This window comes from Pseudomonas sp. S2_A05 (assembly GCF_054668485.1).
The window spans coordinates 2,749,092-2,864,434 of sequence record NZ_CP162775.1 but is presented as its reverse complement, the minus strand read 5'-3'; the positions used below and the strand labels follow the sequence as shown (position 1 = coordinate 2,864,434).

Here is a 115,343-nt window from a genome sequence, read left to right as displayed (position 1 = left end):
AGCCAAGCGTGAGCAAGGCTGGGAACTGGCTGTGCGAGTGACCTGGGAGGCCGGCGACGCCCAGCGTCTGGTCGAGGAAGCGTTGGCGGCCGGCTACAGCAAAATCATCGCCGGTGGCGGTGATGGCACGTTGCGCGATATTGCCGAGGCGCTGGCTCAGCATCCGCAAAAAGCCAGTCTTGTGTTGCTGCCGCTGGGAACCGCCAACGATTTCTCCCGCGCCGCCGGTATTTCCCTGGAGCCTGCCGAAGCCCTTGAGCTACTGGATGTTCAGCCCTCGGATATCGATCTGGGCGAAGTGGGCGGGCAGATTTTCCTGAACATGGCGACCGGCGGATTCGGCAGCCAGGTGACCGCCAATACTTCGGAAGATCTGAAAAAGGTCTTGGGCGGCGCCGCGTATCTGTTTACCGGCCTGACCCGGTTCAGCGAACTGCATGCCGCTTACGGCGAGTTGCAAGGCCCGGATTTCCATTGGCAGGGTGAGCTGCTGGCGCTGGGTATCGGTAACGGTCGGCAGGCGGGTGGCGGCCATGTGCTGTGCCCCGAGGCACAGGTCGATGATGGTTTGCTGGACATCAGTATCCTGCCGGCACCGCAAGAACTGGTCGGCACGCTGAAGAATCTGCTGAGCGAGGGCTTCGGCCTCGACAACATGTTCGTGCGGGCGCGATTGCCGTGGGTCGAGATCAAGGTCGCCGAAGGGCTGAGCATCAATCTCGACGGCGAGCCGCTGGAAGGCGACAGTCTGCGTTTTGTTGCGAAACCCGCAGCGTTGCAGGTGCACTTGCCGAAAGACTCGCCGTTATTGGGCCAACAACCGTCAATCAGTCATCAAGGCTGATGATCTGCTCGCGCACGGCGAACAGCACCAGGCCCGCCACGTCATAGATCTGCAGGCGCTTCATGATCTGTGCGCGGTGGGTTTCCACGGTCTTGACGCTCAAGCCTAGGCCGTTGGCGATTTCCCGGGTCGATTTGCCGCGCACGATCAGGCGAAGGATTTCCAGCTGGCGCGCGGTCAGATTGTGCGAATCGGCGATGTCCGGCTGGCTTTTCTGGTTGCGGGTCAGTGCCTGATTGATCACGGTGTGAGCGATGGCCGGGCTGAGATAGCGTTCGTTGTTGCGCAGGGCTTCCAGCGCGTGCTCGAGCTCGGTGGCCGTGGTGTCCTTGAGCAGGTAGCCATGGGCACCGGACTCCAGCGCTTGCATGATCAGCGCCGGGTCGGTGTGCATCGACAGAATCAGCACTTTGCTCTGCGGCCGCACACGCTTGAGGCGTTGCAGCGCTTCCAGGCCACCGGTTTCCCGCATCGAGATGTCCAGCAATACGATGTCCGGGCTCAGTTGCTCGACCATTTCGAGCAATTGCGAACCATCACTGGCTTCGCCGACTACCGCGTAACCGGGAATATCCAGAACCAGAGCACGCACGCCGGCTCTGATCAGCGAGTGGTCATCCACCAGAAGTAAGTTACAAGTCAACGCATAACCTTATTCGTACTGGCCCGTTCGAGTGCCCGAGGCGCCCACGGGAATAGTGCTTCGATTCGAGTGCCTTTGCCCGGCTCGCTGATAACGCTCAATGTGCCGCCCAACTGTTCGATACGCTCGGCCATTCCGGCCATGCCGCGTTGACCTTCTCTGGCCGGGTCGGCCGCCGGGGCAAAACCCAGGCCGTCATCACTGATCAACAGCGTCAGACCTTGCGGCAATCGCTGTACCCGAATCAACAGGTTTTTTGCCTGTGCGTGGCGCAGGATGTTGGTCACGGCTTCCTGGGCAATGCGAAACGCCGCGACGGCCATTTCTTCGGGGATGCCGTTGAGCCGTTGCTGGCAATCGAGACTCCAGTTAACCGGCGTGTTGGCCAGTGTCTTGAGCAAGTGCGCACGCAGGCTGGCTTCGAGGCCCAGGCTGGTCAATTGACGTGGATTGAGAATCGCCGAGACGTCACGCACCTTGGTCAGGGTTTCATCCAGCGTGTCGCAGAGCACCTTGCATTGTTCCTGCAGATCCTCCGGCAGGCGACGTTTGAGCCAGTCACTTTGCAGTTTGGCGGCGGTGAGCAACTGGCCGATATCGTCGTGCAATTCCCGGCTGAGGCGATGGCGCTCGTTTTCCTGAACTTGCAACAGTCGATCAGCCAGCTCTTGTGGTTGAAACTTGATCGATTTGCGTGACAAGCGATATTGCACCCAGACGCACGCGGTGGCGGCGATGTCGAGCGCCAGCAATCCCAAAGGAAGGCGTGCGGAAACAACATACGCCAGCAGACTGCCCAAGGTCGCCAGAACACACAGAACAAGTGTGAAGCGCCGGGCGTTTTCCCGAGAAGGTGGCCATGTAATGAGTGACTTGAGACTGGCGTACATAACGGATGGAGCCAATGGATGTTCGCTGCGGGCAGACCGACCGGTGACTGGCGGATCTCTGTGTGGAAATACTGTCATTTATGTTATTGATTCAAACCGCATTCATTAAGCGATCATTGACCGGCAATAACATCGAAAAGGTAACACTGAAGTCAGTATGCCATTAACCGGCAGGCAACTAACCGGCGGCATAATACCACTTAACATACCGTTGGTCGCGGTTGCTATATATGTCTATTCAGTCAGGAAATATCGGATCGTGGACGCAAGTTCCATATTGGAAAAAGCTGGAGTTGTTGTATTTGGGCCACTTCGATTTGCCTGGAAGTGTCGCTCGGTGGGCACAGGGAAAACCCTGATGGCAGCACCTGAAAATTAGCCGTTGGTCGGGCTGATTATTTGCCCCGGATTGTCGCTTTCAGGCACGAAGTATTCATTTACGACAATATCGCGACTTACCGGCTCAAGCCTGGCGCGCGGTAAAGGATGAAGAGAGCAAACGTTTGCTCACCCTCTTGGGCTCGAACGAGGTTTGGCCCATTTGTGCCGCGAAGGCCTCGAGCAGATCAGTCTGTTCGCTTTTATCCAGGGTCAGCTGTCCGGTCCTGGGATCGACCAGCTCGAGCTGCCACGCCATCAAGGTCAGGCAGTCACGTAACGCATCGAGGGCCTGCTCGTGCAGATCTACGTGATCCTGCTGCAAATTGAGCAGGCTGTAGATGTGCAGGGAAAACTCGGAGATCGCTTCCAGCGCCAGTGCTTCGGCCCGGCCGGCCAGCTTCAGCAGAGTGCCGAGCATGCAGTCGATGGCATCCTTGTCATTGCTGATCAGTTGCAGATGGCTCAGGCATTCTTCGGACTTGGCGAGAAGCGTTTCGGCCTCGACCAGAAATTCGGGGAAGCGTTGCGCCCAGTCTTTACGGTCGATTGGCATGTTCATCTCCACCACGTCGTGTTGGTTGACGGATGGCCGTGTGTGGCGACGATCGTGAATCGTCGGCAGATCGCGCCCGGCGGTGCAGGTGCACGGACCGAGGGGTTCCAGAGGGTGGGTTGCCACTGAATTGCGATCGCACACAATAGCCTGACTCCGTTCATGCAATGAGAATGGCGTCACAGTAATGGCTATTGGAAATGGCGAATATCAGGTTGGGCCTGATTGATCCTAGGGGAATCCCTTAGGCGCGGGAACCTAACGTGCAAACCGAGGTCGCGCCGCAATGAATCTAGCAGATGAAATCACGATTGCCAGTAAAGCATGATGTCAGTGTGACATCAATGGCCGTTTGTGGCATTTTTAGCGACGCGCTTTACAGCAATCAAGATTAGCTGAATGCAGCCGATAAACCCCCATAGTGAATTCATCAGAACAAGCCCAGGAGTCATTGATGGCCGGCATTCTCGACACGGTAGACCAACGCACGCAACTGGTGGGTGAGAATCGCCTGGAAATCCTCATGTTTCGCCTGGCCGGACGCCAGCTGTTCGCGATCAACGTGTTCAAGGTTCAGGAAGTGCTGCAACTGCCCAAGCTGACCCTGATGCCGCAGCGTCATCCCTTCGTCTGCGGCGTGGTCAATCTGCGTGGCCAGACATTGCCGGTGATCGACCTGTCCCAGGCAATCGGCATGCGCCCACTGGTGCCGGGCCCGAACAGCACGATCATCGTCACCGAATACAACCGTTCGGTGCAGGCCTTCCTCGTCGGCGGTGTCGACCGCATCGTCAACATGAACTGGGAAGCCATTCTGCCGCCGCCGACCAGTGCCGGCCGTCAGCATTATCTGACCGCGATCAGCAAGGTCGACGATCAACTGGTGGAGATCATCGACGTCGAGAAAGTCCTCGCTGAAATCGTCCCGTACAACGCCAAGGTCTCGCGGGAGAAACTCGACGATCCGGTACTCGAACGCGCCCGTGGCCGCGAAGTGTTGCTGGTGGATGATTCCAACGTAGCGCTTTCGCAACTGCGCGACACCCTCGGCCAGCTCGGGGTGAAAATGCACATTGCCAGCGACGGTCTGAAAGCCTTGAACATGCTCAAGGCCTGGGCCGATACCGGCGTGCATATGACTGACAAACTGCTGATGATCTTCACCGATGCGGAAATGCCGGAAATGGACGGTTATCGCCTGACCACGGAGATCCGCAACGACCCTCGCCTGCGTGGCCTGTACGTCGTGTTGCACACCTCGCTTTCCGGCAGTTTCAACGACTCGATGGTGAAGAAGGTCGGTTGCGACAACTTCCTCTCCAAATTCCAGCCGGACAAATTGGTTGATGTGGTGCGCCAGCGTCTGATGCTCGACGCCGTGCCGGCCTGAAACACGCACATCTTGCTTCCTGTGGGAGCGAGCCTGCTCGCGAAAGCGCAGGGTCAGACACATTGATGGTGAATGTGCCGGCCTCTTCGCGAGCAGGCTCGCTCCCACAGAAGTGCATTTACATTAATGACGGCTTTGATTCGGTATTGAAGCTCGTATAGGGTGGCGTTTTTCCTCCAAGGGAGCTGGCCATGCTGCGTCTGAGCGCGCTTTATCGTTACCCGTTGAAATCCGGCAAGGGCGAAATCCTGCAAAGCATCGAGCTGGACAAGCTCGGGCTGGTGGGCGACCGACGCTGGATGCTGGTGGACGAGGCCAGCGGGCGCTTTCTGACCCAGCGTGCCGAAGCGAAGATGAGTCAGTTGTCGGCGTTATGGAATGCCGGCGGCGGTCTGACTCTGAGCGCTCCCGAGCAGGGTTCTATCGAAGTCGCGCTGCCCGCGGCCGACGCCGAGCTGCGCGGTGTGACGATCTGGCGTGACACCCTGCGGGTGCCGGACGCCGGTGATCAAGCCGCGCGTTTTGTCAGTGACTTCCTCGGCAAGCCGACACGTCTGGTGCAAATGCCACTCGAGCGGGCGCGCACCACGCAGTCGGGTTTCGGCAAGGATGACGATCAAGTGGCGTTCGCCGACGGTTATCCGTTGCTGCTGATCGGCGAAGCCTCGCGGCTGGCCCTCTCGGAAACGGTAGGGCGAGAGCTGGAGATGCTGCGCTTCCGTCCGAATCTGGTCATCGAAGGCAGCGCGCCTTACGCCGAGGACAACTGGAAGCGTATTCGCATTGGCGACATCGAATTCCGCGTGGTCAAGCCGTGCGCGCGTTGCATCATGACCACTGTCGACCCGCAAACCGGTGAGCGCAGCGCCGATCGCGAGCCGTTCGCGACGTTACAGAAACATCGCTCAACCGCCGATGGCGCGATGTTCGGGCAGAATCTGGTCAACGACGGCAACGGCCGCCTGGAAGTCGGCATGCCGGTGGAAATCCTCGAATAGGTTGTCGCTGAAACGAAAAATGCCCGGGTCTTTTGGACGCGGGCATTTTTTTGCGCTGTGAAACCGTCGGGATCAGCCGCGGTATTCGCACAGGTAAGCGGTATCCACTTCGACTTTCAGCTGAAACTTGCTGTTGGCCGGGACGTTGAACTGGCTGCCGGCGGCGAAGGTTTCCCAGTCGCTGCTGTCTGGCAGTTTTACGCTCAGCGCGCCGGAAACCACATGCATGATCTCGCGCTGGCTGGTGCCGAATTCGTATTCGCCCGGGGCCATGACGCCAATGGTCGCCGGACCTTCAGCGGTGCCAAAGGCGATCGACTTGACGGTGCCGTCGAAGTACTCGTTGACTTTAAACATGGGCGGATTCCTCGAAAAGGGCTTAAAAGGGGGCGGCCAGTATGCACAAGGCTTTTCGCGCCGTCACGCGTCTAAAGCGGCAGGACCAGCGGCAATAACCGTGCAGTATTGCGGGCATCTTCCAGCGCGCGATGTTGTTGGCCGTTGAACTGCATGCCCGCCAGTTGCAACGCGCCGTTGAGCCCCAGCGGTCGTTCCAGGCGCCGGGCCTTGGCGAAGCGCTGTTTGAGGTTCATGTGCGGGACTTTGCTCAGGCCGCTGTCGATGTTCAGGCGCTGCCACTCCTGCAGCAACTGCTGGCGATCGTAGCCGCCCCAACTGGCCCAGCCTTCAAGGCGAGCCTGATGCTGCGCCAGCCAGCGCTCAAAGGCTGGCCAGACCTCGCTCAGCGGTTGTGCCGAATCGATGTTGGCTTGAGTGATGTGCGTCAGCTCCCGACAGAATGGCGTCAGCAATGGCCGGCGGGTCGGTTTGACGAAGCGCTGGAAGTGATCCTGCTCGCGCCCGGCGCGGTCGACCAGGGTCGCACCGATCTCGATTATTTCCATCTCCGTGACCGGCCAGCCACCCTCGTCTGTGGTGGCTTCCAGATCTATGACCAGCCAATGGGGCATCGCAGGGTTCCTGATTTCCGCGTTCTGATTTATCAGAGCGTAGTCAAACCCCGCGCTTGTGCCCGGGCGACTACTCGACCTGCAACAGAACCTGACGATTTTTTACCTGATCGCCGACCTTCACTTGCACCCGTTTGAGCACGCCATCGATGCCGGCCTTCAACGGATGCTCCATTTTCATTGCCTCCAGTACCACCAGCAATTGACCCTTGCTGACGGTACTGCCTTCGCTGACCAGCACGTCGACAATGGCACCGTCCATCGGCGCTTTGAGGGTGCCGGAAGCGACGCTGGTCTGACTGTCGATCGGCGCATGAGTTCGATCCTCCAGGCGCAGGCTGCCCGGATGGGTGAACAGCCACAGGTGCCCATCGTGCAGACGGTAGGCATGACGCTGGCGCAGGCCGTCGATTTCCATGGTTACCGATTGCGCGGTGTGCTTGATGATTTTCAACTCTAGCGTGCGTTCGCCCAGCTGCACGACACATTCGCCGGATTTGCGCGCCAGCACCGACAGCGTCCAGTCCTGCTCGTCACTGCCGAGTCGATAGTGCAACGGCACGCTCGCGTTGTTGCGCCAGCCGTTCAGCGGGGCGCGATGGGGCAGGGCGCTGGCCTGATAGAACAACACCACAGCAATCGCCAGTTGCTCCGTCGTCGGCACATAAGTGTTGAGGCTGGCATGGCTGGAAAAATGGTGCTGGATGAAGGCGGTGCTGAAATCGCCGCTGATGAACTGCGGATGTTGCAACAGGCCCTCGAGCAAACGTTGATTGCTTTGCACACCGAGCAGCACGGTGTCCTGCACCGCACGCAACAGCTTGCGCCGCGCCTCTTCGCGGGTTGCACCGTGGGCGATCAGTTTGCCCAGCATCGGATCGTAGAACGGGCTGACCGACTGACCTTCAAGCAGACCGTGATCGATCCGTGCGCCGTGATCAGAAGCCGGCTGCCATGCCGCAATTCGGCCGGTTTGCGGGAGAAAATCCGCAGCGGGATCTTCGGCGTAGAGGCGCACTTCCATGGCGTGACCGTCGAGACGGATCTGCTCCTGGGTCAGCGGCAGCGGCTGACCCTCGGCAACCAGCAACTGCCACGCGACCAGATCGAGGCCGGTGATCAATTCCGTCACCGGATGCTCGACCTGCAGACGGGTGTTCATCTCCAGAAAGTAGAACTGGCCGCGCGCGTCGAGCAGGAACTCCACGGTGCCGGCGCCGACGTAATCCACCGCGCGCCCGGCCTTGAGTGCTGCTTCGCCCATGGCCTGGCGCAGCTCGGCAGTCATCACCGGGCACGGCGCTTCTTCGATGACTTTCTGATGGCGGCGCTGGATCGAGCAATCGCGTTCGCCGAGATAGACCAGATGGCCATGCTGGTCGCCGAACAGTTGCACTTCGACGTGGCGCGGGTCGATCAAGGCCTGCTCGAGAATCAACTCGTCACTGCCGAAACCGTTCATTGCTTCGGACCGCGCGGTACGCAGTTGCGCCTGCAGGTCGCTGGGCTCGTGCACCAGGCGCATGCCGCGTCCACCACCACCGGCGCTGGCCTTGATCATCAGCGGATAACCGATCCGCGCGGCTTCGGCCAGCAGCGTCGCGTCGTCCTGCGCTGCTCCCCGGTAGCCGGCAATGCACGGCACGCCCGCGTCGAGCATGGCAATTTTCGACAGGCGTTTGCTGCCCATCAGTTCGATTGCTTCGACGCTGGGGCCGATGAAAATCAGCCCGGCTTCGGCGCAGGCGCGGGCGAAATCGGCGTTTTCCGAGAGGAAGCCGTAGCCCGGGTGAATCGCATCGGCGCCGCAGCGTCGGGCGGCGTCGAGGATCGCCGCAATGTTGAGGTACGACTGCTGCACCGGCGCCGGGCCGATGTGCACGGCCTGATCGGCCATTTGCACGTGTAGCGCATCGGCGTCGGCGTCGCTGAACACGGCGACGGTGCGATAACCCAGCGCCTGGGCCGTGCGCTGGATGCGGCAGGCGATTTCACCGCGGTTGGCGATCAGGATTTTGTGGAGGGTAGGCATGGTGGGGTTCCTGAAATGATAGCGGTGAAAGGGATGGCCTCTTCGCGAGCAGGCTCGCTCCCACATTTGGAACGCATTTCAACCGCGAATTCGGGCGCTCCTGAGTTTTGGGCGGCGAAGGTGCGGGCCTCTTCGCGAGCAGGCTCGCTCCCACATTTGGAGCGCATTTCAACTGCGAACTCGGGGGCTCCTGAGTTTTGGGCGGCGAAGGTGCGGGCCTCTTCGCGAGCAGGCTCGCTCCCACATTTGGAATGCATTTCGACCTGTGGGAGCGAGCCTGCTCGCGAAGCTTTTAGCTGACCCACCGAGGGTTACGTTTCTGCATAAATGCCATGGTCCCCTCGATTCCCTCGTCTCCAGTCACCGCCGCGCTGAACCACTGCGCCGCCTCATCGAGCAATGCGCTCGACGGCTGTCCGGCACTCGCCAGCAACAATTTTTTCGTCATCGCATTCGCTTCCGGTGCGCAGCGCAGCACCTGTTGCAACACCTCATCCAGTCGCTCGGCCAACGCTTGCGCATCCTGTTCAACGAAATGCACCAGCCCCAATCGCTGCGCCTCGGCGCCATCGAAACGCGCCGCCGTCAGCGCGAGTCGGCGGGTTTCGGTCAAGCCGAGCCGTTGCACCACAAACGGTGCGATTTGCGCCGGGATCAGGCCAAGGCTGGTTTCCGGCAAGCCGAACTGCGCCTTGTGATCGCTGATCGCAATATCGCTGACGCAAGCCAGGCCGAAGCCGCCGCCGAGCACGGCGCCTTGCAGCACAGTGATCAGCACTTGCGGCGCATGTTGGGCTTGTTCCAGCAGCGCGCCAAACGCCCGGTTCAACTCACGGTAAGCGTCCGCGCCCTGAGCCCGGGCACTGGCCATGTCCTTGATGTCGCCACCGGCGCAGAAATGCCCGCCGGCACCGCTGAGCACCAAGGCCCGCACTGTGCGGTCATCACGCACCGCCGCCAGCACCGCGCGCAGTTCGGCGACCATTTGCAGGCTCATCGCGTTGCGGCTGTCCGGGCGGTTGAGGGTGATGTGCAGCACGCCGCCATGCAGTTCCAGCAACAGCGTCTGGCAATCGGGCAGGCGGCTCATTTCTTTTTCCCCGGCAGGATGCCCATCAGTTTGCAGATGATCCCCAGCATGATTTCATCGGCGCCGCCGCCAATCGATACCAGGCGCACATCGCGATAGGCGCGGGCCACCGGGTTGTCCCACATGAAGCCCATGCCGCCCCAATATTGCAGGCAGCTGTCGCTGACTTCCCGGCCGAGACGCCCGGCCTTGAGCTTGGCCATCGATGCCAGTCGGGTGACGTCCTGGCCTTTGATGTACTGCTCGGTGGCCTGATAGACCAGTGCGCGCAGGCATTCGATTTCGGTCTGCAATTCGGCGAGGCGGAAGTGGATCACCTGGTTGTCGATCAGCGCGTTGCCGAAGGTCTTGCGCTCCTTGCAGTACTCGATGGTGCTGTCGATGCAATATTCCAGGCCCTTGATCATGTTCGCCGCGCCGAACAGGCGTTCTTCCTGGAACTGCAGCATCTGCATCATGAACCCGGCGCCTTCATGGCCGATGCGGTTGCGCTGCGGCACGCGCACGTTGTCGAAGAACACCTGCGCGGTTTCCGAGCTGCGCATGCCGAGCTTGTCCAGGTGCGAACTGAGGCTGATCCCCGGGGTGTTCATCGGCACCATGATCAGCGACTTGTTGATGTGCGGCTTGTCGTCCGAAGTGTTGGCCAGCAGGCAGATGAAATCGGCGCTCGGCGAGTTGGTGATCCACATTTTGCTGCCGTTGATCACGTAGTCATCGCCGTCCTTGCGCGCCGTGGTTTTCAGCCCGGCGACATCGGAGCCGGCGCCGACTTCGGAAACGCCGATGCAACCGACCTGTTCGCCCGTGATGGCCGGGCGCAGGAATTCTTCGCGCAATTCATCGGAGCCGAAGCGGGCGAGGGCGGGTGTGCACATGTCGGTCTGCACGCCGATCGACATCGGAATCCCGCCGCAATGAATGGTGCCGAACTCTTCAGCGGCGACGATCGAATAGCTGTAATCAAGGCCCATGCCGCCGAATTTTTCCGGCTTGGAAATCCCCAGCAGGCCCAGCTCACCGGCCTTGCGGAAAATTTCGTGGATGGGAAAGCGCCCGGCCTTTTCCCACTCTTCGACGTGCGGGTTGATCTCGTGCGTGACGAACTGGCGGACGGTGCGGCGCAGGGCTTCGTGTTCCGGGGTGAAGATCATTGTTGTTGTTCTCCGTAGGATCCGTGGCGGTCAGAAGCGGCTGACGCCGAAGCTGTTGGGTTGCAGCGTACGCCTGTCGGCTTCGTGGCAAATATCCAGCAAGTAGCCAAGCAGGGTGCGGGTGTCGCGCGGGTCGATCAGGCCGTCGTCCCACAGGTTGGCGCTGCCGTACAGTGCGGTGGACTGGCTGTCGAGTTTCTGCGCTGTCATCTGTTCGAGCATGTCGAGCATTTTCGGATCGGGCTCGATGCCGTCCTTGAGCTGTTTGGCTTCGGTAACGATGCGCAAGACCTTGCCGGCCTGTGCGCCGCCCATCACTGCCGTGCGGCTGTTAGGCCAGGCGAAGATGAAGCGCGGATCGAGCCCGCGCCCGCACATGGCGTAGTTGCCGGCGCCGTAGGAACCGCCGACGACGATGGTCAGTTTAGGCACCCGTGCGTTGGCCACCGCTTGAATCAGTTTCGAGCCGTGCTTGATCACCCCTTGCTGTTCCGATTCGGTGCCGACCATGAAACCCGTGGTGTTGTGGAAAAACAGCAGCGGCGTCTGGCTCTGGTCGCACAACTGGATGAACTGCGCCGCCTTGCTCGCACCTTGCGGGGTGATCGGGCCGTTGTTGCCGATGAAGCCGCAGGCGCGGCCCTGGATTTTCAGTTGGCCGCAAAGGGTTTGCTGATCGAACTCGCCTTTGAATTCGAGAAAGTCCGACTCGTCAGCAATCCGCGCGATGATTTCGCGCACGTCGTAGGGTTTTTTTGCATCATCCGGGATCAGCCCGAGCAGTTCGTCGATGGGGTAGAGCGGTTCTTTGAATTGCGGCTCCGGCAGCCACGGCAACTGCTCGTTCCATGGCAGCATGCGCATGATGTCGCGGACTTGGCGTATGCCGTCAGCGTCGTTTTCAGCGAGATATTCGGCAGTGCCGGCGACTTGCGCGTGCATTTCGGCGCCACCGAGTTCTTCATCGGTGGCCACTTCGCCGGTCGCCGCTTTGAGCAATGGCGGGCCGGCGAGAAACAGCTTGGCCTTGCCGCGCACCACCACCACGTAATCCGACAACCCCGGTTGATAGGCGCCGCCTGCGGTGGCCGAGCCGTGCACCACGGTGATCTGCGGCAAACCCATCGCTGACATGCGCGCCTGATTGGCGAAACTGCGCGCGCCTTCGACAAAAATCTCCGCCGCGTAGTTGAGATTGGCACCGCCGCTTTCGGCGAGGGTGATCATCGGCAGTTTGTTTTCCCGAGCGATCTGTTGCAGGCGCAGGGATTTTTTCAGGCCGCTCGGCGAGATCGTGCCACCCTTGATCGCGCTGTTGTTGGCGACCACCATCGCGCGGATGCCGCAGACATAACCGATGCCGGCAATCAGCCCGCCACCGGCCGAACTGCCGTCCTTGTCGTCATGCAACTTGTAGCCGGCGAGGCTGGCCAGTTCGAGGAACGGCGCGCCGGGGTCGAGCAAAAGGTTCAAGCGCTCGCGGGGCAACAGTTGCCCGCGTTTGCTGAATTTTTCTTTGGCTTCGGCGGCCTTGTTCAGCAGGTTCTGTTCGAGCTGCTGCACCTGCTCGATGGCGGCGAGCATGGCCGCGCGGTTGCGCGCGAACGCTTCGCTGTGCGGATCGAGTTGCGACTGAATCTGCGCCATGGCTTATTCCTTGTCCTTGAGCACGTCGGGACGCAACACTTCTGGTAAAAACGCGCGGTGGAAACCATTGAATGATTCGCTGTGGCTGGCCTTGTGCAGCGGCCAGGCGCGACTGCCGAGGCTGGCGGCGCCGTCGATTTTCACTGTGGTGCCACTGATGAATGCCGCCGCCGGGCTGAGCAGAAACACGATCGCCGCACTGACTTCCGATTCGGTGCCGATACGCTTGAGCGGCACATGCTCGCGCAGGGTCGGAATCACCGCTTTGAATGCGCCTTCGTAAGTGTCCATGCCGCTGGACGCAATCCAGCCCGGCGCCACCGCGTTGACCCGGACCCCGGCGTAACCCCACTCGAACGCGGCAGTCTTGGTGAAGTTGTCCATGCCCGAACGCGCCGCGCCAGAGTGGCCCATGCCGGGCATGCCGCCCCACATGTCAGCGAGCATGTTGACGATGCTGCCGCCATGTTTGCTCATCGACTGGTTGAACACTTCGCGGGCCATCAGAAAGCCGCCGACCAGATTGGTCCGCAGCACGGTTTCGAAGCCCTTCTGATTGATCGAGGCCAAGGGCGACGGGTATTGGCCGCCGGCGTTGTTGACCAGGCCGTGGATCGGCCCGTGTTCGGCGATCAGCTCTTTGACCAGTTGCTTGACCGCTTCTTCATCGCGGATATCGCAGGCCTTCCAGTGCGCGCGGCCGCCGTCCTCGGTGATTTCGGCGGCGACTTTTTCCAGCTTTTCCGGCTTGCGCCCGACCAGCAGCACATTGGCGCCGAGCGCCGCCAGTTCATGGGCGGTGCAGCGACCGATGCCGCTGCCGCCACCGGTGACAATCAGGTTCTGGCCGCTGAACAGATCGGCGCGGAAAATCGACGCGTAAGCCATGCACACCATCCTCTAGTCGAGCTGTTCGGCGATGCTCTGCGGCACCGGGATCTGGATTTCCAATAGTTGCTGGGCGAAGGCTTTGCCTTGCGGGTCGATGCGCAGACTGGCGACACCGCCACCGCCGAGGGCGTTTTCCAAAAGAAAGTTGAGGCTGTGGGTGCCGGGCAGATACCAGCGTTCGACACGCCCGAGAAGCGGATCGAGGACGTGCCGCATCCAGTCGACCACCACCGAGGTGGTCAGCGCCTCGGCGATCCACGGCAGGTAATCGGGATGGCGCGGCATCACGCCGATATTGCTGTGGTTGCCCTTGTCGCCGGAGCGCGCCACCGCCAGTTTCACCAACGGCACACTGGCATCGGCGCGGCCCAGGGGGTTCGGTGGTTGCTGGGCGATCGGCAAATCTGCACTGTCCAGAGCCACCGGGTCGGGCAGGGCGCACGGATGACGTTCGCCTGCGATGTCGACTTGCAGGGTGCAGGCGCTTTTATCGATGAGGAAAGAGAACAGACGGATGAGGGGGTATACGGTCGGACGACCGCCGACGATGCCGGTCAAGCCCGGCGCCATGCCGGTCGCGGCCTGGGCGATCTCTCTGGAAAACAGTACCAGTGCGCGTTTGTCGGGATGGCGCACGGCGATTTTGATCACCACTTCACGGCTGTCGCGGCGCTGGCCGTGGGGGCCGTAGGTGGCTTCGCTGCCGAGCAGTTCGACATGGGTTTCGCTGTACGGCGCCCAGCCGCGCAGGCTGAACATCTCGGCGGTCTTGTCGATGATTGCCTGACTGACCCGCCGCGCCTTGTCCACTGCGTCGATGCCGGCCATCAGGCAACTGGCGGTGCAGCGAAAACCGTCCGGGTACGTGGCGCTGACCTTGTATTTATCGTTGGGCGGCAGGCCTTTGGCACCGTGCACGTGCACGACGTTTTTGCCCTGTTGCTGGAGTTTGACCTGGCTGAAATCGCAGATCACGTCTGGTAACAGATAGGCCTGCGGATCGCCGATTTCGTAGAGCATCTGCTCGCCGACCGTCAATGGCGTGACCAGTCCGCCGGAGCCTTCGGGTTTGCTGACGAGGAACTGGCCATCGGCGCTGACCTCGACGATCGGAAAACCGATGTGCTCGTAATCCGGCACCTCGCGCCAGTCGGTGAAATTACCGCCGGTGCACTGCGCGCCGCATTCGATGATGTGCCCGGCCAGTGCGGCCTGGGCGAGTTTGTCGTAGTCATGCCACGACCAGCCGAATTCGTGAACCAACGCCGCACTGACCACGGCGCTGTCGACCACCCGGCCGGTGATGACAATGTCGGCACCCAGGCGCAGCGCTTCGACTATCCCCGGCGCGCCGAGGTAGGCGTTGGTCGACACGCACATCCGCGGAAGCGGCGCGCCGCTGAACATTTCGCGGACGTCGGCGGGGCTTTTGAGCTGTCCTTGCAGGTCATCGCCGAGCAACACGGCAATCTTCAGCTGGACCCCAGCCTGGTCGCAGGCCGCTTGCAGGGCCGCCGCGCAAGCCTGCGGATTGACCCCGCCGGCATTGCTGATCACGCGGATTTTCTGTTCGGCCAGTTGCGTCAGCAGCGGCGCCAGCACTTCAACGAAGTCACCCGCGAACCCGGCCTGTGGGTCTTTAAGACGCGCACCAGCCATGAGCGACATGGTGATCTCGGCCAGATAATCGAACACCAGATAATCCAGGTTTCCGCTGGAGACAAGCTGGGCGGCAGCGGTGGAGGTGTCGCCCCAAAAAGCACTGGCGCAGCCGATTCGCACGGTGGTTGGCATTTTTATCTCCGACTCAGGGATCTGCGACAGAAGTGTCTGGAGGCTACCAAGCAAGCGCTTGGTTTGTAAACAGGCGAAACATTCTTCTGCCCAAGCGCTTGCTTGGTGCCCGCGCGCGGCTTAAATTGCGCGCAACCCTGCGGTTACAGGGGGCAACACACTGATCGACTGTAGGAGAGAACGGGTGGACGAGCAAAAAGCCCTGCGGGTCATGCGCGAACTGGTCGACCAAGGCCAGTTGACCGACCCGGACAGCGCCCGTGGCAAATTGCTGCAAGTGGCGGCTCACCTGTTTCGCAACAAAGGCTATGAGCGCACCACAGTGCGTGATCTGGCCAGTGCTGTGGGCATTCAGTCGGGAAGCATTTTTCATCACTTCAAAAGCAAGGATGAAATTCTCCGCGCGGTGATGGAGGAAACCATCCGCTACAACACCGCGTTGATGCGCGCAGCCTTGGCCGAGGCGAGCGATGTGCGCGAAAGGGTGCTGGCACTGATTCGTTGCGAGTTGCAGTCGATCATGGGCGGCAGTGGCGAGGCGATGGCCGTGCTGGTGTACGAATGGCGCTCATTGTCCGAAGACGGCCAGGCTAAAGTCCTCGCTTTGCGTGATGTTTATGAAGACATCTGGTTGCAGGTTCTGGGCGAGGCCAAGGACGCCGGCTTTATTCGCGGCGACGTTTTTATTACCCGACGTTTCCTTACCGGCGCACTGTCCTGGACCACCACCTGGTTCCGTGCCGGCGGCAGTTTGAGCCTCGATCAACTCGCCGATGAAGCGTTGATTCTGGTCCTCGAAGCGCGTTGAACGGTTGTCGGACGGGCCGGGAAACTGGCTAAGTCGGCGAAACCGCCTAGCTTGAATGCATTGATCGCTATTTTTTTCGGGGAGTGGGGTGTTTTGAAGTCTTCGCCAATTCGGACAGCCGCCGGGCTGCTGCTCGCTGCGCTGGCTGCGTTATGGGTATTGCCCGCTCAGTCAGCGCAATTGGTCCGGGTCGGCGCCGCGCATTTCCCGCCTTATACGATTCGCCCGGAAAACGGCGCCGACACCGGCCTGTTGCCGCAATTGGTCGAGGCGCTGAACCGCTCGCAGAGCGACTATCAATTTGTCCTGGTGCCGACGTCGATCCCGCGCCGCTTCGGTGATTTCAAGCAAGGCCGCATCGATATGGCGATCTTCGAAAACCCCGAGTGGGGCTGGAAGGACATTCCCCACGACGACGTCGACATGGGCCTGGAAGACGCCGAGATTTTTGTCGCGCAACGCGAAGACGGCCGCCAGCAAAACTACTTCTCGAGCCTGTCGGGCAAACGTCTGGCACTGTTCAGCGGTTATCACTACGAATTCGCCGACTTCAACGCCGACCCGAAATATCTCGCGAAAAACTACAACGCGACGCTGACCTATTCCCACGACAGCAACCTGCTGATGGTCCTGCGCGGGCGCGCCGACATTGCCCTGGTCACACGTTCCTATCTGTTCGATTACCTGCTGCGCAACGAGAAGGTCCGCGATGAGCTGTTGGCGTCGCAGCGTACCGATCAGATCTATCACCATTACGCGATTCTGCGGCCAAGCGCTCCTATCACCGGCGAAGCCTTCGGCAACCTGTTGCAGCGTTTGCGCGACAACGGCGAATTGCTGAGGATTTTCGAGCCGTACAGGATTGCCGTGATGCCGGCGCCTCATCACTGAAGCGCTAATTGCCTCTCGCGCTTAAATTTCCCCTCCCGGCTCACGTCACTTCGTTGAACTGTCGACGATTACGTGAGCCCGACCCATGTCCAATCTGAATGACCTGACTGCCCTGGCTCTGCCCTCGGGCAGTCGATTGATCGCTGATGCTACCGAGAGCCGACTGAGCCTGAGCCTGGACGGGCAACCGTTGATTCGGCTGCGCCTGGACCGCGAGGCCAATGGCCCGATCCAGCTTGATGAACGTTTTGCCCTGCCGCCCGGGCAAGCCTTGTGGGCCGCCTGTTATTGGTTGTTCGCCCGTGATCCGGCGTGTCGGCAATTGACCTGGCAACTCGATCAGCCGCCGACCGAGGCCTTGCGCAGTGGTCTGCTGATCAATACCGAAGTTGCCGGTGAGTATCGCTGCGAGCGCACGTTGTTCTGGCAATTGCCGCAGCCGTGGCTGGGCACTTCACTGACCGGCAGCTATCCGCAGCAAATGGTCATCAGCCACGGCAAGCGCCATCCGCTGCGACCGGTGAAGCCGCGCGGTGAAGTCTATCGGCGTTTCGATGCGCGGCTCGGCGCATGGATTTCCTTGCGAACGCTGGAAATCGAAGAAGATCTGTCGCGCTTCAATCGCTGGCAGAACAGCCCGCGCGTGGCGAGTTTCTGGCAGGAGGAGGGCAGCCTTGAGCAGCATCGCGAATACCTCGGCAAGCTCGAGGCCGATCCGCACACGCTGACGCTGATCGGCTGTTTTGACGATCAGCCATTCGCCTATTTCGAAGCCTACTGGGCCAAGGAAGATCGCATCGCGCCGTTTTACGATGCCGGTGATTACGACCGTGGCATTCACATGCTGGTCGGCGAAGAAAGTCATCGCGGCCCGCATAAAGTGGCGAGCTGGTTATCGGCGCTGGTGCATTACCTGTTTCTCGATGATCCACGGACCCAGCGCGTGGTCGCCGAGCCACGTGCCGACAACGCGAAGATGATCGGGCATATGCACAACCAATGCTTTCACTGCGAGAAGGAATTCGATTTTCCGCACAAGCGCGCGGCGCTGATGATTCTGGGCCGGGAGCGGTTTTTTGATCGGTGCCCATTGGCCTGATGTGTTCGGCCTCGGAATTTCGTTGGGTCTGAGGCCGCTTTCGCGAGCAGGCTCGCTCCCACACTGGGTTTGTGTCGTTGATCAAACCCTGTGGGAGCGAGCCTGCTCGCGAATGGCTTGACGCAGAATCCGGATCCTAACGACGACCCGCAATCACCGCATCCCGCCGACTGCCCGAGACCTTGCGGCAGTGCACCAAAGCATCACGAATCATGAAGTTGACCAGGGTGGGCGATACGCCCAGTTCCTTGGCGATGTCTTTCTGCGGCACGCCGTGCAGACGGTACATCTCGAAGGCATAGCGGGTGCGGCTGGGCAGCTCGGTCAGCGCATCGGCGATGTGTTCCAGAGTCGAGAAGTTGATGTGCGAAGTTTCCGGCGAAGCGCCCTGAATCACCACGTTCAAGCCTTCCTCTTCCGGGCCTGAGTATTTCTGTTCGAGCGCCTGCTTGCGGTAGTGATCGATGGCGAGGTTGCGCACGATCTGGAACAGGTAGCTCAGCTGAGCCTTGATCGACGACGTGATCGGCGGGGCCGATTGCAGTCGGAAAAACGCATCCTGAACCACGTCTTCGGCACGAGACCTGCAACCGGTAATACGGGCTGCAATCTTGACCAGAATCAGTCGATTGTCGACGAATGCCTGAAGTAGCGGTGAATCGCACCTGCTTGTGGATACTTGTTCCGTCATGGAAATCACCTTGCTGCCAATAGGTTAGTGGGAGGGCCTCGGGGGACGGCGCCGTCCTACACATCGAGCGACAAATTATGTTGAATGATAATGATTGTCAAATGAGAAAGAGAAGTAGTGCTGTAAGTCGATGTGTTTTGCCAACTGCGACACGCCGCCGCACCTTGGCCCCGCTGGACGTCGCCTCTGCCGACTAATTATTTCCACACTCCATCCGTTCTCATTGGTGAATGGCCCGGGTGCAGATCCCCGGCCTCAGCGCATTCCGATGCCTTGCGCGGTCGGCACAGACCGCGCACCGCACGCCTCTCGACAGGTGTGACGCAGCCACCCGATTCCACTTGCAAGCCGAATTCAGGCAGGAAACCTCATGACCGACGCGTTCGAACTCCCCAGCACCCTGGTCCATGCCCTCAAGCGTCGCGCAGTCCTGACGCCGGACCGACTGGCCTTGCGTTTTCTCGCCGAAAACCCGGAGCAGACCGTGGTGCTCAGCTATCGCGAACTGGATCAACGCGCGCGCACCATCGCCGCTGCGTTGCAGGCTCAGGCTGGATTCGGTGAGCGTGCGGTACTGCTGTTTCCCAGCGGCGCGGACTATGTCGCGGCGTTTTTCGGCTGCCTGTATGCCGGTATGATTGCGGTACCGGCCTATCCGCCGGAATCCGCCCGTCGTCATCATCAGGAGCGTTTGCTGTCGATCATCGCCGACGCCGAGCCCGGCTGTTGCTGACCAGCGCCGATCTACGCGACGCCTTGCAGCAAATAGACGGCGCGCCGCCGCTGTTGTGCGTCGACACTCTGGACAGCGCACTGGCCGAACAGTGGGTTGAGCCGCCCCTGCCGCCCGAGCACATCGCATTCCTGCAATACACTTCCGGCTCCACCGCGCTGCCCAAGGGCGTGCAAGTCAGCCATGGCAATCTGGTCGCCAATGAACTGCTTATCCGTCACGGCTTCGGGATCGACGTCAACCCGGACGACGTCATCGTCAGCTGGTTGCCGCTGTATCACGACATGGGTCTGATCGGCGGTCTGCTGCAACCGATTTTCAGCGGCGTACCGTGCATTCTGATGTCGCCGGCGTACTTCCTCGGCCGGCCGTTGCGCTGGCTGGAAGCGATTGCCGAATACGGCGGCACCATCAGCGGCGGCCCGGATTTCGCCTACCGTTTGTGCAGTGAGCGGGTCAGCGAGTCGGCCCTTGAGCGCCTCGATCTCAGTCGATGGCGCGTGGCCTATTCCGGTTCCGAGCCGATTCGCCTCGACACCCTTGAACGCTTCGCGGAAAAATTCGCTGCTTGCGGTTTCAGCGAAAACAGCTTCATGGCTTCGTACGGTCTGGCCGAGGCCACCCTGTTTGTCGCTGGCACACCGCGCGGCACCGGCATCCCGGCGCTGCGCGTGGACGATCAGGCGCTGGCGCAAAACCGCGCCGAGCCGGGCGACGGCAGCGCGATCATGAGCTGCGGCATCAGTCAGCCTGAGCACGCGGTGCTGATTGTCGATCCCAACACGCTCGAGGAACTGACCGACAATGCCGTCGGTGAAGTCTGGGCCGCCGGCCCGAGCATCGCCCACGGTTACTGGCGCAACCCCGAAGCCAGCGCCAAGACTTTTGTCCAGCACGCCGGCCGCACCTGGTTGCGCACCGGCGACCTGGGTTTTATCCGTGACGGCGAACTGTTCGTGACCGGGCGCCTGAAAGACATGCTCATCGTCCGTGGCCATAACCTGTATCCGCAGGACATCGAGCAGACTGTCGAGCGCGAAGTCGAAGTGGTGCGCAAGGGGCGTGTGGCGGCGTTTGCGGTCACTCACAACGGCGAAGAGGGCATCGGCGTCGCTGCGGAAATCAGCCGCAGCGTGCAGAAAATCCTTGCGCCAGATGCGCTGATCAAAGCCATTCGCCAAGCCGTGGCCGAGGCGTATCAGGAGGCGCCAAGCGTGGTGGTGCTGCTCAATCCGGGCGCGTTGCCGAAAACTTCCAGTGGCAAACTGCAGCGCTCGGCGTGCCGCAATCGTCTGGCTGATGGCAGCCTCGACAGTTACGCGCAGTTCCCTTCGATTACAGCGGCAACGGAAACCGCGACCAGCAGCACTTCGGATCTTGAAGCGTTGATCGGGCAAATCTGGGCCGAGCAACTCAACGTCAAGCAGGTCAGTGGCGATGACCATTTCTTCCTGCTCGGCGGCAACTCGATCGCCGCCACGCAAGTGGTTGCGCGGGTTCGCGAAGCACTCGATGTGGAGCTGAGCCTGCGCCTGCTGTTCGAAGCGCCAACCCTGTCCACCTTCGCTGCCGCTGTGGCGCAGCTAAAACAGGACGGCGGGAGCGCTCCAGGTCCGATCAGCACCTTGTCGCGCAGCGAACCGATGCCGCAATCGCTGGCACAAAACCGTCTGTGGATCACCTGGCAACTCGATCCACAGAGCAGCGCCTACAACATTCCCGGTGGTCTGCGCCTGCGTGGCGAGCTGGACGTAAACGCCGTGCGCAACAGCTTCCAGCAACTGATCGAACGCCACGAATCCTTGCGCACACGTTTCTTCGAGCGCGACGGCGTGGCATTGCAGCAAGTGCTCGCTGATGCCGAATTCAACCTGCAACTGATCGACATCAGCGACCTGCCAATGTCCGAGCGTGAAGCCCGTGCCGAGCAGATTCGCGAAGACGAGGCGCGCACTCGGTTCGATCTGGAAAAAGGCCCGTTGCTGGCGGTGACACTGGTGCGTCTCGATGACGAAGAACATCAACTGCTGGTGACCCTGCACCACATCATCGCTGACGGCTGGTCGCTGAATATTCTCCTCGACGAATTCTCGCGCCTCTACGCGGCGGCAACCCAAGGGACGCCGGCGACACTGGCAGCGCTGCCCACGCAATACGCCGATTACGGCAACTGGCAGCGGCAATGGCTGGCGCAAGGCGAGGGCGAGCGGCAACTGGCGTACTGGAAAGCGCAGTTGGGCGAAGAACATCCGCCACTGGAACTGGCCACCGATCACCCGCGCTCGGCCAGACACAACCACAGCGCCGCGCGCCACAGCGTGCGCTTGAGTACCGAACTCAGCGAGGCGATCCGCCAGACTGCGCAGGCCCACCAGGCCACGCCGTTCATGGTCCTGCTCGCTGCCTTGCAAAGTTTGCTGCACCGCTACAGCGGTCAGCGCGACATTCGCATCGGCGTGCCCAACGCCAACCGTCCGCGCCTGGACACCCAAAGCCTGATCGGCTTCTTCATCAATACCCAGGTGTTGCGTGCGCAGATCGATTCACGCCTGACATTTGCCGAGTTGCTGAACCAGACGCGCCAGGCCGCACTCGGCGCCCAGGCCCATCAGGATCTGCCCTTCGAACAACTGCTCGAAGCGTTCCCGCAGGCCCGCGATCAGGGCTTGTTCCAGGTCATGTTCAACCATCAGCAGCGCGACCTCAGTGCGCTCAAGCGCCTGCCGGGTCTGCTCGCCGAAGAGCTGCCGTGGCACAGCCGCGAAGCCAAGTTCGATCTGCAATTGCACAGCGAAGAGGATCGCAACGGTCGCCTGAGCCTGTCGTTCGACTACGCCAGCGAGCTGTTCGACGCCGCGACCATCGAGCGCCTGGCCGAGCATTTCCACAATCTGCTCAGCGAAGTTTGCCAACAGCCACAGCAGGCCATTGGCGATCTGCGCTTGCTGACCGCCAGCGAGCAGAGTCAGCAGAAAGACTGGAGCGTGGCCCCGTGCAGCCCGGCGCAACAATGGCTGCCGGAACTGCTCGAGCAACAATTGCGCAAAAACCCGCAACGCACCGCGCTGGTGTGGGACGGCGGTACTCTGGATTTCGCCGAGCTGCACGCGCAGTCCAACCGGCTCGCCCATTACCTGCGCGACAAGGGCGTCGGCCCTGACGTGTGCGTGGCCATTGCCGCCGAGCGATCGCCGCAACTGCTGATCGGCCTGCTGGCGATCATCAAGGCTGGCGGCGCCTATGTGCCGCTTGATCCGGATTATCCGGCCGAACGTCTCGCGTACATGCTCCGCGACAGCGGCGTCGAACTGCTCCTGACCCAGACGCAATTGCTCGAGCGTCTGCCGGCCAGCGATGGCGTCAGCGTGATCGCCATGGATGCGCTGCACCTGGATAAATGGCCGAGCCAGGCACCGGGACTGCGAGTGCACGGCGACAACCTCGCCTACGTGATTTACACCTCGGGTTCCACCGGGCAACCGAAAGGCGTCGGCAACACTCACGCCGCGCTGGCCGAGCGCCTGCAATGGATGCAGGACACTTACCGCCTCGACGAAACCGACGTGCTGATGCAAAAAGCGCCAATCAGTTTCGACGTCTCGGTGTGGGAATGCTTCTGGCCGCTGATCAGCGGCGCGCGGCTGCTGCTTGCCGCCCCCGGCGAGCACCGCGACCCGCATCGCATCGCGCAACGGGTCCAGCAATACGGCGTGACCACGCTGCACTTCGTCCCGCCGCTGCTGGCGCTATTCATCGACGAGCCGCTGAGTGCCGAGTGCACCAGCCTGCGCCGGGTGTTTTCCGGCGGTGAAGCTTTGCCCGCCGAGTTGCGCAACCGTGTGCTGACGCAACTGCCGGCGGTGCAATTGCACAACCGTTACGGGCCGACTGAAACCGCGATCAACGTCACCCATTGGCACTGCACAACTGCCGATGGCGAGCGCTCGCCGATTGGCCGGCCGTTGGGCAATGTGGTCTGCCGCATCCTTGATGCCGATCTCAATCCAGTGCCGGCGGGCGTGCCGGGCGAGCTATGCATCAGCGGTATTGGTCTGGCTCGCGGTTACCTGGGTCGTCCAGCGTTGACCGCCGAGCGTTTTGTCGTCGATCCACTGGGCGAGCAGGGCGCCCGTTTGTACCGTACCGGCGACCGTGCGCGCTGGTCCTCGGATGGCGTGATCGAATACCTCGGTCGCCTCGATCAGCAGGTCAAGCTGCGCGGCTTTCGCGTCGAACCTGAAGAAATCCAGGCGCGACTGCTGGCGCAAAATGGCGTCGCCCAGGCCGTGGTGCTGGTGCGGGAAACCGCTGCCGGCGCGCAACTGATCGGCTACTTCACGGCGAGCGATGCGCATGAGAATGCCGATGAGCAAATCATTCGGCTGAAAGCTGCCCTCGCTGCCGAGCTGCCGGAATACATGGTGCCCGCACAATTGCTGCGCCTTGATACGATGCCGCTGAGTCCCAGCGGCAAACTCGACCGCCGCGCCTTGCCCGAGCCGCAATGGCAGGTGCGTGAACACGTCGAACCGGTCAGCGAACTGGAGCAACAAATCGCCGGGATCTGGCGCGAAGTGCTGGGTCTGAAGCGGGTTGGCCTGCGTGATGATTTCTTCGCCCTCGGCGGTCACTCGCTACTGGCCACGCAAATCATTTCGCGCACACGTCAGGCCTGTGACGTCGAACTGCCGCTGCGCACATTGTTCGAGCACAGCGAACTGGGCGATTACGCCGAACAGATTCGCCTGATCCAGGTCAGCGGCCGCACCAACCCACAGCTGCCGATCAGCAAAGTCGACCGCAGCCAAGCGGTGCCGTTGTCCTATTCGCAGCAGCGCATGTGGTTCCTCTGGCAGATGGAGCCGGACAGCCCGGCGTACAACGTCGGCGGCATGGCGCGCTTGCGCGGCGTGCTGCACGTCGAGCATTTCGAGGCGGCGTTGCAGGCGCTGATCCTGCGTCATGAAACCCTGCGCACTACATTCCCCAGTGTCGACGGCATTGCCCGCCAACAGGTGCATGCCGAGACCGGCGTGCGCATGGGCTGGAAGGATTTCTCCAGCCTGCCGGCAGAAGTCCGGGAGCTACAAGTCCAGCAACTGGCCGATGCAGAAGCGCACCAGCCGTTCGATCTGGAAACCGGTCCGCTGCTGCGCGCCTGCCTGGTCAAGACCGCCGAGCACGAGCATTACTTCGTCCTGACCTTGCACCACATCGTCACCGAAGGCTGGGCGATGGACATCTTTGCCCGTGAACTCAGCGCGCTGTATGAAGCGTTCGTCGATGAGCGCGCCTCGCCGCTTGAGCCGCTGCCGGTGCAATACCTCGACTACAGCGTCTGGCAGCGCCAGTGGCTGGAATCCGGCGAGCGCCAGCGCCAGCTCGATTACTGGACCGCGCAGCTCGGTCGCGAACATCCGCTCCTCGAACTGCCCGGCGACCGTCCGCGTCCACCGGTACAGAGCCATCAGGGCGAGCTGTTCCGTTTCGATCTGAGTGACGATCTCGCCGCGCGGGTGCGGGCGTTCAACGCGCAAAACGGTCTGACCCTGTTCATGACCATGACCGCCGCGCTCGCCACATTGCTCTACCGCTACAGCGGCCAGACCGACCTGCGCATCGGCGCGCCGGTGGCCAACCGCATTCGCCCGGAAAGCGAAGGGCTGATCGGGGCGTTTCTCAACACCCAGGTGCTGCGTTGCCGGCTCGACGGGCAGATGTCGGTCGGCGAACTGTTCGAGCAGGTGCGCCACACCGTGATCGAAGGCCAGTCCCATCAGGATCTGCCGTTCGATCATCTGGTCGAAGCCTTGCAGCCGCCACGCAGCGCGGCTTACAACCCGCTGTTCCAGGTGATGTGCAACGTGCAGCGCTGGGAATTCCAGCAGAGCCGCACGCTCGCTGGGATGACTGTCGAGTACCTGGCCAACGATGCGCGGGCGACCAAGTTCGATCTCAATCTGGAAGTCACCGACCTCGACCATCGCCTCGGCTGCTGCCTGACTTACAGCACCGATCTGTTCGACGAGCCGACCATCGAACGCATGGCCAGTGCATTGGCGCAACCTGCTTGAAGCGTTGATCGCTGATCCGCAGCAACGGCTCAGTGAACTGCCGCTGCTCGACAACACCGAGCAACAGCACCTGCTCGACAGCCTCGGCATCGAGCCGGGCGAGCATCGTCTCGATCAGTGCATCCATCATCTGTTCGCCGAACAGGCACTGGCGCGCAAAGACGCACCAGCACTGACTTTCGCTGGGCAGACCCTGAGCTACGCCGAACTCGATGCCCGGGCCAATCGTCTGGCCTGGGCGCTGCGTGAACGCGGGGTCGGCCCGCAAGTGCGGGTCGGTCTGGCGCTGGAGCGTTCGCTGGAAATGGTCATCGGCCTGCTGGCGATTCTCAAGGCGGGCGGCGCCTATGTGCCGCTGGATCCGGAATACCCGCTCGACCGCCTGCATTACATGATCGAAGACAGTCGCATCGGCCTGCTGCTCAGCGATCGGGCGATGTTCGAAGCCCTCGGTGAGTTGCCGCCAAGCGTGGCGCGTTGGTGTCTGGAAGATGACAGCGCCGGGTTGGCCGACTACCCGGCCAGCGAGTTGCCGTTTATCAGCCTGCCGCAACATCAGGCTTATCTGATTTACACCTCCGGCTCGACCGGCAAACCGAAAGGTGTGGTGGTCTCCCACGGTGAAATCGCCATGCACTGCCAGGCCGTGATCGAACGCTTCGGCATGCGCCCGGACGACTGTGAACTGCATTTCTATTCGATCAACTTCGACGCTGCCACCGAACGTCTACTGGTGCCGCTGCTCAGCGGTGCGCAGGTGGTACTGCGGGCGCAAGGGCAGTGGGACGCGGAAGAAATCTGCGGCTTGATTCGCACGCATCGAATCAACGTCCTCGGTTTCACGCCGAGCTACGGCAGCCAGTTGGCGCAGTTCCTTGCCACGCAGAATGAAGTCCTGCCGGTGCGCATGATCATCACCGGCGGTGAAGCGCTGACCGGCGAGCATCTGCAGCGCATTCGCGCGGCATTCCAACCGGCGCAGTTTTTCAATGCTTACGGCCCGACCGAAACCGTGGTCATGCCGCTGGCCAGTCTGGCGCCGCAGGTGCTGGAAGAGGGCGCGGGCAGTGTGCCGATCGGTAGCGTGATCGGGTCGCGGGTCGCCTACATTCTCGACGCCGATCTGGCCGTGGTGCCGCAAGGCGCGACCGGTGAACTGTTCGTCGGTGGCGCCGGTCTGGCCCAGGCCTATCACGACCGTCCGGGCATCAGCGCCGAGCGTTTCGTCGCTGACCCGTTTGCCGCTGATGGCGGACGCATGTACCGCACCGGCGACCTGGTGCGCCAGCGTGCCGATGGTCTGGTCGAGTATCTGGGGCGGATCGACCATCAAGTGAAAATCCGGGGCTTCCGCATCGAACTGGGCGAAATCGAAACGCGCCTGCTCGATCACCCTTCGGTCCGCGAAGCAGTGGTGCTGGCGCTGGATGCGCCGAGTGGCAAGCAGTTGGTGGGTTACCTCGTTACGGAGGTCGCCGGGCAAGGCGAAGCGCAACAGGCTGAACTGCGCGAAGCGCTCAAGTCGCACCTCAAGGCGCAACTGCCGGATTACATGGTGCCGACTCACCTGATGCTGCTGGCGAGCATGCCGCTGACCGCCAACGGCAAACTCGACCGCCGCGCCTTGCCGGCGCCGGATCTGGAGCTCAATCGTCAGGACTATGTCGCACCGAGCAACGAGCTGGAACAGACCCTGGCGCAGATCTGGTGCGACGTGCTCAACGTCAGGCAGGTCGGCCTCAACGATAACTTCTTCGAACTCGGCGGCGACTCGATTCTGTCGATTCAGGTGGTCAGCCGCGCGCGTCAGCAGGGCATTCATTTCAGTCCGCGCGACCTGTTCCAGCACCAGACCGTGCAGACCCTCGCCGCAGTCGCCAGCCGCACCGAGCAGGTGATGGCCGAGCAGGGCCTGGTGGATGGCGAATCGCGCCTGACACCGATTCAGCACTGGTTCTTCGATACGGACATTCCCCAGCGTCAGCACTGGAATCAGGCGCTGTTGCTGGAACCGACTGCGCGCCTTGAGCCGCAACGATTGCAGCAAGCTTTGCAGGCGGTGATCGAACAGCACGATGCGCTGCGTCTGCGTTTCACTGAAACCGATGATGCATGGCAAGCGACGCATCAAGCGCTGACGAATGAGGATGTGCTCTGGCAAGTCAGCGTCGATTCGCTGGATCAGTGCGAAGCCCTGTTCGCCGACGCGCAACGCAGTCTGCATCTGCACAACGGCCCGTTACTGCGCGCGGTGCTGGTCGATGTTGCGGATGTTCAGCAACGCCTGTTCATCGCCATCCACCACTTGGTCGTCGACGGCGTTTCCTGGCGCGTGTTGCTGGATGATCTGCAAACCGCGTATCGCCAGCTCGACGCTGCGCAGCCGCTAAAACTGCCGGCGAAAACCAGCGCCTTCAAGGACTGGGCCGCGCGATTGCAGGCCTACGCCGGCAGCGAATCGCTGCGTGAGGAATTGAGCTGGTGGCAGGCGCAACTGGCCGGGCCGAGCGCTGATCTGCCTTGCGAAAACCCGCAGGGCGGCAGGCAGAATCGCCATGCGCAAACCGTCAGCGTACGGCTCGATGCCGAGCGCACCCGACAGCTGCTGCAACAGGCACCGAGCGCTTATCGCACCCAGGTCAACGACCTGCTGCTGACCGCGCTGGCCCGTGTGCTGTGCCGCTGGAGCGGCCAGCCCTCGGCACTGATTCAACTGGAAGGACACGGTCGCGAAACCCTGTTCGACGAGATCGATCTGACCCGCACCGTCGGTTGGTTCACCAGCGCTTATCCGCTGCGCCTGACCCCGCACAACATCGAAGAGGCCGCCGGGCAGGGCGCTTCGATCAAGGCGATCAAGGAACAACTGCGCGCCGTTCCGCATAAAGGTCTCGGTTATGGCGTGTTGCGTTATCTGGCCGATGACGGCTGCCGCCAGAGCATGGCCGCGCTGCCACAGGCGCCGATCACCTTTAACTACCTCGGCCAGTTCGACCAGAGCTTCGGCGCCGATGCGCTGTTCCGTCCGCTGGATGAAGCGGTCGGTGCCGCCCACGATCCGCAGGCGCCGTTGCCCAACGAGGTGAGTGTCGACAGTCAGATTTACGGTGGTGAATTGCTGCTGCGCTGGACCTTCAGTGATGAGCGTTACGAGGCGCAAACCATTAACGATCTGGCCGCCGCCTACCTCGGTGAGTTGCAAAGCCTGATCGCCCACTGTCTGCAAGACGAGGCCGGCGGCCTGACACCGTCGGACTTCCCGCTGGCGAAACTGACTCAGGCACAACTCGATGCCTTGCCGGTGCCGGCCGCGCACATCGAAGATGTCTACCCGCTGACGCCGATGCAGGAAGGCATGTTGCTGCACACCCTGCTCGAGCCGGGTACCGGCCTGTACTACATGCAGGATCGTTACCGCATCAACAGCGAGCTCGATCCCGAGCGTTTCGCCCGGGCCCGGCAAGCGGTGATCGCCCGTCATGAAGCACTGCGCGCGTCGTTCTGCTGGAACGTCGGCGAAGACATGCTGCAAGTGATTCACACCCCGGGTCGCACGCCGATCGAGTATCTGGACTGGAGCGCCATCGCCGAATCCGAGCAGGAACCGAAGCTGCAAGCGCTGCTGAAAAGCGAGCGCGAAGCCGGGTTCGATCTGCTCAATCAGGCGCCGTTTCACCTGCGCCTGATCAAGGTCGGCGCGGCGCGTTACTGGTTCATGATGAGCAACCACCACATTCTCATCGACGCCTGGTGCCGTTCGCTGCTGATGAACGACTTTTTCGAGATCTATACCGCCCTCGGTGAAGGTCGCGAAGCGCAGTTGAGCGTGCCGCCGCGTTATCGCGATTACATCGGCTGGCTGCAACGCCAGAACCTGGCCGAGGCGCGGCATTGGTGGCGGCATAATCTGCAAGGCTTCGAGCGCACCACGCCGATCCCGAGCGACCGCCCGTTCCTGCGCGAACACGCTGGTGAAAGCGGCGGCATGATCGTCGGCGACCGCTACACCCGCCTCAATGTCGAGGACGGTGCACGGCTGCGGGAGCTGGCGCAGGCACATCAACTGACCGTCAACACCTTCGCCCAGGCTGCGTGGGCTCTGGTTTTGCGGCGTCTGAGCGGTGATCGCGACGTGCTCTTCGGCGTCACCGTGGCCGGGCGGCCGGTGGACATGCCGGAAATGCAGCGCACCGTCGGCCTTTTCATCAACAGCATCGCCCTGCGGGTGAAGATGCCTGCGGACGATCAGCGCAGCAGCGTGCGCCATTGGCTCAGCGCTTTGCTCGACAGCAACATGCAACTGCGCGAGTACGAATACCTGCCGCTGGTGAATATCCAGGAACAGAGCGAATTGCCCAAAGGCCAGCCGCTGTTCGACAGCCTTTTCGTCTTCGAAAACGCCCCGGTGGAAGTCTCGGTGCTTGATCGTGCACAGAGCCTGAATGCGAGCTCGGATTCAGGCCGCACCCACACCAACTTCCCGTTGACGGCGGTGTGCTACCCGGGCGATGACCTTGGCTTGCATTTGTCGTATGACCAGCGTTACTTCGACGAATCGACGGTCGAGCGCATGCTCAGTGAGTTCAAGCGCCTGCTGCTGGCGCTGGTCGACGGCTTCCATGGCGACATGGCCGATTTGCCGCTGCTGGGCGACGAAGAACGCGACTTCCTGTTGCACGGTTGCAACCAGAGCGGCCACGACTATCCGCTGGAGCAAAGCTATGTGGCGCTGTTCGAAGCGCAGGTCGCGGCGCATCCGCAGCGCATCGCCGCCAGTTGCCTCGATCAGCATTTGAGCTATGCCGAACTGAATCACAACACCAACCGCCTCGGCCATGCCCTGGTCGCTGCCGGTGTGCGCATGGACCAACCAGTGGCGCTGCTGGCCGAGCGTAATCTCGACCTGCTCGGCATGATCATCGGCAGCTTCAAGGCCGGCGCTGGTTATCTGCCGCTGGATCCGGGCCTGCCGAGCCAGCGTCTGAGTCGCATCATCGAGCTGAGCCGCACGCCGTTGCTGGTGTGCAGCGCCGCTTGCCGTGAACAGGCGCAGACCTTGCTCGAGGAGTTTGGCTGTTCGAATCGTCCGCGCCTGCTGGTGTGGGAAGAGGTGCAGGCGTCGGCGGCAGCGACGCACAATCTCGGCATCCATAGTGGCCCGGATAATCTCGCCTATGTGATCTACACCTCGGGTTCGACCGGGCTGCCTAAAGGCGTGATGGTCGAGCAGCGCGGCATGCTCAACAACCAGTTGAGCAAACGTCCGTACCTCGACTTGAGCGAGGCCGATGTGACTGCGCAGACCGCCTCGCAAAGCTTCGACATTTCCGTCTGGCAGTTCCTCGCCGCGCCATTGTTCGGCGCGCGGGTCGACATCGTACCGAACGCGATTGCCCACGATCCGCAAGGTCTGCTGGCGCATGTGCAGGCGCAGGGCATCACTGTGCTGGAGAGTGTGCCGTCGCTGATTCAGGGCATGCTCGGCTCCGAGCGTCTGAGCCTCGACGGCTTGCGCTGGATGCTGCCGACCGGTGAAGCGATGCCGCCGGAACTGGCGCATCAATGGCTGCTGCGTTACCCGGATATTGGTCTGGTCAATGCTTACGGCCCAGCGGAATGCTCGGATGACGTGGCGTTCTTCCGTGTCGACATGGCCTCGACGCGCGGCAGTTACTTGCCGATCGGCACGCCGACCGACAATAACTTGCTGTACCTGGTCGATGGCGCGCTGGATCTGGTGCCTTTGGGCGCGGTGGGTGAGTTATGTGTTGCCGGCACCGGTGTCGGTCGCGGTTACGTCAGCGATCCGCTGCGCACCGCGCCGGTGTTTGTGCCGAATCCGTTCGGCGCGCCGGGCGAACGCTTGTACCGCACCGGTGACCTGGCGCGGCGCCGCGCTGACGGCGTGCTGGAATACGTCGGCCGCGTCGATCATCAAGTGAAGATTCGCGGTTACCGCATCGAGCTCGGTGAAATCGAAGCGCGCCTGCACGAACAACCGGAAGTGCGCGACGCGGCGGTTGGTGTGCAGGAGGGCGTCAACGGCAAGCATCTGGTCGGTTATCTGGTCGCGGCCGATGCAGCGCTCAATCCGGGCGAACGCCTGGAGCGGATCAAGCAGCGCCTGCGCGCCGAACTCCCCGAATACATGGTGCCGCTGCACTGGCTATGGCTGGAGCAGATGCCGCTCAATGCCAACGGCAAACTCGACCGCAAAGCCTTGCCGGCCTTGGAGATCGGTCAGTTGCAGAGCGAGGATTATCTGGCCCCGCGCAACGAGCTGGAGCAGACCCTGGCTGATATCTGGGCTGAGGTGCTGAAAGTGGAAAAGGTCGGCGTGCGCGACAACTTTTTCGAACTGGGCGGGCATTCGTTGCTGGCTACGCAGATCGCTTCGCGGGTACAAAAAGCCCTGCAACGCAACGTGCCGCTGCGCGCGATGTTCGAATGCAGCACGGTGGAGGAACTGGCCGAATACATCGATGGGCTGGCGGCCAGCGACATTACGGAGGAGAAGGTCGATCGGTTGAATGATCTGATGGCGGAGCTGGAGGGGTTGTAGTTCTCTAGTGTCTGTACTGGCCCCATCGCGAGCAGGCTCGCTCCCACACAGGATCTGTGGTGTTTACAAAACCCCTGTGGGAGCGAGCCTGCTCGCGAATGGCGTCTGTACATTGCCGTACATTTCCATCCTTGACGATCATTAACCGGCAGCTCAGTCTGCCGGTTCTGTTTTTTCTCGCGGAGGTGGTCGATGCCCTTTTTCACGGTTGACGGACAAGCACTGCACTACATTGATCAAGGCACCGGCCCCGCCGTGTTGCTGGCTGGCAGTTATCTCTGGGATCAAGAGATGTGGGCGCCGCAGATCGCCGCGCTGACCCCGCATTATCGCGTCATCGCCCTGGATCTGTGGGGCCATGGCGAGTCGGGCAAGTTACCTGAAGGCACGACATCGCTGGACGACATCGCCCGACAGGCGCAGGCCTTGCTTGATCATCTGGACATCGACCACGTCACCCTCGTCGGGCTTTCGGTCGGCGGCATGTGGGGCACGCGCCTGGCACTGTCCGCACCGCAACGTCTCAACGGTCTGGTGCTGATGGACACCTACGTCGGTGTCGAGCCGGAACCGACCCGGCAGTATTACTTTTCGCTGTTCAAGCAGATCGAAGACAGCGGCACCATCTCCGACCAATTGCTCGACATCGTCGTGCCGATCTTCTTCCGCCCGGGCATCGACCCGCAATCGGCGCTGTATCAGGGCTTCCGCGCAAAACTGCAGAGCTACTCGCCCGAGCGTCTGCGCGAAAGCATCGTGCCGATGGGGCGCATCACGTTTGGCCGCAACGACCTGTTGCCACGCCTGGGCGAGCTGAACCCGGCGACGACGCTGGTGCTGTGCGGCGATCAGGACAAACCCCGGCCACCCTCGGAAGCACGGGAAATGGCTGAATTGATCGGTTGCCCGTGCGTGCTGGTGCCGGAGGCGGGGCATATTTCCAATCTGGAGAATCCCGGGTTTGTCACTGAGGCGCTGCTGGCGTTTCTCCGCGAGCGCAACTGACACACCGAGTGAGCTTCATTCGCGAGCAGGCTCGCTCCCACAGTTAATCGCATTCCATTGTGGGAGCGAGCCTGCTCGCGAAGGGGCCTCTCAGGTCACCATGCAATCACGAGTGTGAAACTCATCTATAAAAGCATTTGATAAGGGAATGACGTGCAACAGTTCTGGTGGCGTGACCTCAGGGATCTTGAGGACAAGTGGGTCGGGTTGAGTATTGAGGTCAACCGACCGAAATCAAGCAAACCGCCGCTTCATCTGCAAAGTGGCAACAACGGGCGGATGAAGTTGATGCTCAATGAAAGCCCACTCTTCTGGGCGACCATTGCCACCTCATATTACGGTGCTTGGCTGGTTCGCAATCCGCGGCCCGTTCAACTGGAATCGCCATCCGTGCCCCCCATCGTTTCGGCTGACGTTCAGGAGCACTTTGAATTACCCGTCCAAGAGCGCTTCCCGCGCTGGTGTCGCTATTTCATCAACCAGTTGATGAACAATCAGGCGGACTTTCTCTATCCCGGCCACTGGGTGGCGCGCCCTTTATTGCCAGCAGTTAGCCGATACAAACCCGTTGCCGGTCCGGATGGCTGGTATTTTTCCACCCCGGCCGAGGCGTCCAGCCATCTGCCCAACTGGTACGCGCGCGGCGAGGGCATTCTCGACAATGTGCAACCGCATACCGTGCATTGGCTTGATTGGGATTTGGGACACTTGATCGGTCTGCACACGGTGGACCCTTTTGCAGGTCGCCTCAAATGGTGGCGCAAAAAAGCCAGGGAGGGCAGCTTGCCGCCGATTCTGCTCTGGTATGTGGGCGGACTGTGTTCTTACGTGATCATCGATGGACATTACAGATTGCAGGCCGCGCTCGATGAAGGTGTCAAACCTGATTTCATTGTCCTGAGCTCGACCAAAGCCCAGCAAATCAAACCATGCGAAGCAACGCAACAGCGCGTGTTCGGTTCGTTGATGTTGCAGAACGCGAGAAATCCCAAGTTCAACGTTCACACATTCAATCAGGCGCTGATCAATACGTTTGACGACCGTCCCTGGCATTGGGCGGGGACGCACGCCTGGGCCGGTATTTCCTCAGACCAAGCGTGGTGCGCTGAGGTGACAAGCTTTCTCACGGAACAGGGAAACACCGAGCACTTGCAGGACATTATCGAGCGGTGTGAGTACTGATAGACCCGCACCGGTCAGTGGTTGTGAAGACTATTTCGGCCCGAGAATCTTCACCAGCTTGTCCGGCGATGGCGCGCCTTGCTGCTGTTGCAGTTCACCTTTGTCATCCATATAGAAAATCGCCGGGGTGGCTTGCAGTTCGAGGTCTTCCATCAACTGCATGTTGGCCGCGAGTCTGGTTTGCACGGCGACCGGAATGTCTTTCAAAGCCTTGAGGGCGCTGCTCTTACCGGCGCTCTCATGATCTTGCAGGGCCTTGGCCGGGTCTTTCGCCGCCAGCAGTGCGGCTGACTTGCCCGGGCTGTCTTCGCGGATGATGCCGACCATGATGTGGCGCAGTTGCACTTTGCCGGCCTTGACCCATGGTCGCGCCTGTTCCCAGAACATGTTGCAGTACGGGCAGTTCGGATCGCTGAACAGGTACACCGTGCGCGGTGCATCCTTGTTGCCGTCCTGAATCCAGTTGCTCGCCTCGAACTTGGCCCAGACTTCCTTGGACATCGGTGCGTAGACCAGTTTCTGCAACGGCTCGCTGCTCAGGTCCTTGCCGTCGGCGTCGTATAGATTACCCACCACGACGTGTTTGCCGTCCGGGGTCAGGTACAGCGCCATGCCGCGATTCTGGTATTGCGCGGCGTACCCGCGCAGGCCATCAGGGGCGTCGAACTGGCCGACGATCTTCGCGCCCTTGGCTTCGATTTTTTTGATCGCTGCGGGTAGTTCTTCAGCGGCCTGCACCGGCGGCAAGTGCAGCAGGGCAGTGCCCGTGGTCAGCGTCAGCAGGTGGCGGAGGCGGGGCATGGCAGTTTCCTTGCAGAGTTGGCCGGGGCAACGGCCTGATTCGGGCTTGAAGGTGAAGTGTCGAAGGTTTCCAGGGCGCGGGCCAGGCTGGCGTTCGACAGTTCGCCGAGGTGACTGGTCAGCAAGCGACCGTCCGGGCTATAGAACAGCGTAGTCGGTAACGCCATGGAACCCACGGCCTGACCGAGACGGCCGCCGCGGTCGAACAGCACGTTGTTCAGGCTCAGGCCCTGGGTTTCCAGGAACGTCGCCACGCTTTGCATGCTTTCGGCCTGATTGACGAACAAGAACGTCAGATCAGGGCGCTGTTGCTGGGCGTTTTCCAGCACTGGCATTTCTCGCCGGCACGGCGGGCACCAGGTCGCCCACAGGTTGATCACCAGCGGGCCGCCCTGATAGTCGCTGAGCTTGATCTTTTCCCCGGCGGCGTTGCGCAGGGCAATATCCGGCAGCCGGGTGCCCTGTTCGTAGATATTCAGCGACAGGGTGGCAAGCAGCCAGAACGCCACGCCACTGACCACGCCGAAACCCAGCGGGCGACGCAAAGCGGGCCGGCGCCAGCCGCGATACAACGCCGCCAGCAACAGCACGATCACTCCGGGCCAGGCGAGGAAACCGCCGTCGCGCAGATCGATGATCTGCCACGGGTCATTGCGATAGTGCGACCAGTACAGCGCGACAAACGCAATGCGCGCCGCAAGCATGCCCATCAAGAACAGACTGAACAGCGCTGACTCGGGGTTCTCGCCGCCGCGCTTGGCCACTCGCCAGCCGACAAACGTCGCCAGTGCCAGAGCACTGATCAGCAGCAGGTGATTGAGCGCGATGGCGAAAGTGCCGAGGGTGAACGTCAGCATCAGTTGGCGTCTCGGGTGGTGGACCAGCGTTGCAGGAAGGTCTCGGCATCGACCTCGCCGGTGATGCGCTGGCTGCGGCGTTCTTCGCCGTCAGCGCCGATCCAGATGAACGTCGGCGGCCCCGGCACTTTATAGCGACTGAGCAGCTCGCGGCTGGCAGCGTTGTCGGCGGTCACATCCAGGCGCAGCAGGCGCACATCGCTCAGGGCCTGCATGACCTTGGCTTCACCGAACACCTTCTTCTCCATGACCTTGCACGACACGCACCAGTCGGCGTAGTAATCGAGCAGTACCCACTGGCCTTGAGCCTTGGCCGCATCGAGTTCGCGTTGCAGGGCGGCAGGTTCCTTGATCGTGGTGAAGGAATCGTGACCCGTCGGCGCCGCGCTGGCGACAGGGCCGGCGCTGTAGACCTGCAATGGCTGATACGGATCATCACTGCCGCCCGCCGCACCGATCACCAACAAGCTGCCCCACAAACCGAGCAACAGGGACAGCGCGCCAAACATCTGTGCGACGCGGCCAAAACCTTCGGATTGTTTCCAAGCGCTGTAAGCGGCGATCAACAGCAGAGCGCCGCACAGCCCCAGCCACAACGACGGGTCCAGTACCGGGCGCAGCATCAACAATGCAGTGGCAAGAAAGAGGAAGCCGAATATGCCCTTGAGCAGATTCATCCACGCGCCGGGTTTCGGCAGGAAACGGTTGCCCACAGTGACCAGCAGCAACAGCGGCACACCGATGCCGATGCCCAGTGCAAACAGAATCAGACCGCCGTGCAACGCGTTACCGCTCTGCGCGATGTACAGCAGCGCGCCGGCCAGTGGCGCGGTCATGCACGGCCCGACCAACAGACCGGACAATGCGCCCAGCACGCCGGCGCCGATCAGGCTGCCGCCGCTGCGGCTGCGCGACGCATGTTCAAGGCGATCACGCAGGGCCACCGGCAGTTGCAGTTCGAAGAAGCCGAACATCGGCAATGCCAGCACCACGAAAATGGCGGCAAATGCGCCGAGCAACCAAGGATTCTGCAACCACGCCTGCAGGTTTGCACCGAGCAGCGCAGCAATCACGCCCATCGCCGCATAGACCAGTGCCATGCAGATCACGTAGCTGCTGGCCAAGGCAAACCCGCGCCGTGGTGTGGCGCCACTGCCGACGATCATCCCCGCCAGAATCGGCAGCATCGGCAGCGAACACGGGGTAAACGCCAACAGCAGGCCGAGTCCGAAGAACACCAGCAGACTCCAGCCCAGCGCCCGTTGTTGCAGACTGCTGGCCAAAGCCTGATCCGGGGCTTCAGCGCCCGTTACTGCTGCGGCTTTGCCACCCAGATCGATCACCCTGGTTTGCGGTGGATAACACAGACCGGCATCGGCGCAGCCCTGATAACTGACTTTGATCTGACCGCTGGCCGCCGCCGGGATTTTCACTTCAAGCCCTTGGCGATAGACCGGCTGCTCGCCGAAGAACTCATCGCTGTGGGATTCGCCTTCAGGCAACACCGGCTGCTGATCGGCGGCCAGTCCATCGAATTTCAGGCGTTTCTGATACAGGTAGTAGCCGTCAGTGATCTGCCAGAACAGCTGGGTTTCGCCTGAATCCAGACGCTCGGAAGTCAACACGAACGCTTGGTCGACCGGCAAGAAGTCCGGTTTCGTATCGAAAGGATTGTTTCCAGCCTGGGCCAGGCCCGAGATCAGTAACGCAAACAAAACAAAAAAATGACGCATGGAGAAGCCTTGTCCCTGTGCAAGTGAGGTGCACAATGGGCAGCGGCGATTAACCGATGATTAACCGCCATGCCCTTGTCGCAGTGACGTTGGGCGCCATAATGTCAGCTTAATCGGCCAACTGCCTAATCCGCCTTTTTCCTGTGGGATTCACCATGCACGTACTGGTTTGCGAAGACGACGAGCTGATTGCCAGCGGCATCGTTGCCGGCCTCACCGCCCAGGGCCTGACCGTCGAGCACGTCAACACCGCGTCCAAGGCGCGGGCGATGCTCAAGGTCGCCGAATTCGATGTGATGGTGCTCGATCTCGGCCTGCCGGACGAAGATGGCCTCAAGTTGCTGCAACAGTTGCGGCAGAGCGGCCTGGAAATCCCGGTTCTCATCCTCACTGCCCGTGACTCGGTGACCGATCGTGTCGATGGTCTGCAGGCCGGCGCCGACGACTATCTGCTCAAGCCTTTCGACCTGCGCGAACTGTTCGCTCGCCTGCAAACCCTGCTGCGCCGCGTGGCCGGGCGCAGTGTCAATCTGATTGAGCACGGCGCGCTGACCTACGACCCGAGCAGCCGCGAAACCCGTCTGGCCGGGCAACCGGTGGACCTGTCGCGCCGTGAGCAGTCGCTGTTGCAGGCGCTGCTGCACAATCGCGGCCGGGTGCTGTCCACCGAGCAACTGAAGGACAGCGTCTACGGCTTTAACGACGAACTGGAAAGCAACGCGCTGAACGTGCATATCCATCATCTGCGCAGCAAGCTTGGCAAAGGCATCGTTGAAACCGTGCGCGGTCTGGGCTATCGCCTCGGGCCTGCCGATGGCGCAGAGCAAGGCAAATGATGAGTCTGCGCCTGCGCCTGAGCCTGACGCTTGGCGCGGCGTTCGCGCTGATCTGGGCGTTGGCGGCGGCGTGGATGCTCAGCGATCTGCGCAATCAGATGATGTTTTCCCTCGACCAGCGCCTGGTTGCCTCAGCGCGCATGGTCGCCGGTTTGCTCGAGCAATTGCCGACGCTGCCAAGCAAGGGCGAGGGCACCCACTTCAGTGCTGAACAGTTGAACATTCCCGGCGGCATGGCCTGTCAGGTCAGCTCATTGCGCGGCGAGATACTCGCGCGAAGCCATAACAACCCCGAGCAAGCGCTGGAAGCCGAGAAAATGGGCTTCCACGATCAGATGATCGACGGCGCACCGTGGCGCAGCTTCACCCTGGCCCGCGGCGATGTGCGCATCACTACGGCGGATCGGCAGATCGAGCGCGAAGCCTTGAACATGTCGATTCTGCTCGCTGCTTCGGTGCCGGTCGGTGTGGCCTTGCTGGGTTGCCTGTGCCTGCTGTGGCTGGGCATCGGTCAGGGCCTGGCGCCGCTCAATCGTCTGCGCGAGGCGCTGATGCGGCGCAATGCCGACTCTCTTGAACCATTGCAGTTGCAGGCGTTTCCCAGCGAATTGAAGCCGTTGCTGGAAACTCAGAATCAGTTGTTTCAACGCATCGGCAAGACCATCGAACGTGAACGTCGTCTGACCGGCGACGCCGCGCATGAACTGCGCAGTCCGCTGACGGCGATCAAGACCCACCTGCAAGTGGCGCGCATGACCGACGGCAGCGCCCGCGATCAGTCGCTCGCGCGCGCCGAGGAGGGCGCCGATCGCTTGCATCGCACCCTTGAGCAATTGCTGTTGCTGGCGCGGGTCGAAGGCAGTCTGTCGTTTGATGACGGCTCGCAATGCAGCGCCGAACAAGTGGCCAGACTGGCGATCCAGGACGCCACTGGCGGTGAACGGCTGCGGATCAAACTGCACGTGCCTGACGATCTGTCCGCCGCGCCTCTGCAAATGCCTGCCGTGCTGGCGATTGCTGCATTGCGCAACCTGCTCGACAACGCCCTGCGCCACACGTCAGAAGATTGTGCGGTCGAGGTTAGCCTGGAGAGCATCGGCAATCGTGTGCGTTTTGTCGTGCGCGACCATGGCCCGGGCATTGCGCCGGATGACTTGCAACATCTGACCCAGCGCTTCTGGCGCAACGGGCAGAGCACCGGCTGCGGGCTGGGGCTGGCGATTGTTCAGGCGATCGTTCAGCGCTGTGATTGTGCCCTGCATTTCGACAGCCGCCCGGATGGCCTGCGGGTCGAACTGACCATGCCGTTGCAAGCCCTCTGATCTCACCTCAGATCCCCTGTGGGAGCGAGCCTGCTCGCGAATGCGGTAAGTCATTCAACATCGACGTTGACTGGCCTGACGCTCTCGCGAGCAGGCTCGCTCCCACAAATGATCACGTTCTTCCACATCAAATGTAACTTCTCGGCGTTCGCTATTCGCCAGGGGCGGGGCTAAGGTCAACGCAGCTTTGACTCAAAGGATTGAGGGAACTGCGCCATGGAAGCACCCGTCTGCGTTCGTTCGGCCACTCTGGCCGACACCGGCATCATCAACCGTATTGTCGAGCGCTCGATCCGTATCGGATGTGCACTCGATCACCGCAACCATCCACTTCTGGTCAGCGACTGGCTCAACCGCTCCTCCGCCGATTTCATCAGTAGCCGGCTCGCCGACCCACACTTTTATCTCTGTATCGCTTCGTTCGAAGACAAACCGGTCGGTGTCGGCATGGCCCGGGTCAGTGGCGAAATCCAGCTGTGTTACGTCCAGCCGGAATCCTTTCGCCGGGGCGTCGGCAGGGCGCTGATGCACAATCTCGAGGGCTGGTTGCGCATTCGTGGTGTGCAGCATGTTCACCTCAACAGCACCCGCACCGCCGAGGCGTTCTATCGGCACCTGGGTTACCAACAGGCAGCGCCACCCGGCCTCTCCACCGGCGTGCAGACCGTGCCGCTGCACAAACCTTTGTCCTCACCGGCCTGACAACTCGATCAAGGGTGTAAATCCGCACCGCGCTGAAGCGTTTCCAGAACAGGAAAACCTGCAAGTGCGCCCCGCGACCGGAACGCGCACCTGTCGGTGTGCTGTTCTGGTCACTATCCATAGCGAATTGAGGGGTCGAGAGATGTCAGTCGCCACCAGTCTTATCGAAGCGTCGTCGGCCCGGGTCGCCTCGGCGCCGGCAGAAACGTTATACGAATTCAACGAATCCCCGTTACTGGCGCGCCAGAGTCGTCAGGAGTCCAACGCGCGCAGCTATCCTCGGCGTATTCCGCTGGCGCTCAAGCGTGCCAAGGGCCTGTATGTCGAGGATGTCGAAGGGCGTACCTTCATCGACTGCCTGGCTGGGGCCGGCACGTTGGCGCTGGGGCATAACCATCCGGTGGTAATCGAGGCGATCCAGCAAGTGCTCGCCGATGAGTTGCCGCTGCACACCCTCGACCTGACCACGCCGGTCAAGGATCAATTCGTCCAGGATCTGTTCGGACTGCTGCCGACGGAGCTGGCGGCGCAGGCGAAAATCCAGTTCTGCGGCCCGACCGGCACCGACGCCGTGGAAGCAGCGCTGAAACTGGTGCGCACGGCCACTGGCCGCAGTACTGTGCTGTCATTTTCCGGCGGTTATCACGGCATGAGTCAGGGTGCGTTGAGCCTGATGGGCAGCCTGGGGCCGAAAAAACCACTGGGTGCCTTGCTCAGCAATGGCGTGCAGTTCATGCCGTTCCCCTACGACTACCGTTGCCCGTTCGGCCTCGGCGGCGCGGCGGGCGTCAACGCCAATCTGAGTTATCTGGAAAGCCTGCTCAACGATCCCGAGGCTGGCGTGCAATTGCCGGCGGCGGTGATCGTCGAAGCGGTGCAGGGCGAGGGCGGGGTGATTCCGGCCGATATCGAGTGGTTGCGTGGCTTGCGCCGAATTACCGAAAGGGCCGGGGTGGCGCTGATCGTTGATGAGATCCAGAGCGGGTTCGCCCGCACCGGCAAGATGTTTGCCTTTGAACATGCGGGCATCGTTCCGGATGTGGTGGTGTTGTCCAAAGCCATCGGTGGCAGCCTGCCCTTGGCGGTGGTGGTGTACCGCGACTGGCTCGACACTTGGCAACCGGGCGCCCATGCCGGCACGTTCCGTGGCAATCAGATGGCCATGGCCGCCGGTTCAGCGGTGATGCGTTATCTGGTAGAGCACAAGGTCTGTGAACACGCCGCTGCCATGGGTGATCGGCTCAGCGAACATCTGCACATCCTGCAACGCGACTTCCCGCAACTGGGCGATATCCGTGGTCGAGGCCTGATGCTCGGCGTCGAACTGGTCGACCCGAACGGCGCGCCCGATGCGCTCGGTCATCCGCCAGCATTTGCGCGTCTGGCGCCGTTGGTGCAACGCGAATGTCTCAAGCGCGGGCTGATTCTGGAACTCGGCGGCCGCCATGGCGCGGTGGTGCGCTTCCTGCCGCCGCTGGTGATCACTGCCGCGGAAATCGATCGGGTGGCCGAGATCTTCAGACGCGCATTGGCCGCTGCCGCCGCCACGCTGTAAATTTTTCGGCGCGGCGAACGTTCTTTCTACATACCCCGGCTGCATCCGTTGTGCAGCCGACCTTACAACGATGGAGAACCAGCATGACGTCAGTATTCGACCGCGAGGACATCCTCTTTCAGGTCGTGGTCAACCACGAAGAGCAATACTCGATCTGGCCCGATTACAAAGCCGTGCCGGAAGGCTGGCGCACCGTGGGCAAGAGCGGCCTGAAAAAGGAGTGCCTGGCCTATATCGAAGAAGTCTGGACCGACATGCGCCCGTTGAGCCTGCGCCAGAAGATGGATGCGCAAGTCGCGGCCCAATAAGCGACCGGGCATAAAAAACCCGCTGGACCAGTGAGGGTCAGCGGGTTTTTTCATGTCTGGAGAGTGACGTTGTGGGTGCGGGCCTCTTCGCGAGCAGGCTCGCTCCCACAGGGGATCGCATTTCAACTGTGGGAGCGAGCCTGCTCGCGAAGAACGATTACGCGGACTTACTGAAACTACGCTCCGCTCAACCCCTTGAGCAACAAATCCACATTCCCCTCCAGCTCCGCCAGCGGATCCGCCGCGTCGGTACTCAACACCACCAGACGGCTGCCGGATTCAGCAATCGCCGCTTTCACCGGCTCCGCTGGCTGGCGATGGTGCAGCACCACCGCCACGTCATTGTCCTTGAGCGTCGCTGTCAGCTTCTTCAATTCATCTGGCGTCCACTCGGCATCAGGCCGTGCGTCCTGTCCAGCCAGTTCAAGGTTGAGGCTGCCAATCAGATAGCCGAAGTGATCGCTCAGGCTCATCACACTCAGGTTGTCCGCCTCGGCCAGACGCCCTTCGGTGTCTGCGCTGAGTTTCAGCAGACGCTGTTTCAACGCCGCCAGGTTGGCTTCGATCGCAGGTTTGGCGCTCGGTGCCAGGCGCACGAGGTCCGCGGCCATCACATCGGCCATGCGCCCCATATTGTTGCTCGCCAGCCATGGCTGACTGTTCAGGCCATCAACCAGCAGGCCCGGTTGCACGGCAATGCCGGGCAGCGCGCCGTCGACCGGGCGCGCAGCGTCGACTTCGACGATACGAATATTGCTGCGCCGCGCGATCGGGTACAGCGGGTCATCTGCCCACAATGAGCGCAGACCGATCACCGCGTCCGCGTCGGTGGCCAGTTTGCTCAGCGCCGGAGCGCCACGGCCGGTGAAGTACGCAGTCTGGCGGCTGCCGGGCAGGTTGGCCGGTGCTGCGCGTTCGAGGTTGACGTCGGTACCCTTGAGCAATGCTTCGCCCAATCCATAGGTGATCGGCAACGAGGCCAGGACGCGCAAGGGTTTCGCGCTTTCAGCCGCCAGCAGCGGGGTGCAGACCATGCCACACAGGGCCATGGCCAGAGTCAGGTTACGCAGTGAAAAAGCCATTTATCCAAGATTCCCTTTCAGGCTGGGGACGACGCCGCGCGCGATGGCGGCGAGGGCAAAAGCGATGCCGGCGACCAGAATGATCGCGGCGCCGGACGGGATCGGCAGGTCGAAGACGATCGGCGCGAGAATCCCGCACAGCGTACTGACGGTAGCGATCAGCACCGAACACCAGAAAAAACCTTTGAGCGACTGGCTAAGCAAGCGCGCCGCTGCCGCCGGAATCACCAGCAAGGCACCGACCAGAATCGCGCCAATCACCTTCACGGCGGCGACGGTGATCAGGGTCACCAGAATCACGAACAGGTAATCCAGGGTCTTGACCGCTACGCCACGCACCGCCGCCAGTTGCGGATTGAAACTGGCGAGCATGATGCGGTTGTACAGCGGCAGGGCGAGGGCCATGACCAGCGAACCGACGATCGCCAGCACCGCCAGATCATTGCCGTTGACGGTCAATACCGAACCGAACAACACGTTTTCCAGAATGTGCACGTTGATCTTGCCGGCGAGAATCAGCAGCAGGCTCGCGCCCAGTGCCAGCGACACCGAGAGAAACACACCGATCAGCGTATCCGGCGCCAGCCCGGTGCGGTTGCGCAGGTAATTGAGCAGGATGCCGAACAGCAGGCAGTAGCCGAACAGGCTGCCGTACGGGCCGGTGTAGGGTTCGCCGAGCAGAATGCCGATGGCGACACCGGTCAACGCGGCATGGCCGACTGCTTCGGAAAAGAATGCAAAGCGCTTGACCACCACCAGCGTGCCGAGCCCGCCCAGCACCGGGCCGATCAGCAGGCCGGCGAGCAGGGCGTTGACGACAAAACCGTAGGCCAGCGCTTCCGGCAGATAACCGGAAGACGCCCAACCCTGGACCATCAAACGAAAGGCTTCGTAACTCATCAGACCGCGCTCCGTGGATGGGTGGAAAACAGCGTCAGCAGACGCTCCGGAGTCAGTGCCTGTTGCGGTGTGGCATCGAACAGCACGCGGCGGTTGAGACCGGTGACCCGATCGGCCAGCCGACCCACCGCTTCCAGATCATGCTCGATCCACAGCACGGTGATGCCCGCCGCGCGCCAGTCAGTGAGCAGACGTTCGAACACCTGGATCCCGGCCTCATCGAGGGCCGACATCGGCTCGTCGAGCACCAGCAATTGCGGTGCCGGGATCAAGCCCTGCGCGAGCAGTACCCGCTGCCGCTCACCACCGGACAGCGCGCCCATGCGCCGCTTGCGCTTGTCCTGCATGCCGACCCGTGCCAGCGCCTCGCCGATGGCACCGGCGTAGTGTTTGCTCAAACCGAGAAAGGCCGGACGGCGTTGACACATGGCGGCCATGAAATCGTCGACGGTCATCGGCAAGCCGCGATCGAACTCCAGCGCCTGCGGGACGTAACCAATGGTACCGGGCTCGCCGGGCCAGTGCAGGCTGAGCTGGCCCTGATGCGGCATCTGCCCGAGCAGGGTCTTGATCAGCGAACTTTTACCACCGCCATTGGGGCCGACCAGCGCATGCACGCTGCCGGGCTGCACCTGGAAGCTGACCTTGTCGAGAATCGTCGTGCGGCCCAAGGTCAGGCTGATATCCGCAAACTCCAGCGTCGGCCCGGTTATCCCCTGTGGGAGCGAGCCTGCTCGCGAATGCGGTGTGTCATTCAACGAAGATGTTGCCTGATCCGGCGCCTTCGCGAGCAGGCTCGCTCCCACCGGGTTATTGGTGTTGTCAGGGATCAGGGTTTCTTTCGACGTCATGCCCCTGACTCCTGAATCGCCCGAACCACGGTGTTGAGGTTGCCGGTCATTTCCTTTTCGTACTTGTCGGCGGTGTATTCGCCGTAGGAAATGTGCGACAGCGGGTACAGCTTCACCCCGGATTCGCGCTGGATGGTGTCGACGTAGCTGGACGGGAAATCCATTTCCGAGAAAATCACTTTCACGTCGAGCTCGCGCAGCTGGTCGATGGTCTTTTTCAGCTGACTTGGGCTTGGCTCGATGCCGTGGGCGGGCTCGACCACGGCCGTCACTTCCAGACCGAATTCACGCAACAGATAGTCGTAAGCCGCATGCACCGTGGCCACGCGCAGTTCTGCGTTCGGTGCCTGGGTCAGTTTGGCCAAAGCGTCGGCGCGCATCTGCCGCAGGCGTTTGCCATAGGCACGCGCGTTCTGGGTGTAGGTCTTGGCGTTGTCCGGATCGATCTTGCCCAGCTCGCGGGCGATGTTGTTGACCTGGGCGATGGAGGCGCTTATCGACAGGAACGTGTGCGGATTGACCACTTTGCCAGCGCCGCGCGCAGCGACACCGGTGGCCGCCAGCAACGGCACATTCTCGTTGGCTTCGATGGTTTTGACATTGGGCGTTTCGCTGGCGGCGATCATCCGGTCGGCGAAGTCGTCATGGCCGACGCCATTGAGCACGATCACGTCCAGCCCGCTGATGCGCTTGATGTCTTCAGCTCGAGGCTCGTAGGCGTGCGGATTGAAGCCCGCAGGAATCAGCGGCACCACTTCGGCCTTGTCGCCGACGATGTTGGCGACGTAGCTGTAATACGGATGCAGAGTGATGCCTATGCGCAGGCGTTTGCCTTGCTCGGCGCTGGCCAGTGGGCTCAACAGGCAGGCGCACAGGCCAAGCAGAAACAGGCGTAACAATGGACGGCGAGGAGATGAAATGGACATGGGCAAGCAGTCTTCTCTCGGATAAAGGCGAGGAATCAATGGCGATGTTCGCGGGTAACCCCGGCATCGAATTGCGCGACGATCTGTTTCCAGCCAGCGGCGGACAGCGCCGCGTCGGACAGATCCTCCGCAGGCGCGAGGTCGGCGCTGCGGTTCAGCCAGATGTCCGGCGCCGCGTTGGCGTCAGTGCCGACACGCATCAAAAACGAACCGGCGACATCAGGCGTCGCACTCCGACCGAAATAGGCACGATCGGCGAGCATCTGCCATGCATGACCGCCACGGCTGACTGAACTGGCATCCTGCGCGAACGGCGCGAAACCTTCTTCGGCGAGCATTTGTGGTGTCGGCAGGGCTTTTTGCTCTTCGCGCAACAAGCGGATTTCGTCGAGGGTCACGCGCAGGTCGGCATAGATGCCTTGCTCGGCGGCGCTGAGATCGCGGCGGGCGTCGTACTGGTTGCTGGCGACCGGCTCCGGTTCATGGGAAACCCCGCGCCACGCCACCACCGAGCCGGCGACCGCGAGGATCAGCAGGCACAACAGCAGCACGTTGAGGGTTTCATGACCGGCGCCGGCCGGGCGTACCACTTGCGTCGTCGGGCTACTCATGGGGCTTCGATATCCGCCTGGTCGATTTCCACAACGTGGCCGGGGCCAGCGTCGAACAGCACATAGAACTCGCTGCCGGGCTTCTTGAACGTCAGGGTCGAGTCTTCGCCCAGTTTGCCCGGCACCAGGATGGTTTCGTCGTAGCCGATCACGTCGAGCGTCACCCCCGGCGCGCCGCTGCCATCGGAGAAACCGCCGGTGCATTTGATCTGTTCGGCATCGATGGCTTTGCATTCGCACATCGGATTGTGCGCCAGGGCGCTGGCACTGAACCCGGCGCTCAGCACCAGCAGTGCGGCACCAGCCAGCAGGCGGGGGTGGAAGGGTGAGCGAGTCATGGTTTGGCTCCTTGTTTGTTCAGCCACGCAACCGTGGCGGGGGAGGCTTGGCTCAGGGGAATCGCGGCTTGGTGCATGCTGCCGTCCCAGCCTTCCATGGTGATCCACAGCTCGGCGTCAGGTTTGGTCTTTGCCGGGATCGGCATCTGCGTGCCCATGCGGTAAGGGGTACCGAAGAAGATCGTGCCGGCGGCACGCAGGCTGCGCGGCTTGCCGATGCGCAGGTAAGTGGCCTTGACCTGTTCGACACAGCTGTCGCAGACGGCGGCAGTGAAATCCTTCATGTAGCCGGCCGGGCCGCTCAGGTGCGGCGCCTCTTCGCGTAACTCGGCCAGACGCAGGCTCCACGGGCCAACCTGAACGGTGCCTATTTCACGCTGGCCCAGGCCGCTGTCGCCGCGAAACAGCGAAGCATCGGCAAAGTATTTCGGCATGAAGCCCAGCGGGATCAGCAACAGCAGAACGTTGATATGGAAGCGCCACTTGTGCCAGAAACGCGACAGGCGCGACGGCGGTGTGATCGAGATGGCTTTGTTCACAGGCTGGCCTCCGAAGGTTCACGGCGCAGCGCCGGTTGGGCGGTGACGCGGTTTTTCTTGTCCTCGCGTTTCAGCGCATTGGCGGTGGCCAACGCGGTGCGCTTGGTCCAGATCAGCAGGCCGCTGAGGATCATCATGCTCAGCAACAGACCGAAGAAGAACCAGATCAACTTGATCCAGATTCCACCGAAGTCACCGGTGTGCAGCGGGCGCATGGATTCGGTGACGAATTCCAGCGAGGACCGATCGGACAGCAAGCGTGAGGAAGCCATTTCGCCGTTGTACGGGTTGAGAGTCGCGGTCTGATACATCAGCGGATACCAGCCACGGCCGCTGACGCTCATGTGCGAGTAGGCATTGCCCGGCAGGTTGACGTAACTGGCCTCCAGCCCCGGAATCTTCTGCTGGGCGATTTCTATTGCGCGATCCAGGCTGATGCGCGGCGGCGGGGTGCCGGCTGCCGAGATCGGCACACTTTCGCGGGACATCGCCGGGATGATCGGCTCGCTGGAAATGGAAATCTGGTTATCGAACAGGATCGCTTTGATCAGGAACCAGATGCCGGTGATGGAAATCACCGCGATGAACCAGATCGACCAGATGCCGCACAGGCGATGGAAGTCGCCCCAGAAGATCCGCGCACCATGGCGTACACGCAGGGTCGGGCGCAAAAAACCTTTCCAGAAGCGCTTGTAGACCACCAGCCCGGTAATCAGCGACACCAGCATCGGCACGCCGAGCAATGACACCAGGTACCAGCCCCAGCTGTAGCCGTTGGTGAACGGCACCAGCCACCAGCCGTGCAGGGCGCGGGTGAACGCCTTGAAATCGAAGGCCGGCGCGGTGCCCTGAATGACTCCGGTGTACGGATTGACATAGACCGTCAACGAGCGCCCGTCGGGGTAGCTGACTTCGACGTCGAGGGCAAAGTGCGACTCGTCCGGACGATTGATGCTCTGCACCAGGGTTTGCGGCTCGGCCTGTTTGATCGCGGCGAGGATCTGGTCGTAGCTCAGTCGCGGCGCGTCGTCCGACGGCTGACTGGCGCGCATTTGCGGGTTGGCCAGCCAGACAATCTCCTGGCTGACCACCGCCAGCGTGCCGGTGACACAGACGATCAGCACAAAGAACCAGATCGGCAACGCCAGCCAGCTATGCACCAGGAACCACAGTTTGGAACGGGATTTCTTCGACATGATTGCGCGTCTTGATTGCGGTGGAAGGGGCCGGGCTACGGGCTTCGCAGCACGGAACTCCCCGGGAGACCGTTCGTGGCTTTTGCCTACGCGAACGGCCTGCATTCCTATAAGACGGATGAGCGAAGAAAATCCCGAAAGCGGATATGAAAGTAAATGTTTCGCAATTACATCGGCAGTGTATTTCTGCCGGTTGATCCGAGGTAAAAAACCCTCAACCTTGGTTAAACATCTCCATCGCCCGCTGGCGAATCTGCTCTTCGCTCAGATCCTCTTTGTGCGTGGCGAGAAACCACAGATGGCCGAACGGATCTCTGAGCGTGCCGCTGCGATCACCATAAAACTGGTCTTTGACCTCGGAGACGCTTTGCGCCCCGGCATCCAGCGCTTGTTGAAAGGACTGGTCGACATCGGTGACATACAGGTGCAAGCCGATCGACACCGCCTGCTGCGGATTGCTCAACGGCCCCTGATCACAAGGGGTGCCAAGCATGATCGCGCTGTCGCCGATGCGCAGTTCGGCGTGGCCGATATTGCCGTCGGGCATGGTCAGGCGCATGACTTCGCTGGCATTGAAGGCTTTCTTGTAGAACTCGATGGCCTCGGCAGCCTGTTGGATGCCGAGATACGGGGTAATGCTGTGATACCCCTCGGGAATGGGTTTGACGCTCATGACGTTCTCCCTGTTTTTGTTTTCAACAGATGTGGTTACACCGGACTTACCCGGAGCAATCACTATAGAACCGTCCTTACTGCACAGATTTTCCGCCGACGAGCAGCAATCATCATTCATCGCGAAAGTGCGGGCCTGGGCCTCGGTCACCGAGCATGTCGCCTTTATTGCGTAACGGACACGCTTCCATGGACAGACAGCCGCAGCCGATGCACCCGGTGAGCTGATCGCGCATCAGCGTCAATTGCCTGATTCGTTCGTCGAGCTCGCGCTGCCATTGTTCAGACAGCATTTTCCAGTCCGCCGCCGATGGCGCGCGATCCTGCGGCAGGATCTTCAGCGCTTCGCCGATTTCCGCCAGCGGTATTCCCAGCCGTTGCGCGACTTTGATCAACGCCACCCGGCGCAGGACGGCGCGCGGATAGCGGCGCTGGTTGCCGGCATTGCGTTCACTCTTGATCAAACCTTTGGCTTCATAAAAGTGCAGCGCCGTGACCGCGACGCCACTGCGCGCCGCAACCTCACCCACGGTGAGAGGCTTGTGCACCTGGTCTTTGCTGATCATGCTGAAAATGCTCTTGACCTTGACTTAACTAGAGGTTTTACCCTGCAGCTCTTCGGGTCGCAAGGCTCGCTTCAACATGAGTGGGGGCTTTCCATGAGCAATCGCAGCTTTACCCAATTGATCGAATTCGAAATCGAACCCCGTCAGCAAGCGGCGCTGGTCTCGGCTCTGGCCACGCAGACCGAGGGTCTGGCTCTGCGTTACGACGGATTTCTCAGCGCCAGCGTGCAAGCCAGCGCCGACGGCCGCCGCGTGTTGAGCTTTTTGCAGTGGCAAAGTCGTGAAGCGGGCGATGCGGCATTTCGCGGTTTCGAACGCGGCGAAGAGGATTTCTGGCAGTTGATCCGTACGCATCGGGCGAAAACCGTGACCTTCAACTCGTTCCAGGTGCACAGCAGCATTGCCCGCAGCCACGACGACGCGCTGCACTGCCGTCTGCCGGTCAGCCAGTATTAGTGCCAACTTGATAGCCACTATTGAGAGCGTTGATTTCTGCGCGAGCGTGCCCGGGCGTAGCCTTTCTCCATCGACCCCACATTGCTCGCCAGGACGCTCCCATGAACCGTTTACTGACTGTTTCGCTGATGCTCGCTGTTTCCGTACTCGCCGGTTGTGCTGGCCATGTTTCGCCAGAGCTGCGTCCTTACACCGCTGAAGAATCCCGCGAGCTGGCGCTGGAGGCCCTGAACCGCAGCGGCTTGTCGTTCGACGAATACCACGCCAAAAAAGCCCAATTGCTCGGCCAGCCGCAGAAGACTTTCGGCTTCGATCAGCAGGGTGAGATGAGCGCCGAACGTGCCATACAGCTGCACGGCCGTCCAAGCTGACAGCAAACTGTACTGCTTGAAGTTTTCCCTAACTGTCCGTGGGTTTGCCGGGCCGTGTGGGATAGGGTCAACAGCTGAATGACCCTGGATGGACTGCCTCGATGAACCTCTCGCTTGATCTGCTGTTGGCCTTTGCCCTGTTTGCGCTTGTCACCTCGATCACACCGGGGCCGAACAACACCATGTTGCTGGCGTCCGGAGTGAATTTCGGTTTCAACCGCACCATTCCACACATGCTCGGCATCAGCTGCGGCTTCTTCCTGTTGGTGGTAGCGGTAGGCTTCGGCCTTGGCGCGGTGTTTCAGGCCTACCCGATTCTGTATACGGTGCTGCGTTATGTCGGCGCGGCGTATTTGTTGTATCTGGCGTGGAAAATCGCCCACTCCGGCCCGGTCGGCGACAGTGCCCACGGCGAGGCGAAACCGATCAGCTATCTGGGCGCCGCAGCGTTCCAGTGGGTCAATCCCAAAGCGTGGATCATGGCAATCGGTGCCATCAGCACGTACACGCCGATGCAGGGTTATTTCTATAACGTCGTGATCATCGCGGCGGTGTTCGCCATCATCAATCTGCCCAGTGTCGGCCTGTGGGCGGCGTGCGGCACGCTGTTGCGCAATGTGCTGAAAGATCCGCGCTGGTTGCGCGTGTTCAATTGGGGCATGGCAGCGCTGTTGGTGATCTCGCTGTATCCGTTACTTCTGGAAAGCTTTCACTGACGCATTGCTTCAATCGCCGGCCCGATGCCTGTTAAGCTCGGTTTCAGGAGCGTTCCTACGCACTTTTAAATGAAGCCCTACTTCTTTAACGGCATCCGATCAGGTATTGATGACGCTCTCGAACCCATGCACAGCCCACGAGGCTGTGCATTGTCGTTTGCAGACACGAGCCTCCTGATCCCGGAACACGCTCTGCGAGTCCTTTATGAACACACGTCCGTTGTATTTCGATTACGCCGCCACCACTCCGGTGGACGAGCGGGTCATCCAGGTGATGATCGAATGTCTGGGTTTTCACGGTAACTTCGGTAACCCGGCGTCCAGCTCCCACGCTTTCGGCCAGCAGGCCCGGCAGACGGTCGAGCAGGCGCGTCGGCAAGTAGCCGATCTGGTCGGCGCGCAGCCTGAGCAGATTGTCTGGACCTCCGGTGCCACCGAGTCCAACAACCTCGCCCTCAAAGGCGTCTCCCAGTGCCCGTGGCATTTCCGGCGGGCACATCATTACCAGTCAGATCGAACACAAGGCCATTCTCGACACCGCGCGGCAATTGCAGGACTCAGGCATTGCCGTGACCTATCTGGTGCCGGACGCCCAAGGCTTGATCACGCCGCAAGCGGTCAGCGAAGCGATGCGTGATGACACCTTTCTGGTCTCGCTGATGCTGGTCAACAACGAGTTGGGCACGGTCAACGATGTCGAGGCGATTGGCGAGGTGGTGCGCAGTCGGCAGGCGTTGTTTCATGTGGATGCGGCGCAAGGCGCGGGCAAAGTCGCGATCAATCTGAGCCGCTGGCCGGTGGATCTGATGTCGTTTTCCGCACACAAACTCTACGGCCCCAAAGGCATCGGCGCTTTGTATGTCGGCCCGCAGGCGCAGCAACGCTTGCAGGCGCAGATTCACGGTGGTGGTCATGAAGGTGGCCTGCGCTCCGGGACCCTGGCGACTCATCAGATTGCCGGTATGGGCGCCGCATTCGCGCTGGCCGCCGACGCATTCGATGAAGAGAAAAAATCCATCATCGCTTTGCGCGAACGCTTGCTCGAACAGCTTTTGAAGTTGCCAGGCGTGCGCCTCAATGGCAGTGCCTCGCAACGTATTCCGCACACCCTGAGCCTGACCTTCAGCGAGGGCGAGTTCAACAGCGCCGCATTGAGCCATTCGATCGCGTTTTCCGCGACGTCGGCGTGTAATTCCGCAAGCAATGCGCCGTCCCACGTGCTGCTCGCGCTCGGGCACGATGCGCGGCTGGCGGGGCGCACCATTCGCTTGAGCCTCGGGCGGTTTACCAAAGTCGAGGATGTCGACAAGGCCGTTGACCTGATCACAACCGCCTGCGCCAGTGCTCCGGCATTCTGGGCGACAGGGCTCTAAACAGCAGACGCTTTCCATGGCCGCGAAGGCTACGAACAATAACGATGACGCGATTAGCAGGAGACATGATGAGTTCCCACACCTTGACCGAAGGATCGGTGCCTCAGCGCCTGGCGCATACCCGTGAACTGATGCGCCGCGAAGGCATCCATGCGCTGCTGGTGCCGTCCGCCGACCCGCATCTTTCGGAATACCTGCCGGGTTACTGGCAGGGCCGGCAATGGCTGTCGGGTTTCCACGGTTCGGTCGGTACGCTGATCGTCACCGCTGATTTCGCCGGTGTGTGGGCCGACAGTCGTTACTGGGAACAGGCGACGAAAGAGCTCAACGGCAGCGGCATCGAACTGGTCAAACTGCAACCGGGGCAGCCGAGCCCGCTGGACTGGCTGGCCGAACAAACCCCTGAGGGCGGCGTGGTTGCGGTCGACGGCGCGGTAATGGCAGTGGCTTCGGCGCGCACACTGAGCAGCAAGCTCGAGGCACGCGGCGCTCGCCTGCGCACCGATATCGACCTGTTGCAGGAAGTCTGGCGTGATCGCCCGAGCCTGCCGAACGCGCCGATCTATCAGCATCTGCCGCCGCAAGCGACTATCAGCCGCGGCGAGAAGCTGGCGAAATTGCGCGAAACCTTGCAAGAACGTGGTGCCGACTGGCACTTCATCGCCACCCTGGATGACATCGCTTGGCTGTTCAACCTGCGCGGCGGAGATGTCTCCTTCAATCCTGTGTTTGTTTCGTTCGCTTTGATCAATCAGCAACAGGCCACGCTGTTTGTGGCGCTGAGCAAGGTCGATGCCGATCTGCGTGCCGTGCTCGAACAGGATGGCGTAACGCTACGTGATTACAGCGAAGTGGCCGATGCATTGCGGTCTGTGCCGAGTGGCGCGAGCCTGCTGGTCGATCCGGCGCGAGTGACCACGGGGTTGCTGGATAACCTCGAAAGTGGCGTGAAACTGGTCGAGGGCCTCAACCCGACTACGTTGGCCAAATCGCAGAAAAGCGAAGCCGACGCTCAGCACATCCGCAAAGCGATGGAGCAGGATGGCGCGGCGTTGTGCGAATTCTTTGCCTGGCTGGAATCGGCGTGGGGGCGCGAGCGCATCACCGAACTGACCATCGACGAGAAACTTACCGCTGCCCGTGAACGTCGTCCCGATTACGTTTCGCTGAGCTTCAACACGATTGCCGCGTTCAACGCCAATGGCGCGATGCCGCACTATCACGCTACCGAAGAAGAGCATGCGGTGATCGAGGGCGATGGTCTGTTGCTCATCGATTCCGGTGGCCAATACCTCGGCGGTACCACTGACATCACGCGGATGGTCCCGATGGGCACGCCGACGCAAGAACAGAAGCAGGATTGCACCCGCGTGTTGAAAGGCGTGATTGCGCTGTCGCGGGCACGATTCCCGAAAGGCATTCTGTCGCCGCTGCTAGACGCCATCGCTCGTGCGCCGATCTGGGCTGACAACGTCGACTACGGCCACGGCACCGGTCACGGCGTGGGCTATTTCCTCAACGTTCACGAAGGTCCGCAGGTAATTGCTTATCAGGCGGCACCGGCACCGCAAACGGCAATGCAGCCGGGGATGATCACCTCGATCGAACCCGGCACTTATCGCCCGGGCCGCTGGGGTGTGCGCATCGAAAACCTGGCGATGAACCGTGAGGCCGGCAGCAGCGAATTCGGCGACTTCCTCAAGTTCGAAACCCTGACGCTGTGCCCGATCGATACCCGCTGCCTGATTGCTGACCTGCTGACCCACGAAGAAAAGCAGTGGCTGAACGACTACCACCGCGAAGTGCGTGAGCGACTGAGTCCATTGCTGGATGGCGCGGCGTTGAGCTGGTTGAACGAGCGCACTGTGGCCATTTGATCGATTTACCCAAGGCGCCGCTCGCGGTGCCTTGGGGCTCGGCTTCAATCCTGGCGCAATGCCTCTTCCACGAAGTCGAGTCGATCCTGACCGAAGAACAACTGATCGCCGATAAACATGCTGGGGGCACCGAAAACGCCGCGCCTGATGGCGGCTTCGGTGTTTTCCTTGAGTGCGGCTTTTACTGATTCATCGTTGGTCAGCGCGATTATCTCTTGGGGGTCGAAGCCGTTTTCAGTCAGCACGGCGGCAATGGTTTGCGGATCGTTGAGGTTACGACCTTCTACCCAAAGCGCCCTGAACAGGCAATCGACGAACTCCGCGAAACGCTGCGGCTGGTGCATCTGCATGCCAGTGACGGCACGCATCAATATCAGTGTGTTGATTGGAAAGTGCGGATTGAATCTGAGCTGTACGCCGTAGCGTTTGGCGAAGCGATCGAGGTCCTGAAACATGTAGCGGCCCTTGGCCGGAATCACTGCCGGAGAAGCGTTGCCGGTGGCTTTGAACACACCTCCCAACAGCATCGGGATGTAGATCAGTTCACTTTGGGTATCGGCGCAGATTTGCGGTAGCTGGGTGTGCGCCAGGTAGGTGGTGGGGCTGCCGAGGTCGAAATAGAATTCCACAGTTTTCGTCATGATCAAATTGCTCTCTTATTGTTGTAATGAGGGGGGAGGGCTTACCAGCGTTCGTTCCATGGGCGCAGGTCCAGCTCAAAGGTCCAGGCATCCCGTGGCTGACTGTGCAGAAACCAATAGTTTTCGGCGATGTGCTCTGGATCGAGAATGCCGTCCTGATCCTTGGTCGCGTATTTCTCGGGAAAGCTGTTGCGGATGAAGTCGGTATCGATCGCACCATCAACCACGACGTGGGCGACATGAATGTTCATCGGCCCCAACTCTCTCGCCATGCTTTGCGCGAGTGCGCGGATGCCATGTTTGGCTCCAGCGAAAGCGGCAAATCCAGAAGCACCGCGCAGCCCGGCCGTGGCACCAGTGAACAGAATCGTACCGCGCTGCCGAGTGACCATGCGCTTGGCCACTTCACGGGCATTGAGAAAACCGGAGAAGCAGGCCATCTCCCAGATCTTGAAATATTTGCGCGCGGTTTCTTCGAGAATGCTGCAGGGCACGTTGGCGCCGATGTTGAAAACAAAGGCTTCGATCGGGCCGACGCGGGTTTCGATGTCTTCGATCAAGGCGATGACGTCTTCTTCCTTGCGCGCATCGCAGGCAAAACCATGGGCCTCACCGCCCTCAGCGATGATTGCGTCAACCAGAGGCTGCAATTTGTCGGCGCTGCGCCGGGTCACGCAGGCTATAAACCCCTCACTGGCAAAGCGCTTGGCAATCGACCCGCCGGTGGCATCACCGGCACCGACAACCAACACGACCTTCTTGTTATTCATGGGTGAATCCCTTTGGGTTAACGATCGTTTAGTTAACGAACGTTATGCTAGGATTTGGGCAGCGTCAAGGCGATCTACTTCAGGAGATGACATGCGTTATTCGGCCGGACACAAATCGGAAACCCGCGAACGATTGCTGCAAAGCAGCGCGCTGTCGGCAAAGAAATCGGGGTTTTCCACGGTGGGCGTGGATGGCCTGATGAAAGCCATCGGTTTGAGTGGCGCCGCGTTCTACAGCCACTTTGCATCCAAGGATGCGTTGTTCGCTGCCATCGTCGAGCGAGAGTTGAGTGAAAGTCTTGAGCGCCTTGGTGGCCAGGGTGGTGCAGATAGGCAGCGGCTGGAGCGTTGTCTGAAGCAGTACCTGAGCATGGCCCACGTCGAGCAACCAGAGTCCGGTTGCGCGCTGCCGACATTGGGCGCAGAGGTTGCCCGTGCCGATATGCAGGTGCGTGAGCAGGCTGAACAGTGGATCTGCCGTCTTCAGCAGGGCTGGGCTGAGATCCTGGAAAGCGAGAGTCTGGCCTGGTCGGTGCTGTCGCAATGTGTGGGTGCGTTGGTGGTCGCGCGAATGCTGGCAACACCGGACGTGCAGCGTACGGTGTTGCGCTCGAGTCATGAGCAAATCACTCGTCAGCTCGCTTTGCCACGAGCCGAGTAGTTATTTGCAGATGACGATCATGCTGCGGCTGGTATAACCGGCGGGGTTCAGGCCGAACGGATAATCGCCAGGTTCCTCGACGGCATCCCCGGATTTGGCGATCACCTTGTAACCCTTGGGGGCGCAGGAGTTGGCTGCGCTGGTGTAGCACTTGTCCCATGAGGATGAAAGACCGGAACAGTTGATGTGCAGTCCCTTCTTGCCGCGTTTGACCTGGGTTTCCGAAGTCGCCGCGCAACTCGCGATCGCCAGCAGGGCGATCATTAGCAAAATTCGTTTCATTACCATCCTTAATAGCGGCCGCGAGTCTGGTGCTCGGGTCTGCCTGTATTCGCTCGCGTTTGCAGCGTGGTGCCGTCCTTTGCGAAAAAATCCATGCCTGGCGATGGGTTACGCAGCTAAACATGGCCTAAATGAGCGCCAATTACCAGAGCCACTTTCGCTACGCTTCAGTCAGCCGCGACAGCAGGCTTTGCTCCGCTACCCATGGTCATGGTTGCGCCCACTGAAGCCAGAATAATGCACAGGATGGCCAGCCATTGTGACAATGAAAGGTATTCTTGGAGAAAAAGCAGACCTGATAGTGCTCCAAAGGCCGGTTCGATACTCATGAGCGTGCCGAAGGTGCGCGCGGGCATACGCGTCAGCGCGACCATCTCCAGGGTATAGGGCAGGGCGGTGGACAGAATGGCGACGCCGATAGCGATCGGAATCAGTGATGGTGTAAGCAGCGCAGCGCCGGCATGAACGATTCCGATCGGTGCCACGAACAGCGCTGCGATCATTACGCCGAGGGCTGCCGTCGTCACCCCGTTATCGGCGCCGGCCTTTTGCCCGAACAAAATGTACAGCGCCCAGCAGACCCCGGCGCCCAGCGCATAGCCCGCTCCGACGAGGTCAATGCCAGCAGTGGTTGCCCCAGTAGGTATTAATAGGAGCAAACCGACTGCAGCGAGCGCGATCCAGACAAAATCGATGGCGCGGCGGGAGGCATATATAGCTACCGCCAATGGGCCGGTGAATTCCAGCGCAACGGCGATGCCCAGCGGCACTGTGCGCAGCGACATATAAAAGAGGAAGTTCATTCCTCCCAGTGCCATTCCGTAGACGATCACGGTACGAAGAGACTTGGCGGTCAGCTTTGCACGCCATGGGCGCAGTATCAGCAGCATGATCAAGCTGGCAAAGATCAGGCGCAGCGTGGTTGTTCCTTGTGCGCCGATAATGGGGAACATGCTTTTGGCCAGAGAAGCGCCCGACTGGATGGACGCCATGGCTATCATGAGCAGGCAAACCGGAAACAATGTGGAAGCAAGGGAGCGAGGTTGATCATTCATTGCGCGGCAGCATCCAAGGCAAAAACACAGTATTGTTGTGGTAGTGGGCAATATACTGCGCATTGGATGGGGTCGCGTCTATATATAGAAAGCGTTTTTGCTGATTTGAAAGAAAAGCGAAATTAACGGTTGACGGCAGATTCCAGAGGTCTATAATTCGCCCCACTTCCGGCGCAGTCGAAACGGAAAACTCCTTGAGATTCAGAGAGTTACGCAGTTTTCGACAGCGGCTTGCTTCAGGTCATCGAAGCCTGGAAGGAGTTGAAAGGGCAGTGATGTGTAGCTCTTTTAACGGTTCGATCTTCTCGGTCGAAAGCGGAGAAAAAGAGGTGTTGACAGCAGCGATTAACGCTGTAGAATTCGCCTCCCGCTAACGAGAGATCGGAAGCGCAAGTGGTTGAAGTTGTTGAAGAATTCTTCGAAAACTTCTGAAAATAATCTCTTGACAGCAAATGAGGCTGCTGTAGAATGCGCGCCTCGGTTGAGACGAAAGATCTTAACCAACCGCTCTTTAACAACTGAATCAAGCAATTCGTGTGGGTGCTTGTGCAGTCAGACTGATAGTCAACAAGATTATCAGCATCACAAGTTACTCCGCGAGAAATCAAAGATGTAACCAACGATTGCTGAGCCAAGTTTAGGGTTTCTTAAAAACCCAAAGATGTTTGAACTGAAGAGTTTGATCATGGCTCAGATTGAACGCTGGCGGCAGGCCTAACACATGCAAGTCGAGCGGATGAGAGGAGCTTGCTCCTGGATTCAGCGGCGGACGGGTGAGTAATGCCTAGGAATCTGCCTGATAGTGGGGGACAACGTTTCGAAAGGAACGCTAATACCGCATACGTCCTACGGGAGAAAGCAGGGGACCTTCGGGCCTTGCGCTATCAGATGAGCCTAGGTCGGATTAGCTAGTTGGTGAGGTAATGGCTCACCAAGGCGACGATCCGTAACTGGTCTGAGAGGATGATCAGTCACACTGGAACTGAGACACGGTCCAGACTCCTACGGGAGGCAGCAGTGGGGAATATTGGACAATGGGCGAAAGCCTGATCCAGCCATGCCGCGTGTGTGAAGAAGGTCTTCGGATTGTAAAGCACTTTAAGTTGGGAGGAAGGGTTGTAGATTAATACTCTGCAATTTTGACGTTACCGACAGAATAAGCACCGGCTAACTCTGTGCCAGCAGCCGCGGTAATACAGAGGGTGCAAGCGTTAATCGGAATTACTGGGCGTAAAGCGCGCGTAGGTGGTTTGTTAAGTTGGATGTGAAATCCCCGGGCTCAACCTGGGAACTGCATCCAAAACTGGCAAGCTAGAGTATGGTAGAGGGTGGTGGAATTTCCTGTGTAGCGGTGAAATGCGTAGATATAGGAAGGAACACCAGTGGCGAAGGCGACCACCTGGACTGATACTGACACTGAGGTGCGAAAGCGTGGGGAGCAAACAGGATTAGATACCCTGGTAGTCCACGCCGTAAACGATGTCAACTAGCCGTTGGGAGCCTTGAGCTCTTAGTGGCGCAGCTAACGCATTAAGTTGACCGCCTGGGGAGTACGGCCGCAAGGTTAAAACTCAAATGAATTGACGGGGGCCCGCACAAGCGGTGGAGCATGTGGTTTAATTCGAAGCAACGCGAAGAACCTTACCAGGCCTTGACATCCAATGAACTTTCCAGAGATGGATTGGTGCCTTCGGGAACATTGAGACAGGTGCTGCATGGCTGTCGTCAGCTCGTGTCGTGAGATGTTGGGTTAAGTCCCGTAACGAGCGCAACCCTTGTCCTTAGTTACCAGCACGTAATGGTGGGCACTCTAAGGAGACTGCCGGTGACAAACCGGAGGAAGGTGGGGATGACGTCAAGTCATCATGGCCCTTACGGCCTGGGCTACACACGTGCTACAATGGTCGGTACAAAGGGTTGCCAAGCCGCGAGGTGGAGCTAATCCCATAAAACCGATCGTAGTCCGGATCGCAGTCTGCAACTCGACTGCGTGAAGTCGGAATCGCTAGTAATCGCGAATCAGAATGTCGCGGTGAATACGTTCCCGGGCCTTGTACACACCGCCCGTCACACCATGGGAGTGGGTTGCACCAGAAGTAGCTAGTCTAACCTTCGGGAGGACGGTTACCACGGTGTGATTCATGACTGGGGTGAAGTCGTAACAAGGTAGCCGTAGGGGAACCTGCGGCTGGATCACCTCCTTAATCGACGACATCAGCTGCTGCATGAGCTCCCACACGAATTGCTTGATTCATTGAAGAAGACGATAGAAGCAGCCCGAAATTGGGTCTGTAGCTCAGTTGGTTAGAGCGCACCCCTGATAAGGGTGAGGTCGGCAGTTCGAATCTGCCCAGACCCACCAATTTTGTGTGGGAAACGCCTGTAGAAATACGGGGCCATAGCTCAGCTGGGAGAGCGCCTGCCTTGCACGCAGGAGGTCAGCGGTTCGATCCCGCTTGGCTCCACCACTACTGCTTCTGAAGTTTGAAAGCTTAGAAATGAGCATTCCACCGGTTTGGTGATGAATGTTGATTTCTAGTCTTTGACTAGATCGTTCTTTAAAAATTTGGGTATGTGATAGAAAGATAGACTGAACGTTACTTTCACTGGTAACGGATCAGGCTAAGGTAAAATTTGTGAGTTCTCTTAGTTGAGAAATTCGAATTTTCGGCGAATGTCGTCTTCACAGTATAACCAGATTGCTTGGGGTTATATGGTCAAGTGAAGAAGCGCATACGGTGGATGCCTTGGCAGTCAGAGGCGATGAAAGACGTGGTAGCCTGCGAAAAGCTTCGGGGAGTCGGCAAACAGACTTTGATCCGGAGATGTCTGAATGGGGGAACCCAGCCATCATAAGATGGTTATCTTGTACTGAATACATAGGTGCAAGAGGCGAACCAGGGGAACTGAAACATCTAAGTACCCTGAGGAAAAGAAATCAACCGAGATTCCCTTAGTAGTGGCGAGCGAACGGGGACTAGCCCTTAAGTGGCTTTGAGATTAGCGGAACGCTCTGGAAAGTGCGGCCATAGTGGGTGATAGCCCTGTACGCGAAAATCTCTTAGTCATGAAATCGAGTAGGACGGAGCACGAGAAACTTTGTCTGAATATGGGGGGACCATCCTCCAAGGCTAAATACTACTGACTGACCGATAGTGAACTAGTACCGTGAGGGAAAGGCGAAAAGAACCCCGGAGAGGGGAGTGAAATAGATCCTGAAACCGTATGCGTACAAGCAGTGGGAGCAGACTTTGTTCTGTGACTGCGTACCTTTTGTATAATGGGTCAGCGACTTATTTTCAGTGGCGAGCTTAACCGAATAGGGGAGGCGTAGCGAAAGCGAGTCTTAATAGGGCGTCTAGTCGCTGGGAATAGACCCGAAACCGGGCGATCTATCCATGGGCAGGTTGAAGGTTAGGTAACACTGACTGGAGGACCGAACCGACTACCGTTGAAAAGTTAGCGGATGACCTGTGGATCGGAGTGAAAGGCTAATCAAGCTCGGAGATAGCTGGTTCTCCTCGAAAGCTATTTAGGTAGCGCCTCATGTATCACTGTAGGGGGTAGAGCACTGTTTCGGCTAGGGGGTCATCCCGACTTACCAAACCGATGCAAACTCCGAATACCTACAAGTGCCGAGCATGGGAGACACACGGCGGGTGCTAACGTCCGTCGTGAAAAGGGAAACAACCCAGACCGTCAGCTAAGGTCCCAAAGTTATGGTTAAGTGGGAAACGATGTGGGAAGGCTTAGACAGCTAGGAGGTTGGCTTAGAAGCAGCCACCCTTTAAAGAAAGCGTAATAGCTCACTAGTCGAGTCGGCCTGCGCGGAAGATGTAACGGGGCTCAAACCATACACCGAAGCTACGGGTATCACCTTCGGGTGATGCGGTAGAGGAGCGTTCTGTAAGCCTGTGAAGGTGAGTTGAGAAGCTTGCTGGAGGTATCAGAAGTGCGAATGCTGACATGAGTAACGACAATGGGTGTGAAAAACACCCACGCCGAAAGACCAAGGTTTCCTGCGCAACGTTAATCGACGCAGGGTTAGTCGGTCCCTAAGGCGAGGCTGAAAAGCGTAGTCGATGGAAAACAGGTTAATATTCCTGTACTTCTGGTTATTGCGATGGAGGGACGGAGAAGGCTAGGCCAGCTTGGCGTTGGTTGTCCAAGTTTAAGGTGGTAGGCTGAGATCTTAGGTAAATCCGGGATCTTAAGGCCGAGAGCTGATGACGAGTGTTCTTTTAGAACACGAAGTGGTTGATGCCATGCTTCCAAGAAAAGCTTCTAAGCTTCAGATAACCAGGAACCGTACCCCAAACCGACACAGGTGGTTGGGTAGAGAATACCAAGGCGCTTGAGAGAACTCGGGTGAAGGAACTAGGCAAAATGGCACCGTAACTTCGGGAGAAGGTGCGCCGGTGAGGGTGAAGGACTTGCTCCGTAAGCTCATGCCGGTCGAAGATACCAGGCCGCTGCGACTGTTTATTAAAAACACAGCACTCTGCAAACACGAAAGTGGACGTATAGGGTGTGACGCCTGCCCGGTGCCGGAAGGTTAATTGATGGGGTTAGCTAACGCGAAGCTCTTGATCGAAGCCCCGGTAAACGGCGGCCGTAACTATAACGGTCCTAAGGTAGCGAAATTCCTTGTCGGGTAAGTTCCGACCTGCACGAATGGCGTAACGATGGCGGCGCTGTCTCCACCCGAGACTCAGTGAAATTGAAATCGCTGTGAAGATGCAGTGTATCCGCGGCTAGACGGAAAGACCCCGTGAACCTTTACTATAGCTTTGCACTGGACTTTGAATTTGCTTGTGTAGGATAGGTGGGAGGCTTTGAAGCGTGGACGCCAGTTCGCGTGGAGCCATCCTTGAAATACCACCCTGGCAACTTTGAGGTTCTAACTCAGGTCCGTTATCCGGATCGAGGACAGTGTATGGTGGGTAGTTTGACTGGGGCGGTCTCCTCCTAAAGAGTAACGGAGGAGTACGAAGGTGCGCTCAGACCGGTCGGAAATCGGTCGTAGAGTATAAAGGCAAAAGCGCGCTTGACTGCGAGACAGACACGTCGAGCAGGTACGAAAGTAGGTCTTAGTGATCCGGTGGTTCTGTATGGAAGGGCCATCGCTCAACGGATAAAAGGTACTCCGGGGATAACAGGCTGATACCGCCCAAGAGTTCATATCGACGGCGGTGTTTGGCACCTCGATGTCGGCTCATCACATCCTGGGGCTGAAGCCGGTCCCAAGGGTATGGCTGTTCGCCATTTAAAGTGGTACGCGAGCTGGGTTTAGAACGTCGTGAGACAGTTCGGTCCCTATCTGCCGTGGACGTTTGAGATTTGAGAGGGGCTGCTCCTAGTACGAGAGGACCGGAGTGGACGAACCTCTGGTGTTCCGGTTGTCACGCCAGTGGCATTGCCGGGTAGCTATGTTCGGGAAAGATAACCGCTGAAAGCATCTAAGCGGGAAACTTGCCTCAAGATGAGATCTCACTGGAACCTTGAGTTCCCTGAAGGGCCGTCGAAGACTACGACGTTGATAGGTTGGGTGTGTAAGCGCTGTGAGGCGTTGAGCTAACCAATACTAATTGCCCGTGAGGCTTGACCATATAACACCCAAGCAATTTGCTGACCTGAAAAGGCACCAGATTGCGGTGTGTGAAGACGAAACGAACCGAAAGTTCGAAGTTCACAAACACCTAGCTGTCACATACCCAATTTGCTGAAGCGAGGCCATCTGGTCCCGAGTCAGTACCCGAATTTCTTGACGACCATAGAGCGTTGGAACCACCTGATCCCATCCCGAACTCAGCAGTGAAACGATGCATCGCCGATGGTAGTGTGGGGTTTCCCCATGTGAGAGTAGGTCATCGTCAAGATTAAATTCCGAAACCCCAATTGCGAAAGCAGTTGGGGTTTTGTTTTGCCTGCGAGAAAGTTTTTAGCCTGCCACCGGGGAAATTCATCCTGAAGTGGATGGCGAGTTTTGGTATGGTGCAGCTCGTTTTTTAACGGACTGATGCCCTGCCCATGGATCGGCACTCATTTACGTCAAAGAGTTGCTGTAGAAATGCCTGAACCAATCCCGATCAAGGACCATGAAAAAGAGACGAGGCTGGTCAACAAACGCTTGATTGCCTGTGCTCTGTTCGTGTTCGCCATCAGCTGCGCTTTGGTGGTGCGCCTGTACATTCTCCAGGTCGTGGAATTCGATTACCACTCGACCATCTCCGAAAACAACCGTGTCCATGTCCTGCCGATACCGCCGACGCGGGGATTGATCTACGACCGCAACGGCGTATTGCTCGCCGACAACCGTCCCAGCTACAACCTGACCATCACTCGTGAGCGTGCAACCGACGTCAATCAGGAGCTGGACGAAGTCATCAACTTGCTGCACTTGCCTGCTGAAGACCGCACGGTATTCGACAAGGCGATGAAGCAATCCCGGCATCCATTTACACCGGTCACACTGTTTTATGAGCTGACGGAAGAGCAGATCGCCGTCCTGGCGGTGAACGAATTTCGCTTGCCGGGCATTGATGTCGAACCGCAGTTTGTCCGGCACTATCCTCTCGGCGCACATTTCGCTCATTCAATCGGTTATGTCGGTCGGATCAATGAAAAGGAAGCTAAAACCCTCGACTCCGTGGAATACCGAGGTACGCAGTCCATTGGTAAAACCGGTATCGAGCGTTTTTATGAGGCGCAGTTGCACGGCCATGTCGGTTACGAAGAAGTCGAGACCAATGCTCAAGGCCGCGTGCTGCGGGTGCTCAAGCACACGGATCCGGTTCCAGGTAAAAACATCGTCCTTAGTCTTGACGTCAAACTGCAGGAAGCCGCCGAAGCTGCTTTGGGAGACCGTCGTGGTTCAGTGGTAGCTCTCGACCCGTCCACCGGAGAAGTGCTGGCGATGGTCAGCAATCCGAGCTTCGATCCGAATCTGTTCGTCACCGGGATCAGTTCGAAGGAATATTCAGCGCTGCGGGATTCCATCGATCGGCCATTGTTCAACCGCGTATTGCGTGGCCTGTACGCCCCAGGCTCGACGATCAAACCGGAAGTCGCCATCGCAGGGCTGGACGCAGGCGTCGTAACTCCGCAGACCCGCGTATTCGATCCCGGCTATTACCAACTACCGGACTTCGATCACAAGTATCGCAACTGGAACCACAGCGGTGATGGTTGGGTGGACATGGACGCGGCGATCATGCGTTCCAACGACACCTACTTCTACGACTTGGCGCACAAGCTTGGCATCGATCGTCTGCACGACTACATGGCGATGTTCGGCCTTGGTGAAAAAGTCTCGCTGGACATGTTTGAAGAGTCCCCCGGTCTGATGCCGTCGCAGGCGTGGAAACGCGCTACACGGCGACAGGCCTGGTATCCCGGCGAGACGGTTATTCTCGGCATCGGCCAGGGATACATGCAGGTCACACCGCTGCAATTGGCCCAGGCCACTGCCCTGATCGCCAATAAGGGGATATGGAATAGGCCGCACTTGGCCAAGTCGGTCGACGGTGTAGCGCCGGTCGACGAACATCCAATGCCCAATATCCTGCTCAAGGACCCGCGCGATTGGGAGCAGGTCAATCACGGTATGCAGATGGTCATGCACGATGCTCGAGGTATTGCCCGTGCGGCCGCTGCGGGTGCGCAATACCGCATCGCCGGCAAGAGTGGCACGGCGCAAGTGGTAGCGATCAAGCAAGGGGAGCGCTACAACCGCGAGAAAACCCTGGAGCGCCACCGTGATAACGCCCTGTTTGTAGGATTCGCACCGGCCGAGCATCCGAAGATCGCCATCTCGGTAATGATCGAGAACGGCGAGGCGGGTGGTCGTGTTGCCGGTCCAGTAGTGCGGCAGATCATGGACGCCTGGTTACTCGATCAGGATGGTCACCTTAAACCTCAATACGCTGCGCCGAGCAAAGCGCCGGGCGATCCTCACGTCTGAGGCGTAACGGTTCACAGCACAGGCTCCGTAAGCGGAGCCTGTGATTACGCACCCGGTACCGGGCAGCTCATATCACCTTCCTCACATTTCAAATACTGCTTGAGGGTTTCTACTCTGGCCTTGGTTACGGCTGTAAGACAACTACTGTAAACCAATGGATAAACACTCCCGCCTGCCACCCCAGAAGCCGAAAACTTGCACTCGGCATCCCGAAAGCTGACCCACGCCCGCTGCGCATTGACCAGCAGCTTCTTTCCGTCCGGGTTGTCCTTCAGGCGTCCGGTGATCTGCTGATAGAGCGTATTCAGTTCCTTGTCTGCCGCTTTGAAGGCTTGCCCCGCGCATTGATTCATCGTCGCCTGATCGCTGGCGTTGGCACAATCAACGGCGGCATGGGCGAAAGGGGCAAACAAAAAGGGCGCAGAGGCCAGAAGCAGACGCACTGACATAAGGTTCTCGCTGTATCGAGTGGAAAGAGTGTATCGAGTGTTATGTACGTAGCCGGGAGGCCTCAAGCAAGCGATCCGCAGTGGCGGTGATTTCTTCGCCTTCATGCAGCCGCTCCAGCCAGTGCTCGGGGATCGCCCGAGCGCTGTAGTAAGCACCTGCCAACTGACCCACGATAGCAGCCGTTGTATCCGCATCATCACCGAGATTGGCTGCTTTCAACACCGCTTCGGCGAATGTCTGCGTATGGTGAAAGCACCACAAAGCGGCTTCCAGCGATTGGACGCTATAACCACTGCCTTTTATTTCAGTTTCCGCTTTGTGAAGGTACTCACCCTGAGCAATCGCAACCACCTTGGGCTGGGAAAGCTTGAGCAGTGGCGCCCGGCGAAGCTGTGTTTTCTCCGCACCCTCAAGCGCTCGTGCAATCAGATCAGCCAGCAATTGGCAGCACTCGATTGCCTCCGGCGCCGCATGGGTTGTGCGCGAACTGTCGGCAGCAAAGGCCTGTATTTGGCGATTATCGGGGAAATAGAACAGCACGATGGGCGCCAACCGCATCAGCGACCCGTTGCCAGCTGTCAACGGGTCAGTCGAGCCGGCAAAAGGCTCTCCGCTTCGCTGATACTGTTGCAGCGCCTGGCTCACGGTCATGCCGATGTCGAAACATTCACCGGTGGAGCTCAGATATCCCCATTTCCACCAATTGAGATAGCGGCCCATCTGATCAGCCGCGTCGAAACCGTTTTTGCGCAGCAGGCTCTCGGCCAGGCAGAGTGCCATTGAGGTGTCATCGGTCCATTGCCCTGGCTTGAGCTGGAACGGGCCACCGCCGACCATGTCGCTCAGCGGCTGGAATGATCCTCGCGGCTGGAACTCAACTGTTGTGCCGACCGCATCGCCGCAAGCCAGGCCGAGGAGGGCGCCGCGATACCGATCGGCAAGAGAGGGCTGCATGATTCGTCCTTGTTTCTGCGGATTCGCTGGAAAGATAACAGGTCAGGCGGCGCCGATCACAGAGCGCAAACTACCGCAGGATGTGTCCGCTCGAATCGATGCCTGCAGCGCCTGGATACAACTTCGCATTGGACATGTGGTCATACAAGCCTAGTGTTCAGAACAGGAGGTGACGTATGAAACCAGTACCTAACAGTTTCGAACGCAAGATCACGCTCAAGGCGTCGCGTTCCCATGTCTGGCGCGCATTGGTCGATGCAGAGGCGTTCGGCCAGTGGTTTGGCGTGGCACTTGAGGGCCGGCGCTTCATTGCCGGTGAGTGGACGCAGGGCCAGGTCACGTACCCCGGTTATGAACACGTATTGTGGAATGTGCTGATCGAGCGGGTCGAGCCGCAGCAGTTGTTTTCTTTCCGCTGGCACCCGTATGCGGTCAACCCGAAGATCGACTACTCGCAAGAGCCGACCACGCTGGTCAAGTTCGAATTGCAGGACTTCGAGGACGGCACTCTACTCAAGGTCTCGGAGTCCGGCTTCGCGCACATCCCTGATATCCGTCAGAAAGAGGCGTATTACATGGACAGTCGCGGCTGGGAGGAGCAGTTGAGCAGGCTTGAACAGTTTCTCGCCGAAAGCGCCGGGGCTCGTGAAAGCGGCGGTGCCTGACGGACCTAGGGGTTTTCGGAAGTGTTTGTATGGCGAATGTCTTACACGCGTTGGTAGCTTTTACGACTATTGCTGATTGGATCCACTGGGTAATCTACACACATCAACTGAGACACAGGGAGTGTTTCAGGATCATGGACGATCGACCATCGCAAGGATCGCTGCCGACAGGGAGTCGATAATGGTCTTGGGAAAAACCCGCTTCGGCGGGTTTTTTTTCGCCTGAATGTAGGAGCCGCCGAAGGCTGCGATCTTTTGATCCTGCTTTTAAAAGCCAGGTCAAAAAGATCACAGCCTGGGCGAATGTCATCCCGTCACGAAGCAATCAACTGCCGCAACACATAATGCAGGATCCCCCCGGATTTGAAGTACTCGACCTCATTCAGCGTATCAATGCGGCACAAGACTTCGATTCTCTCCTGACGCCCATCCTCCCGAGTGATAACCAGCGGCAGGTTCATCCGCGGCCTCAGCTCGACGCCGGTCAATCCCAGAATCTCGAACATCTCTTTGCCGGTCAGATTCAGACTCTTGCGATTCTGATCAAGCTTGAACTGCAACGGCAGCACACCCATGCCGACCAGATTCGAGCGGTGAATACGTTCGAAGCTCTCCGCAATCACCGCTTTGACGCCCAGCAGATTGGTGCCTTTCGCCGCCCAGTCACGGCTCGACCCGGTGCCGTACTCCTGACCGGCAATCACCACCAACGGCGTACCCGACGCCTGATATTTCATCGCTGCGTCATAGATCGCCATTTTTTCCCCGGTGGGAATGTAAAGTGTGTTGCCACCTTCCTCGCCACCCAGCATCTCGTTGCGAATACGGATGTTGGCAAACGTACCGCGCATCATCACTTCATGATTGCCGCGACGGGAACCGTAGGAGTTGAAGTCGCGCGGCTCCACGCCTTTTTCCTGCAGGTATCGCCCGGCCGGGCTGTCGATCTTGATGTTGCCGGCGGGGGAGATGTGGTCGGTGGTCACTGAATCGCCGAGCAAGGCCAAGACCCGCGCGCCTTTGACGTCTTTGACTTCCGGCAGAGGGCCGGAAATGTCGTCGAAGAAAGGTGGATGCTGAATGTAGGTCGAATTGTCCTGCCACACGTAAGTCGCCGCTTGCGGCACCTCGATGGCCTGCCATTGCTCATCACCGGCAAACACTTCGGCGTATTCCTTGTGGAACATCGCCGTGTTGACCTGATTCACCGCTTCGGCGATTTCCCGGCTGCTCGGCCAGATATCGCGCAGGTATACCGGATTGCCCTGCTGATCCTCACCCAGCGGTTCGCTGCTGATGTCGGTGCGCACGCTGCCAGCCAGTGCGTAGGCGACGACCAGCGGAGGCGAGGCCAGCCAGTTGGTTTTCACCAGCGGGTGTACGCGACCTTCGAAGTTGCGGTTGCCGGACAAGACCGACGCGACGGTCAGATCGGCTTTCTGAATGGCTTTCTCGATCGGCTCCGGCAGTGGCCCGGAGTTGCCAATGCAGGTGGTGCAACCGTAGCCAACTAACGAAAACCCGAGCTGATCAAGGTATTGAGTCAGCCCGGCAGCCTTGTAATAGTCGGTGACGACTTTCGAACCGGGGGCCAGTGAGCTTTTGACCCAAGGCTTGCGCGTCAGACCTTTCTCGACAGCTTTTTTCGCCAGCAGTCCAGCAGCCATCATCACGCTCGGGTTGGAGGTGTTGGTGCAGGAGGTAATCGCGGCGATGACCACTGCACCGTTTTTCAGGCGATAGGTCTTGCCCTCGTATTCGTAGTCCGCTTCGCCCACCAGATCGGCGTTGCCCACTGCTACGCCGCCGCCACCCTCGCTTTCCAGGCGTCCTTCTTCCTTGCTGGTGGGTTTGAATTGCAGGTCGATGAAATCACTGAAGGCCTGCGCGACGTTCGGCAGCGAGACGCGATCCTGCGGACGTTTCGGTCCGGCCAGGCTGGCCTCGACGCTGCCCATGTCCAAAGCCAGGCTGTCGGTGAACACCGGCTCCTGACCCGGCAGACGCCACAGGCCTTGAGCCTTGGTGTAGGCCTCGACCAGTTTCACCACTTCCGGCGGCCGGCCAGACAGGCGCAGGTATTCCAGCGTGACATCGTCGACCGGGAAGAAGCCGCACGTCGCACCGTATTCCGGGGCCATGTTGGCGATGGTTGCGCGGTCGGCCAGTGGCAGATCGGCGAGACCATCGCCATAGAACTCGACGAATTTGCCGACTACGCCTTTCTTGCGCAGCATCTGCGTTACGGTCAGCACCAGATCGGTGGCGGTGATGCCTTCCTTGAGTTTGCCGGTGAGTTTGAAGCCGATCACTTCCGGAATCAGCATCGATACCGGTTGCCCAAGCATCGCCGCTTCCGCTTCGATCCCGCCCACGCCCCAGCCGAGTACGCCGAGGCCGTTGATCATGGTGGTGTGGGAGTCGGTGCCGACCAGCGTGTCGGGGAACGCGTAGGTGCGGCCATCCTCGTCTTTGGTCCAAACGGTGCGGCCGAGATATTCGAGGTTGACCTGGTGGCAGATGCCGGTACCCGGCGGGACCACGCTGAAGTTATCGAACGCACTCTGGCCCCAGCGCAGAAAGGCATAGCGCTCGCCGTTGCGTTGCATTTCGATGTCGACGTTCTGTTCAAACGCACTGGCGCTACCAAACTTGTCGACCATCACCGAGTGGTCGATCACCAGGTCCACCGGCGACAACGGATTGATCCGCTGCGGATCGCCACCAGCCTTGGCCATTGCCGCGCGCATTGCGGCGAGATCGACGACGGCGGGGACACCAGTAAAATCCTGCATCAATACACGGGCAGGGCGGTACTGGATTTCGCGATCGGAGCGGCGCTCCTTGAGCCAGGCGGCGATGGCTTTGAGGTCAGCGCCGGTGACAGTTTTTTCGTCCTCCCAGCGCAGCAGATTTTCCAGCAGTACCTTCAACGACATCGGCAGCTTGTCGAGGTCGCCCAGGCTTTTGGCGGCTTCCGGCAGGCTGAAATAATGGTAGGTCGTGGCATCGATTTGTAGGGTTTTCAGTGACTTCAGACTATCGAGGGACGGCATTACGATCACTCCTTTGAGTCCGCACGGCTACGGACTGAGGGGACGGGCAGAGCATTAAACCTAGCCCTGTTTTGAGTAGCTGGCTAATAACTGGACTCTATCGGCGCAACCATGGTTCCGACTTCAGCTATCATGCGCCGGTTTTCGTGACAGGCATTGCGGCAACGCAAGGCTTGAGCATCGCGCAACGGTCGAATGATCGACCGTTGCCCAGGAGTAAGAATGAACACCCTATTCATGCATTGCCGGCCCGGCTTCGAAGGCGAAGTCTGTTCGGAGATTTCCGATCTCGCCGCCCGTCTCAATGTCGCCGGTTACGCCAAAGCCAAAACCGCCACGGCCTGCGCCGAGTTTGTCTGCACTGAAGCGGACGGCGCTGAACGCCTGATGCGCGGTCAGCGTTTCGCCGAATTGATCTTCCCGCGGCAGTGGGCGCGCGGCTTTTTCATCGATCTGCCGGAAAACGACCGGATCAGTGTGATTCTCGCGCACATGGCCGATTTTCCGGTGTTTGGCAGTCTGTGGCTGGAAGTGGTCGATACCAATGACGGCAAGGAACTGTCGAATTTCTGCAAAAAGTTCGAAGGACCGCTGCGCAAGGCGCTGACCGCCGCTGGCAAACTGATAGACGACGCCAGCAAGCCGCGTTTGTTGCTGACCTTCAAAAGCGGACGCGAGGTGTTTCTTGGCATGGCCGATGCCGGCAACTCGGCGATGTGGCCGATGGGCATTCCGCGCCTGAAGTTTCCTCGCGAGGCGCCCAGCCGTTCGACCTTGAAGCTGGAGGAGGCGTGGCACCACTTCATTCCACGTGATCAGTGGGAAGATCGCCTGCACAGCGACATGACCGGCGTTGACCTTGGCGCCGCGCCGGGCGGCTGGACCTGGCAACTGGTCAACCGGGGCATGCTGGTGACGGCGATCGACAACGGCCCGATGGCTGAAAGCCTGATGGAAACCGGACTGGTCCAGCATCTGATGGCGGACGGTTTTACCTTCAAGCCGAAGCAGCCGGTGGACTGGATGGTTTGCGACATCGTCGAGAAACCGGCGCGCAACGCGGCGATGCTGGAAGAGTGGATCGGCGAGGGGCATTGCCGCGAGGCGGTGGTCAACCTGAAGCTGCCGATGAAACAGCGTTATGCCGAGGTGAAACGTCTGCTCGAGCGCATTGCCGATGGATTCAAGGCACGTGGGATCAAGGTTGATATAGGCTGCAAGCAGTTGTATCACGACCGCGAGGAAGTGACTTGCCATCTGCGCCGGCACGACACCAGAAAACCCAAATCGCGCTGACACAACACTGAACCTGTGGGAGCGAGCCTGCTCGCGAAAGCGGTGGGGCAGCCAACGATGTGTTGACTGACGGATTGCCTTCGCGAGCAGGCTCGCTCCCACATGGGTTGGACGATGTCCCAAGCAATGCGCGACAATGCCGGCCAGTTTCTGGAGTGAACCATGAGTGAAATGATCGATACCCCGGTCGACGGCACCCTCGACGCCACCGGCCTCAATTGCCCGGAACCGGTGATGATGCTGCACCAGCACATCCGCGATCTGGTGCCCGGCGGCTTGCTAAAGGTGATCGCCACCGATCCCTCGACCAAGCGCGATATCCCCAAGTTCTGCGTGTTTCTTGACCATGAGCTGGTCAGCCAGCACGAAGAGGCCGGCACCTATCTGTACTGGATTCGCAAGAAGTCCTGACTCAGGGCAAAAAAAGACCTGCAAATGCAGGTCTTTTTTTATGGGTGATCAACCCGCCGAACGACTGATTCGAATCCGCTTGCGCGCACTGCGTGTCAGACGAATCGACAGCATCAACGCTGCGCAGCTCAAGCCGACAATCAAACCCTGCCACAAACCGCTCGGACCGCGTGGCTCGCCGAGCCAGTCGGTCAGGCCCAACGCGTAACCGACCGGCAGGCCGATGCCCCAGTAGGCGAAGAGAGTCAGGATCATCGTCACCCGGGTGTCCTGATAGCCACGCAGTGCGCCTGCTGCGGTCACCTGGATCGCATCGGAAAACTGGAACAGCGCTGAATAGACAATCAGCATCGCCGCAATGTGAATCACCGTTGGATCAGCGGTATAGATCGCCGCAATCGGCTCGCGCAGCGCCAGCATCAGGCTCGCCGACAGGCAGGCGTAGGCCAGCGCCGTGCCCATGCCGACTCCGGCGGCAAAGCGCGCTTCACGCGGTTCTTCGCGCCCAAGCGCCTGACCGACACGCACGGTGACCGCCATGCCCAGCGAATAGGGAATCATGAATACCAGCGAGCTGACGTTCAGCGCGATCTGATGCCCGGCCACCACCGTCGCGCCGAGGCTGCCGATCAGCAGGGCGATTACGGCAAAAATACTCGACTCGGCAAACACCGCGATGCCGATCGGCAAACCAATCGACAGCAGACGTTTGATCACCGCCCACTGCGGCCAGTCGAAGCGGCTGAACAATTCGCTTGAGCGATAGGCCGGTGCCCAGCGTTCGTACCCGGCCAGGCCCAGCGCCATTACCCACATCACGATCGCCGTGGCCCAGCCGCAGCCGACGCCGCCCATGGCCGGCACGCCGAAGTGGCCGTAGATGAAGATGTAGTTCAGCGGGATGTTCAGCGCCAGACCGCAGAGGCCCAGCACCATGGCCGGGCGGGTGCGGCCGATGCCATCGCTGGTGCAGCGCAGCACGTGATAGAAGGCCACCGCCGGCAAGCCGCTGGCGATGCCGTGCAGATATTGCATGCACGGGCCGATCAGCTCGGGATCGACCTTCATCAGGTGCAGCACCGGCTCGGCGGCGACCAGCATCGAGGTGGCGATCAGTCCGACTACCAATGCCAGCCATAACGCCTGACGCACGATCGGGCCGATCTCGCTGTGCTTGCCGGCGCCGAAACGCTGGGCGACTTTTGGTGTGGTGGCCAGCAGGGTGCCGGTCATCAACAGAAATACCGGAACCCAGATCGAGTTGCCCAGCGCCACTGCCGCCAGGTCCTTGGGGCCGACGCGCCCGGCCATCACCGCATCGACGAAGCCCATGGCCGTGGTCGCCAGTTGCGCGATGATGATCGGCAGGGCCAGGGCGAGCAGGTTTTTCAACTCCAGGCGAATCCGCGCAGGGCGGCTCAGCGAGACGGCGACAGGTTGGTCAGTTACAGGGTTCACAGGCAAAGCGTCCAGAAAGTATTGATGCGCAGAGCGGCGCATTCTACGCCGCTGACGCCTCGGTCAGGAAATATCCTCTGTTGCGTATTTGTAAGCGCAAACCCTGCTGGCTGATCGACGCGTCAGCACCTAAACTGCCGATCCGCCCAAGGAGCCCGCCATGCTGATTGTTGCCGACGAAAATATCCCGCTGCTCGATGCTTTTTTTGCCGGTTTCGGCGACATCCGCAGAGTGCCGGGCCGCTCCATTGACCGCGCGACGGTTGAGCAGGCCGATGTGTTGCTGGTGCGCTCGGTGACTAACGTCAATCGCGCGCTGCTCGAAGGCAGCAAGGTGCGCTTTGTCGGCACCTGCACCATCGGCACCGATCATCTGGATCTCGATTACTTCAACGAGGCCGGGATCTGCTGGTCGAGCGCGCCGGGTTGCAATGCCCGTGGTGTAGTCGACTACGTACTGGGCAGTCTGATGACACTGGCCGAAATCGAAGGCGCGGATCTAACTCAGCGTACTTACGGCGTCGTCGGCGCCGGTGAAGTGGGGGGGCGCTTGATCAAGGTTCTCAAGGGCTTGGGCTGGAACGTCAAGGTTTGCGATCCGCCGCGTCAGGCTGCCGAGGGCGGCGAATATGTCAGCCTTGAGCAGATCATCGAGCAGTGCGACGTAATCAGTCTGCATACGCCATTGACCCGCAGCGGCGACTCTGCAACCTGGCATCTGTTCGATCAACAGCGTTTGCAGCAACTCAAGCAGGGTGCATGGCTGATCAACGCGGCGCGCGGCCCTGTGGTGGATAACGTTGCGCTGCGTGAGGTGCTGCTGGAGCGCGAGGACCTGCAAGCGGTGCTCGACGTCTGGGAAAAAGAGCCGGAAGTCGACCCTGCGTTGGCCGAACTCTGCGTATTGGCCACGCCACATATTGCCGGTTACAGCCTCGATGGCAAGCAACGCGGGACCGCGCAGATTTATCAGGCCTACTGCGCTTTCAGCGGCCAACCTGCAGCTATCCAGCTCAGCGATCTGCTGTCAGCAACCTGGTTGTCGGAAGTTTCCCTGCACGGTGACAGCGATCCGGCGTGGGCGCTGGCGATGTTGTGCCGGGGCGTGTATGACCCGCGCCGCGATGATGCGGATTTCCGCCGCAGCCTGGTGGGAAATGTCGCTGAGCAGCGCTCGGCATTTGACGCGTTGCGCAAGCAATATCCGGTGCGACGCGAGATCGAAGGGCTGAAGGTGCGAATTGAAGGAGATGCGCCTGTGCTGCGGCAGATTGTTGAGGCGCTGGGGGCGGTGGCTGTCTGAATCAGCGCTGGCCTTTTCGCGAGCAGGCTCGCTCCCACAGGGGATCTACAGTGCAGCAAAGTTAAAGGTGGGAGCGAGCTTGCTCGCGAAAGCCACACCACCAATCCCGAATTGCAGATATAAAAAACCCGGCCAATCAGGGCCGGGTCAGGAAGACGGTGGCTACATCACTTTTGTTCGGCAGGCTTGACCAATCGCTTCTCCAGTTCGCGGCACGCGTCCTGGATCATGTCTTCAGTGATCGGTACTTCGCGCCCCTGCTCATCGATAATCGAGCAACCCAGAGACTGGTCGGGTTTGGTGCGGATCACTTCAATCTTGTCTTCGCTGCTGTGTTGCAAGGACATGGCCTGTCTCCTCATCAGGTTGTGTGCCTAAGTTAAAACCGCCACGTGACCAGGCTGTGACAACTCCCTGCGGTCTGTCGGCGGGCGGCATCTCTACTCAAACAGAAATGACCGCTCGTCTCAACCGCAACCTTAGACCAATCGTTTCTAGCATCCGGACATCCCGGGCATATTTAACCTGACTCATTGTGATTTACAGAGTTCCACCCCATCTGAGTCTGTAGGCTGGCCCGATCCATCTGCGCAGACGTGAACTCCATGATCTCCATGTTTTCTTCCCGACACCGGCGTGCCCTGCGCCTGACCAGTCATTTTCTCCTGCCGTACCGCTGGCATGCCTTCGGCGCACTGCTCGCGCTGATCGTCACCGCCGGCATCACCTTGTCGATGGGGCAGGGCATCAAGTTGTTGGTAGACCAGGGTTTCATGACCCGTTCGCCGCATCTGCTCAATCAGTCGATCGGGATTTTCATGTTGCTGGTGCTCGGGCTGGCGCTGGGCACCTTTGCCCGTTTCTATCTGGTGTCGTGGATAGGCGAGCGCGTGGTCGCCGACATTCGCCGCCAAGTGTTCAATCACCTGGTGTATCTGCATCCAGGCTTTTATGAGGACAACCGCAGCTCGGAAATCCAGTCGCGTCTGACCGCTGATACCACGCTGCTGCAATCGGTGATCGGCTCGTCGCTTTCGCTGTTCCTGCGCAATCTGCTGATGGTCATCGGTGGTGTGGTGTTGCTGTTCATCACCAATCCGAAGTTGACCAGCATTGTCGTGATTGCACTGCCGCTGGTGATCGCGCCGATCCTGATTTTCGGCCGCCGCGTGCGCAATCTGTCGCGCCAGAGCCAAGACCGTATCGCCGACATTGGCAGCTATGTGTCGGAAACCCTTGGTCAGATCAAAACCGTACAAGCCTACAACCACCAGGTTCAGGACGAGCAGCGTTTCGCTTCGACCGTCGAGCAGGCGTTCGAAACTGCGCGTAAACGGATCTTCCAGCGAGCGTGGTTGATCACTTTGGTGATCGTGCTGGTGCTTGGCGCGGTGGCGGTGATGTTGTGGGTCGGCGGCATGGATGTGATGGCGGGACGGATTTCGGCTGGGGAACTGGCGGCGTTCGTTTTCTACAGCCTGATTGTCGGCAGTGCGTTCGGCACGCTGAGCGAAGTGATCGGCGAACTGCAACGCGCTGCGGGTGCCGCTGAACGCATCGCAGAATTGCTGCGTTCGGAAAACATCATCCAGCCACCGTTGACCGGACTGGTCACTCTGCCAGCGCGAGTCAAAGGTGAACTTGAACTGCGCGACGTGCGTTTTTCCTACCCGTCGCGTCCGCAAAGCTACGCCGTCGATGGCTTGAATCTGACGGTGAGGGCAGGCGAAACCCTGGCATTGGTGGGGCCGTCCGGCGCGGGCAAGTCCACGGTTTACGACTTGTTGCTGCGCTTCTACGATCCACGCGAGGGGCAGATTTTCCTCGATGGCGTGCCGCTGACCAGCCTTGACCCGCTGGATCTGCGCCGCTGTTTCGCCCTGGTCTCGCAAACCCCCGCGTTGTTTTTCGGCAGCGTGGAGGACAACATTCGCTACGGCTGCCCGACGGCCACGCTTGAACAGGTCAAGGAAGCTGCGCGAATTGCCCACGCCCACGACTTCATCGAACAAATGCCGGACGGCTATCAAACTCATCTCGGCGATGGCGGCCTCGGGTTGTCCGGCGGTCAGCGCCAACGTCTGGCCATTGCCCGCGCCTTGCTAGTGGACGCGCCGATCCTGCTCCTTGACGAAGCCACCAGCGCCCTCGACGCACAGAGCGAACATCTGATCCAGCAGGCCCTGCCAACGCTGATGGAAAACCGCACCACGCTGGTGATCGCTCACAGGCTGGCCACGGTGAAGAACGCTGACCGGATTGCGGTGATGGATCAAGGCAAGCTAGTAGCGGTGGGGACACATCAGGAGTTGATCGCCAGCAATCCGCTGTACGCACGGCTGGCGGCGTTGCAGTTCAATGATGGTCGATCTGTCACAGCAGACTGAGCAATCGATCAAGTAACCGACCAAAAAAATGCCCGCATCTCACGATACGGGCATTTTTCATGATCCGGCGTCAGCCTGGTGATTACTGATCGTCAAAATACCGCTCATGCCAATCCACCAGCGGTTGCGGCGAGTTGAGCTTTTGCCCGTAGATCACCGAGTAGGACAACACGTTCTGCACGTATTGACGGGTTTCGTCGAACGGGATGCTTTCCACCCAGACGTCGAAACTCAGGTGATCAGCGCCGCGCAGCCACTGACGCACGCGGCCTGGCCCGGCGTTATAAGCGGCGGAGGCGAGCACGCGGTTGCCGTTGAACTGGCTGTGCACCTGGCTGAGGTAAGCGGCGCCGAGCTGAATGTTCTTGTCTGGATCGAGCACTTGCTGGGGCGAGGCCAATGGAATGCTGAACTTGCGCGCGGTTTCCTTGGCGGTGCCGGGCATCAATTGCATCAGACCGCTGGCGCCGACGCCGGAGCGCGCGTCGTCCATGAAGGCGCTTTCCTGCCGGGTTATGGCGAACACCCAGCTCGAATGCAGGCCGCGAACCTTGGCTTCACGCACGAGGGTATCGCGGTGCGCCATCGGGAAGCGGATGTCCAGGTCGTCCCAGTACTGCGCCTGACTGATGGTGCGAATCGCCGGGAAGTACCATTTCAGGTCGTAGGCCAGTTTGGCCTGGGCGACCATTTCATCGCGGTTGAAATGACGGCTGACGTGATACCACTCGCGACGCCCGTCGACGATCTGCCCGCGTGCATGAAACTCCAGCGCGCGCCGCACGCCGGGGGTGTTACGAACCTTGTTGATCAACGCCTGGCTGAGCACCAGCGGCTTGTTGTTCAGCGAGTAAGGCGACTGTGAACGGTCTGCGGCGAGGAAGCCGTAGAAGTCTCGTTCCCGCGCCAGATTCTTGTACAGGGTCAGCGCTTGCGGGTTTTGTGGCTCGGCCAGCTCCAGACTGCGCGCCTGCCAATAGCGCCAACGGTTGGTGGTGGCCAGGTCTTGCGGCAGACGTTTGGTCAATTCGTAGGCATCGTTCCAGCGTGCCAGACGCAGCAGCAGGCGCAGGCGCCATTCCGAGACGGTGTTGTCGCGCAGCTCCGGATCGTATTTGGTCATCACGTCCAGCGCGCGGCTGTCGAAGCGGCGCGCGAGGGTCAGGCCGATCTCGCGAGCGATCGCGACCTTCTCATCGCGAGAGAAATGCATGCTGCTGGCGTAACCGTCGAGCAAAGCCATGGCCTTGTCCGGATCCTGCCGAGCGAGGCGGCGCAAGCCGAGGCTGACGACGTCTGACATCGGCTCGTCGGCCGGGCTGAAGCGCGACGGCTGATTGAGCAATTCGGGTTTCTGCGCCACGTCGACCAGCAAACGACCGCGCGGGGCGAGGGTGGTCAGGCCGTTGATCAGACTGTTGGCCAGCGGATAGTTGCGTGCCTGCGCAGCAAGTTTGGTGCGCTCCCAGCGTTTCTGCTCGGTAAGCTGGCCGTCGGCAGCCCAGATGCCGAACAGCGCGTCACAGGCGGCGGGTTGCGATTTGCCGGTCAGCCAGAGTTTTTCTGCGTTGGCATAGCCTTCAGCCTTCTTGTCGTGGCTGATTTGGTACTGCGCGTTGAGGCAGTCGAGCTCGGTGAAATTCAGCTTCGGATCGTAATACTTGACGAAGGTCGCCCAGTCGCCACGGTCGGCGAGCCAGCGCAACCAGCGCAGCTTCATCCAGTTGGCCTGCGGCAGGTCACCGTGTTCGGCGAGGAATTTCTCGATTTCTGCGTTGCTCGCGGTCTTCAGACGCGCGGTCAGTTCGTCGTAGGCCAGATACGGTTCCAGCGGATAATCGGCCAGCGCCTGGCTGTAACGGAAATACGGGCCGGTATCACCCTTGGCCAAGGCGCGCTTGGCTTCATCGTAATACTGGCGTTGGGTGGACAAGTCCACCGCCTGGACGGATTGAGCGGCAGCGGCGGTAAGAAACAAGCAGGACAAAACACTGAAAAGGCGACTGCGCATGAGACATCCGGGCAGAGAAATCATGACAAGTGCCGATCGGAATCCGCACTGAATTGACTGTAGCTTAGCCTTTTGCCAGCAAGCGGCGAAAGCTTTGCGAGCCTCGCTGCACAAGTTCGCAACAAATGTTGTGCAGAGTGCTTCGACAGACAAATTGCCGGCCTGCTGAAGCCTCAAGTCAGGTAGAATGCGCGCCCGGTTTTTGGAGAAGCTCATGACCCTGCTCAAATTCAGCGATGTGTCCCTTGCGTTCGGCGCTATGCCGTTGTTGGACAAGGTGTCCTGGCAGATCGCCCGTGGTGAGCGGGTGTGCATCATCGGCCGCAATGGCACTGGCAAGTCCAGCATGATGAAACTGGTCAAGGGCGACCAGAAGCCCGATGACGGCTCGGTGTGGCGTGCCCCCGGTCTGAAAATCGGCGAATTGCCGCAAGAATTGCCAGTGGCCGACGACCGGACGGTATTCGACGTGGTGGCTGAAGGCCTCGATGGTGTTGGCGCCTTGCTCGCCGAATATCATCACCTGAGCCAGAACATCGTCACCGACGCTGATCTGGACAAGCTGATGCATGTTCAGCACGACCTCGAAGCCCGTGATGGCTGGCGCCTGCAGACGCTGGTCGACAGCACCCTGAGCCGTCTGCAACTGCCGGCCGACAAGACCCTCGCCGAACTCTCCGGCGGCTGGCGTCGTCGCGTGCTGCTGGCGCAGGCGCTGGTGTCCGAACCGGACCTGCTGCTGCTCGACGAACCGACCAACCACCTGGACATCGGTGCGATTGCCTGGCTCGAAGAGGCGCTGAAAGATTTCCAGGGCGCCGTGCTGTTCATCACGCACGACCGTTCCTTCCTGCAAAACCTCGCCACGCGAATCCTCGAACTGGATCGCGGTGGGCTGATCGACTGGAACGGCGACTACGCCAGTTTCCTCGTGCACAAAGAAGCTGCGCTGGCCGCTGAAGAAACCGCCAACGCGCTGTTCGACAAGCGTCTGGCTCAGGAAGAGGTGTGGATCCGTCAGGGCATCAAGGCCCGCCGCACTCGCAACGAAGGTCGCGTGCGCGCCCTGAAAGCCCTGCGCGTTGAGCGCAGTGAGCGTCGCGAGCGTACCGGCAAGGCCAACATCCAGCTGGAAACCGCGGACAAATCCGGCAAGCAGGTGATGGTCCTCGAGAACGTGAGCTTCGCGCATCCGGGCGGGCCGTTCCTGATCAAGGATTTCTCCATGGTCCTGCAGCGCGGCGACCGTATCGGTCTGCTCGGCGCCAACGGTACCGGCAAGACCACCCTGTTGAAACTGATGCTCAGCGGTCTGCAACCGACCAGCGGTAAAGTGGAAGAGGGCACCCGGATCGACGTGGCGTACTTCGACCAGTTGCGCCATCAGCTGGATCTGGAAAAAACCGTGATCGACAACGTCGCCGAAGGTCGCGACTTCATCGACATCGACGGGCAGAGCCGTCACGTGCTGAGCTATCTCGGCGACTTCCTGTTCAGCCCGCAGCGTGCACGCACGCCGGTCAAGGCGTTGTCGGGTGGTGAACGTGCGCGTCTGTTGCTGGCGAAGCTGTTCAGCAAACCGGCGAACCTGCTGGTGCTCGACGAACCGACCAACGACCTCGATGTGGAAACTCTCGAGCTGCTCGAAGAAGTGCTGCTGACTTTCAACGGCACCGTGCTGATGGTCAGCCACGACCGGGCATTCCTCGATAACGTGGTGACCAGCACCCTGGTCTTCGAAGGTGAAGGCAAGGTTCGTGAATACGTCGGCGGCTATCAGGACTGGATCCGTCAGGGCGGTTCGCCGCGTCTGTTGGGCGTGACTGAAAGCAAGTCGGGCAAGGCTGACCTGAACTCGGCGGTGGTTAGCGCTGAGCCGGCTCCGGTGGCTGCGCCTGCGGCTGCCGCTCCGGTTGCCAAGAAGAAACTCAGCTACAAGCTGCAGCGTGAGCTGGAAGCCTTGCCGGGCGACATCGACGCCAAGGAGCAGCAAATCGCCGCGGTTGAAGCGGAAATGGCTGAAGCCGGTTTCTATCAGCGTCCGCCGGCGGAAACGGCCAAGGTGATTGCTTCGCTGGAGCAATTGCAGGCCGAGCTGGATGCGTTGGTGGAGCGTTGGGCCGAGCTGGATGCCTGATTGCTCCTGATGTGAAAAAGCCCGGCGCTCAGTGATGAGCGCCGGGCTTTTCATATGTAACGCGATCTACAGGCTGGAGCAGGTCAACTGTGAGAGCGAGCCTGCTCGCGAAAGCGGTGTGTCAGGCGGCACTCATATTGAATGTGCCGACGTATTCGCGAGCAGGCCCGCTCCCACAAACTGCAAGACAGATCAGCGTTTGACCAGGTGCACCGCGAGTACATCGCATGGCGCACCGTGCAGCACGTCATTCGCGGTCGAGCCGAGCAGCAGTGCCAGGCCATGGCGGCCATGACTGCCGACCACAATCAGATCGCACGCTTGTTCCTTGGCGAAATGATGGATTTCCTGGCGGGGCTGGCCGTAGGTCAGATGGCAATTGGCGCCTTCGAGCTCGGGGTATTTCGATTTGAGTTTTTCAAGACGCTCCTTGGCCTGATCGAACTGCTGTTGTTGCAGTTGTGACAGGTCCATTGGCACGTCGCCACCGAAGGCCATGGCCATTGGTTCAACGATATGCACCAGCGACAGCTTGGCAGCGTTGCTCACCGACAGCTCGCGGGCGCGGTGGATCACAGGGTCGCACTCTTCGGTCAGATCTACGGCGACCAGTATGTGGTGGTAGGGCATGAGGTGCTCCTCCTGAGGGTTCGATATTGGTAAGTATGGCTGGTTTCAAGCGCATTGGTTCGCAAGTGACACAATGGGCTCATCAAAAATCGGGAGTACAGATATGACGGTCTGGCTGGTGGTGTCAATCCTGCTGGTAGTTTTAAGTCCACTGGCATGGTTGCGCCCATCGCGAACGCAGAGCGGGCGCATGGCCCTGCGCATGGAGGCGCGACGCATCGGCCTGGCCATGCAGCTGGCGCCGCAGGAGTGGCCGCACTGGCTGCTGCCGGAGCCGCCGAATCCCTGCGCCCAGTACCATCGGCCGCGGCGTGGCAGCCAACCGGCGTGCTGGACGTACTGGCAGAAAACCCCGGGCGTTTGGGTCAATCAATGGCAGGAAGTCTGCGATGACCGGATCCTGCTCGATTATTTCGAAAAATTGCCGGGCAATGTTTTCAAGATCGAAGCGGACAAGCAGATGATCGCCTTGTACTGGGGCGAGAAGGGCGAGGCGACGGTTCTGCAGGATATCGACGCGACCCTGAAAGCACTGGCGTGATGCGCGGACTTTTCTCACTGCAACGGTGTGAAACGTCCGGCAGACGCGCAATAAAAAGCCCGACATGATTCGTCGGGCGGATTGGCCAGGCAGGCCGGTAATCTTTTTTTGCGGCAAGCGCTTTGATCGCCTCGGCAAATTTCCTCGCAGTCCACCCAGCGTAGCCTTCTGAACAGGGCTCGGCGGAAATTAGGGCGACTTTTCTAACTATTGATTCTATGAATGGCTGAACATCGAGACGGGTGTTGCTGCTCATCATGGTGCAGAAATGACCGCAAAGTCGCATTTCAGCCCGAATTTAGGGCGATTGACAATTGTCTGAAATTCCGTGAAGGTGACGTACCCGAATCAAACGGGCGTATGAATTGAGCGTTTGTCTTACAGACTGCTCCTACAGAATCCCGACTATCGCGTTGGCGGGTGTGCCGGGCGGACAGGTGTCAGCATCGACGAACAAAGCGTCCTTCTGAGCCATAAGCCTGCGTCCGACGTGTACTGTTCAGCTTCCATATCGTGGAGATCAGTTGATGATTTACGAAGGTAAAGCCATCACGGTTAAAGCTCTTGAAAGTGGCATCGTCGAATTGAAATTCGACCTCAAGGGTGAGTCCGTCAACAAGTTCAACCGTCTAACCCTGAACGAACTGCGTCAGGCCGTAGACACCATCAAGGCAGATGCTTCGATCAAGGGCGTGATCGTCAGCAGCGGCAAGGACGTGTTCATCGTCGGCGCCGACATCACCGAATTTGTCGACAACTTCAAGCTGCCGGATGCCGAGCTGGTTGCAGGCAATCTCGAAGCCAACAAGATCTTCAGCGATTTCGAAGACCTCAACGTGCCGACCGTCGCGGCCATCAACGGCATCGCCCTCGGTGGCGGTCTGGAAATGTGCCTGGCGGCCGACTATCGCGTCATGTCCACCAAGGCCAAGATCGGTCTGCCGGAAGTCAAACTGGGCATCTACCCAGGCTTCGGCGGTACTGTGCGTCTGCCACGCCTGATCGGTGTCGACAACGCCATCGAGTGGATTGCCGCCGGCAAGGAAAACCGTCCTGAAGACGCCCTGAAAGTCAGCGCCGTCGACGCCGTGGTTGCTCCAGAGAAGCTGCAGGAAGCTGCCCTTGAACTGATCAAGCGCGCCATCTCCGGTGAGTTCGATTACAAAGCCAAGCGTCAGCCGAAACTTGAAAAACTCAAGTTGAACGCCATTGAGCAAATGATGGCTTTCGAAACCGCCAAAGGTTTCGTGGCTGGCCAGGCCGGCCCGAACTACCCGGCGCCGGTTGAAGCGATCAAGACCATCCAGAAAGCCGCGAACTTCGGTCGCGACAAGGCACTGGAAGTGGAAGCTGCAGGCTTCGTCAAACTGGCCAAGACCTCTGCTGCGCAGAGCCTGATCGGCCTGTTCCTGAACGATCAGGAATTGAAGAAAAAGGCCAAGGCCTATGACGAAATCGCCAAGGACGTGAAGCAGGCTGCCGTACTCGGCGCCGGCATCATGGGTGGCGGTATCGCTTATCAGTCGGCTTCCAAAGGCACGCCGATCCTGATGAAGGACATCAACGAGCACGGTATCGAGCAGGGTCTGGCCGAAGCCGCCAAGCTGCTGGTCGGCCGCGTTGACAAGGGTCGCATGACCGCTGCGAAGATGGCTGAAGTGCTCAACGGCATTCGTCCGACCCTGTCCTACGGCGACTTCGGTCACGTCGATCTGGTCGTTGAAGCTGTGGTCGAAAACCCGAAGGTCAAGCAAGCGGTACTGGCTGAAGTCGAAGACAAGGTCAAAGAGGACACCATCCTCGCGTCCAACACCTCGACCATTTCCATCAGCCTGCTGGCCAAGGCCCTCAAGCGTCCGGAAAACTTCGTCGGCATGCACTTCTTCAACCCGGTGCACATGATGCCGCTGGTGGAAGTGATCCGTGGCGAGAAGTCCAGTGAACTGGCGATCGCCACCACCGTTGCCTACGCGAAGAAAATGGGCAAGAACCCGATTGTCGTCAATGACTGCCCGGGCTTTTTGGTCAACCGCGTGCTGTTCCCGTACTTCGGCGGTTTCGCCAAGCTGGTCAGCGCCGGTGTCGACTTCGTTCGCATCGACAAAGTGATGGAAAAATTCGGCTGGCCAATGGGCCCGGCTTACCTGATGGACGTGGTCGGCATCGACACCGGTCACCACGGCCGCGACGTCATGGCTGAAGGTTTCCCGGACCGCATGAAGGATGACCGTCGTTCGGCCATCGACGTGCTGTACGAAGCCAAACGCCTGGGCCAGAAGAACGGCAAGGGCTTCTACGCCTACGAGGCCGACAAGAAAGGCAAGCAGAAGAAAGTCGCCGATCCGTCGGTACTCGAAGTGCTCAAGCCGATCGTTTACGAGCAGCGCGAAGTCACTGACGAAGACATCATCAACTGGATGATGATCCCGCTGTGCCTGGAAACCGTGCGCTGCCTGGAAGACGGCATCGTTGAAACCGCCGCCGAAGCCGACATGGGTCTGGTCTACGGTATCGGTTTCCCTCCATTCCGTGGCGGTGCGCTGCGCTACATCGATTCGATCGGTGTTGCCGAGTTCGTTGCCCTGGCTGACCAGTACGCTGATTTGGGCGCGCTGTACCACCCGACCGCGAAGCTGCGCGAAATGGCCAAGAACGGCCAGAGCTTCTTCGGTTAAGCGCCCCCAACTAGAGTGAGAGTGAACTTATGAGCTTGAATCCTAGAGACGTCGTGATTGTCGACTTCGGTCGTACTCCGATGGGCCGCTCCAAGGGCGGCATGCACCGCAACACCCGCGCTGAAGACATGTCGGCGCACCTGATCAGCAAACTGCTGGAACGCAACACCAAGGTCGACCCGGCGGAAGTCGAGGACGTGATCTGGGGCTGCGTCAACCAGACCCTGGAGCAGGGCTGGAACATCGCGCGCATGGCGTCGCTGATGACCCAGATTCCGCACACTTCGGCCGGCCAGACCGTCAGCCGTCTGTGCGGTTCGTCGATGAGCGCGCTGCACACTGCTGCGCAAGCGATCATGACCGGCAACGGTGACGTGTTCGTGGTCGGCGGCGTCGAGCACATGGGCCACGTGAGCATGATGCACGGTGTCGATCCGAACCCGCACATGTCGCTGTACGCGGCGAAAGCCTCGGGCATGATGGGCCTGACCGCTGAAATGCTCGGCAAGATGCACGGCATCACCCGTGAGCAGCAGGATGCCTTTGGCGTGCGTTCCCACCAGTTGGCCCACAAGGCAACCGTGGAAGGCAAGTTCAAGGACGAAATCATCCCGATGCAGGGTTACGACGAGAACGGTTTCCTGAAACTGTACGACTACGACGAAACCATTCGTCCGGAAACCACCCTGGAAAGTCTGGCGGCGCTCAAGCCGGCATTCAATCCGAAGGGCGGCACCGTGACTGCCGGTACTTCGTCGCAGATCACTGACGGTGCTTCGTGCATGATCGTGATGTCGGCGCAGCGTGCGCAGGACCTCGGCATCCAGCCAATGGCGGTAATCCGTTCGATGGCAGTGGCGGGTGTAGACCCGGCAATCATGGGCTATGGTCCAGTGCCGGCAACACAAAAAGCCCTGAAGCGCGCAGGCCTTGGCATCAACGATATCGACTTCTTCGAGCTCAACGAAGCTTTCGCTGCACAGGCTCTGCCAGTGCTGAAAGATTTGAAAGTGCTCGACAAGATGAACGAGAAGGTTAACCTGCACGGCGGCGCGATCGCCCTGGGTCACCCGTTCGGTTGCTCCGGTGCGCGTATTTCCGGCACCCTGCTGAACGTGATGAAGCAGAATAGCGGCACCTTTGGGGTGGCCACTATGTGCATTGGTCTCGGCCAAGGCATCTCCACCGTCTTCGAACGCGTTTAAGCGTCTCGTCGATGGAAGCCGGGGCCCAGTGCCCCGGTTTTTGTTTTTGGGTTTTTTATTTATTTTTGAAAAGATTTCAGTGAGGGCCGAAGCATGCCGATACAACCTGGGCTCTACCAACATTACAAAGGTCCGCAATACCGTGTATTCAGTATTGCGCGGCATTCCGAAACCGAAGAAGAAGTGGTCTTTTACCAAGCCCTGTATGGCGATTACGGCTTTTGGGTGCGCCCGCTGAGCATGTTCGTCGAGTCGGTCGAGGTTGACGGCGAGCAGGTGCCGCGCTTTGCTTTGGTGCAAGCCGAACCGAGCCTTTTTGACAAGGCATGAGGCGACTGCGCAGACAACCCTGCGCTTGACCTCACCTTGTATCAACTATATATAGCGGTGCCGCGTCAGGCGCCAACCGCCTTTCACTTCTAGAATTCAGGAATTTTCTGATCCATGGGCAAATCGCTGGTCATTGTGGAATCCCCGGCTAAGGCCAAGACCATCAACAAGTATCTGGGTAACCAATACGTGGTGAAGTCGAGTATCGGCCATATCCGAGACCTGCCCACCAGCGGTTCGGCTAGCGCCAGCAAAGAGCCAGCCGCCAAGCGCGGCAAGGCTGCTGCGGGCGAAGGTCCGGTGCTCTCGCCGAAAGAGAAAGCGCGCAAGCAACTGGTCTCGCGCATGGGCGTCGATCCCGAACACGGCTGGAAAGCCCAGTACGAGATCCTCCCGGGCAAAGAAAAGGTCATCGAAGAGCTGCGCCGGCTCGCCAAGGATGCTGACACCATCTATCTCGCAACCGACTTGGATCGCGAGGGGGAAGCCATTGCCTGGCACCTGCGCGAAGCCATCGGTGGTGACGATAGCCGTTACAAGCGCGTGGTGTTCAACGAAATCACCAAGAAGGCGATCCAGGAAGCCTTCTCCGAGCCGGGCGAGCTGGACATTGATCGTGTCAACGCCCAGCAGGCGCGTCGCTTCCTCGACCGCGTCGTCGGCTACATGGTCTCGCCGCTGCTGTGGGCCAAGATCGCCCGTGGTCTGTCCGCCGGTCGCGTGCAATCGGTTGCGGTGAAGCTGGTAGTCGAGCGTGAGCGTGAAATCCGTGCGTTCAATCCCGAAGAATACTGGGAAGTGCACGCTGATCTCGGCACCACCAAAGGCTCGACCGTGCGTTTCGAAGTGGCTCGCGAAAAAGGCGAAGCCTTCAAGCCGCTGAATGAAGCCCAGGCCATGGCTGCGCTGGAGAAGCTCAAGTCTTCCAGCTACAACATCGTCAAGCGCGAAGACAAACCGACCAGCAGCAAGCCGTCGGCGCCGTTCATCACGTCGACCTTGCAGCAGGCTGCGAGCAACCGCCTCGGTTTCGGCGTGAAGAAAACCATGATGATGGCCCAGCGTCTGTACGAAGCTGGCTACATCACTTACATGCGTACCGACTCGACCAATCTCTCGGCCGACGCCGTGGCGATGGCGCGCACATACATTGAGGACGAATTCGGCAAGAAATACCTGCCGGAAACGCCGAACGTTTACAGCAGCAAGGAAGGCGCGCAAGAGGCTCACGAAGCGATTCGTCCGTCCGACGCCAATACCACGCCGAGCAAGCTGGCGGGTATGGAGCGCGATGCCGAGCGTCTGTATGAGCTGATCTGGCGCCAGTTCCTAGCCTGCCAGATGCTGCCGGCGCAGTACCTGTCGACCACCGTCAGCGTCGGCGCTGGCGACTTCGAGCTGCGTGCCAAGGGCCGTATCCTCAAGTTCGACGGTTATACCCGGGTGATGCCGCAGATTGCCAAGCCCGGTGACGACGACGTACTGCCGGATATGGCGCAGGGCGATGTGATGAAGCTGATCAAGCTTGACCCGTCGCAGCATTTCACCAAGCCACCGGCGCGTTATTCCGAAGCCAGTCTGGTCAAGGAGATGGAAAAACGCGGCATCGGTCGTCCTTCGACTTACGCTGCGATCATTTCGACCATTCAGGATCGCGGTTATGTGACCCTGCACAACCGTCGTTTCTACTCGGAAAAGATGGGTGACATCGTCACCGAACGTCTGTCCGAGAGCTTCTCCAATCTCATGGACTACGGCTTCACCGCCGGCATGGAAGAGAACCTCGATGACGTGGCGCAGGGCGAGCGCGACTGGAAAAACGTGCTGGACGAGTTCTATGGCGACTTCAAGAAGAAACTCGAAGTAGCGGAAAACCCGGACAGCGGCATGCGCGCCAACCAGCCGGTCATGACTGACATTCCGTGCACCACTTGCGGTCGTCCGATGCAGATTCGTACCGCATCGACTGGCGTGTTCCTCGGCTGTTCGGGCTACAGCCTGCCGCCGAAAGAGCGCTGCAAGGCCACCGTCAACCTGGTGCCGGGCGATGAAATCGCAGCGGACGACGAGGGCGAATCGGAATCGCTGGTGCTGCGTGGCAAGCATCGCTGCCCGATCTGCAGCACGGCGATGGACGCCTACCTGCTAGACGAAAAGCGCAAGTTGCACATCTGCGGCAACAACCCGGATTGCGCCGGTTACGAAATTGAAGAGGGCAGCTATCGCATCAAGGGCTATGAGGGTCCGAGTCTGGAATGCGATAAGTGCGGCAGCGAAATGCAGCTCAAGACCGGCCGTTTCGGCAAGTTCTTCGGTTGCACCAACCCTGAGTGCAAGAATACCCGCAAGTTGCTGAAGAGCGGTGACGCGGCACCGCCGAAGATGGATCCGGTGAAGATGCCTGAGCTGAAATGCGAAAAGGTCAACGACACCTACATCCTGCGCGATGGTGCCTCCGGTCTGTTCCTGGCTGCCAGTCAGTTCCCGAAAAACCGCGAGACCCGCGCTCCGCTGGTGATCGAGATTCTGCCGCACAAGGACGAGATTGATCCGAAGTACCACTTCCTGTGCGAGGCTCCGCAAAAGGATCCTGACGGTCTGCCAGCGGTCATCCGCTACAGCCGCAAGACCAAGGAGCAATACGTACAGACCGAAGTCGACGGCAAGCCGACAGGCTGGAAAGCGTATTACGACGGTGGCAAGTGGACTGTTGAAGACAAGCGCAGCGCAAAGGCCAAGGCTGAGTAAGCGCTAGTCTGAACAGCAAAAAGGCCGCATGAACCCTTCGGGTTTTCATGCGGCCTTTTTGTTTTTTGCTTGCGCTGGCATCGGCTGATCCATGACACTGCCGGGCCTGTGTGAAGCAATTATTTCGTTGTGGAGGCTGCCGTCATGGCCCACGAACTCTATACCCGCACCAACCAGAAGATCTATTTCGCCGGCCTGTCACTCGAAGCTCTGGCTCGTGCTGAAGAAGGGCGGGCGATGAATTCTCTGGCGCTGATCCAGGCCGGGCGTGAGTCGGCGTTGTTCCACCTCTACGGCGCACTGCTGGGCTTGTGTCATGAGATCGCCGGTTTTTATCGTCTGCCGCAGGCCAATTCGCCGAGGGCAGAGGAGTTGTTGACGCGCGAAGTGCTGGAGTCGATCGCCATTCCGGAGTTGGCCGAAATGGTCGAGCTGGCCGGTAATCCGGAAACCTGGCTGGCGAAACTGCTGGCGGCGCACGCAGCACTGTTTCAGCCACCGAGGGCGCCACGCAAGCCGAAAGGCGACGTGACGCAGCCGCTGATCCAAGCGATTAATCTTGATGAAGAAGAGGCGGCAGAAGAGCTCAGTCGAGACGAGCTGGAGAGCTGGCGGCAGAACCTTAAAGGTCTGGCCCTGCGTTTCCGTGAAGGTTTGAATGAGTGCTGATTGGATTTGGCGCAGTGGCAATCTGAAACATGCTGCTGGTCAAGATCCCGAGCGAAGCTCGAATGATGTCTATATAATCGCTGCCTTTCGTGGAGAACAGACTTATATGCCAACGTCCTTTCTAGAAATTGTCGAGTTACCAGACGGCCGAATCGAACTGCGCAGGGCCGAGGACGAAGGTTCTCTGGTGACGCTGGATTTCTCCGAGGATGCCAAGGCGTTCCTGCAAGGCCAGCACGTTGAAATTGCCAAAGCGATGTTGAGCGTCGGCGTGCAGATGGCAGGTCGTATGGTTGAAGGCGAGTTTGATAAGGAAGAGGGGCCGCGGGTTCTTCATTGATCCACGCTTTGGCCTTTTCTCGGTCGCTTGCGCTTCAGATCGGCTTCTCTGTCCCTGGAGAAGCCCTGCGCTTCACACAGCGCGCATTACTCAACAATCAACCCAAACGAATGTTCAGGCTCTGAGCTTCGCCCGTGCGCGCGGCGCTGATCAGTTGTTGCCGTGAATTGGCATTCAACGGGTTTAGCCAGGTCACCACGGTGTGGCTGCGACCCAGTCGCAACGCTTCGCACGCCAGTTGCTGAGCACTCTGCGTGCCACGCGGTTGCAGCAGCAGGATGCGTTCGCGGTTCAGGCCGGCATCGCGCAGCCAGGTTTGCGTCAGGCTGGCGGGTGGGGCGATCAGCGTCAGCCAGCGCGCATCCTGATCCTCGCTCAATTCACGGAGGATCGGCGCTAGCAGGTTCAGGCAGTTCCCGGCCGCACCACGCAGTGATAGCTCACTGAAGGCGTCAGGTTTGGCATTCCAGTCACGCTCGACCACGTCTTTGAGGATCGGCGCAATCGGTTGCGCCAGAAACGCTTCAAATAAAGGCAGTTGTGTTTGCTGAGGTGTGTGTGGGAACTGCATGGAGCCTCCTTTAGCGGCGAATGACGCCGACACTCAAGCCTTCGATCACCAGTTCCTGATCTTTCAGGTCGACTTCGATAGGGGCAAACTCGGGGTTCTCGGCAATCAGCCAGACTTTGCTGCCTTCACGCTTGAAGCGTTTGACAGTCACTTCGTCGCCGATACGCGCAACCACAACCTGGCCGTTACGCGCTTCGCGGGTGGTATGCACCGCCAGCAGGTCACCATCGAAAATACCGATGTCCTTCATGCTCATGCCGTGCACACGCAACAGGTAATCGGCGCGAGGATGGAAGAAGGTCGGGTTGATGTTGCAGGATTCTTCGATGTGCTGTTGAGCGAGGATCGGCGCGCCGGCAGCCACTCGGCCGATGATTGGCAGGGTGGAGTCATCGGCCTTGGCTTCGAATCCGGGAATACGGATGCCCCGGGAAGCGCCCGGGGTCATCTCGATCGCGCCTTTGCGGGCCAGGGCCTTGAGATGTTCTTCCGCCGCGTTGGGCGATTTGAAACCCAATTCCTGAGCGATTTCCGCACGGGTGGGCGGATAGCCGTTGTCTTCGAGGCAACGTTTGATGAAGGCCAGAATCTCGGCTTGGCGTGGCGTCAGCTTTAGCATATTGATCGCTCTGTCTTTTTATACAGTGACTGGGATTATATACAGTGAAGCAGTCTTGGCAATGGGCGTTTTTTTGCCGCCCGCCGAGCGGTCGCGAAGGGCGCTTATTAATGCTGGCGCCTTGTGTGGTTAAATAGCTGACCGACCATTCCCAAAACGAACCGGCAGGCTTGACAAGGCTTAGGCTGAAACGTATGTTTCAAACAAGTGTTTGTCAGGCGGAGTAGCCATGGCCCAGTCGGAAACCGTTGAACGCATTCTTGATGCTGCCGAGCAGTTGTTCGCGGAGAAAGGATTCGCTGAAACCTCATTGCGTTTGATCACCAGCAAGGCTGGCGTCAATCTGGCTGCGGTGAATTATCACTTCGGCTCGAAAAAGGCGCTGATCCAGGCCGTGTTCTCGCGCTTCCTCGGTCCGTTCTGCGTCAGCCTCGATAAAGAGCTGGAGCGCCGTCAGGCCAAGCCTGAGAACAAGCCGACCCTCGAAGAGCTGCTGGAAATCCTCGTCGAGCAAGCGCTCGTCGTGCAGCCTCGCAGCGGTAACGATCTGTCGATCTTCATGCGTTTGCTCGGCCTCGCGTTCAGCCAGAGCCAGGGCCACTTGCGACGTTATCTGGAAGACATGTATGGCAAAGTGTTCCGCCGCTACATGCTGCTGGTCAATGAAGCGGCGCCACGCATTCCACCGATCGAGCTGTTCTGGCGCGTGCACTTCATGCTCGGCGCCGCAGCGTTCAGCATGTCCGGGATCAAGGCCTTGCGCGCGATTGCCGAGACCGATTTCGGCGTGAATACCTCCATCGAACAAGTGATGCGCCTGATGGTGCCGTTCCTCGCTGCCGGCATGCGCGCCGAAACCGGCGTCACCGATACAGCCATGGCCAGCGCGCAATTGCGTCCGCGCAGCAAATCCATACCGGTCGCCGCCAAGGTTTGACCGCGCACGGGTGGGCGCGGCAGCTGGTATCCGCTAAGCTAGCCGGCCATGCCGACTCTCGTACTGAACCCGATCTGCATGAATTCTGCTGACCGTCCGGGCATTGCCCACGGTAGCGAATGCAAGCAGATCGGGTTTTTCGTTTTCAAGGAATCTCTATGACTGCTGGCCTGCAAGGCTCGTTGATGGTGGACGTCGCCGGTACCTGGCTGACGGCCGAAGATCGCCAATTGTTGCGTCAGCCCGAAGTGGGCGGCCTGATCATTTTCGCCCGCAATATCGAGCATCCACGCCAGGTGCGCGAACTGAGCGCCGCGATCCGCGCGATTCGCCCGGATCTGCTGCTGGCGGTTGATCAGGAAGGCGGGCGTGTGCAGCGTTTGCGTCAGGGTTTCGTCCGTCTGCCAGCGATGCGCGCCATCGCCGATAACCCGAATGCAGAGTATCTCGCCGAGCAATGCGGCTGGATCATGGCCACCGAAGTGTTGGCGGTCGGGCTCGACCTGAGTTTCGCCCCGGTGCTGGATCTGGACTATCAGCGCAGCGCCGTGGTGGGCACCCGTTCTTTCGAAGGCGATCCCGAGCGCGCCGCCTTGCTCGCCGGTGCATTCATTCGCGGCATGAACAGCGCCGGCATGGCCGCCACCGGCAAACATTTTCCGGGCCACGGCTGGGCGGAAGCAGACTCCCATGTAGCGATCCCGAACGACGAGCGCAGTCTCGACGAAATCCGCGCCAATGATCTGGTGCCCTTCGCCAAACTCAGCAAACAACTGGCCGCCGTCATGCCGGCCCACGTCATCTATCCGCAAGTCGACTCGCAGCCCGCCGGTTTCTCCCGACGCTGGCTGCAGGAGATTCTGCGCGGCGAGTTGCAGTTCGATGGCGTGATCTTCAGCGATGATCTGTCGATGGCCGGCGCCCACGTGGTCGGCGACGCTGCCAGCCGCATCGAAGCCGCGCTGAGTGCCGGTTGCGATATGGGCCTGGTATGCAACGACCGCGCGGCAGCCGAGCTGGCGTTGAGTGCCGCCCAGCGTATGAAGGTCAAGCCTTCCGCGCGCATCGCGAAGATGCGCGGGCAGGCCTTCGCCAGCACCGATTATCGTCAGGACCCGCGTTGGCTCACCGCCCTCGGCGCGCTCAAAGACGCTCAACTGATCGATTAAGGATTTTTTCGTTATGACCGTTTACGCAATCATCGGTGGCACTGGCCTGACTCAGCTCGAAGGCCTGAGCATTCGCCAGTCGCTGGCAGTCGACACCCCGTACGGCGCGCCTTCGGCCGAGGTGCAGATTGGTGAATACGCCGGCAAGGAAGTGCTGTTCCTCGCCCGTCACGGTCACCCCCATCGTTTCCCGCCGCACAAGGTCAACTACCGCGCCAACCTGTGGGCGTTGAAGCAGGCGGGTGCCGAAGCGATCATCGCCGTTAACGCGGTGGGCGGTATTCATCCGGCCATGGGCACCGGGCATTTCTGCGTGCCGCACCAGATCGTCGACTACACCAGTGGGCGCGAGCACACCTATTTCGCCGATGATCTGGAGCACGTCACCCACATCGATTTCAGCTTTCCCTACAGCGAACCGTTGCGTCAGCAACTGATTGCCGCGGTCGCCGCCGAAGGCTGCGAATACAGCGATCAAGGCGTGTACGCCTGCACCCGGGGTCCGCGTCTGGAAACGGTCGCCGAGATCGTGCGACTGGAGCGTGACGGCTGCGACATCGTCGGCATGACCGGCATGCCGGAAGCGGCGCTGGCGCGTGAGCTGGATCTGGATTACGCCTGTCTGGCGCTGGTGGTGAATCCTGCAACCGGCAAGACCACCGAAGTGATCACCATGGCCGAAATCGAGCAGGCCCTGCACGATGGCATGGGCAAGGTGAAATCAACGTTGGCGCGAGTGCTGGCCAGCTAAGGACTGTCCATGAGCATTTTCATCGAGCGGCTTAAAGGGCTGACATGGACCCACGCATTCAGTAGCAAGGCGTTGGCCAAGGCCCGCGCTTATGCCGCCGATGACCGGGTAGAGATCCTCGAGATCGATGACAGGAAGATAGAGGCGTTCTGCGTCGGATCGCAACTTCAGGCGTATGAGCAAACCATTTACCTGTCAGAAGATCGGTTGGGATCGGTTAGCTTGCGATGCCTGTGCAGCTGTCCGGTTGCACTGGACTGCAAGCACAGCGCAGCGGTGCTCTATCACCTGCTGGGCACTGGCGAGGATGCGTCTGGAAGTGACGCGCAGACCCCGTTGGGACGAGCGCTGGAGCATTGGCTTTCAACAATTCCCGTGCCGGCCAAGCCCGCTGAAGAAAGTGCGCAAACCGCAGGCACGCGTCTGTTTTACAAGCTCAAACCGACGTCTGCGAACGGCAAGTGGCTGCTCGATATTTTCAAGGTCTACCAGCTCAAGAGCGGCGAGTTACGCGAGGTCAAACCGATGTACTCGCTCGCGGAAATGCTCATGCGCCAGCCCGGCTACCTGTCCGAGCTGGATCTGCGCATCGCCCGGCTGTTGGTCGCCATGCATTCCCATCACGCCTATTACAGCGGCTATCCGCTGGAAGGCAGCAGTGGCGCCGAACTGCTGGAAATGCTCCTGCGTACCTCGCGGCTGTTCCTCGACTTCGAAGACCTGCGAGCGCTGACACCGGGGGCGAAACGCGTCGGTCAGTTCTCTTGGGCCGAGCAGGCTGACGGCGGATTCCGCGCGCAATGGAGCAGTGCCGAAGCCGCGCAGGAAACCGTGCTGGCGCTGGAGCCGCTTTATTACCTTGATCGCGAGCAGCGCCAGGTTGGCCCGCTGTTCACTGAGCTGGAAGAAAAACTCGCCTGCCATTTGACCCTGGCGCCAGACATTCCGGCGCGTCAGGCCATGCAGTTCAGCCATCGCATGAGCGCGGCGACCCAAATTGCGCCACCGCACAAACTCACCGAACGGATCATCGATGACGTGCTGCCGCAGCCGCAACTGACCCTGGTCAGCGGCCGGGAACGTTCGCGCTGGGAATACGTGCTGGAGCACCGCGCCGCTCTGCTGTTTACCTACAACGGTCATCCGGCGGTGGATCGCAACCCGGAAGTGATGATCCTCAACGGCAGCGAAACCCAGCGCATTCAGCGTCAACCTGCGCTGGAAAAGAAGCTGCGCCAGAACCTGCAAAAACATGGCTTCAAGAAAGCCACGCGCAAGAGTGCAATGGACCGTCCCGGCGAGATGTTTACCTTGCCGGATGATTCCGCTTGGCTTGGGTTCATGCACGAAGGGCTGGCCACGCTGCGCGCCGCAGATTGGAAAATCGAGATCAGTCCCGGTTTCCATTTCGATGTACAACCGGTTGAGCAGTGGTACGCGGAGGTTGAAGAAGAGGCTACGCATCAGTGGTTTGATCTGCAGTTGGGTATCGTCGTCAACGGCGAGCGCTACAGCTTGCTGCCGATCCTTCTGCACCTGTTGCGGACCCAGCCGCGCTTGCTCGACCCGGTCAATCTGGCGCAGCGCAGCGATGATGAAAAACTCCTGATCGAGCTCAAGCCCAGCGGTTTTGGCGACCCGGCGGGCGCCAAAGTCGCGTTGCCGCTGAGTCGGGTCAAACCGCTGATGGCGACGCTGGGCGAGCTGTATCTGGGCGGACACCAGGGCGATGCGCTGCGCTTGACCGCTCCAGACGCCGCACGCCTGAGTATGCTCGATGGCGTACCGCTGGACTGGCAGGGCGGCGAACGCCTGCGCACTTTTGCCAAGCGTCTGCAGAATTCCAGTCACGCCCAGATTGCTGCGCCGGCCGGCCTCAACGCGCAACTGCGTCCGTATCAGCTCGAAGGCTTGAACTGGATGCAGACCCTGCGCGAGCTGGAAGTCGGCGGCATTCTGGGCGATGACATGGGCCTGGGCAAAACCCTGCAGACCCTGGCGCATCTGCTCACGGAAAAACACGCCGGGCGCCTGGACTGTCCGGCACTGGCGGTGATGCCGACCAGCCTGATTCCCAACTGGCTCGACGAGGCCGAGCGCTTCACGCCGCAGTTGAAAGTCCTGGCGCTGCACGGGACCGGGCGGCAGAAGGACTTTGCCAATCTCGCCGAATACGACTTGGTGCTAACCACTTACGCATTGCTGCCCAGGGATCTGGAGATCTTGCAGCCGCAGCCGTGGAGCGTGCTGATTCTCGACGAAGCGCAGAACATCAAGAACCCGCTGAGCAAAGCCGCCCAGGCCGCCCGTGACTTACAGGCCCGTCAGCGCTTGTGTTTGAGCGGTACGCCGCTGGAAAACCACCTCGGTGAGCTGTGGTCGCAGTTCCATTTCCTCATGCCCGGCTGGCTCGGCGACAGCAAATCCTTCAACCGCGATTACCGCACGCCGATCGAGAAGCACGGCAATGTGCAGCGCATGCAGCACCTGACCGCGCGCATCAAGCCGTTTTTGCTGCGGCGCAAGAAGGATCAGGTCGCCACCGAGTTGCCGCCGAAAACCGAGATCATCCACTGGGTCGAACTCAGTGATGGTCAGCGCGACGTCTATGAGACGGTGCGCGTGGCGATGGACAAAAAGGTCCGCGACGAAATCGCCCGCAGCGGCGTGGCGCGCAGTCAGATCATCATCCTCGATGCGCTGCTCAAGCTGCGTCAGGTCTGCTGCGATCTGCGCCTGGTCAATATGCCGCTCACGGCAAAGGCGTTGCGTTCCGGCAGCGGCAAGCTGATCAGCCTGATGGAGATGCTTGAAGAATTGCTCGGTGAAGGGCGGCGCATTCTGCTGTTTTCCCAATTCACCTCGATGCTGGCGCTGATCGAGCAGGAGTTGCAGCAACGCGGGCTTGCTTACTCGTTGCTGACCGGCGACACCACCGATCGGCGCACGCCGGTGAGGGATTTCCAGGGCGGCAAGGTGCCGTTGTTCCTGATCAGCCTCAAGGCCGGCGGTACCGGTCTGAACCTGACGGCGGCAGACACGGTGATTCACTTCGATCCTTGGTGGAACCCGGCAGTGGAGAACCAAGCGACCGATCGGGCGTATCGCATCGGCCAGAACAATCCGGTGTTCGTCTACAAGTTGATTGCCAAAGGCACCGTCGAAGAGAAGATCCAGGCGTTGCAGCAGGAGAAAGCGGCGCTGGCCGGGGCGGTGCTTGAGGGTGGCACGACGGGCGGATTCAAACTGGAACAGAGTGATATCGAGGCGTTGTTTGCGCCGTTGCCGGTTTCCAAGGGTTGAGCCCTGAGTGATTGCGCAATATTGGATGACCCCATCGCTGGCAAGCCAGCTCCCACAGGTATCGAGTTGAAACACAATCTTCGGTACAGGTCATAACCCTGTGGGAGCTGGCTTGCCAGCGATAGCTATCTAACCAGCGACGCCGCTTTCAGCGCTTGTCGATCTTGTCCGGCAACGGCGCAAACAGCGCTTCAATATCATCGCTCTGCAACTTCCAGTCCCCGGCCTTGCGCCCATCGAGCACGCCCGCTGCCAGGTCGGACTTTTCCTTCTGCAGGTGCTGAATTTTCTCTTCCACTGTGCCCCGGGCAATCATCTTGTAGACGAACACCGGTTTCTCCTGGCCGATTCGATACGCGCGGTCAGTCGCCTGATTCTCGGTTGCCGGGTTCCACCATGGGTCGTAGTGAATCACCGTGTCGGCTTCGGTCAGGTTCAAACCGACGCCACCGGCCTTCAGGCTGATCAGAAAAATCTGACGCGTGCCGCTCTGGAATTCCTTCACCGGTGTGCGCCGGTCGCGGGTCTGGCCAGTGAGGAGGGCGTAAGCGATCTTGCGTTTTTTCAACTCCTCTTCGATCAATGTCAGCATCGAAGTGAACTGCGAAAACAGCAGAATCCGCCGGCCTTCTTCGAACAGTTCCTCAAGCATTTCCATCAGGCTGTCGAGCTTGCCCGAGGTGCTGCCGCGTGCGGGCAGGGTGGCGTCGTTGACCAGGCGCAGATCGCAGCAGACCTGGCGCAGCTTGAGCAATGCTTCGAGAATGATGATCTGGCTGCGTGCCACGCCTTTGCGAGTGATCTCGTCGCGGACCTTCTTATCCATCGCCAGGCGCATGGTCTCGTACACGTCGCGCTGCGCTTCGTTGAGTTCGACCCAATGGATGATTTCGGTTTTCGGCGGCAGCTCGGTGGCCACCTGCTCTTTGGTGCGGCGCAGCAGAAACGGTTTTATCCGACCGTTGAGGTGCTGCAGTCTGACTTCACTACCGCGCTTTTCGATCGGCACACGGTAATCGGCATTGAAGCTTTTCACGTCGCCAAGCCAGCCCGGCAGCAGGAAGTGGAACAGCGACCAGAGCTCGCCCAAGTGGTTTTCCAGCGGCGTGCCGCTGAGGCACAGGCGCTGGCGCGCGTTCAGCTCGCGCGCGGCCTGAGCGGCTTTGCTGTTGGGGTTCTTGATGTATTGCGCTTCGTCCAGCACCAGAACATGCAGCGGCTGTTTGGCGAGACGTTCGAGATCCTTGGGCAACAGGGCGTAAGTGGTGAGGATCAGGTCGAAGTCGGCCAGATTGTCGAAGTGCTTTTTGCGCGTGGCGCCGTACAGCGCGAGGACTTTCAGCTGCGGGGTGAAGTGCGCCGCCTCGTCGAGCCAATTCGGAATCAGGCTGGTCGGCATCACTACCATGCACGGACGATCGAGGCGTCCGGCGTTCTTCTCGCTGAGAATATGCGCCAGGGTCTGTAGGGTTTTGCCCAGGCCCATGTCATCCGCAAGAATCCCGCCGACTTCCAGTTGCCGCAGCGATTGCATCCAGCTCAAACCTTCGAGCTGATACGGGCGCAGCGTTGCATTCAGACCTTGCGGCGCTTCGGCAGTGAAGTCGCGGATGTCGCGCAGGCGCTGGGCGAAGGTGCGGATCTGCTCGCCGCCTTCCCATAACAGCGGCAGGCCTTCCAGCGAATTGAGCCGGGTGGCGTCAGCCTTGCTCAGGCGCAGGGTGGTTTCGCCCGGCTCCTGCAAATAGAACTCGCCCAGCGTCATCAATACCGGCTTCAAGCGACCGAGCGGCAGCGCCACTTGCAACGGTCCATGCTCGCTGGTGCGTTGCGGAATGTTGACCAGAATCAGCTCGTCATCGCGACGGCGGGCGAGGCGTTCCGGGTTGAGGATCTCGGTGTGCGAGCGCATCAGATTCAGCAGAATCGGCAGCAGGCTCAGGCGCTCGCCGTTGACGATGATGCCCAGCTCCAGATCGAACCAGTCGCGTTCCGGCGCCTGTTCGACGGTGGCGTACCAGTCGTCGACGGCGGTCAGGTCGAAACCGAATTCCTCATCGATCTGCAACTCCCAGCCCTGGCTGCGCAGCTTCGGCAAGTCATTGAGGGTGAAGGTCAGCCAGGCGCTGTCGTTGACCATCTCGTAGAGTTCGCCGGCGCTTTCCGGCAGTGCTTTGCTCTGCCTTGTGGCGATGCGGAAACCGAGGATGCGTAACTGTTCGCGGTAGGACTGTTCGACGTCCGGGTGACGTTTTATTCGCAGGGTCTGGGCTTCCTGACGGATCAGGATATCGCTGTGTTTTTGCCCGCTGACGTATTCGTCCAGATAGCTGAACGACAGTGCCGCGCGATGCTGAATGTAGCGCTGCATCTTGCCGTTGCGCGGCTCGAAGGCGCTGAATTCGACGCTCGCCAGCCATAGGCGTGGCACCGGTTGCACGTTGTCCACCAGCACTTGCGGCGGCGCTTTCGGGCTACGGTTCTCCAGCACGGCCTGGAGTTTTTCCAGCAACTCGGCATCTTTCGCGGCGGCGGGGTAGTCGAGGGTTTCCTGGATTTTCAGCAGCACCGCCGCGCAGTGTTTGCAGTTGCTGCGCACCGGACAGGTGCAGGTGGCGTCGACCAGCAACAGCGTCGCTTTGGCTGACTCGCGCAGATGGATGGTCTGCCGGTAGACACTGCCGCCAGAACCTTCGCAACTGGCGGTGATGGTCGCATCGCCGACCTGGGCGATGCGCACCCGATTCTCCAAAGCGTAGCGGCGGCCGTGCTCCAGACTCTGTTCTTTGAATCGGCTGACCCACGACGGGGCCAGCGGTTTGCTCAGGGGCGGCGGCATAAGGACGTCGATCAGTCCGGCACGACTTCAGGCGCTTCGCGAGGCGCTGGCGCGGTCAGGGAAGTGATCTTGATCAGCAGGGCCAGGTGGCCGTTGTCGAGGTAATTGAGCTGGCCGTTCTTGGTGTGGCTGTCCTGACGCAGACGCTCACTGGCGGTGACCAGGCCATTGGCGTCGATCTGATTGACCCAGAAATCGGCGGTCACGTCGGTGAAGCGGCCGAGTTTCATTTCCAGCGTGCCCTCGATGGGGAACTGGCCGAACTGTTCCTGACCTTCGCTCACTGCGACTTTCGCCGGCGCTTCGCCGAGGTTCTGCTGCCAGGCTTTGTGCATCAACACGGTGTACTCGCCGCTGGCGGTGAGTTTGTTCACTACATCATTCAGCGCTGGGGTGCGCTGGCTGTCGCTGCCCAGACGCTGGGCGCCTGCGGCCCAGTCTTCCGGGGCGGCGCGGCTGACGATGGCCGGGACGGCATTCTGGCGCACCAGGATCATTTCGACCTGATACGTGTCATCGGCAAACGCCGTCGGTGCTGCAAGTGCAAGCAACAGAGTCAGAGAGCGGAACAGGCGCATCGGGCGTCCTTCAAGCGGATTTCGGGATGAGACGCTCAAACAGCGCCTCGACAGTATTGAAACGTTCTTCCGGGCGCTCCATCGGCACCTGGAATTTAAACATCGTCGCGCCTTCGAACTTGTAGCGCTTGGGCTGCGTCTGGATCAGCTTGATCAGGGTCATCGGGTCAACCGGCGTCTGCGCTTCGAACTCGATGCGTCCGCCTTGCGGCCCGCCGTCGACTTTCTTGATGCCGAGCTTTTCCGCCTGCAATTTCAGCGCGGTGATCCGCACCAGGTTCTTGGTCGGCTCCGGCAACAGGCCGAAGCGGTCGATCATCTCCACCTGCAGATCCTTGAGGCCTTCCTCGTCGGTGGCCGAGGCGATGCGTTTATACAGAATCAACCGCGCATGCACATCCGGCAGATAATCTTCCGGAATCAGCGCCGGCACCCGCAGATTGACTTCCGGGCCGCCGCCAAGCGGTTGATCGAGGTTCGGCTGCTCGCCCTTGCGGATCGACTTCACCGCGCGTTCGAGCATTTCCATGTACAGGGTGAAACCGACGGCCTGAATCTGCCCGCTCTGACCGTCGCCGAGCAGTTCGCCGGCGCCACGGATTTCCAGGTCGTTGGTGGCCAGGACGAAACCGGCGCCGAGGTCCTGGGTATTGGCGATCGCTTCCAGACGTTTTTCCGCGTCCGAGGTGATTTGCTGGCGTGGCGGTGTCAGCAGGTAGGCGTAAGCCTGGTGGTGACTGCGACCGACACGACCACGCAACTGGTGCAGCTGGGCCAGACCGAACTTGTCGGCGCGTTCGATGATGATGGTGTTGGCGCTCGGCACGTCGATGCCGGTCTCGATGATGGTCGAGGCGATCAGCACGTTGAAGCGCTTGTGGTAGAAGTCGCTCATCACCTGTTCGAGTTCACGTTCGCGCATCTGCCCGTGGCCGATACCGATGCGCGCTTCCGGCACCAGTTCGGCGAGGTCGGCGGCGCATTTCTCGATGGTCTTCACATCGTTGTGCAGGTAGTAAACCTGACCGCCACGCAGCAGTTCACGCAGCAGGGCTTCCTTGACCGTGCTCTTGTTCTGCTCCATGACAAAAGTGCGCACCGACAGGCGCCGCGCCGGCGGCGTGGCGATGATCGACAGATCGCGCATGCCCGACACCGCCATGTTCAGCGTGCGCGGAATCGGCGTCGCGGTCAGGGTCAGGATATCGACTTCGCTGCGCAAGGCCTTGAGCTGTTCTTTCTGGCGTACGCCAAAGCGGTGCTCTTCGTCGATGATCACCAGCCCGAGGTTTTTGATCTTCACATCATCGGACAGCAGTTTGTGCGTGCCGATGACGATGTCGATCTTGCCTTCCGCCAGATCGGCGATCGCCGCGTTGACTTCCTTGGCCGATTTGAAGCGACTCATCACTTCCACGGTCACCGGCCAGTCGGCGAAGCGGTCGCGGAAACTGTTGTAGTGCTGCTGGGCGAGCAGGGTAGTCGGTACCAGAATCGCCACCTGACGCCCGCCGTGCACGGCGATGAACGCCGCGCGCATGGCCACTTCGGTCTTGCCGAAGCCAACGTCGCCGCAGACCAGACGATCCATCGGTTTCGGCGCGAGCATGTCTTCGCGCACGGCCTCGATGGTGGCTTGCTGATCGGGTGTTTCTTCGAACGGGAAGCCGGCGCTGAAGGTGGCGTAATCGGCCTTCGGGTCGGCGAAGGCGTAACCTTCACGGGCGGCACGACGGGCGTAAATGTCGAGCAATTCGGCGGCGACGTCACGCACCTGCTCGGCGGCCTTGCGCTTGGCTTTCTGCCAGGTTTCCGAGCCGAGGCGGTGCAGCGGCGCGAGCGAATCGTCGCTGCCGGTGTAGCGCGCGATCAGGTGCAGGTTGGCCACCGGCACGTAGAGCTTGGCGTTCTCGGCGTATTCGAGGGTGAGGAATTCGGCGGCCTGATTGTCGATTTCCAGAATCGTCAGGCCCAGGTAGCGCCCGACGCCGTGATCGATATGCACCACCGGCGCGCCTTCGCGCAGTTCGGTGAGGTTCTTGATTACCGCATCGTTGCTGACGTCGCTGCGCTTCTCGCGGCGACGACGTTGCATGACCCGTTGGCCGAACAGCGGACTTTCCGCCACCAGCGCCAGCGCCGGGTCGTCGAGCAGCAGACCTTCGTCGAGCGGGGCGATGGTGATCGCCAGACGATCCTTGCTGGCAACGAAGTCTGGCCAGCTGTCGACGGTTTTCGGCCGCAACTTCAGGCGTTCCAACAGTTCCAGCAGGACTTCGCGACGACCCGCCGATTCAGCGGTGAACAGCACGCGCCCGGGGAATTCTTCGAGGAACCCGGCCAGCGCCGCCAGCGGTTGCGTGGCCTTGGCTTCGATGGCCAGATCGGGCAGCGCATGGGCCGGGAAGCGCTCACGGCCGACGCCGCTTTCAACGTCCTGTTGACTGGCAACGACCCGTGGCCAGTTCTTCAGGCGCGCGAAGCAGTCTTCCACTGGCAGGAACAGTTCGGCCGGTGGCAATAAAGGACGCGATGGATCGACGCGGCGTTCTTCGTAACGATTGCGCACGTCGTTCCAGAAGTTTTCCGCCGCCTGCTCAATGCCCGGCAGCGAGAACACTTGTGTGTCCTGAGGCAAGTAATCGAACAGCGTCGAAGTTTCGTCGAAGAACAGCGGCAGGTAGTACTCGATACCGGCCGGGGTGATACCGCTGCTCAGGTCCTGAAAGATCGGGCAGCGGCGGAAGTCGACGTCGAAGCGCTCGCGAAAGCGCGCCTTGAAGCGGGTGACTGCGTCTTTCTGCAACGGGAACTCGCGGGCCGGCAGCAGCTTGACCGACTCGACCTTGTCGATTGAACGCTGGGTTTCCGGATCGAAGGTGCGCAGGGTTTCGATTTCGTCGTCGAACAGGTCGATGCGATAGGGCAGCTTGCTGCCCATCGGGAACAGGTCGATCAGCGCGCCGCGTACGGTGAACTCGCCGTGCTCGTACACCGTGTCGACATAGCGATAGCCGCTGGCTTCGAGCCGCGCGCGCATCTGTTCGACGTCGAGCTTCTGGCCGATATCCAGCACCAGGCTGCTGCCGAGCAGGAACTTGGTCGGCGCCAAGCGATGCAAGGCGGTGGTGATCGGAACCACCAGCACGCCGTGGGCCAGTTCCGGCAGGCGATACAGGCTGGCGATGCGCTGGGAGATGATGTCCTGGTGCGGCGAGAACAGGTCGTAGGGCAGGGTTTCCCAGTCGGGGAAATGCAGTACGGGCAAATCCGGGGCGAAGAAACTCAGCTCCTGTTCCAGCCGTTCGGCGCTTTGGCTGTCGGCGGTCAGCAGCAGGGTAAAGCGCTTGGCAGCGCTGGCAGCCTCGGCAATCGCCAGGCTGAGGGCGGCACCGGGCAGATTGCCCCAGTGCTGTTTACCTGCTTCGGCAGGGAGTAACGGTAGACGCAGAACAGGCACGGAAGGTTGAGCTCCAGGCGTTGCGACAAAGTCGGTAATTGTAGCGGCCTCCGGTGCCGCCTGTCAGTTGCAGACTGCGTCTATCTTCACGGTTTGGACGAAATGTAGTGGTAACCATAAAAACGAGCACTTTTTTCATGGTTATGTAGTGCCGAAACCGGGTGGTGTTACGGAGGGTTACAGACATCGTCTAACAGTCGTCGAAAAATTGACTGCGCTGAAAGCCCCGGTTTTATTGGGCTGGAGAAGGGCGTAAATTTTTTGAACGGGAATTTGTTACCGATTGCGCGACAAGCGCGCATTGCTGAAAGGGCTTGTCGGCGGCATAATGTAGCCCCTTTTTTCTGCCCCTACATGTGGAAGGTTACCGTGACTCAGAAGCCCGACCAGTGTCTTGGTGAATGGATCGACCGTGAAGCACTCGCAGAAGCGATGATCCCGCTTATCGGTCAGCTCTACCGCAATAACAACGTGGTTAGCTCGATCTATGGCCGCAGCCTGATCAACCAGTCTGTCATCGCGATTCTCAAAGCTCACCGCTTTGCTCGCCACCGTTCTTCGGACGACAGCGAACTCTCCGTCCACGAAACATTCCCACTGCTCAAGGCCATGAGCGAGCTCAAGCTCGGCGCGGCGTCGGTGGATCTGGGCAAGCTGGCGTTCAAATTCCGCAATGAAGGCAACGGCCGCAGCGCCGAGCAGTTCGTGCGTGAAGAGATGGCTGACGTGGTTGGCCAGCAGAACGCCTCGGCCCGCAAAGGCACCGACGTTGTTCTTTACGGCTTCGGTCGTATCGGCCGTCTGCTGGCGCGCATCCTGATCGAGAAAACCGGTGGTGGCGACGGCCTGCGTCTGCGCGCCATCGTCGTGCGCAAAGGCGCCGAAAACGACCTGACCAAACGCGCCAGCCTGCTGCGTCGCGATTCGGTACACGGTTCGTTCAACGGCACCATTACCATCGACGAAGAAAACAACACCATCACCGCCAACGGTAACCTGATCCAGGTGATCTACGCGAAGAACCCGACCGAGGTGGATTACACCCAGTACGGCATCAAAGACGCGCTGCTGGTGGACAACACCGGTGTATGGCGTGACGCCGATGGCCTGGGCCAGCACTTGCAGTGCCCGGGTATCGATCGCGTTGTTCTGACCGCGCCTGGCAAGGGCAAGCTGAAGAACATCGTTCACGGCATCAACCACGGTGAAATCACCGCTGACGACAAGATTGTCTCGGCTGCTTCCTGCACCACCAACGCCATCGTGCCGGTGCTCAAAGCGGTCAACGACAAGTTCGGCATCATCAACGGTCACGTCGAAACCGTTCACTCGTACACCAACGACCAGAACCTGATCGACAACTTCCACAAGGGCGATCGCCGTGGCCGCAGCGCCGCGCTGAACATGGTGATCACCGAGACCGGCGCCGCTACCGCTGCTGCCAAGGCTCTGCCTGAGCTGGCCGGCAAGCTGACCGGTAACGCGATTCGTGTTCCGACGCCAAACGTGTCGATGGCCATTCTCAACCTCAACCTTGAGAAAGCCGCCACCCGCGAAGAGATGAACGAGTACCTGCGCTACATGGCGCTGCACTCCGAGCTGCACAAGCAGATCGACTTCGTCAATTCGCAGGAAGTGGTGTCGACTGACTTCGTTGGCTCGCGTCACGCCGGTGTAGTCGACGCTGAAGCGACCATCGTGCAGGACAACCGCGTCGTTCTGTACGTCTGGTACGACAACGAGTTCGGCTACAGCTGCCAGGTGGTTCGCGTGATGGAAGACATGGCTGATGTGAATCCGCCAGCGTTCCCGCGCTAAGTCTCAGGCTTGAATGAAAACGCCCCGGCATTTTGTCGGGGCGTTTTTGTTTGTGGGCCTGTTGGATCTTCGGCGTCCTTGCCGGCCTCTTCGCGAGCAGGCTCGCTCCCACACTGGATCAGTGTCGTTCACAATCTTCTGTGGGAGCGAGCCTGCTCGCGAAAGCATTCTGTCAGGCGCCGCTGGCTACCGAGGCCTGCGCCGTGCGCAACTCATGCCGGTTGCCACGGAACAACACCAACGTCGCAATCAACCCCAACACCGCCGCGCCACTGAGCCAGATGCCCGGTGCTGCCTTGTTGTCCAGCACATGAATCAGATAGGTGCACGCTGCCGGAGTAAATCCGCCGAACGTCGCCGTTGCCAAACTGTAAGCCAGGGAAAACCCGGTCGTGCGCACTTCCACCGGCATGATCTCGGTCAGCGCCACCACCATCGCGCCGTTGTACGAGCCGTACAGAAACGACAGCCACAATTCGACAATCAGCAAATGGCTGAAGCTCGGATTCGCCACCAGCCACGACAGTGCCGGATACGCCGTGAGGATCGCCAGAATCGTCGCCGCCAGCAGTAAGGGTTTTCGGCCGATCTTGTCGGATACCGCGCCCATCACCGGTAGCCAGAAGAAGTTCGACAAGCCGATGCACACCGTCACCAACAGCGCATCGAGATCAGACAGGTGCAGTTCGGCCTTGCCGAACGTCGGCGTGTACGCAGTGATCAGGTAGAACGAAACCGTGGTCATCACCACCAGCGCCATGCCGGCAATGACGATGCCGAAGTTCTGCCCGATCGAGCGGACGATTTCGCCGAGGGTAGGGCGGTGGGTTCGCGCCTGGAATTCCGGAGTTTCTTCCAGCGAGCGACGGATGAAGAAAATCACCGGCACGATCATGCAGCCAATCAGAAACGGCACGCGCCAGCCCCATTCGCCCATCTGCTCAGGGCTCAGCCAGTGGTTGAGGCCAACGCCGAGCAGACCGGCGAAAACCACGGCTGCCTGTTGGCTGGCGGACTGCCAACTGACGAAAAAGCCTTTACGCCCCGGCGTAGAAATTTCCGCCAGATACACCGACACACCGCCCAGTTCCACGCCCGCCGAGAAGCCTTGCAACAGACGGCCGAACAACACCAGCAGCGGCGCGGCGACACCGAGCGTTGCGTAGCCGGGCACGCAGGCGATCAGCACCGTACCGGCGGCCATCATCGCCAAAGTGATGATCAGCCCTTTGCGCCGTCCGTGACGGTCGATATAGGCGCCGAGGAAAATCGCCCCCAGCGGGCGCATCAGGAAGCCGGCGCCGAAGGTCGCCAGCGACAGCATCAGCGAAGCGAACGCGCTGTCGGTGGGGAAGAAGGTTTTGGCGATGGCCGTGGCATAGAAGCCGTAGACCATGAAGTCGAACATTTCGAGGAAGTTGCCGCTGACAACGCGAAAGATCGCTTTGCCTTTGCCCGTGGTGGAGGACATGGGAGGTACTCACTGTTCAATTTTGTATAAAGGCGTTGCAGCCATGGGGAAGCGAGCGGGCGCTTGTAGTTCATAATGGCCGCCGTGGTTTTGCGGGGAGATGAAGAATTGTTAACTGGACGCTGGTTGGGGCTTGTGGTGTTGGCGGTGGCAATCGGCGGCTGCGGCAACGGCGATTCCCTGGAACAGGTCGGTGGCTCGACCATGGGCAGCACTTGGTCGGTCAAGTACGTGCGCCACCCCGGGGTCGCCGATCCTGCGCAGGTGCGCAGCAAAGTGCAGGCCATCCTCGGTGAAGTCGATCAACAGCTGTCGACTTACCGCAGTGACTCCGTCATCGAGCGTTTCAACGCCTTGCCCGCCGATAGCTGCCAAGCCATGCCGACAGCGGTGCTCGAATTGGTCCGTATCGGCGAACAGCTTTCAATGCAAAGCGAAGGCTCCTACGACCTGACCGTGGAACCGCTGCTGGACCTCTGGGGATTCGGCCCGCAAGGACGCGAGGAAAAGATCCCTGATGCGGCCGCTGTGGCCGAGGTCATGCAGCGGGTCGGCCATCAGCACCTGCGCATCGACGGCGAGCGGTTGTGCAAGGACACCGCCGTCGAAGTCGACTTCAACAGCATTGCCGCCGGTTACGCCGTGGATACCATCGCCGCCAGATTGCAGGGCATGGGCATCGACAATTACCTGGTCGAAGCCACGGGCGAACTCAAGGTCCGGGGCAAGAAGCCGGATGGTTCCGCGTGGCGCATCGCTCTCGAAGAGCCTCGCGATGACCAGCAAGTGGCCGAGCGGATTATCGATGTCGATGGCTACGGCGTGTCCACCTCCGGTGACTACCGCCATTATTTTCTGCAGGACGGTCGGCGTTATTCCCACACCTTCGATGCACGCAGCGGGCGACCGGTCCTACACGACCTGGCGTCAGTCACGGTGATTCATCCTTCAGCGTTGATGGCCGATGGACTATCGACGCTGTTGCTGATTCTCGGGCCGGAAAGGGCACGGGACTATGCCCAAAAGCATGACATTGCTGCATTCTTTGTCTTGCGTGCCGATACAGGTTTCGTCACCCGCAGCAGTCAGGCATTTGCGCAGCTTGTCGGTGAAAAAAACTGACTGAAGACAAGACGAAAGCTGGCGTTGTAGTGCAGGCAAAAGTAGCCTACGACGCGACCAAGGGTTAATGTGCGCGGCGTTGACGCTTCTATAGACTGTGTCCGGGTTCTCTACTGGCCCCCAATTGTTCCTTCGCGCCGCCGTTCGGCGTGATTTAGCCGCCGGTGCTGCTGGCACCGCGGCCTGTTCTGAGGAGTACGCATGGCTGTCTACAACTACGACGTGGTGGTACTGGGTTCCGGCCCGGCGGGAGAAGGCGCGGCAATGAACGCCGCCAAAGCGGGGCGCAAGGTCGCGATGGTCGACAGCCGTCGTCAGGTCGGCGGCAACTGCACCCACCTCGGCACCATCCCGTCCAAGGCACTGCGTCACTCGGTGCGGCAGATCATGCAGTTCAACACCAACCCGATGTTCCGCGCGATCGGCGAGCCACGCTGGTTCTCCTTCCCGGACGTGTTGAAAAGCGCCGAAAAAGTCATTTCCAAACAAGTCGCATCGCGCACCGGCTACTACGCCCGTAACCGCGTCGACGTGTTCTTCGGCACCGGCAGCTTCGCCGACGAGCAAACCATCGAAGTGGTCTGCGGCAACGGCGTGGTCGAGAAGCTGGTGGCCAAGCACATCATCATCGCCACCGGTTCGCGCCCGTATCGCCCGGCGGACATCGATTTCCACCACCCGCGCATCTACGATAGCGACACCATCCTCAGTCTCGGTCACACCCCGCGCAAACTGATCGTTTACGGCGCTGGTGTAATCGGCTGCGAATACGCATCGATCTTCAGTGGTCTGGGTGTGCTGGTCGAGCTGGTCGACAACCGTGGCCAGTTGCTGAGCTTCCTTGACTCGGAAATTTCCCAGGCGCTGAGCTACCACTTCAGCAACAACAACATCACCGTGCGTCACAACGAAGAGTACGACCGCGTCGAAGGCGTGGACAACGGCGTGATCCTGCACCTGAAATCCGGCAAGAAGATCAAGGCCGACGCCTTGCTCTGGTGCAATGGCCGTACCGGCAACACCGACACGCTGGGTCTGGAAAACATCGGGGTCAAGGTCAACAGCCGTGGCCAGATCGAAGTCGACCAGAACTACCGCACCTGCATAGAGAACATCTACGGCGCCGGTGACGTGATCGGCTGGCCAAGCCTGGCCAGTGCCGCCCACGACCAGGGTCGTTCGGCCGCTGGCAGCATCGTCGACAATGGCAGCTGGCGCTTCGTCAATGACGTGCCGACCGGCATCTACACCATTCCGGAGATCAGCTCGATCGGCAAGAACGAGCAGGAGCTGACCCAGGCCAAAGTGCCGTACGAAGTCGGCAAGGCCTTCTTCAAGAGCATGGCGCGGGCGCAGATTGCCGGTGAGCCGCAGGGCATGCTGAAGATCCTCTTCCACCGCGAAACGCTGGAAGTGCTCGGCGTGCATTGCTTCGGTTATCAGGCGTCGGAGATCGTTCACATCGGTCAGGCGATCATGAACCAGCCGGGCGAGCTGAACACCCTGAAGTATTTCGTCAACACCACGTTCAATTACCCGACCATGGCCGAAGCCTATCGGGTAGCGGCGTACGACGGCCTCAACCGGCTTTTTTGACGGGCTCCGGCCGGTGGCCTGAGCCGGCCGGGGAGACCGATTTCAGCAATTCTCAAGGGTGGCAGTGGCCAAACCGGGAAAGTCTGTAATCAGGCTGTCAACGCCGAAGTCGGCGAGTCTGCGCATCAGTGCAGGCTCGTTGACGGTCCACACCGACACATGCAGGCCCTGACGCTGCGCCTTTTGCAGGCGTTCCGGCGTACACAGCGTCCAGTTCAACGCGAGAATTTCGCAACCGTAGCTGGCCGCCACCTTCAACGGATCGAGCCAGGCGTATTCGGCCACCAGGCCACGGGATACGTCCGGTACCAGGTCCAGCGCTGCCTTCAAGACTTCCCGTGAACTCGAGGTGATCGTCACCTTGTCGAGCAGGCCATGCCGTTGAGCCATTTCCCGAATCGCCAGCACGGTAGTCGCCGCGCGGGTGCGTGAAGCGCTTTTGACTTCCAGCTGCCAGTGCTCGAAATCACATTTCTCGAACAACTCTTCCAGCGTCGGAATCGGGCACGGCTGGATCCAGCCCGGGCCACCCTTGCGCGCGTCGTAGGTCACCAGTTCGGCGGCGGTGTGCTCGACGACTTTGCCGCGACGGTCGGTGGTGCGTTTGAGCGTCGGATCATGGATGACCATCAGCTCGCCGTCCTTGGACAGGTGCAGATCCAGTTCGCAGCGGCGCACGCCGTGCTTGAGGCATTCCTGAAAGCTGCTCAGGGTGTTTTCCGGTGCTTCGCCCTTGGCGCCGCGGTGGCCGTAGATGAGGGTCACGGTGCTTCCTTAAGTTAAATGCCTGATTCGTTCTGTTCGCGGGCCAGACGGCGTTCCTGAGCCTGCTTTTGCAAAATGTAGCGAGCGAGCAACTGGCGCTGGGCATCGGTCGGGCGCTCGAACTCGGTGCCGACGTCATAGCCATCGCCCTTGGGATCGCAATGGGTGACCCGGGCACGCAGCAGCAGGCCAAGCGCCTGCGGCATCAGTACCAGTTTCACCGACAGGTGTGCGCCGGTGGCAATCGGGGTCGGGTACTGAAAGTCGATCCCGCCCTCGGAGATGATCACCGGCTGCGGCTCGCCGATGTGTCCGAGCACCGTCAGGGCGATTACCTGGCTGAGCAGGTCGATGCGTTTGTTCTGCGATTTGAGGAACGCGGCGATGGCGCGGTCGCGCTCGCTGATCTGTCGCAGCAGGTGCTGCGACTCGAATTCGCTCAGGTGCAGTTCGCTGAGCAGGTTGAAGAGTGGGGAAGCATCCTGCAACACTTCCTGGCCTGCGGCTTCGGGAGCGGACAGGGGCCGAATTTCCAGTGCGATCGTGTCCTCGATACGGTAGTATTCGCGGCGATCTTCTTCATCTAATGTCGACATGGCGAACCCATGGTAGCGGCGGTGGTCTGAGTGTAAAGCTGGTTTTCGACCCCCGCCACAAGGACGTTCCTTTTCCCTCCGAACAAGCCCCGACATGTTCAGACCTCTCTTCGTATTTATCGGCACGCGTTATACCCGTGCAAAGCGTCGCAATCATTTTGTGTCATTCATTTCCCTGACTTCGATGATCGGGCTCGCCCTTGGCGTGGTCGTGATGATCGTTGTGCTGTCGGTGATGAACGGCTTCGACCATGAGATGCGCACCCGCGTGCTGGGCATGGTGCCCCACGCCACTCTCGAGACCGGCGAGCCGATCAATGACTGGCAGAGCCTGGCCGACAAGGTCAAGCAGAACCGGCAGGTGACGGCGGTGGCGCCGTTCACCCAGATGCAGGGCCTGCTGACCAACAACGGTCAGGTTTCCAAGGTGTTGCTCAATGCCATTGATCCTGCGCTCGAGCGCAATGTGTCGATCATCGACAACTTCATGAAGCAGGGCAAACTCGACGACCTGACACCGGGCAGCTTCGGCATCGTCATCGGCGACAAGGCCGCGACCAAGCTTGGCGTTGGCATCGGCGACAAGGTCACTTTCGTCGCACCGGAGGTCAGCGTGACCCCGGCCGGGATGTTCCCGCGCATGAAGCGCTTCACCGTGGTCGGGATTTTCCATGTCGGCGCCGGTGAGCTCGACGGCTACCTCGGCGTGACCAATCTGCAGGATCTGGCGAAAATGCACCGCTGGAAAGCCGATCAGGTGCAGGGCCTGCGGCTGAAGTTCGACGACCTGTTCCGGGCGCCGCGCGAGGCGTGGAACATCGCCCAGCAGCTCGGCGAAGATCGTTACTACGCCCGCGACTGGACCCGCACCCACGGCAACCTGTATCAGGCGATCCGCATGGAAAAAGCCATGATCGGGCTGCTGTTGCTGCTGATCGTCGCCGTCGCCGCGTTCAACATCATTTCCACGCTGGTGATGGTGGTGAACGACAAGAAGGGTGACATCGCCATTCTGCGTACCCTCGGCGCCACTCCGGGCACGATCATGCGCACGTTCATGGTTCAGGGCACGGTAATCGGCGTGGTCGGCACGGCGATCGGCGCGGTGGTCGGGATCCTCGCGGCACTGAATGTCAGTGCGGCCATTTCGGCGCTTGAAGGGCTGATCGGCCACAAGTTCCTTAATGCTGACGTGTATTTCATTGATTATCTTCCTTCGCAGGTACAGAGCCAGGACGTCGTCATGGTCTGCGCCGCTGCGTTGGTCCTGAGTTTCCTCGCCACCCTGTATCCCGCCTGGCGTGCCGCGCGCACCCAGCCGGCGGAGGCGTTACGTTATGAGTGAGTCGGGCATGAGTGAACAAGCAATTCTGAGCTGCCGTAACCTGGGCAAATCCTACGAGGAGGGTCCTGAGTCGGTACAAGTGCTGGCCGGCCTGCAACTGGAGTTGCACCCGGGCGAGCGTGTGGCGATCGTGGGTAAATCCGGTTCCGGCAAAAGTACCTTGCTCAACCTGCTCGGCGGCCTCGATACGCCGAGCAAGGGCAGCGTCTGGCTCGACGGTGAAGAACTGTCGGCGTTGAGCGAGAAGAAGCGGGGCCTGCTGCGCAATCGCGCGCTTGGTTTCGTTTACCAGTTTCACCACCTGCTGCCGGAATTCACCGCGCTGGAAAACGTCTGCATGCCGCTGTTGATCGGCAAGACCGCCATCCCGGAGGCGCGCCAGCGTGCCACGGCATTGCTGGAGCGCGTCGGTCTTGGCCATCGTCTGGAACACAAACCGGCGGAACTGTCCGGCGGCGAGCGTCAGCGCGTGGCCATCGCCCGTGCCCTGGTCAACAACCCGGGGCTGGTGATGCTCGATGAGCCAACCGGTAACCTCGACCTGCACACCGCCGAAGGCATTCAGGATCTGATGCTGGAGCTGAGCACTTCGATGCGCACAGCGTTCCTGGTGGTGACGCACGACATGAACCTGGCTCGCCAGATGGACCGCGTCCTGCAGTTGCAGGAAGGTTGCCTGACCCCCATCTGACTGGCTGAAACCCGGCGCCCGTAACGGTGCCGGGTCTTTTATTTCTATACGGTGCCCCAGCGAATGTTCAGACCGTTATCGATCTTTATCGGCACGCGCTATACCCGCGCCAAGCGCCGCAATCGCTTTGTTTCGTTCATTTCGATGACCTCGATGATCGGCC

86 protein-coding genes, 2 tRNA genes, 3 rRNA genes and 2 pseudogenes (2 of these 93 cut by a window edge) are annotated in these 115,343 nt (G+C 60.1%); 49 read left to right on the top strand and 44 right to left on the bottom strand.

The window, feature by feature from the left end:
• Positions 1–844, top strand: partial view of a lipid kinase YegS gene (yegS, locus tag AB4O12_RS12965; RefSeq protein ID WP_217851645.1) — the 3' portion only. 74 nt of this gene lie to the left of the window's left edge; the window shows 844 of its 918 coding nt (coding positions 75–918); the start codon falls outside the window, past its left edge; it ends in the stop codon at positions 842–844.
• On the opposite strand, the gene AB4O12_RS12960 is transcribed toward yegS, so the two are convergent.
• The 3 genes from AB4O12_RS12960 to AB4O12_RS12950 all read right to left on the bottom strand — a co-directional run bounded on the left by AB4O12_RS12960 (position 828) and on the right by AB4O12_RS12950 (position 3,311).
• Positions 828–1,487 carry a response regulator gene (locus AB4O12_RS12960; protein WP_056788523.1) on the bottom strand — a complete coding sequence of 220 codons (660 nt, stop codon included), beginning with the start codon at positions 1,485–1,487 and terminating at the stop codon, positions 828–830. The genes yegS and AB4O12_RS12960 overlap by 17 nt on opposite strands.
• Positions 1,484–2,377, bottom strand: coding sequence for a sensor histidine kinase (locus AB4O12_RS12955; RefSeq protein WP_024013690.1), 894 nt, complete (start codon positions 2,375–2,377; stop codon positions 1,484–1,486). The genes AB4O12_RS12960 and AB4O12_RS12955 overlap by 4 nt, the downstream gene beginning before the upstream one ends.
• Positions 2,378–2,840: 463 nt before the next feature.
• Positions 2,841–3,311 (bottom strand): hypothetical protein, encoded by a 471-nt coding sequence (locus AB4O12_RS12950; protein ID WP_150637816.1) that lies wholly within the window; start codon positions 3,309–3,311, stop codon positions 2,841–2,843.
• Between the two features lie 454 nt (positions 3,312–3,765).
• Here AB4O12_RS12950 and AB4O12_RS12945 point away from each other — a divergent pair, with 454 nt between their 5' ends.
• Both AB4O12_RS12945 and AB4O12_RS12940 read left to right on the top strand, forming a co-directional pair.
• The gene (locus AB4O12_RS12945; RefSeq protein ID WP_016770829.1) at positions 3,766–4,701 is read left to right on the top strand and encodes a chemotaxis protein CheV; all 936 of its coding nucleotides are present in this window, start codon (positions 3,766–3,768) and stop codon (positions 4,699–4,701) included.
• A 191-nt stretch (positions 4,702–4,892) separates the two neighbouring features.
• Entirely contained in the window at positions 4,893–5,699 is an 807-nt protein-coding gene (locus AB4O12_RS12940; protein ID WP_252882440.1) for an MOSC domain-containing protein, read from the top strand.
• 72 nt (positions 5,700–5,771) lie between these two features.
• On the opposite strand, the gene ppnP is transcribed toward AB4O12_RS12940, so the two are convergent.
• From ppnP to AB4O12_RS12900, 8 genes are all read right to left on the bottom strand, one after another.
• Entirely contained in the window at positions 5,772–6,056 is a 285-nt protein-coding gene (gene ppnP / locus AB4O12_RS12935; RefSeq protein ID WP_024013687.1) for a pyrimidine/purine nucleoside phosphorylase, read from the bottom strand.
• A 71-nt stretch (positions 6,057–6,127) separates the two neighbouring features.
• Entirely contained in the window at positions 6,128–6,670 is a 543-nt protein-coding gene (locus tag AB4O12_RS12930; RefSeq protein WP_024013686.1) for a 3'-5' exonuclease, read from the bottom strand.
• 70 nt (positions 6,671–6,740) lie between these two features.
• Positions 6,741–8,702, bottom strand: a complete 1,962-nt coding sequence (locus tag AB4O12_RS12925; protein ID WP_460062246.1) for an acetyl/propionyl/methylcrotonyl-CoA carboxylase subunit alpha — start codon at positions 8,700–8,702, stop codon at positions 6,741–6,743.
• A 292-nt stretch (positions 8,703–8,994) separates the two neighbouring features.
• Positions 8,995–9,792: an enoyl-CoA hydratase/isomerase family protein gene (locus AB4O12_RS12920; RefSeq protein ID WP_150637791.1), complete on the bottom strand. Its 798-nt coding sequence runs from the start codon at positions 9,790–9,792 to the stop codon at positions 8,995–8,997.
• A complete protein-coding gene (atuD, locus tag AB4O12_RS12915) occupies positions 9,789–10,946 on the bottom strand; it encodes a citronellyl-CoA dehydrogenase (protein WP_056788533.1) in 1,158 nt (385 codons plus the stop codon). The genes AB4O12_RS12920 and atuD overlap by 4 nt, the downstream gene beginning before the upstream one ends.
• A 30-nt stretch (positions 10,947–10,976) precedes the next feature.
• Positions 10,977–12,593 (bottom strand): geranyl-CoA carboxylase subunit beta, encoded by a 1,617-nt coding sequence (atuC, locus tag AB4O12_RS12910; RefSeq protein WP_256809687.1) that lies wholly within the window; start codon positions 12,591–12,593, stop codon positions 10,977–10,979.
• A gap of 3 nt (positions 12,594–12,596) precedes the next feature.
• Entirely contained in the window at positions 12,597–13,481 is an 885-nt protein-coding gene (locus tag AB4O12_RS12905) for an SDR family oxidoreductase (protein ID WP_460062243.1), read from the bottom strand.
• A gap of 12 nt (positions 13,482–13,493) precedes the next feature.
• Positions 13,494–15,278: an acyclic terpene utilization AtuA family protein gene (locus AB4O12_RS12900; RefSeq protein ID WP_460062241.1), complete on the bottom strand. Its 1,785-nt coding sequence runs from the start codon at positions 15,276–15,278 to the stop codon at positions 13,494–13,496.
• 184 nt (positions 15,279–15,462) lie between these two features.
• Here AB4O12_RS12900 and AB4O12_RS12895 point away from each other — a divergent pair, with 184 nt between their 5' ends.
• The 3 genes from AB4O12_RS12895 (at position 15,463) to AB4O12_RS12885 (ending at position 18,076) form a co-directional block, all read left to right on the top strand.
• Positions 15,463–16,086: a TetR/AcrR family transcriptional regulator gene (locus tag AB4O12_RS12895; protein ID WP_041478455.1), complete on the top strand. Its 624-nt coding sequence runs from the start codon at positions 15,463–15,465 to the stop codon at positions 16,084–16,086.
• 93 nt (positions 16,087–16,179) lie between these two features.
• The gene (locus AB4O12_RS12890; RefSeq protein ID WP_041478456.1) at positions 16,180–16,977 is read left to right on the top strand and encodes a substrate-binding periplasmic protein; all 798 of its coding nucleotides are present in this window, start codon (positions 16,180–16,182) and stop codon (positions 16,975–16,977) included.
• An 85-nt stretch (positions 16,978–17,062) separates the two neighbouring features.
• On the top strand, positions 17,063–18,076 hold the full coding sequence (locus tag AB4O12_RS12885; RefSeq protein WP_252876679.1) for a GNAT family N-acetyltransferase: 1,014 nt from the start codon (positions 17,063–17,065) through the stop codon (positions 18,074–18,076).
• Positions 18,077–18,212: 136 nt separating this feature from the next.
• Here the strand turns inward: AB4O12_RS12885 and AB4O12_RS12880 are convergent, their stop codons facing one another.
• Complete coding sequence (locus AB4O12_RS12880; RefSeq protein WP_008088195.1) at positions 18,213–18,767, bottom strand: RNA polymerase factor sigma-70; 555 nt, start codon at positions 18,765–18,767, stop codon at positions 18,213–18,215.
• Positions 18,768–19,137: 370 nt separating this feature from the next.
• Here AB4O12_RS12880 and AB4O12_RS12875 point away from each other — a divergent pair.
• From AB4O12_RS12875 to AB4O12_RS12865, 3 genes and pseudogenes are all read left to right on the top strand, one after another.
• Positions 19,138–32,136: pseudogene (locus tag AB4O12_RS12875) on the top strand (non-ribosomal peptide synthetase).
• Between the two features lie 192 nt (positions 32,137–32,328).
• Complete coding sequence (locus AB4O12_RS12870; protein WP_460062238.1) at positions 32,329–33,141, top strand: alpha/beta fold hydrolase; 813 nt, start codon at positions 32,329–32,331, stop codon at positions 33,139–33,141.
• Between the two features lie 153 nt (positions 33,142–33,294).
• Positions 33,295–34,323, top strand: a complete 1,029-nt coding sequence (locus AB4O12_RS12865) for a ParB/Srx family N-terminal domain-containing protein (protein WP_460062236.1) — start codon at positions 33,295–33,297, stop codon at positions 34,321–34,323.
• A gap of 30 nt (positions 34,324–34,353) precedes the next feature.
• On the opposite strand, the gene dsbG is transcribed toward AB4O12_RS12865, so the two are convergent.
• Genes dsbG through dsbD form a run of 3 tightly spaced genes read right to left on the bottom strand, consistent with a single transcriptional unit; the run spans position 34,354 to position 37,714 of the window.
• Positions 34,354–35,124, bottom strand: a complete 771-nt coding sequence (gene dsbG, locus AB4O12_RS12860) for a thiol:disulfide interchange protein DsbG (protein ID WP_460062234.1) — start codon at positions 35,122–35,124, stop codon at positions 34,354–34,356.
• Positions 35,100–35,981, bottom strand: coding sequence for a TlpA disulfide reductase family protein (locus tag AB4O12_RS12855; RefSeq protein ID WP_236168523.1), 882 nt, complete (start codon positions 35,979–35,981; stop codon positions 35,100–35,102). The genes dsbG and AB4O12_RS12855 overlap by 25 nt, the downstream gene beginning before the upstream one ends.
• Complete coding sequence (gene dsbD, locus AB4O12_RS12850; protein ID WP_460062231.1) at positions 35,981–37,714, bottom strand: protein-disulfide reductase DsbD; 1,734 nt, start codon at positions 37,712–37,714, stop codon at positions 35,981–35,983. The genes AB4O12_RS12855 and dsbD overlap by 1 nt, the downstream gene beginning before the upstream one ends.
• Positions 37,715–37,869: 155 nt before the next feature.
• Between dsbD and AB4O12_RS12845 the strand changes: the two genes are divergently transcribed.
• The 5 genes from AB4O12_RS12845 (at position 37,870) to AB4O12_RS12825 (ending at position 42,437) form a co-directional block, all read left to right on the top strand.
• The gene (locus tag AB4O12_RS12845; RefSeq protein ID WP_039759813.1) at positions 37,870–38,550 is read left to right on the top strand and encodes a response regulator; all 681 of its coding nucleotides are present in this window, start codon (positions 37,870–37,872) and stop codon (positions 38,548–38,550) included.
• Complete coding sequence (locus AB4O12_RS12840; protein WP_095182170.1) at positions 38,547–39,872, top strand: ATP-binding protein; 1,326 nt, start codon at positions 38,547–38,549, stop codon at positions 39,870–39,872. The genes AB4O12_RS12845 and AB4O12_RS12840 overlap by 4 nt, the downstream gene beginning before the upstream one ends.
• Positions 39,873–40,088: 216 nt before the next feature.
• Positions 40,089–40,574, top strand: coding sequence for a GNAT family N-acetyltransferase (locus tag AB4O12_RS12835; RefSeq protein WP_460062227.1), 486 nt, complete (start codon positions 40,089–40,091; stop codon positions 40,572–40,574).
• A 142-nt stretch (positions 40,575–40,716) separates the two neighbouring features.
• Positions 40,717–42,129, top strand: coding sequence for a diaminobutyrate--2-oxoglutarate transaminase (locus tag AB4O12_RS12830; RefSeq protein ID WP_460062224.1), 1,413 nt, complete (start codon positions 40,717–40,719; stop codon positions 42,127–42,129).
• A gap of 83 nt (positions 42,130–42,212) precedes the next feature.
• Positions 42,213–42,437 (top strand): MbtH family protein, encoded by a 225-nt coding sequence (locus AB4O12_RS12825; RefSeq protein WP_041478467.1) that lies wholly within the window; start codon positions 42,213–42,215, stop codon positions 42,435–42,437.
• Positions 42,438–42,613: 176 nt separating this feature from the next.
• Here the strand turns inward: AB4O12_RS12825 and AB4O12_RS12820 are convergent, their stop codons facing one another.
• The 10 genes from AB4O12_RS12820 to soxR all read right to left on the bottom strand — a co-directional run bounded on the left by AB4O12_RS12820 (position 42,614) and on the right by soxR (position 50,118).
• A complete protein-coding gene (locus AB4O12_RS12820; protein WP_460062222.1) occupies positions 42,614–43,519 on the bottom strand; it encodes a metal ABC transporter substrate-binding protein in 906 nt (301 codons plus the stop codon).
• Complete coding sequence (locus AB4O12_RS12815) at positions 43,520–44,419, bottom strand: metal ABC transporter permease (protein WP_007917717.1); 900 nt, start codon at positions 44,417–44,419, stop codon at positions 43,520–43,522. It lies immediately after the preceding gene.
• Entirely contained in the window at positions 44,419–45,270 is an 852-nt protein-coding gene (locus AB4O12_RS12810; RefSeq protein ID WP_460062220.1) for a metal ABC transporter ATP-binding protein, read from the bottom strand. The genes AB4O12_RS12815 and AB4O12_RS12810 overlap by 1 nt, the downstream gene beginning before the upstream one ends.
• The gene (locus tag AB4O12_RS12805; RefSeq protein ID WP_056788579.1) at positions 45,267–46,196 is read right to left on the bottom strand and encodes a metal ABC transporter substrate-binding protein; all 930 of its coding nucleotides are present in this window, start codon (positions 46,194–46,196) and stop codon (positions 45,267–45,269) included. The genes AB4O12_RS12810 and AB4O12_RS12805 overlap by 4 nt, the downstream gene beginning before the upstream one ends.
• Positions 46,197–46,231: 35 nt before the next feature.
• Positions 46,232–46,807: a DUF6162 family protein gene (locus AB4O12_RS12800; RefSeq protein WP_252884608.1), complete on the bottom strand. Its 576-nt coding sequence runs from the start codon at positions 46,805–46,807 to the stop codon at positions 46,232–46,234.
• Positions 46,804–47,145, bottom strand: a complete 342-nt coding sequence (locus AB4O12_RS12795; protein ID WP_056788584.1) for a hypothetical protein — start codon at positions 47,143–47,145, stop codon at positions 46,804–46,806. Before AB4O12_RS12795 ends, AB4O12_RS12800 begins: the two co-directional genes overlap by 4 nt.
• Positions 47,142–47,684 carry a thiamine pyrophosphate-binding protein gene (locus tag AB4O12_RS12790; RefSeq protein WP_252868020.1) on the bottom strand — a complete coding sequence of 181 codons (543 nt, stop codon included), beginning with the start codon at positions 47,682–47,684 and terminating at the stop codon, positions 47,142–47,144. The genes AB4O12_RS12795 and AB4O12_RS12790 overlap by 4 nt, the downstream gene beginning before the upstream one ends.
• Positions 47,681–48,880, bottom strand: a complete 1,200-nt coding sequence (locus AB4O12_RS12785; protein ID WP_016770800.1) for a PepSY-associated TM helix domain-containing protein — start codon at positions 48,878–48,880, stop codon at positions 47,681–47,683. Before AB4O12_RS12785 ends, AB4O12_RS12790 begins: the two co-directional genes overlap by 4 nt.
• A gap of 214 nt (positions 48,881–49,094) precedes the next feature.
• The gene (locus AB4O12_RS12780) at positions 49,095–49,553 is read right to left on the bottom strand and encodes a VOC family protein (protein ID WP_056788589.1); all 459 of its coding nucleotides are present in this window, start codon (positions 49,551–49,553) and stop codon (positions 49,095–49,097) included.
• A gap of 112 nt (positions 49,554–49,665) precedes the next feature.
• The gene (gene soxR / locus AB4O12_RS12775) at positions 49,666–50,118 is read right to left on the bottom strand and encodes a redox-sensitive transcriptional activator SoxR (RefSeq protein ID WP_056788635.1); all 453 of its coding nucleotides are present in this window, start codon (positions 50,116–50,118) and stop codon (positions 49,666–49,668) included.
• A 93-nt stretch (positions 50,119–50,211) separates the two neighbouring features.
• Between soxR and AB4O12_RS12770 the strand changes: the two genes are divergently transcribed.
• The 5 genes and pseudogenes from AB4O12_RS12770 to AB4O12_RS12750 all read left to right on the top strand — a co-directional run bounded on the left by AB4O12_RS12770 (position 50,212) and on the right by AB4O12_RS12750 (position 54,911).
• The gene (locus AB4O12_RS12770) at positions 50,212–50,574 is read left to right on the top strand and encodes an antibiotic biosynthesis monooxygenase (protein WP_460062215.1); all 363 of its coding nucleotides are present in this window, start codon (positions 50,212–50,214) and stop codon (positions 50,572–50,574) included.
• A 101-nt stretch (positions 50,575–50,675) separates the two neighbouring features.
• The gene (locus tag AB4O12_RS12765; RefSeq protein WP_016770723.1) at positions 50,676–50,945 is read left to right on the top strand and encodes a hypothetical protein; all 270 of its coding nucleotides are present in this window, start codon (positions 50,676–50,678) and stop codon (positions 50,943–50,945) included.
• A gap of 101 nt (positions 50,946–51,046) precedes the next feature.
• Complete coding sequence (locus AB4O12_RS12760; protein ID WP_076563682.1) at positions 51,047–51,661, top strand: LysE family translocator; 615 nt, start codon at positions 51,047–51,049, stop codon at positions 51,659–51,661.
• Positions 51,662–51,866: 205 nt separating this feature from the next.
• Positions 51,867–53,034, top strand: a pseudogene (locus tag AB4O12_RS12755) (aminotransferase class V-fold PLP-dependent enzyme).
• 68 nt (positions 53,035–53,102) lie between these two features.
• Positions 53,103–54,911 carry an aminopeptidase P family protein gene (locus AB4O12_RS12750; RefSeq protein WP_460062212.1) on the top strand — a complete coding sequence of 603 codons (1,809 nt, stop codon included), beginning with the start codon at positions 53,103–53,105 and terminating at the stop codon, positions 54,909–54,911.
• A 44-nt stretch (positions 54,912–54,955) separates the two neighbouring features.
• Here AB4O12_RS12750 and AB4O12_RS12745 read toward each other — a convergent pair whose 3' ends face one another.
• Positions 54,956–55,552 (bottom strand): 2-hydroxychromene-2-carboxylate isomerase, encoded by a 597-nt coding sequence (locus AB4O12_RS12745; protein ID WP_252882420.1) that lies wholly within the window; start codon positions 55,550–55,552, stop codon positions 54,956–54,958.
• Between the two features lie 41 nt (positions 55,553–55,593).
• Positions 55,594–56,322: an SDR family oxidoreductase gene (locus AB4O12_RS12740; protein WP_256809676.1), complete on the bottom strand. Its 729-nt coding sequence runs from the start codon at positions 56,320–56,322 to the stop codon at positions 55,594–55,596.
• Positions 56,323–56,413: 91 nt separating this feature from the next.
• On the opposite strand from AB4O12_RS12740, the gene AB4O12_RS12735 reads away from it, so the two are divergent.
• Positions 56,414–56,983, top strand: coding sequence for a TetR/AcrR family transcriptional regulator (locus tag AB4O12_RS12735; protein WP_460062209.1), 570 nt, complete (start codon positions 56,414–56,416; stop codon positions 56,981–56,983).
• On the opposite strand, the gene AB4O12_RS12730 is transcribed toward AB4O12_RS12735, so the two are convergent.
• Together AB4O12_RS12730 and rhtA are read right to left on the bottom strand one after the other, a co-directional pair.
• A complete protein-coding gene (locus AB4O12_RS12730) occupies positions 56,984–57,265 on the bottom strand; it encodes a hypothetical protein (RefSeq protein WP_041478482.1) in 282 nt (93 codons plus the stop codon). It abuts the gene before it with no gap.
• A gap of 167 nt (positions 57,266–57,432) precedes the next feature.
• Complete coding sequence (rhtA, locus tag AB4O12_RS12725) at positions 57,433–58,320, bottom strand: threonine/homoserine exporter RhtA (RefSeq protein ID WP_252886574.1); 888 nt, start codon at positions 58,318–58,320, stop codon at positions 57,433–57,435.
• 667 nt (positions 58,321–58,987) lie between these two features.
• Here rhtA and AB4O12_RS12720 point away from each other — a divergent pair.
• From AB4O12_RS12720 to mrdA, 6 genes are all read left to right on the top strand, one after another.
• Positions 58,988–60,524, top strand: a 16S ribosomal RNA gene (locus AB4O12_RS12720).
• An 81-nt stretch (positions 60,525–60,605) separates the two neighbouring features.
• Positions 60,606–60,682, top strand: a tRNA-Ile gene (locus AB4O12_RS12715).
• A 30-nt stretch (positions 60,683–60,712) separates the two neighbouring features.
• Positions 60,713–60,788, top strand: a tRNA-Ala gene (locus AB4O12_RS12710).
• Between the two features lie 247 nt (positions 60,789–61,035).
• Positions 61,036–63,929 (top strand): 23S ribosomal RNA (locus AB4O12_RS12705).
• Positions 63,930–64,083: 154 nt separating this feature from the next.
• A 5S ribosomal RNA gene (gene rrf / locus AB4O12_RS12700) occupies positions 64,084–64,199 on the top strand.
• Together the 16S, 23S and 5S rRNA genes with 2 tRNA genes alongside form the textbook arrangement of a ribosomal RNA operon.
• A 191-nt stretch (positions 64,200–64,390) precedes the next feature.
• Positions 64,391–66,283, top strand: coding sequence for a penicillin-binding protein 2 (mrdA, locus tag AB4O12_RS12695; RefSeq protein ID WP_056791554.1), 1,893 nt, complete (start codon positions 64,391–64,393; stop codon positions 66,281–66,283).
• 44 nt (positions 66,284–66,327) lie between these two features.
• On the opposite strand, the gene AB4O12_RS12690 is transcribed toward mrdA, so the two are convergent.
• Together AB4O12_RS12690 and AB4O12_RS12685 are read right to left on the bottom strand one after the other, a co-directional pair.
• Positions 66,328–66,732: a lysozyme inhibitor LprI family protein gene (locus AB4O12_RS12690; protein ID WP_041477366.1), complete on the bottom strand. Its 405-nt coding sequence runs from the start codon at positions 66,730–66,732 to the stop codon at positions 66,328–66,330.
• Positions 66,733–66,772: 40 nt separating this feature from the next.
• Positions 66,773–67,687, bottom strand: coding sequence for an ADP-ribosylglycohydrolase family protein (locus tag AB4O12_RS12685; RefSeq protein ID WP_095182350.1), 915 nt, complete (start codon positions 67,685–67,687; stop codon positions 66,773–66,775).
• Between the two features lie 176 nt (positions 67,688–67,863).
• Here AB4O12_RS12685 and AB4O12_RS12680 point away from each other — a divergent pair, with 176 nt between their 5' ends.
• Positions 67,864–68,352, top strand: coding sequence for an SRPBCC family protein (locus AB4O12_RS12680; RefSeq protein WP_460062205.1), 489 nt, complete (start codon positions 67,864–67,866; stop codon positions 68,350–68,352).
• A 314-nt stretch (positions 68,353–68,666) separates the two neighbouring features.
• Here AB4O12_RS12680 and acnA read toward each other — a convergent pair whose 3' ends face one another.
• A complete protein-coding gene (acnA, locus tag AB4O12_RS12675; RefSeq protein ID WP_460062203.1) occupies positions 68,667–71,408 on the bottom strand; it encodes an aconitate hydratase AcnA in 2,742 nt (913 codons plus the stop codon).
• A 222-nt stretch (positions 71,409–71,630) separates the two neighbouring features.
• Here acnA and rlmM point away from each other — a divergent pair, with 222 nt between their 5' ends.
• Together rlmM and tusA are read left to right on the top strand one after the other, a co-directional pair.
• A complete protein-coding gene (gene rlmM, locus AB4O12_RS12670) occupies positions 71,631–72,704 on the top strand; it encodes a 23S rRNA (cytidine(2498)-2'-O)-methyltransferase RlmM (RefSeq protein WP_016775504.1) in 1,074 nt (357 codons plus the stop codon).
• A 162-nt stretch (positions 72,705–72,866) separates the two neighbouring features.
• Positions 72,867–73,115 carry a sulfurtransferase TusA gene (gene tusA, locus AB4O12_RS12665; RefSeq protein ID WP_016775503.1) on the top strand — a complete coding sequence of 83 codons (249 nt, stop codon included), beginning with the start codon at positions 72,867–72,869 and terminating at the stop codon, positions 73,113–73,115.
• Positions 73,116–73,163: 48 nt separating this feature from the next.
• Here the strand turns inward: tusA and AB4O12_RS12660 are convergent, their stop codons facing one another.
• Positions 73,164–74,573 (bottom strand): MATE family efflux transporter, encoded by a 1,410-nt coding sequence (locus AB4O12_RS12660; protein WP_038862250.1) that lies wholly within the window; start codon positions 74,571–74,573, stop codon positions 73,164–73,166.
• A gap of 160 nt (positions 74,574–74,733) precedes the next feature.
• On the opposite strand from AB4O12_RS12660, the gene pdxB reads away from it, so the two are divergent.
• Positions 74,734–75,876, top strand: coding sequence for a 4-phosphoerythronate dehydrogenase PdxB (gene pdxB, locus AB4O12_RS12655; RefSeq protein ID WP_460062199.1), 1,143 nt, complete (start codon positions 74,734–74,736; stop codon positions 75,874–75,876).
• A gap of 167 nt (positions 75,877–76,043) precedes the next feature.
• On the opposite strand, the gene AB4O12_RS12650 is transcribed toward pdxB, so the two are convergent.
• Positions 76,044–76,223: a PA1571 family protein gene (locus AB4O12_RS12650; RefSeq protein WP_460062196.1), complete on the bottom strand. Its 180-nt coding sequence runs from the start codon at positions 76,221–76,223 to the stop codon at positions 76,044–76,046.
• 258 nt (positions 76,224–76,481) lie between these two features.
• Between AB4O12_RS12650 and AB4O12_RS12645 the strand changes: the two genes are divergently transcribed.
• Positions 76,482–78,263, top strand: coding sequence for an ABC transporter transmembrane domain-containing protein (locus AB4O12_RS12645; protein WP_269085004.1), 1,782 nt, complete (start codon positions 76,482–76,484; stop codon positions 78,261–78,263).
• An 82-nt stretch (positions 78,264–78,345) separates the two neighbouring features.
• On the opposite strand, the gene AB4O12_RS12640 is transcribed toward AB4O12_RS12645, so the two are convergent.
• Positions 78,346–80,274 (bottom strand): transglycosylase SLT domain-containing protein, encoded by a 1,929-nt coding sequence (locus tag AB4O12_RS12640; protein ID WP_056791535.1) that lies wholly within the window; start codon positions 80,272–80,274, stop codon positions 78,346–78,348.
• A gap of 214 nt (positions 80,275–80,488) precedes the next feature.
• On the opposite strand from AB4O12_RS12640, the gene AB4O12_RS12635 reads away from it, so the two are divergent.
• Positions 80,489–82,411 carry an ATP-binding cassette domain-containing protein gene (locus AB4O12_RS12635; protein ID WP_016775499.1) on the top strand — a complete coding sequence of 641 codons (1,923 nt, stop codon included), beginning with the start codon at positions 80,489–80,491 and terminating at the stop codon, positions 82,409–82,411.
• A 192-nt stretch (positions 82,412–82,603) separates the two neighbouring features.
• Here the strand turns inward: AB4O12_RS12635 and AB4O12_RS12630 are convergent, their stop codons facing one another.
• Positions 82,604–83,041 carry a universal stress protein gene (locus tag AB4O12_RS12630; RefSeq protein WP_016775498.1) on the bottom strand — a complete coding sequence of 146 codons (438 nt, stop codon included), beginning with the start codon at positions 83,039–83,041 and terminating at the stop codon, positions 82,604–82,606.
• A 103-nt stretch (positions 83,042–83,144) separates the two neighbouring features.
• Here AB4O12_RS12630 and AB4O12_RS12625 point away from each other — a divergent pair, with 103 nt between their 5' ends.
• The 7 genes from AB4O12_RS12625 to AB4O12_RS12595 all read left to right on the top strand — a co-directional run bounded on the left by AB4O12_RS12625 (position 83,145) and on the right by AB4O12_RS12595 (position 91,549).
• Entirely contained in the window at positions 83,145–83,582 is a 438-nt protein-coding gene (locus AB4O12_RS12625; RefSeq protein ID WP_041477352.1) for a hypothetical protein, read from the top strand.
• A 527-nt stretch (positions 83,583–84,109) separates the two neighbouring features.
• Positions 84,110–86,257, top strand: a complete 2,148-nt coding sequence (fadB, locus tag AB4O12_RS12620; RefSeq protein WP_024013640.1) for a fatty acid oxidation complex subunit alpha FadB — start codon at positions 84,110–84,112, stop codon at positions 86,255–86,257.
• Between the two features lie 29 nt (positions 86,258–86,286).
• Complete coding sequence (gene fadA / locus AB4O12_RS12615) at positions 86,287–87,462, top strand: acetyl-CoA C-acyltransferase FadA (RefSeq protein WP_095182362.1); 1,176 nt, start codon at positions 86,287–86,289, stop codon at positions 87,460–87,462.
• A gap of 93 nt (positions 87,463–87,555) precedes the next feature.
• Positions 87,556–87,792 (top strand): DUF1653 domain-containing protein, encoded by a 237-nt coding sequence (locus AB4O12_RS12610; protein ID WP_125918335.1) that lies wholly within the window; start codon positions 87,556–87,558, stop codon positions 87,790–87,792.
• A 114-nt stretch (positions 87,793–87,906) separates the two neighbouring features.
• Positions 87,907–90,540, top strand: coding sequence for a type I DNA topoisomerase (gene topA, locus AB4O12_RS12605; protein ID WP_056791529.1), 2,634 nt, complete (start codon positions 87,907–87,909; stop codon positions 90,538–90,540).
• Positions 90,541–90,684: 144 nt separating this feature from the next.
• Positions 90,685–91,209, top strand: a complete 525-nt coding sequence (locus tag AB4O12_RS12600) for a DUF6586 family protein (RefSeq protein ID WP_460062189.1) — start codon at positions 90,685–90,687, stop codon at positions 91,207–91,209.
• Between the two features lie 106 nt (positions 91,210–91,315).
• Entirely contained in the window at positions 91,316–91,549 is a 234-nt protein-coding gene (locus tag AB4O12_RS12595; RefSeq protein ID WP_003226592.1) for a hypothetical protein, read from the top strand.
• Positions 91,550–91,646: 97 nt separating this feature from the next.
• Here the strand turns inward: AB4O12_RS12595 and sulA are convergent, their stop codons facing one another.
• The gene (sulA, locus tag AB4O12_RS12590) at positions 91,647–92,120 is read right to left on the bottom strand and encodes an SOS-induced cell division inhibitor SulA (RefSeq protein WP_041477346.1); all 474 of its coding nucleotides are present in this window, start codon (positions 92,118–92,120) and stop codon (positions 91,647–91,649) included.
• Between the two features lie 10 nt (positions 92,121–92,130).
• Positions 92,131–92,739, bottom strand: a complete 609-nt coding sequence (gene lexA / locus AB4O12_RS12585; RefSeq protein ID WP_016775490.1) for a transcriptional repressor LexA — start codon at positions 92,737–92,739, stop codon at positions 92,131–92,133.
• A gap of 229 nt (positions 92,740–92,968) precedes the next feature.
• Between lexA and AB4O12_RS12580 the strand changes: the two genes are divergently transcribed.
• The 4 genes from AB4O12_RS12580 (at position 92,969) to AB4O12_RS12565 (ending at position 98,899) form a co-directional block, all read left to right on the top strand.
• On the top strand, positions 92,969–93,676 hold the full coding sequence (locus AB4O12_RS12580) for a TetR/AcrR family transcriptional regulator (protein ID WP_056791523.1): 708 nt from the start codon (positions 92,969–92,971) through the stop codon (positions 93,674–93,676).
• A gap of 170 nt (positions 93,677–93,846) precedes the next feature.
• The gene (nagZ, locus tag AB4O12_RS12575) at positions 93,847–94,845 is read left to right on the top strand and encodes a beta-N-acetylhexosaminidase (protein ID WP_236169425.1); all 999 of its coding nucleotides are present in this window, start codon (positions 93,847–93,849) and stop codon (positions 94,843–94,845) included.
• 13 nt (positions 94,846–94,858) lie between these two features.
• A complete protein-coding gene (locus AB4O12_RS12570) occupies positions 94,859–95,596 on the top strand; it encodes an S-methyl-5'-thioinosine phosphorylase (RefSeq protein WP_460062184.1) in 738 nt (245 codons plus the stop codon).
• Positions 95,597–95,605: 9 nt separating this feature from the next.
• A complete protein-coding gene (locus tag AB4O12_RS12565) occupies positions 95,606–98,899 on the top strand; it encodes a DEAD/DEAH box helicase (RefSeq protein WP_375122451.1) in 3,294 nt (1,097 codons plus the stop codon).
• A gap of 148 nt (positions 98,900–99,047) precedes the next feature.
• Here AB4O12_RS12565 and AB4O12_RS12560 read toward each other — a convergent pair whose 3' ends face one another.
• From AB4O12_RS12560 to mfd, 3 genes are read right to left on the bottom strand one after another with little or no spacing between them, the layout of a single operon-like run.
• On the bottom strand, positions 99,048–101,738 hold the full coding sequence (locus AB4O12_RS12560) for an SNF2-related protein (RefSeq protein WP_460062182.1): 2,691 nt from the start codon (positions 101,736–101,738) through the stop codon (positions 99,048–99,050).
• 11 nt (positions 101,739–101,749) lie between these two features.
• Positions 101,750–102,316: a CsiV family protein gene (locus AB4O12_RS12555; RefSeq protein ID WP_041477336.1), complete on the bottom strand. Its 567-nt coding sequence runs from the start codon at positions 102,314–102,316 to the stop codon at positions 101,750–101,752.
• A 10-nt stretch (positions 102,317–102,326) separates the two neighbouring features.
• Positions 102,327–105,776, bottom strand: coding sequence for a transcription-repair coupling factor (mfd, locus tag AB4O12_RS12550; RefSeq protein WP_024013632.1), 3,450 nt, complete (start codon positions 105,774–105,776; stop codon positions 102,327–102,329).
• Positions 105,777–106,130: 354 nt separating this feature from the next.
• On the opposite strand from mfd, the gene AB4O12_RS12545 reads away from it, so the two are divergent.
• On the top strand, positions 106,131–107,594 hold the full coding sequence (locus tag AB4O12_RS12545) for a glyceraldehyde-3-phosphate dehydrogenase (protein ID WP_236169416.1): 1,464 nt from the start codon (positions 106,131–106,133) through the stop codon (positions 107,592–107,594).
• A 172-nt stretch (positions 107,595–107,766) separates the two neighbouring features.
• On the opposite strand, the gene tcuC is transcribed toward AB4O12_RS12545, so the two are convergent.
• Positions 107,767–109,065, bottom strand: coding sequence for an MFS transporter (gene tcuC / locus AB4O12_RS12540; protein ID WP_041477332.1), 1,299 nt, complete (start codon positions 109,063–109,065; stop codon positions 107,767–107,769).
• A 75-nt stretch (positions 109,066–109,140) separates the two neighbouring features.
• Here tcuC and AB4O12_RS12535 point away from each other — a divergent pair, with 75 nt between their 5' ends.
• Together AB4O12_RS12535 and sthA are read left to right on the top strand one after the other, a co-directional pair.
• Positions 109,141–110,187 (top strand): FAD:protein FMN transferase, encoded by a 1,047-nt coding sequence (locus AB4O12_RS12535; protein ID WP_406226870.1) that lies wholly within the window; start codon positions 109,141–109,143, stop codon positions 110,185–110,187.
• Positions 110,188–110,388: 201 nt separating this feature from the next.
• Positions 110,389–111,783 (top strand): Si-specific NAD(P)(+) transhydrogenase, encoded by a 1,395-nt coding sequence (gene sthA, locus AB4O12_RS12530; RefSeq protein ID WP_039760770.1) that lies wholly within the window; start codon positions 110,389–110,391, stop codon positions 111,781–111,783.
• 42 nt (positions 111,784–111,825) lie between these two features.
• Here sthA and AB4O12_RS12525 read toward each other — a convergent pair whose 3' ends face one another.
• Positions 111,826–112,548 carry a glycerophosphodiester phosphodiesterase gene (locus AB4O12_RS12525; protein WP_041477331.1) on the bottom strand — a complete coding sequence of 241 codons (723 nt, stop codon included), beginning with the start codon at positions 112,546–112,548 and terminating at the stop codon, positions 111,826–111,828.
• A 14-nt stretch (positions 112,549–112,562) separates the two neighbouring features.
• On the bottom strand, positions 112,563–113,144 hold the full coding sequence (locus AB4O12_RS12520; protein ID WP_016775478.1) for a PilZ domain-containing protein: 582 nt from the start codon (positions 113,142–113,144) through the stop codon (positions 112,563–112,565).
• Positions 113,145–113,238: 94 nt separating this feature from the next.
• On the opposite strand from AB4O12_RS12520, the gene AB4O12_RS12515 reads away from it, so the two are divergent.
• The 3 genes from AB4O12_RS12515 to AB4O12_RS12505 form a co-directional block, all read left to right on the top strand.
• Positions 113,239–114,489 carry a lipoprotein-releasing ABC transporter permease subunit gene (locus tag AB4O12_RS12515; protein ID WP_460062175.1) on the top strand — a complete coding sequence of 417 codons (1,251 nt, stop codon included), beginning with the start codon at positions 113,239–113,241 and terminating at the stop codon, positions 114,487–114,489.
• Positions 114,482–115,180: a lipoprotein-releasing ABC transporter ATP-binding protein LolD gene (lolD, locus tag AB4O12_RS12510; protein ID WP_024013628.1), complete on the top strand. Its 699-nt coding sequence runs from the start codon at positions 114,482–114,484 to the stop codon at positions 115,178–115,180. Before AB4O12_RS12515 ends, lolD begins: the two co-directional genes overlap by 8 nt.
• Positions 115,181–115,243: 63 nt before the next feature.
• Positions 115,244–115,343, top strand: the 5' end (the start) of a protein-coding gene (locus AB4O12_RS12505; RefSeq protein WP_024013627.1) for a lipoprotein-releasing ABC transporter permease subunit. The gene runs 1,145 nt beyond the window's last position; 100 of the gene's 1,245 nt are visible here — the first part of the coding sequence; it begins with the start codon at positions 115,244–115,246; the stop codon falls past the right edge of the window.

Coding starts and splice junctions, on each gene's coding strand:
- fadB (WP_024013640.1), top strand. CDS start 84,110: ATGATTTACGAAGGTAAAGCCATCACGGTTAAAGCTCTTGAAAGTGGC.
- AB4O12_RS12535 (WP_406226870.1), top strand. CDS start 109,141: ATGGCCGCCGTGGTTTTGCGGGGAGATGAAGAATTGTTAACTGGACGC.
- tusA (WP_016775503.1), top strand. CDS start 72,867: ATGAGTGAAATGATCGATACCCCGGTCGACGGCACCCTCGACGCCACC.
- AB4O12_RS12635 (WP_016775499.1), top strand. CDS start 80,489: ATGACCCTGCTCAAATTCAGCGATGTGTCCCTTGCGTTCGGCGCTATG.
- AB4O12_RS12640 (WP_056791535.1), bottom strand. CDS start 80,274: ATGCGCAGTCGCCTTTTCAGTGTTTTGTCCTGCTTGTTTCTTACCGCC.
- AB4O12_RS12735 (WP_460062209.1), top strand. CDS start 56,414: ATGCGTTATTCGGCCGGACACAAATCGGAAACCCGCGAACGATTGCTG.
- AB4O12_RS12555 (WP_041477336.1), bottom strand. CDS start 102,316: ATGCGCCTGTTCCGCTCTCTGACTCTGTTGCTTGCACTTGCAGCACCG.
- AB4O12_RS12625 (WP_041477352.1), top strand. CDS start 83,145: ATGACGGTCTGGCTGGTGGTGTCAATCCTGCTGGTAGTTTTAAGTCCA.
- AB4O12_RS12840 (WP_095182170.1), top strand. CDS start 38,547: ATGATGAGTCTGCGCCTGCGCCTGAGCCTGACGCTTGGCGCGGCGTTC.
- AB4O12_RS12905 (WP_460062243.1), bottom strand. CDS start 13,481: ATGGCTTACGCGTCGATTTTCCGCGCCGATCTGTTCAGCGGCCAGAAC.
- AB4O12_RS12920 (WP_150637791.1), bottom strand. CDS start 9,792: ATGAGCCGCCTGCCCGATTGCCAGACGCTGTTGCTGGAACTGCATGGC.
- AB4O12_RS12730 (WP_041478482.1), bottom strand. CDS start 57,265: ATGAAACGAATTTTGCTAATGATCGCCCTGCTGGCGATCGCGAGTTGC.
- AB4O12_RS12870 (WP_460062238.1), top strand. CDS start 32,329: ATGCCCTTTTTCACGGTTGACGGACAAGCACTGCACTACATTGATCAA.
- sthA (WP_039760770.1), top strand. CDS start 110,389: ATGGCTGTCTACAACTACGACGTGGTGGTACTGGGTTCCGGCCCGGCG.
- AB4O12_RS12805 (WP_056788579.1), bottom strand. CDS start 46,196: ATGTCCATTTCATCTCCTCGCCGTCCATTGTTACGCCTGTTTCTGCTT.
- AB4O12_RS12810 (WP_460062220.1), bottom strand. CDS start 45,270: ATGACGTCGAAAGAAACCCTGATCCCTGACAACACCAATAACCCGGTG.
- rlmM (WP_016775504.1), top strand. CDS start 71,631: ATGAACACCCTATTCATGCATTGCCGGCCCGGCTTCGAAGGCGAAGTC.
- sulA (WP_041477346.1), bottom strand. CDS start 92,120: ATGCAGTTCCCACACACACCTCAGCAAACACAACTGCCTTTATTTGAA.
- AB4O12_RS12880 (WP_008088195.1), bottom strand. CDS start 18,767: ATGACGGAACAAGTATCCACAAGCAGGTGCGATTCACCGCTACTTCAG.
- atuD (WP_056788533.1), bottom strand. CDS start 10,946: ATGATCTTCACCCCGGAACACGAAGCCCTGCGCCGCACCGTCCGCCAG.
- lolD (WP_024013628.1), top strand. CDS start 114,482: ATGAGTGAGTCGGGCATGAGTGAACAAGCAATTCTGAGCTGCCGTAAC.
- AB4O12_RS12930 (WP_024013686.1), bottom strand. CDS start 6,670: ATGCCCCATTGGCTGGTCATAGATCTGGAAGCCACCACAGACGAGGGT.
- AB4O12_RS12595 (WP_003226592.1), top strand. CDS start 91,316: ATGCCAACGTCCTTTCTAGAAATTGTCGAGTTACCAGACGGCCGAATC.
- AB4O12_RS12925 (WP_460062246.1), bottom strand. CDS start 8,702: ATGCCTACCCTCCACAAAATCCTGATCGCCAACCGCGGTGAAATCGCC.
- AB4O12_RS12690 (WP_041477366.1), bottom strand. CDS start 66,732: ATGTCAGTGCGTCTGCTTCTGGCCTCTGCGCCCTTTTTGTTTGCCCCT.
- AB4O12_RS12545 (WP_236169416.1), top strand. CDS start 106,131: ATGTGGAAGGTTACCGTGACTCAGAAGCCCGACCAGTGTCTTGGTGAA.
- tcuC (WP_041477332.1), bottom strand. CDS start 109,065: ATGTCCTCCACCACGGGCAAAGGCAAAGCGATCTTTCGCGTTGTCAGC.
- fadA (WP_095182362.1), top strand. CDS start 86,287: ATGAGCTTGAATCCTAGAGACGTCGTGATTGTCGACTTCGGTCGTACT.
- ppnP (WP_024013687.1), bottom strand. CDS start 6,056: ATGTTTAAAGTCAACGAGTACTTCGACGGCACCGTCAAGTCGATCGCC.
- topA (WP_056791529.1), top strand. CDS start 87,907: ATGGGCAAATCGCTGGTCATTGTGGAATCCCCGGCTAAGGCCAAGACC.
- AB4O12_RS12610 (WP_125918335.1), top strand. CDS start 87,556: ATGCCGATACAACCTGGGCTCTACCAACATTACAAAGGTCCGCAATAC.
- rhtA (WP_252886574.1), bottom strand. CDS start 58,320: ATGAATGATCAACCTCGCTCCCTTGCTTCCACATTGTTTCCGGTTTGC.
- AB4O12_RS12760 (WP_076563682.1), top strand. CDS start 51,047: ATGAACCTCTCGCTTGATCTGCTGTTGGCCTTTGCCCTGTTTGCGCTT.
- AB4O12_RS12830 (WP_460062224.1), top strand. CDS start 40,717: ATGTCAGTCGCCACCAGTCTTATCGAAGCGTCGTCGGCCCGGGTCGCC.
- AB4O12_RS12630 (WP_016775498.1), bottom strand. CDS start 83,041: ATGCCCTACCACCACATACTGGTCGCCGTAGATCTGACCGAAGAGTGC.
- AB4O12_RS12580 (WP_056791523.1), top strand. CDS start 92,969: ATGGCCCAGTCGGAAACCGTTGAACGCATTCTTGATGCTGCCGAGCAG.
- mrdA (WP_056791554.1), top strand. CDS start 64,391: ATGCCTGAACCAATCCCGATCAAGGACCATGAAAAAGAGACGAGGCTG.
- AB4O12_RS12600 (WP_460062189.1), top strand. CDS start 90,685: ATGGCCCACGAACTCTATACCCGCACCAACCAGAAGATCTATTTCGCC.
- AB4O12_RS12820 (WP_460062222.1), bottom strand. CDS start 43,519: ATGGCTTTTTCACTGCGTAACCTGACTCTGGCCATGGCCCTGTGTGGC.
- AB4O12_RS12570 (WP_460062184.1), top strand. CDS start 94,859: ATGACCGTTTACGCAATCATCGGTGGCACTGGCCTGACTCAGCTCGAA.
- dsbD (WP_460062231.1), bottom strand. CDS start 37,714: ATGCGTCATTTTTTTGTTTTGTTTGCGTTACTGATCTCGGGCCTGGCC.
- AB4O12_RS12845 (WP_039759813.1), top strand. CDS start 37,870: ATGCACGTACTGGTTTGCGAAGACGACGAGCTGATTGCCAGCGGCATC.
- AB4O12_RS12825 (WP_041478467.1), top strand. CDS start 42,213: ATGACGTCAGTATTCGACCGCGAGGACATCCTCTTTCAGGTCGTGGTC.
- AB4O12_RS12885 (WP_252876679.1), top strand. CDS start 17,063: ATGTCCAATCTGAATGACCTGACTGCCCTGGCTCTGCCCTCGGGCAGT.
- AB4O12_RS12945 (WP_016770829.1), top strand. CDS start 3,766: ATGGCCGGCATTCTCGACACGGTAGACCAACGCACGCAACTGGTGGGT.
- AB4O12_RS12950 (WP_150637816.1), bottom strand. CDS start 3,311: ATGCCAATCGACCGTAAAGACTGGGCGCAACGCTTCCCCGAATTTCTG.
- AB4O12_RS12815 (WP_007917717.1), bottom strand. CDS start 44,419: ATGAGTTACGAAGCCTTTCGTTTGATGGTCCAGGGTTGGGCGTCTTCC.
- AB4O12_RS12780 (WP_056788589.1), bottom strand. CDS start 49,553: ATGAGCGTCAAACCCATTCCCGAGGGGTATCACAGCATTACCCCGTAT.
- AB4O12_RS12800 (WP_252884608.1), bottom strand. CDS start 46,807: ATGAGTAGCCCGACGACGCAAGTGGTACGCCCGGCCGGCGCCGGTCAT.
- AB4O12_RS12765 (WP_016770723.1), top strand. CDS start 50,676: ATGAACCGTTTACTGACTGTTTCGCTGATGCTCGCTGTTTCCGTACTC.
- lexA (WP_016775490.1), bottom strand. CDS start 92,739: ATGCTAAAGCTGACGCCACGCCAAGCCGAGATTCTGGCCTTCATCAAA.
- AB4O12_RS12685 (WP_095182350.1), bottom strand. CDS start 67,687: ATGCAGCCCTCTCTTGCCGATCGGTATCGCGGCGCCCTCCTCGGCCTG.
- pdxB (WP_460062199.1), top strand. CDS start 74,734: ATGCTGATTGTTGCCGACGAAAATATCCCGCTGCTCGATGCTTTTTTT.
- AB4O12_RS12955 (WP_024013690.1), bottom strand. CDS start 2,377: ATGTACGCCAGTCTCAAGTCACTCATTACATGGCCACCTTCTCGGGAA.
- AB4O12_RS12745 (WP_252882420.1), bottom strand. CDS start 55,552: ATGACGAAAACTGTGGAATTCTATTTCGACCTCGGCAGCCCCACCACC.
- atuC (WP_256809687.1), bottom strand. CDS start 12,593: ATGGCGCAGATTCAGTCGCAACTCGATCCGCACAGCGAAGCGTTCGCG.
- AB4O12_RS12900 (WP_460062241.1), bottom strand. CDS start 15,278: ATGCCAACCACCGTGCGAATCGGCTGCGCCAGTGCTTTTTGGGGCGAC.
- soxR (WP_056788635.1), bottom strand. CDS start 50,118: ATGATCAGCAAAGACCAGGTGCACAAGCCTCTCACCGTGGGTGAGGTT.
- dsbG (WP_460062234.1), bottom strand. CDS start 35,124: ATGCCCCGCCTCCGCCACCTGCTGACGCTGACCACGGGCACTGCCCTG.
- AB4O12_RS12645 (WP_269085004.1), top strand. CDS start 76,482: ATGATCTCCATGTTTTCTTCCCGACACCGGCGTGCCCTGCGCCTGACC.
- AB4O12_RS12520 (WP_016775478.1), bottom strand. CDS start 113,144: ATGTCGACATTAGATGAAGAAGATCGCCGCGAATACTACCGTATCGAG.
- AB4O12_RS12560 (WP_460062182.1), bottom strand. CDS start 101,738: ATGCCGCCGCCCCTGAGCAAACCGCTGGCCCCGTCGTGGGTCAGCCGA.
- AB4O12_RS12740 (WP_256809676.1), bottom strand. CDS start 56,322: ATGAATAACAAGAAGGTCGTGTTGGTTGTCGGTGCCGGTGATGCCACC.
- AB4O12_RS12795 (WP_056788584.1), bottom strand. CDS start 47,145: ATGACTCGCTCACCCTTCCACCCCCGCCTGCTGGCTGGTGCCGCACTG.
- AB4O12_RS12940 (WP_252882440.1), top strand. CDS start 4,893: ATGCTGCGTCTGAGCGCGCTTTATCGTTACCCGTTGAAATCCGGCAAG.
- AB4O12_RS12785 (WP_016770800.1), bottom strand. CDS start 48,880: ATGTCGAAGAAATCCCGTTCCAAACTGTGGTTCCTGGTGCATAGCTGG.
- AB4O12_RS12770 (WP_460062215.1), top strand. CDS start 50,212: ATGAGCAATCGCAGCTTTACCCAATTGATCGAATTCGAAATCGAACCC.
- AB4O12_RS12680 (WP_460062205.1), top strand. CDS start 67,864: ATGAAACCAGTACCTAACAGTTTCGAACGCAAGATCACGCTCAAGGCG.
- AB4O12_RS12650 (WP_460062196.1), bottom strand. CDS start 76,223: ATGTCCTTGCAACACAGCAGCGAAGACAAGATTGAAGTGATCCGCACC.
- acnA (WP_460062203.1), bottom strand. CDS start 71,408: ATGCCGTCCCTCGATAGTCTGAAGTCACTGAAAACCCTACAAATCGAT.
- AB4O12_RS12565 (WP_375122451.1), top strand. CDS start 95,606: ATGAGCATTTTCATCGAGCGGCTTAAAGGGCTGACATGGACCCACGCA.
- AB4O12_RS12835 (WP_460062227.1), top strand. CDS start 40,089: ATGGAAGCACCCGTCTGCGTTCGTTCGGCCACTCTGGCCGACACCGGC.
- AB4O12_RS12855 (WP_236168523.1), bottom strand. CDS start 35,981: ATGCTGACGTTCACCCTCGGCACTTTCGCCATCGCGCTCAATCACCTG.
- AB4O12_RS12750 (WP_460062212.1), top strand. CDS start 53,103: ATGAGTTCCCACACCTTGACCGAAGGATCGGTGCCTCAGCGCCTGGCG.
- AB4O12_RS12515 (WP_460062175.1), top strand. CDS start 113,239: ATGTTCAGACCTCTCTTCGTATTTATCGGCACGCGTTATACCCGTGCA.